We start from the raw sequence: 115,343 nt of genomic DNA, 5'->3' as shown, positions 1-115,343 counted from the left end.
GATCCCGAACCTGACAGTCGCGCAGAACATGTTTCTTGGTCATCCGCTGAAATATGCGGGTGGACTGCTGGTCAATCGTCGCGAGCAGGAAAAGCGCGCGGCGGCAGCGCTTGCCATGATCGATCCTTCGATCGATCCGTCGACGCCGATCAAGGACCTCAAGGTTGCGCAGCGCCAGATCGTGGAGATTGCCCGTGCGCTGCTCGAGAACGCCAAGATCGTTGCCATGGACGAGCCGACGTCGAGCTTGACGCCGGCCGAGTTCGAAAGCCTGGCCGTCGTCATCCAGAAGATGGCGGCCTCGGGCGTTGCGATCATTTACGTCTCTCATAAAATGGATGAGGTCTTTCGGATCTGCCACCAGGGAACCGTCATGCGGGACGGCAATGTGGTTGGCACGGTCGACCTGCGCTCCGCGGTGCAAGCAGACGTCATCGCGATGATGGTCGGCCGCGAACTTATGCAGGAAGAACACAAGACGTTTGTGAAGGAGGACGTTCGCGTCGATGTGCGCAACCTTTCCTCCGCGGTCACGCATGTCCGCGACGTCTCCTTCACAGTCAGACGTGGCGAAGTGGTCGGCGTTGCCGGGCTGGTTGGCTCGGGACGGACAGAACTCCTGCGCCTCATCGCGGGCGTCGACAAGATCGGGTCCGGTGACATCAACGTCGATGGTCGCGCATTGAAGCTGACAGGTCCGCGCTCCGCGATCGACGCCGGTATCGGTTTGTTGCCGGAAGAGCGCAAACGCGAGGGCATCATCCCCATGCGCCCGGTTTCGGTCAACATGGTGCTTCCCTCGCTTCGAAAGTTCGCGCGGGTCGGGATCGTGCGCCACTCGGCTGTCAACAAGAGCGCCGAAACATTGCTGAAGCGGGTAAACCTGCGCCCATTCCAGATTGATCGCCCGATCAAGCTGTTCAGTGGTGGCAACCAGCAAAAGGCGATCATCGCCCGCTGGCTGGCCGCCGGTTCCGAGATCCTGCTGTTCGACGAGCCGACGCGCGGGATCGATGTCGGCGCAAAATCCGAGATCTACCACCTGATCGAAAACCTTGCCGCTGAAGGCAAGTCGATCATCGTCGTATCTTCAGAACTTCCAGAAGTCATCCGGCTGTCGGACCGCGTCATGGTCATGCGCGACGGGCGGATCGCCGCACAGTTGGAACGACACGAAATGACCGAACAGGCCATTGTTTCGCACGCCGTCGGCGATCGCGAGCCAAACACAGATTCCTCGATGCAGGAGCACGCCCATGTCTGATATCGCCGCCGAAATGCCAAAGCGTTCCCCGAAACTCTTCAGTTCGTTCTCACTGCGTGATGCAGGCACACTCATTGGTCTGATCCTGATCGTGGCAGTCTTTGCAGCGCTGGTGCCGGGCTTTCTGTCTGAGCGCAACCTGATCAACATTCTCCAGCAGTCGAGCATCAATGCCTGCATCGCGCTCGGCATGACCCTCGTCATCATCTCCGGCGGTATCGACTTGTCGGTCGGTCCGACGGCGGCAATCTCCGCTGTGCTCACAGCGACACTGCTGGTCTCAGGCGTTCCCGTGCCGGTGGCGCTTCTGGCCGGCCTCGGCATCGGCGCGTTCTGCGGTCTGGTGAACGGCGTTCTCGTCGCCTATGTGGGCCTTCAGCCGTTCATCGTCACGCTCGGGACGCTCAGCACCTACCGAGCCATTGCGCTCATCTATACGGGCGGTAATCCCGTTCTCGGCGTGCCCCAGGGCTTCCGGTCGCTGTTCAACGGCAATATTGCCGGCATTCCAAACTCGGTCATCATCGTTGCTGTCGTTGCCTTTGCGGCTTGGGTTCTTCTCAAGAAGACGCCGATCGGCGAATATCTTCTGGCCGTGGGTGGAAACGAGGAAGCTTCCTATGTCGCAGGCGTGCCGATCGCACTGACGAAGATCACGGCCTATGTCATCTCCGGCGTTCTGGCGGCACTGGCGTCCTTCATCCTGATCGGTCGCCTCGGGGCTGCCGAGCCCATTCTTGGGAACCTCTGGGAGCTGGACGCGATCGCGGCCGCCGCCATCGGTGGTGCTTCATTGATGGGCGGCAAGGGGTCGATAGTCGGCACCATTCTCGGTGCGATCATTCTCGGCGCCATGCGTAACGGTTTGACGTTGATGAACGTCCAGGCTTTCTATCAACTTCTCGCAACCGGCCTTATAATTCTTGTCGCAATGATGATCGATCGCGCGACAAGGGGACGGGGATGAAATCCGACAAAATGGATCCGAAGGCAGTTGGCCCGCGCATTCGCATGCGCTTGCCACTGCTGACACCACTCGAAGCACGGGTTGTTGAAACCGTGTTTGCGTTGCGCGGCTTCAACGACGACACATCGTTGAAGGAAATCGCAACAGATGCCGGTGTCTCGGAAGCTATGGTCGTGAAGATTGCCAAGAAACTGGGATTTGCCGGCTATCGGGAGTTTCGCAACGCTGTGTCGCAATACAACAGCTTGCCGACCGCCGAAATGCACCAGGAACTGTCGGTCGAGGACACCTCAGAGGAGATTATCCAGAAGGTGTTTCGCACCTCGATCCATGCGCTCGAGGAAACGCTTTCGATCATGGATGTCAAAGCGTTCGATCGCGCGGCCGACCTCATCCACGGTGCACGTCATCGGGATTTCTATGGCGTCGGCGGTTCGGCACAGATCGCACGCGACGCAGCGCACAAGTTTCTTCGCATCGGTGTCCGCGCCAGCGTCTACGACGATTCCCACATGATGCTGATGTCGGCTTCGCTGCTGGGAAGCGACGATATTGCGGTTGGGTTCTCGCATTCCGGCAATACGATGGCCGTCATCGAGGCGATGCAGACGGCGCGGCGCAACGGCGCGAGGACGATCGCCATCACCAATTACAATGAATCGCCGCTCGCTCAGCATTCGGACGTCGTTCTGTGCTCGACGGCACAGGGTTCGCCGCTGATGGGCGAGAACGCCGCCGCCCGTATCGCCCAGCTCAATATTCTCGATGCGGTGTTCGTCGCCGTGGCGCAGCGGGACTATACCGCTGCCGAAAACAATCTCGAAAAGACCATGGCGGCCGTCGCCTCCAAACGGAAAGACAAATTCCTATGACCGCATCCAGCCCCGCTGTCGTCGTTTTCGGCAGTCTCCACTACGACATCATCGTCAAAGGTCCGGCACGGCCGCGCAAAGGCGAGACAGTCACCGGCTCCGCCTGGAACCCGGCATGTGGCGGTAAGGGGGGAAACCAGGCCGTTTCCGCCGCCAAGGCCGGCGTGCGCTCGGCAATGATCGGTGCCGTGGGCGATGACGACTTCGGGCATACGCTTCTCGACAACCTGGCCGCAAACGCCGTCGAGTTGGACCAGGTTCGTGTCATCGACGGTGCCGCATCCGGAATGAGTGTCGCGATTTTCGATGCCGAAGGCGATTATGGTGCCGTGATCGTCTCCGGCAGCAATCTTCAGCTCGGCCAGTCGGACGTGGCACAGGCTGAGCATCTGTTCCGCGCTGGCAATATCCTCGTCTTGCAGAACGAAGTGCCGGATGCCGCGAATGTGCTTGCGGCTTCCGCAATGAAACAAGTTGGCGGCCGTGTTGTTCTCAACGCTGCCCCGGCGAGAGATCTGTCGCCCGAACTGGCGCGGCTGATCGATGTCCTCGTGGTCAACGCGGTGGAGGCGGAAGCGTTGGCAGGCGGCGGTGAGGTTGAAACGCTCAAAGACGCGATCGCCACGGCAGAGGTTCTTGCACAATCATTTCCCGTGGCGGTCGTTACCGCAGGCGGAGAGGGCGTCGCATTCGCCGAGCAATGCGGAGCCAAAGGGACCATCCCGGCTATAAAGGTCAATCTCGTCAGCACCCACGGGGCAGGGGACGAGTTCATCGGTGTTCTCGCAGCTCAGATGCTGCAGGGAGAAAGCGTAACGACGGCTCTTTCTGCGGCCAACCAGGCCGCGGCGCTCCTTGTGAGTTCGCAGCGATGATCTTTCAGTTATTCCTGGGACAGTGCGTCGCAGAACTCCTGATCTTCTAATGCATTGTTTTCTTGGCTTGTTTTTGTGCCAACGTGCCAAGGCTGGTTCGAATCCTTTCAAGACCTGTATTGATACGCTTACAGCGCAACTGCCTGCCCGCTTATCTATCGTGGCACGTACCATCAGATGGCCGGCAGTTAAACGGAGGCTTGAAACTATGTCTGAGCCTGCCGAGAAGAGTAGTTTGCGCCACTCAATCGATGATTACATGCTAAAGCATTCAGCGCCTAAGCGTTCAGCGACATGTATCTCTACCACTTAGTGAGCCGTGGGTCACGCCAGACTGGCACGACGTTCTTCAACGAGCGACTTGATGCGATGGAGGCGAGCTGTAGCTACGGTAGCAAGTGGCGCGATCAGAAGCCCGATCAGCAGGCTCAAACAGCACGAGTAAAAATAGATCTACCGTAAATGTCTACTGACATCTGTTGACAGTTGTCAGGACGGGTCGTAGCTTCGGGTTTCTCGTCGAGGTACAGCTCATGCCCTTTATCGCTCGTAAATATGCCGTCTGGATGCTGGCGCCCGCTTTGCTGCTGATCCTCGCGTTTCTCGTAACTCCGCTCTTCGACCTTCTGCGATATAGCTTCCTGAGCGGTGATTTTGCGACTGGTGACGTAGGGGATATTACACTAGCGAATTATCTTCACGTACTCTCGGACCCTTATTACCTCGGTATAATCGTTCGGACTTTCCTAATCTCTATCATCGTCACGCTCGTCACGATGGTCGCCGGCCTCCCGCTAGCAGCGCTGATATGGCGCGTGCCAACATTTTGGCGTTCGCCACTGACCATCCTCGTACTGTCTCCTCTGCTTGTCAGCATGGTTGCAAGTTCTTACGGCTGGATCGTCATTCTAGGCAACAAGGGCGTCATCAACAATTCGCTGATCGCCATGGGTATAATCTCTGAGCCGATCAAACTGCTATACACCAACACCGCTATCGTCGTCGGGCTGGTGCATGTTGTGCTCCCGTTCATGGTCCTGTCGCTAGTGGCATCTCTAGACCGAATAGAACCCAATCTCAGCGAAGCCGCCGCGATGCTCGGAGCCAATCGTGCGCGCATCTGGTGGCATGTCCTGCTCCCGCTCTGCATCCCAGGTATAGGAGCCGGCGCAACGTTGACCTTCGCATTGTCGATCTCCGCGTATGTTACGCCAGCAGTGCTCGGGCCAAGTGGACCAAACTTTATAACAACGCTTATCTACCAGAACTTCGTCAATCTCTACGAATGGGGAGTCGGCTCGACGCTTGCGCTGCTTTTGCTAGTGAGCGCAGTCATTGTCATTCTAGCAATCGGCTTGACGACATCGAAAATGGGACCAGCGCGCAGGGCAGCGACATGAAAACCCTTAATGCGATCGTCATCGTCTTGCTTTGCACTTTCATCCTCGCACCGACGGTGGTGATTGCTCTCACCTCGTTTGGAGCGGGCGAAATCCTTGAATTTCCGCCAAGGGGCTGGACTCTGCGGTGGTACGGATATGCAATAGCTAAACCGGAGTTCCAGCAAGCCGCGTGGAACAGCCTTTGGATCGCTGTTGTTACTATGCTGATATCCGCACCGCTTGCAGTGCTGGCATCGATGTCCCTTGTCAGGGGACGCATTCCGGGGCGGGAACTCATCCAGACAATCCTGCTTGCGCCGCTTGTCGTACCGTCGATCGTTATCGGTCTTTCGATCCTGCTGGCATCGGCGCGGTTCGATCTGCCGCTGGTTGAGGCAAGGCTGCTCATCGCGCATGTGCTGATTACGCTTCCCTATCTAGTGCGGACGGTGACATCCAGTCTCGTCCGACTGGATCCGGTCGCGGAAGAAGCGGCGCGGGTGCTCGGGGCAGACAGCTTTCGTACATTCTGGTTCGTGACCCTGCCGGCCCTGCGACCGGGCATCATCGCCGGGATGATCTTTGCCTTCATCATCTCGTTCGACAACGTGTCAATCTCGCTCTTCCTTGCCAGTGCCAAGACCAACACCCTGCCGCTGAGCCTGATGAGCTACATTGAATATAACCTCGATCCGTCTGTGGCGGCGGTCTCCACACTTCTCATCCTTATGGCGCTGGCCGCCGCAATCGCACTAGAGCGGCTCGCCGGTCTGCGCCGTACATTGGGAGGCTGATCTTTGTCGATGACGAAACTGACCTGTAACTCACTCACAAAAAGTTATGCCAACAATCGCGTCCTGAACGACGTGTCAGCAGATATTGCCAAGGGCGAGCTTGTGACATTGCTCGGCCCGAGCGGCTGCGGAAAGACGACGCTTCTGCGCGCCATTGCCGGGCTATCGATGGCCGACACGGGCAGCATTCTGCTTGATGGAGCAGACATTACCCACACGCCGATCCATCGCCGCAATATCGGTATGGTCTTCCAGTCGCACGCGCTGTTTCCGCATATGTCGGTGACCGACAACGTGGCTTTTGGCCTGCGTATGCAGGGAATTCAGGTGGACGAGCGGCGCAACCGGGTGGGGGATGCGCTTGCGCTGGTGCGGCTCAATGGTTTCGAGAATCGAATGCCCCATGAACTTTCGGGAGGCCAGCAGCAGCGCGTTGCGATCGCCCGTGCCATCGCCATCAATCCTTCCGTACTGCTGCTGGATGAACCGTTCGGCGCGCTCGACAGGAAGCTTCGTGAAACGCTGCAGGTCGAGCTTCGCCAGTTGACGAAGAACCTGTCGATGACGGCGATTTTCGTGACCCACGACCAGGAAGAAGCTCTTGTGCTAAGCGACCGGATCGCTGTGATGAACGGGGGTGTTATCCAGCAGATCGGCTCACCGGCGGAAGTGTTCGAGCGACCCGCGAACCAGTTTGTCGCCGATTTCATGGGCTTCGAGAACATGTTCCCAGCGACCGTTGTCTCGCAGAGCAACGGCACTGTACGCCTCACAAGCCGCGGTCTGCAGGTCGAGGCGATCAATGACTGTAACGCTGTCTCGGGCGAGGTGAAGATCGGGCTACGCAGCGAGCGGATCAAGTTTTCTGATGGAAGCGGAACAGACGCAGACGGGGCGAACCGGCTTCCGGGGAGGGTTACGACGGCGAGCTATCGTGGAGACCGCTGGGTCTACGCCGTCGATACCTCGGTCGGTGTGTTTTCTGTCAAGGGATCGGCAGATGCCAAAGCGAAGTGCGTTGGACAGCCGGTGCTGCTCTCATGGGAGCGTGCCGCGGTAAGGGTTTTTGGTTCGTAATTCTAACAATCAAGAGGGGAATCGATGAGCATGTTATCCAAAACCAACATATCCATCAGTCGCCGGGCATTCACGCTTGGTGGCGTCGCAGCAGCTGGGTTAATCACCGGATTTCCCGCGATCGTACGCGCCCAGTCGAAGACGATCGTCACGACGCTTTTCGGTGGCGCCTACGAGGAACGTTACCGCAAGTTCGTGCTCGACCCGTTCTCTGCCAAGACTGGCGCACAGTTCGTCATCAAGTATGGCTCTGCGGACGAATGGCTGAACAATGCGCTAATTAACAAAGCAAACCCGGAAATCGACTTGCCATTCCTTTCGCTGCCGGTTGCGATGCGCGCCATTCGTATTCCGGGCCTGTTCATGGAGCTAACGCCGAAGGAAATCCCGACGCTTGCGGATATCCATCCGATATTTCGCGATACCTACGAGAACAAGGCGGTGGGCTTCAATTACGTCGATTACGGCATCCTCTACCGAAAAGATTTGGTGAATAAGGAAATTGTCTCCTGGGCCGATCTCTGGGATGCATCACTTGCCGGCAAGGTCATCTGCCCCGGGCCGGCCGCAGGATCGATGTACGAGCTGGTGATGATTGCAGCACAGATCGCCGGTGGCGGTTCGGATTATACCAAGGGTATCGACAAGCTCAAGGAATTGAAGCCCAACGTTCTCCGCTGGTTCAATACGGCTAACGAGGTCGACGGGCTGATCCAGCGCGGCGAAGCCTCGGTGGCTGCGGGCTTCGGCGGCTTCCGTTCGTATGCGCTGATCGACGCGGGGGTTCCCGGCCAGTTCGTGACGCCGAAGGAAGGAGCTCCGATGGGTGTGCTTTCCTATCACGTGCCCACGAATGCCAAGAACCGCGACCTGCTGCTCGAGTTCGTTGATTTCGCGCTGGGTGTGGAACAGCAAACGCAGTTCGGCAACGCGATGCCCACCGGTGTCACCAATTCCAAGGTCGTGCTCGATCCGAAGGTTGCCAGCCGGATCGCGCCTGCGGACAAGCTGCTGCGAATCGACTGGGGCGCCGTGCAGAAGAACTTCACGGCGATTACCCGGCGCATGCAGAGCGAAGTGATCTCGGGCTAAGGGAGGGAGTCGTGCCTGAAATCAGAATCCAAGGCCATCATTCGGCCCGCTTCGAGCCGGTGGCCCAGTCTTTCCGTGAAAACTTCGCTTCGCATGGCGAGCTTGGATCCGCAATCGCGATCTATCATCGCAACGAACTCGTCGTCGATCTCTGGGGAGGGGTGCGGGATACCACATCCCTTGACCCATGGCAGGAAGATACCATTGCCTGCATGATGTCCGTTGCCAAGGGCGTTTCCATGGCGTGCCTCGCGATAGCGGCCGACCGGAAATTGATCGAACTAGACAGGCCTGTTGCAGACTATTGGCCGGAATTTGCTGCACAGGGCAAGGCGGCAATCACGGTTCGCCAGGCGTTGGGACATCTCGCAGGCATCCCGGTCGCCGATCTTGCAGAACCCGGCGACATCTACGATTGGCAGAAGATGGTTGCTGCGGTGGCAGGACAGAAACCGCTATGGCCGGCGGGCGAAGTGCAGGTCTACCACTCATCGACGCTCGGTTTCATCTCGGGCGAATTGCTGCGGCGCGTGACCGGCAAGACGGCGGGCAAATTCCTGCAGGACGAGATTGCCGGGCCACTGGGTGCCGATTATTTCATCGGCCTAGACGACGGGAAGCAGGCGCGCTGCGCGACCATGGTCGCGTCCGCCGACAATATCGTCAACGCCGCAAAACGCGAGCCCGAAGATTCGATCGCATACCGGATATGGAAAGCGGTTCCAGACAGCGAGAATTACAATTCGAAGCAATGGCGTTCGAGTGAAATCCCCTCGGTCAACGGGCACGGCACCGCTCGCGGGGTCGCGAATATCTACAATGCACTGGCAGGCGGCGTAGCAGACGGCGCCGAACCGCTGGTATCTTCTCACGTACTGGCAGACTTCCTGAAGGAACAGCTCCCGAGCGGCGAAACGGCGGAGACCAACCGGCTGCGGATGGCTGTTGGTTTCATGCTGAACTCGCCCCCTCACAGGGCGATGGGCCCAAATATGAAGACGTTCGGGCATTCCGGCGCTGGCGGCTCGCAGAGTTTTGCAGATCCGGTCGCCGGTCTGTCGTTCTGCTACACTACCAACAGGATGCACGACGGTACCGATACGGGCCGCCGTGCCACTAGCTTGATCGATGCGGCCTATCGATCGCTGGCCTGACACGGTTGGCATCAGGTAACGCAAAGCCGGGCAGTCATGAACTGCCCGGCGTTTTTGTGTTGTTCGATTTCAGAGCGGGCTGGCGATCGACTTTGTCTCGAGATAGCTGTCGAACACCTCGCGACCACGTTCACGTCCCCAACCGGACTGACGGAAGCCACCGAACGGAAGGGCGCTGTCACCGACAAAATGGCGGTTGATGCCAATGGTGCCGGCGCGGATGCGGGCGGCCATCTTGTGAGCCACCTTGAAATCGCGAGTCCAGATGCTGGCAGCCAAGCCATAAACACTGCTATTTGCCTCGGTGGCGATCCTGTCGAGATCGTCGTCGTCATAGCGAAGGACACTGAGTACCGGTCCGAAGATTTCCTCCTTAACGACGCTCATGTCAGGGCGGAGGCTTGCGAGAACGGTGGGTTTGTAGAAATATCCCTCGGACGAAATCTGCTCGCCGCCGGTGACGACGGTTGCGCCCTCCCGAACACCCGCATTGGTCATCGAAGATACCCGATCAAGGTGGGCCGACGATATCAGTGGCCCCATCTGGACGCCTTCGTTAAAGCCGTAACCCACATTCAAAGCCTCGGCGGCCGTGGCAACACCTTCGACGATGCGGTCGAATACGTCCCTGTGGGCATAGACACGCGAGCCTGCGGTGCATATCTGCCCGGCACCTGAGAAAATACCCGCGGCGACGCCGGAAATGGCGCTCTCTAGATCGGCATCGGGAAATATGATGACCGGGCTTTTGCCGCCGAGTTCCAGAGATACGCGCTTGAGGTTGCTGGCAGCCGATGCCGTCACGATGGCGCGGCCGACCTGTGTCGATCCGGTGAAGGCGATTTTGTCGACATCGGGGTGAGACGCCATCGCCGCGCCGACCGAGCCGCCGCCGGTGACCACGTTAAACACACCCTTCGGAAAACCGGCCTCTAGTGCCAGTTCGGCCAACAGAAGCGCACTCAGGGGCGTCTGTTCCGCGGGTTTGAGAATGACGGTGCAACCCGCCGCAAGGGCGGGAGCGATCTTCCATACCGCCATCATCAGCGGACCGTTCCAGGGTACAATCTGGCAGACGACGCCGATCGGATCGCGTAGTGTGTAGGCGTGCCATTCGCCAGGAGCGGAAACGGGGATCGTTTCGCCCGTCAGTTTGGTCGGCCAACCAGCGGTATAGCGGATCAGGTCGATTGAACTGGCTAGATGTCCAACCTTTGCCACTGGCAGCGGCATGCCGTTGTTGACAGTTTCGATTTCCGCCAGAAGATCGAGATTAGCCTCAATCAGGTCCGCGAACCGCCAAAGAAGCTTCGAGCGCTCGTTCGGTTTCATGGCCCGCCAGGACGGGTTTTCGAATGCACCCCGCGCTGCACGCACCGCGATATCGACGTCTTCGGCGCTGCCGTTCGGAACCTGAGCGACGATCTTACCGCTGCCGGGATCGATCACATCGCAGAGTTGGCCCGAAACGGCTTGTTTCCATTCACCACCGATCATCATCCCATGCCGGCGCGCAAGAAATTCGCCGGTCGCTGAACTGGGTGACCTCAATTGAAGGTTCATCGGTCTCTCCTTGCCTCAAGCTGCCATGTCGATGATCTGCCGAACGGGAGCCCCGGTGCGCAGGTTGTCGAATGCGTCGTTGATCTGTGACAGCTTGATCGTGTCGGAGATCAGGTGATCCAGTTTCAACCGGCCCTGCATGTAATATTCAAGCAGGTTGGGAATATCGACGCGGAACTGATTGGACCCCATAGAGGATCCCTGAAGCCGGCGGTCCTTGATAAACATTGATCCTTCGAACTCAAGCTTGATGCCGGGCTTGATCATGCCGAGCACCGTTGCCGTACCACCCATCCGCAGCATGGCGAATGCTTGTTCCGCAGTCTTCTTTAAGCCGAGAGCCTCAAAGGAATAGGGGACGCCGCCAGAGGTCAGTTCAAGCACCGCCGCTACGGGATCGGTTGTCCCCGCGTTGATGACATCCGTTGCGCCGAGCTGCTTTGCCAATTCGAGCTTGCTGTCCAGCATGTCGATGGCGATGATTCGTCCGGCGCCTGCGAGCATCGCTCCGCTTACGACTGACAGGCCGACGCCGCCGCAACCAATGACCGCAACCGTTGATCCCGGCTTGACTTTGGCAGCGTGTACGACAGCTCCTACGCCCGTTAGCACGCCACAGCCGACCAGCGATGCTCGGTCGAGTGGGATGTCGCGGTTGATCTTAACGAGTGCGTTTTCATGGACGAGCATTTGTTCAGCGAATGACGAAAGGTTGGAGAATTGGTGGACCAGCTTGCCGTTTAGCCACATCCGCTCCGCCTTTCCTGGCGGTAGCTTTACATCGACGCTTTCGCAAATGTTTGGACGGCCGGTAACGCAGTTTGGGCAGGTGCCGCAGAATACTGATAGGCAGGTTACGACATGGTCTCCCTTTTTGACGTAGGTGACATCCTCGCCGACCGCCTCGACGATACCGGAGGATTCATGACCGGGAACGAAAGGCATAGGATAGGCATAGGTGCCATCAGCGAAGTGCAGATCCGAATGGCATACCCCAGCATATGAGGTACGAATAAGAACTTCACGACGTGCAGGCTTTCCAATCTCGACGTTTTCGATTGTCATCGGCTGACCGGCTTCCCAGATTACTGCAGCTTTCATGGATTCCATCCTGCTCGAAATTTCTGTTCAAGACCCATAGTGCAATCTGTTGACAGTTGACGTCAAGAGCAGCTGTGAACATTATTGACTCAGTCAGAAAATCCGTCATCAGCCCGTGAAAACCGCTATCCCGTAAGTCGAATATCGCAAAGCGGCGAATGCGTCAGTGCCTTATGTGTTCGCAAGCACCTCGAAAGCGTTCCCAACAGCGACCACGGGCAACGAACTTACGGGACAACCCTGCTTACTGTTGACAGTTATGCAGAAGTCGCGTTACCAATGGCATTACACGGCTGGGAACTCTCACGCTCATGGACGGAGATCAAACGCTCCACGGGCATAGGAGATTGAGATGACAACATTTCTGATTAAGCGCGTCCTTCAGTCGATGCTGACGGTTCTCGGCGTCATAACGGCTGCGTTTTTCCTTGTTCGGCTTGCCGGCGATCCGGCTGTTCTAAACCTTTCTGCCGAAGCGTCCGGAGAGGATATTGCAAGGGTGCGGGAGGCACTTGGCCTAGATCGGCCGATGATCATCCAGTATTTCGATTTTATCTGGAATGTGCTGCGCGGCGATTTCGGCGTATCGCTGCGGCAGAACGTATCCGCGATGAGTCTTGTCCTTGAACGCGTGCCGGCAACGCTCGAGCTGGCACTGACCTCCTTCGTGCTTGGGTTGGGGCTTGCGTTCATCTTGGGCATCATTATGCGAATGACTGGCTCGCGCTTCGTGCGTCAGCTGATCATGTGGATCGCGCTCGGTCGTCAAGCCATCCCGATCTTTTCGTTCGGTCTCGTGATGATCCTGATCTTTTCCGTGTGGCTGAAATGGCTGCCCTCGCTGGGTCGCGGCACCCTTTCTCATCTCATTCTGCCCGCGCTGACCCTCGGCACGTACGAGCTGGCACTATACCTGCGGCTGTTCAATGCTTCGCTCGCCACCGAGCAGCGGCAAGATTATGTGCGGACTGCCTATGCGAAAGGGCAGGGCAAGATCCAGGTCCTGCTCGGCCACATGCTTCCTAATGCTCTGCTGCCGCTGGTCACCGTCGCGGGTATCAATCTCGGCCTTCTTCTTGGCGGGACAGTTGTCACTGAAACGGTGTTCAGCTGGCCAGGAGTCGGCAGGCTGATCGTACAGTCAGTCAGCCAGCGAGATTTCCCGGTTATCATCGCTGGCGTCTTCCTGATCTCGCTGATGTTCGTCGTCATCAATCTGATCGTGGACGTTCTATATGGTCTCCTTGATCCGCGCGTGAGGATGGTTTGATGACCTTCGATCTTTCCAGAATAGTTGCTGTCAGCTTGCTTGCGATCATGATCTTGTTCATGGTCCTGACACCGCTGATGCCCTTCTACGACCCTTACGGCCAAAATCTCGCGGGCAGCCTAGTGCCGATGGGCGAATCTTCGTTCGACGGAAAGTTCTACCTGCTAGGCACCGATACTTTGGGCCGCGACATCCTCAGCAGGCTAGCGCTTGCCGGACAGGTTTCCGCGTTGATCGGGCTTGGGGCGGTCGCCGTTAGCCTGGTCGTCGGCGTATTCCTCGGTCTCGTTGCTGGATACTTTCGCGGTCCGGTCGAAACCTTGATAATGGGCTTGGCTGACCTGCAGCTTTCGATCCCGCGAGTGCTGCTGCTGATCGCGGTCAGCGCCATTATCGGACCAAGCGTTACCAACCTTGCTATTTTGCTCGGTTTGACAAGCTGGGTCGCCTATGGCCGCGTGGCACGCGGTATGGCGCTCAGCCTGCGCGAGCGGGAGTTTGTGTTGTCGGCAAGGACGCAAGGGGCAACGGCGGCATGGAATATCCGCAAACATCTTCTTCCAAACGTGTTGCCCCAGATGTTGATCGTCGGCTCCTACGAGTTCGGCCAGATCGTGGTGATGGAGGCTTCCCTTAGCTATCTCGGGCTTGGCGTGCAGCCGCCTCTGCCGAGCTGGGGCATGATGGTTAGTGAAGGCCAGAGCTATCTGGCGCTAGCACCATCGCTAGCGATCCTGCCGAGCATCGCCCTATTCATTCTGGTCGCAGGTCTTCAGTTTCTCTCACAGGCATTCACTTCCGAAGGTGAGGTTGCCGGTGTATCCGAGAGGTCAAAGTGATGAGCACTCCCATGGCGACAGCCGACACGGATATCGTCCTCAGCGTCCGCAATCTCTCAATCGAGGTTCCCGGCGCAAAGGGGCCGGTGAGACTTGTCGACGACGTGTCGTTCGACGTCCGGCAGAACGAAGTCTTCGGCATCGTCGGCGAATCGGGTTCGGGCAAGAGCTTGACGATGCTGGCAGTGCTCGGTCTTTTGGCCGAACCGCTGAAGATCGTCTCCGGCAGCATAAAACTGCGCGGCCGCGAGCTGACCAGCTTGTCCTTCGAGCAGATGCGGTCGATCCGCGGCAAGACAATGGCCATCGTCTTCCAGGATCCGATGACGACGCTCAATCCGGTACTGCGGATTGGCAAGCAGATCGGCGAGGCCGTGCGGCTGCATAACCCCGGCATGTCGAGCCGGCAGGTGCGCGACCGGGTGATCGAGCTCTTGCAACTTGTCGGTATTCCCAACCCAGAAAAGCGCTATAGCCAGTATCCCAACGAGTTTTCTGGCGGCATGCGGCAGCGCGTGGTAATCGCGATTGCGATGGCCAACGAGCCTGATCTCCTAATTGCCGACGAGCCAACGACGGCGCTGGACGTGACCATACAAGCTCAGGTGATGAGCGTGCTGGCGGAAGTGCGTGAACGCACCAAGGCGGCCATGGTGCTAATCACCCACGATCTCGGCCTAGTTGCTGAAACGGCCGACCGTATGGCCGTCATGTATGGCGGCAGGATCATGGAGACTTCGCCTGCGAAGACGCTGTTTTCCAACCCAAACCATCCATACACCGCCGGGCTGATTGCTAGTCTGCCGCGTGTCGATCGGGAGGTGAAGGAGCTTTATTCCATTCCAGGCTTTGTACCGGACCTCGCCAATCGACCACGCGGCTGCGTGTTCCATCCACGTTGCGCGATGTCGAACGGCCGGATACCCTGTCGCGAGGAAAAGCCGCTGTTGCATGCCCTCCGCGATGATAGTGCCGTGGCGTGTCACTTCAGCGAGGAGACTGCTGCTTGGCGGCAGGCGCAGGAAAAGGCCGTGCAAATCGTCGATCGCGAACAGATCGATGAGCGAGACGTGCTGGCGCCAATCCTCAAGGTGGACAATCTCACTAAAGATTTCCAGATTGGTGTTGGACTTCTTAGAAGCTCCCAGCAGCTTAAGGCACTACGAAATATCTCCTTCGAGATTCCCAAGGGTCGGACGCTTGGGCTTGTCGGCGAATCCGGTTGTGGGAAGTCCACGCTGGCGCGTGTGCTCCTGCGCCTTCTTGATGCCTCAGGTGGCGACGTCTATTTGAACGGTGAGCCATTCATGAACCTGCGCGGCACCCGCCTTCGCGCCAAGCGTCGTGATCTGCAGGTGGTGTTCCAGGATCCGTATTCGTCGCTCGATCCGCGGATGACGATCCATGAGGTTATCGGCGAACCGCTGCGTATTCATGGCAGATATGATCCGCAACGGATCGATGAATTGTTGGCGCATGTGGGATTGACACCCGATGCCGGACGGCGGCGCCCGCCCGAATTCTCAGGTGGGCAGCGCCAGCGCATCGCTATCGCCCGCGCCCTTGCGCTCAACCCGGATGTGCTCATTTTAGACGAAGCGGTTTCGGCGCTTGACGTCTCGATTCAGGCACAGATTATCAACCTGTTGAAGAAATTGCAGGAAGAGCTGGGTCTGACCTATGTCTTCATCTCGCACGATCTCTCGGTAGTTCGGCATATCTCGGACGAGGTGGCGGTGATGTATCTCGGCCGGATCGTTGAGCATGGAGCGGTTCGCGAAGTGTTCGAGTCGCCAGCGCATCCCTATACGCAGGCATTGTTGTCTTCGATCCCGCGACCGGACGCGTCGGAAGGCGAGGGGCGTATCGTGTTAGAGGGCGACCTGCCCAACCCGCTGTCGCCTCCTTCGGGCTGTTCGTTCCGCACGCGCTGTTTTCGCGCTGTCGAGGAATGCGCAAGGGCTGAGCCGAAACTCGAGCCGCGCACCGGTATCGATCACCTAAGCGCCTGCCTGTTTCCGGGCAAGCCGTCTTATGTGTTGGCCGACATGGTAGGGGAAGCGGCCGGGCATGCTGAACGCACCAACGTCTGATTCTTCCATCAAATATGCAGAGGCGCTGCGGTGAAGCCAGACCGCAGCGCCTCTTTTGCTATTTCAGGGTCGAGAAGAGGTTGCCGGGGTTGATGATATTGTCGGGGTCGAGCTTCTGCTTCAAATCTCCGAGCAGTGTTGCCGTCGCCGGCTGGCGGGTTTCGAGATAAGGATATTTCCTGCCAATCTGCATATGGACGCCGCCCATGTCGCGCCAGTCCGCGACGATGTCTTTTGATATCTCAATGACGGCTGCAGACGATTTCGGATTTTCAGAGCGCTGCCTGACTTTTGCCTTTTCTGCATCGCTCATGAAATGGGTATGGATGGCGTAAGGAGCGTCCGACCAGCGGATCAGCGTTTCGATGCCGACCCCGGAAGGACCGTGTGTCGAGAGCAAGTATCCGCGGTCTATGCCGCAATCCTTCATCAGTCTGGCATGCCTGGCAAACACCGCCTCGGTCTTGCTGAAGCATTCGCCGCCGCGGGAGTTCGGCACGACGGTGTGCAGCCAATTCACCCGCTTCGCCGATGGTGTCAGCAGCCCGTTCATGGGTGGGAAGGGCATCGCCCGCATGACGCGGGGGATTGATGCAGGGATGGCGCGTCCGCCTGCCGCCGTTGCGATCTCTCTGATGCGGCGCATACGGGAGCGGACGTCAGCCTGGTCGCGGCCCTCACAGATACAGTTCATGAGGTATCCGACCTTTTCGGAGAAACGGCGGCCGCTGGCTGCGATCAGGGCCGCGTCGCGCAGGCCAGAGAATATCGATCCGCTTCCCTTGATGACACCGAGAAGGGTGGCAATGTCGCTGGTCAGTCCCTCGCCGGCCATTCGGCTGCGGGCGGTGAATGGGTCCATGCCGAGGCATTCGCTGGCGAGCAGTTCCGCTCCGATCTTGCCCATAGCGCCAAGTTGGGCGAGAGGTTCGTCGAACGAGAAGGAGCAGAACCCGGTTTCTACTGCTGCCGGTATGAGTTGGAGTGTGATGCGGGTCTTGATGCCGAACGCGCCACAGTCACCGAGAAATACTCCGGTGAGGTCCGGCCCATAATTGCGGAAAAAGGGCGATGCTTCGCCAATCGTCGCTGCAGAACCGGTCGTCAGGATCTCGCCTGTGCCGGTTACAATCTGCAGGCCGAGCACGCTCTCTGCCGAGGTGCCGCGCGATGCGGAACCGTAGAATTTGCCGCCCTGCGATACCGTCGCGCCGATCGTCGCGTAGAGGCCGGAAAACGTCCCCCAGAAAGGCGTGGTCAGGCCGATCGGTTTAAGTGCCTCGCGTAGCTGCGACCAGGTTACGCCGGGCTCAACGGTTACATATCTATCTTCAGGCTGGAGATCGACAATGCTGTTCATGCGCGTCATGTCTACGATGACGGTGCGGTCATTGGCCGGGATGTAACCGGAGCTGTACGACAGGCCGGCGCCACGGCTGGCTAGCTTCAGCCCGAGCCGGCGGGCGGCCAGCACAAGTTGTTTGACCTCTTCGGCAGACGCAGGCGAAGCAAGGGCCAGCGGCGGATGTTCAGCAACATAGTAGATATCTGTCTGGTATAGGGAGAGGTTAGAAATCTGCAGTTCAAGGCCCGGAACCGACGTTCCCAGCTGTTCCAAGAGGAAAGTGTTTTGGTTGGTATCGCCAGTCGCGCTCATCGTCTTCTCCGTATCGGATTGCGCAAGAGGCATGTCCGATTTCAATCAAGCAAACCCTCTGGACATCCATACTAATTTCGGATGTAAACTGTCAACAGATTTGCCCGAGGGAGCTAGACATGCAGGAAGAATGCGCCGAACCACTGCCGATGCACAAAGGATTTCTGGATATCGACGGCAAGCTTTTGCACTACGCACGGCAGGGGAAAGGGCCGCCGCTGGTGATGCTGCATGCCGCCCCGTGCTCGCTGCGGGTGCTGGAACCTCTGCAGGCGGAATGGGGAGCGAATTTCACCACATTTGCCTTCGATCTTCCGGGGTTCGGCATGTCCGAAATGCTTGAAAAGCCGGATCTGACGACGGCAGACCTCGCCGATGCAGTGGCCTCAGGGATACACATGCTACGCCTTTCACGGGTGATGGTTTACGGCCGACATACCGGCGCCGGCGTAGCGGTCGAACTGGCCCTGCGGCATCCCGATCTCTGCAGCTTCGTACTGACAGATGGTTTCCCGGTTTTCGCAAAGCCCTATACTGAAGAACGACTGGCCGAATACCTGACGCCGATCGAGCCTAGCTGGGATGGCGGGCACCTGACCTGGGCGTGGTTTCGATATCGCGAGCAGCATATGTTCTGGCCGTGGGACAAGCCATTGCTTTCGCAGCGCGCCGACACGGATCTGCCCGATATCGATTTTCTCTATCGTGGCGCCACGGAGTTGCTGACGGCAAGCGAAACCTATGTTCGCGTCTACTCTTCGGCTTTCCGACATGCCGGTCTGGGTATGATCAGCGAGGTCAAGGTTCCGGTGATCTACGGCAATCGGCCGGGCGACAGCCAGTACAAGACGGTGCCACTCTATCCGGAAACCGCCACCGTCCAGATTTTTCCGCGCGATCATCAGGCGGCCGCGGTGGAGGAGCTGGCGACACTCCGCCGGCATGCGCCGGAAGTCGAGACGCCGCCGCATCGGGAGCCTGTCCTCGGCGATGAACTTTCGCGCGACTATGTTACCACCTCACGGGGCGCTGTGCATTTCCGCTGTGCTTCGATGGGGAAAGACAGCATTCCGACGATCTTCCTGCCGGACCTACCGGGCGGAATAGACCTGCACTTAGAAGAGATCGAGGCACTTGCGGGGGAGGGACCGGTGCTGGCGATCGATACCTGGGGCAACGGCCATTCCATTCTCCCTGCTGAAGAGCAGGTCTCGATAGAGGTATGGGTGGATCAGCTTAATGAGATCATCGATCAGGTTCGATTTGGAAAGATTGACATTTATGCGCACGGTACTTCGGCTGCCATTGCAGTGGAATTCAGCCTACGGTACCCACAGCGGGTCAGACACATAACGTTCCGCTCTCCTCCAGCCATTGAGATGGAAGATAGGATATCGTTCGCAGCCGCGTACGCACCGGATATTTCACCGGAATGGGCTGGCGGCAATTTCCTCAAGCTCTGGCATCATATGCGTGATCAGGAACTCTGGTGGCCGTGGAACCAGCGAACGACGGCCAATGCACGGTGCACCGAGCCGCGTATCGATCCTCAATGGCTGCACCGCCGGGCCGTGATCCTCCTTCGGCAGCCTGCGCATTACCGCTGCATATGGCAGACCTTGCTACAATATCCACTTCTCGATCGTTTATGGACGATGGATTCTTCTTGCAAGCTGGTCAGCGATCCGCAGGATCTGTTTGCTTTTGCTGCGGAAGGCGCGGGTATTGCCCTCCGGGTTGCGCCCAAACGTGCTTAGTAGCGCGATGGCGGCGGGACTGGCTTGCCGAGCGCCTTCAGAGAGTCCGGCAAGATTGGCTGGTGAGTGGGGTAGAAGGTGAAAGGATCGGTTTCTTCCCAGAACGTCTCCTGCCTGCCGCCGAATCCCCGGAAGAAGATCAGAGCGCCGGTCGGTGAACCGTAGGGGCCGTGCTTTGCCATTGGCGGACGCACGCAATAGGCACCGCCTTGCATGGTGCCAAGCTCGCCGGCCAGCTCGCCTGACAGCAGGAAGAATTCCTGGCTGATCGGATGCCGCTCGGCCTTTTCGCCGCGGCGGAATGCGATCGTTGCCGTGATGTAGGTCATCTCGCCGGATAGCGGGTCTTCACGCAGCATCCGCATCCGCGAGCCTGCCTTCATGCTGCTCAGGCCAAGCCTTTCCAGATCTCCATCCCACGAGCCGTTCGCGACGTCTAGGTACCTGACGAGGCGGGATTCTATCGTGGCAGGATCACGGCGCTGCTGCTCCCCCACAGAGCCGGACCTGAAGTAGAGGGCCGTCGCACCGTTTGTCGTAGCGATGTCGTTTTCGCCGTATCCCGCCGGCAGGAATGCATAGCTGTGGGCAAGGAAAGTTTCGCCGCCCATGGTCAAGGAGCCGTCGAGAACGTAGATCTCCTCGTCGAAAAGGCTGGCTGCGGGCGGACGTTTCCAATTGGCAGGCATCGAAAGGATAGTGCTGAGCGCGCCGGTAGCGTCGTCTGTGCTCAGCAGCTTCATCCGTGCATCTGGGTAGCCCAGGAGTTCGGCCTGCTGCCATTTAATGTGCTGCGCCTGGATGAAGTCGATATGGTCCCGCATGCCGGTCTCCTCGTTTTACGTGCGTGGGACTGACAATAGAACTCATACGACTTAAGAAGACAACTGTTGACAGTTATCAGTACGCGACTTACCGTACGGGCACTAGAGCGAGGCGCAGGATCGTCAGGGCAAAGGGGAACGACTATAAATCCCCCTGGCGATTTGGTGGAGTGCGAGGTGCTGGGCCATGATTGAGGCTGGCACCCTGGCTTTTGTTTCTCCTGGCTGAGCTTCGAATTCCGAGTGGGGGTCCGGATCGTGATTGAACCCCCTGCATTCAGGAGACGCTCATGAATTTCTTTCGCAGGCTGATGACGACAATGGGTGCCGCGACCGTCGCCGCAGGGCTGCTGACCGCGCCTACGCTGTCTCTCGCCGCACCGGAAACGCTCGCCGTGGCGCTGCCCGGCGACTTCCCCGGGCTAGATCCGAGCAAGGATACTTCGCCGCTCGGTTTCAACTACCGTCTCAACGTATTCGATGCGCTGACAGAACTGCAGCGCGACGGCAGCATGAGAGGTCGCCTTGCAGAATCCTGGGAGCCATCCGCGGACCTTATGCAGTGGACGTTCAAGCTTCGCAAGAACGTTGTCTTCCACGACGGCAGCCCATTTACCGCCGACGATGTGGTGTTTACCACGCAGCGTGTCCTTGCCGATAACGCCACCCCAGTCCGGACCTTTATCAAGCTGGTCAAGTCTGTCGAAAAAGTCGACGACCACACAGTCAAGTTCACGCTAATTCAGCCCTACGGGATCTTCTACCGTCAAATCAGCTACCTGAATATCATGTCGAAGACCTATTTCGACAAGGTTGGCGACCAGGGGTATGCGACCAAGCCGGTCGGCACCGGTGCCTACAAGTTCGTTGAATGGGTCAAGGACGACCGTATGGTCCTCGAAGCGTTTGACAAATCGTGGCGCGGTGCGCTGCCGATCAAGAAGGCGACTTTCCGCCCGATCCCGTCCGAAGCTAGCCGCGCCTCGGCTCTTCTCTCGGGTGAAGTCGATCTCGTTCCCGCTCTGCCGCCGTCGCTGATGACACAGCTTAAATCCTCGGATGAACTAAATGTCGATATCGCGCCTGGCTTCCGCGTGATCTTTGCGGCGTTCAATCCTAATAAACCGCCGCTTGACAATCCGATGATCCGTGAAGCGATCGATCGGGGTATTGATAGGCAGGCTATTACCGACAAGCTCCTCCGAGGTCTCGGCAAGCCCACTGGCATTATGGTGCCGCCGATGAACATAGGTTACGATCCGTCATTCACACCGACCAAATTCGATCCAGTCGCTGCTAAGGAACTGATCGCAAAATCCGGCTACAATGGCGAGGTTATCTCGATCCAGTATCCCAACAATAACATCGTCATGGCGAACGAAGTTGTCCAGGCGATGGCCGGATACATGACCGCTATAGGTCTCAAGGTCGAGATCAAGCCGATGGAATTTACGGCCTTCTTCCCGCTCTGGCTGCAGTCGAAACTCGACAGCATGTACCTGTTCGCTTTCGGATCATCGCAGTACCATGCGGAAACCGTGCTGACGACGATGTATGAAGATGGGTCACATGCCTACAAGGTCGACAAGGAAATCGATCGGCTTCTCAAGGAGCAGCGTACGACAACCAATGTTGCCAAGCAGAAGGAACTCATTGCCCAGGCATTCCGCCGCAGCAACGAGAACCGATACCACCTCCCACTTTACGACGAGATGCAGGCCTACGGAGTGAAGAAGACTGTAGATTACAAGCCATGGCCGGATGGCTTCATTCGTCTCTACGACTTCAAATAATGACGAAAGAGAGCGGCAGGAAATGAACCCCTGCCGTTCCCATCAAGCGTCTAATCATCACACGGATTCCTGAATATGATGTCCACCGAAAGTAGCTTCACCCTTCCCGACATGTTGCGTCAGCCAGTCGAAGCGGTACACGCTCTGCAAGATCGCCTCATCCAGCAGATGGTGGAGCTTTGCTACGACCATCATCCTTATTACTTCAAACTGATGCGTGCCGAGGGTCTAAGGCCCGAGCACATACGCAACCGCGCCGATCTAGACCTTTTGCCCCCCTGTTCCAAAAAAGAATTCCTATCAGACCCAGATGCATTTCGCATGCGCCCGGAAGGCATGCCAGGGAACGAGGCCATCCTTTGGAAGATCATCTACACGACCGGTACGACCACCGGTCGCCCGGCTCCGATCTATGTCACCGCACATGATCACTTTGCCTACATGTACGGCTTCCAGGACCGCAAGGAACTGATCGGTCTGAAGGATACCGATCTGATCGCCAACCTCTTCCCCATGACTGGTTTTCCGATGGGCGCATTTTCGCGGGCGGCGGACGAAGCTGGGGCTGTTGGAGCGTCGATCATGTTCGGCAATACCGGACGAACGGACTCAATGTTCCCAGTCAACCGGTCGCTCGATCAGGCAGTCGCTTCAGTCGCCCGCCACAAGGCAACCGTGCTCTGGGGCGTTGCAGGTTTCGTTCGGCGCGTGCTCATCCGAGCCCAGGAGAGCGGCACGGATCTTAGCAGCGTCAGGATGGTGATGACCACCGGCGAAGCTTCGTCTCCCGCTATGCGCGAGGATTTCCGCCAGCGTATGCGGGCACTCAACTGCGCTGATACGGTCATTGTAAACCGCTACGGCTCGACCGAGCAGGGCGGGACGATGGTCGAGTGCTGCGAGGGAAGCGGTTTCCACAGCGCGCTGCCAGACCAGCTTTTCCACGAGGTGATCGACGAAGAAACGGGGAAGCGCGTGCCCGATGGCCAGAGCGGCATGCTGGCGGTTACCCATCTCAACCGCCGAGGTACTGTTTTTTTGCGCTACAAGATGGGCGACGTCGGATCGCTCAATCACGAACCGTGCCCGCATTGCGGCCGCACCTCGCCGCGGCTTTCCTCGAAGACCAGCCGTACCGGCGATATCATCAAAGTCAGGGGTGCGTTGGTCAATCTCGGGAACCTAAAAGAAGAATTCGACCGCATGCCTGGCATTGACGAGTACCAGATCGTCGTCACATCACAGGATCCCGCTGATCCATTCTCAATGGACGAACTCGTCGTCAGGCTAGCGCCCGCGCAAGGCCATGCCGCGGATATATCCGAGCGGATGGCGGAGGAAGTTAAGCGGCTCACGAACCTTCGGCCGACAATCGAACTTGTCGAGCGCGACAAGATCTACGACCCAACCCTTCCGGCAAAACCGAAGCGGATCGTTGATCTTCGCCAGGCTCGGTGATGGCTGAGGTTCTCGACGACATAACATACGTGGTGCTGAACGCCGTCGCCACGATAACGATATGCCGGGAGAACAAACGCAACGCGCTGGCACGCCGCCACTTCGAGCGCTTGTCCGAGCTGATGCGGGCGGCGAACGAGGATAATGGCGTCAGCGTCATCGTTCTTACCGGTGCCGGTGATCAGGCTTTTTGCGCCGGTGCAGACCTCTCGGCTGGGGAGGGGTTCCTGAACAGCCTTGCCGACAATAGTACGACCGGGCTAGGCGACTATCTCCGTTATGCTGCCGGCGTATCCAAACCCATCGTAGGCCGCATCAACGGACATTGTTATGCTGGAGGCATAGGCCTTCTCGCCAGTTGCGATTTTGCGATTGCCTGCCAGGAGGCACGGTTCTGCCTGCCCGAGGTTGGTCACCGAATTTTCCCTTTCGTGGTGCTGGCGGCGCTGGAGGACCGGATCGCGCGCCCCATCGCCATAGAGCTTGCTTTAACCGCGCAACCGGTAACAGCTGGGCGGGCGCTGGAAATCGCGCTGGTATCCGGTATTGTCCCACGAGTTATGCTCGATGTGACGGTGGCGACGCTGGTTGAGGGGCTTGCCGAGCACTCGCGGGAGACCGTAGCATTCGGCCTTTCCCAAAGCCGCCACGCTTGCATCGATCACTACCGGGAGAGAATAACGAGTGCGGAAGCGCGCATTCGCGAGTTTCTATATGTGCGGGAAGGGCGCTGACTTGAAATCTACAGGTTGGACCAGAACGTTGTGCCGAGAAAGCACTGAACTTTCGCGGTTAAAGTCAACTGGAGGTTGGAAAACCACGGGTTTCCAATTCCAACCTAGAAAGTTTGCTGGTATGACTTCTATTGTTGATGGCGCTATTTTTGGAATTCCTGCCAGCTCTAATGTCCTTGGTGTATAGGAGTCTGGCATGTCCACTATTCAGCCTATCATAAGATCCTCTCTAAGCGCCGAAGCCTTCGACAAGGTTGTAGAAGCAATCACTTCGGGTGAATTTGAGCCAGGCCAGAGGCTATCCGAAGCGGAACTAGCCCGCAATCTCGGTATCAGCCGCGGTCCGCTGCGCGAGGCGCTCGGACGGCTTGAGGGCCGACTAGTCAAGCGGACCCCGCGAATCGGCGTCCACGTTATCTCCTTCACGCGCGAGGACCTTGAATCTCTTTTCCTGACCCGCGAAGCGCTTGAGGGCATGTCCGCACGTCTTGCCGCCGAACGCATGACGGTCAAGCAACTGGACGATCTTCGCGCGCTTTTGGAAGGGCACTCGCATCAGCCGGAACTGGCTTCGGGCGAAGCCTACGTTCAGCGGTCACGGGACGACGACTTTCATTTCGCGATCATTCATGGCGCGCAGTGCGAGCGGATCGAGCGCGTGTTGATGAACGAGATTTACTACCAACTGCGCATCCATCGCCGTAAATCAAGTACGCAGCCTGGGAGGGCACAAGCAGCGCTCAAAGAACACCGGCAGATCGTCGAGGCTCTTGAAAGCCGCGATCCGGATCGGGCGGAAACCGCAATGCGCACGCATATCCGCAATGCTCGCTACAGCTCGCTTGCCGCTGCCAATGTTGAGCCGCCCCCGCGGACCGCCTCACTGTAATCGAGTTTTCTCAAACGCACAAAAAAAGGGGATGTGCTCGGGCATCGTCCCCTTTTTCTATGATTACTCTGGAAGTTTGAAAACCTTGATCGCGTTGTCGCGAAGTAGCTTGCGCTTAGAAGCCGGGCGCATGTCGAACTCGTGGATTTCCTCCATTGCCCGTTCTGGGTCGATCACCCACCAATCGGTGCCGAACAAAAACTTGTCCTGACCGTAGGTATTCGCGAAATGAACGGCCGAGGCCCCCCAATGCTTAGGAGCATAAGCGTCGCCACACATGAAGACGTTGCGATGCTTCGTGGCGACGCTGATCATCTCTTCGGTCCAGGGATAGCCGAGATGGATGCCGATAATCGTCAGTTCCGGGAAGTCGATCGCAATACGGTCCAGTGCCATCGGCCGAGCCACCGTCGCCAGCCGGTTGTCCGAACGGTAGACGAGGCAATGGCCGACCTGCATCATGATCGGTATACCGAGTTCGGCGCAGCGCGCATAATAAGGGTAATAGATCGCTGCATCCGGTGATTGGCCGAACCAGTGTGGGTAGAGGTGCGCGCCGACGAAGCCGTACTCTTGGACAGCCTTGTCAAGTTCTTTGAGGCCTGCAATGCCGCGAAGCGGATCGATGCCTGCCAAGCCGGAATAGCGATGCGGATAGGCCTTGCATGCCTCGTACACGTATTCGTAAGGGATCTCAGTCGAGGTGCTCATGCGCCGGTCGCCGCAGCGGGTGGCGATCAGAAGAGAGCGCTCGATGCCGGCGCGGTCCATCTTTTCGATATACTGTTCCTGAGTCATCCCCTTGCGGTGGTGCTCTTCCATGCGGACCTGATCGCGGAAGGTCTCGTCAGTCGGAACGCGTTTTTCCGCGATGACCTGCGGCGTGTAGAAGTTGGTCACAATGTCGATCGCACCGTAGCCATCCTGCGTATTCGAGATGTCGAATTTATAGCTGTTGTCACTCATGTTCTTCACCACTTCATTCTGCGTAGGCAAAATCCATGACATTTACACATCTGTCAACAGTTTGCTGAGTATGCATTTTTGTCTGGTCAGTCACTGGCCTTCATACACCGAAACAGAAAACAGGTTTGACAACCACGTTTTACGACTCGGATTTCCTTTAAAAAGCGATATGGAACTGTATTTGTAGACTGTTGACAGAAGGCAATCTGCGGTTATGCTGGTGCAGATTGTCAAGGGAGCCAGAAGGAATAATCCTCGATGTCTAAGGCGAAGCAGCTAAAAGAAATTATCGCCCGCAGGCAGGCTGTGCCCGTGCCTGGTGCAGGGAACGCGCTAAGTGCGCGGGTTATTGAAGATTTAGGTTTTGAGATTGTCTACTTGACCGGCGCCGGGCTCGCGAACACCAGCCTTGGAGTTCCCGATATTGGACTCACCACCCTCACCGAAGTTGTCATGGCGACCGGGAATATCGCCGACGCCGTCGACCTGCCGATTATCGTAGATGCGGATACCGGGTTTGGTAACCCTCTCAATATGGTGCGGACAATCCGTTCGTTGGAGCGCGCGGGCGCTGCCGGTATCCAGATCGAGGATCAGGTCTTTCCAAAGAAGTGCGGACACTTCTCCGGCAAGGGAGTGGTGCCGCTAACTGAGATGCTTGACAAGCTTAAAGCGGCACTCGATACCCGTATCGACCAGGATATCCAGATCATTGCCCGGACTGACGCTGCGGCTATCGAAGGGCTGGATCGCGCCATCGAGCGCGCGCAGGCGTTTGCCGAAATCGGCGCCGACATGACCTTCGTCGAGGCGCCGCGTTCGTTCGAGGAGCTTGCTAAGATCACACGCAGCATCATAACGCCGCAGGTTGCCAATATTGTCTTCGGCGGCAAGACCCCGGATCCGGGCCGCCAGCGTTTCACCGAGATGGGTTTCTCACTGGTACTTTATGCAAATGCCGCCTTGCAGGCTTCCGTGCGGGCACATTATGAGGTTCTAGGTGCCCTGAAGCGTGACGGTTCGCTGGATGCTGTAGCCGACCGGCTTGCCACATTCGATGAACGTCAAAGGGTCGTTTCCAAGCATGTCTGGGATGCCCTCGAGGACCGCTACACGGGCAAAGAGGCCAAGGTAGGAGCAGCAGAATGAGTTATCCGTGGGACGGCATCATCAGCGAGGAAGAGCAGGCTGCTTATAAAGCAGTCGGTTTTGGACGCTCCTCCGGTATCGGCAAACGTCCAGCGCTGCTGGTGATAGATGTGCAGTACCGCACGGTAGGCTCCAGACCAATGCCGATGGCAGAAGCCATCAAGGAATACCCAACATCTTGCGGTGACGTGGCTTGGGCCGCCGTCCACAAAATAAAGCTGCTCGTCGACTTATTCCGTTCCCGCGGTTGGCCGGTCATGTATCCACATGTCGCGCCAAAATTTGGTTTCGACACCGGCCGTCTGTCCGACAAGGTGCCAAGCATCATGGGCATCCCCGCTAAAGGATATGAATTTGTCGCGGAGATCGCGCCCGTTGAGGGTGATATCTTGTTACCGAAGAAGCATCCGAGCGCGTTCTTCGGAACGCCGCTCGCTAGCTATTTGATCAATGCGCAGGCGGATACAGTTGTGGTTACGGGTTGCTCCACAAGCGGCTGTGTGCGCGGCTCAGTAGTTGATGCGTTCGCCTTCAACTTCAGGACGTTCGTCCCGCAGGATGCAGTCTACGATCGTTCGCCAACTTCACATGCCGTCAATCTTTTCGACATGGCAGCGAAATATGCCGATGTTGGAACTACAGAAGATCTTCTCGGGAAACTGAGCGCCATCTGACCGAAATCCAGCCAGCGAGTATATGCGATGCCATTCTGCGATCTTGTAATTAGAGACGGCGATGTGATCCTGCCCGGCAAGGGCCGTACAAGATGCGACTTAGCGATTTCCGATGGTCGGATACTCGGCATTCTCGAACCCGGAACGACGATCGACGCAAAAGATAGCTTTTCCGCTGCTCACTTGGTGATCATGCCGGGAGCGATCGATCCCCATCTTCACCTTGGCCACGGATCAGATATCTCCCGTCCCCGAGTGTCTGAAGATGCCGAGCGTGAGACAGCGTCGGCAGTTGCTGGCGGCATTACCTGCTTCATTCCCTATCTGCTCGCACCAGAGCCGTTCGAAACCATATTCGACGATGTGGTGGGCGTTACCGAGAAGGGTTCGCGGATCGATTTCGGATATCATTTCATTATTTCGACGCCGGACCAACTTTCGAGCGTTCCTCGCTATGCCAATGAAATGGGTGCGCCGACTTTCAAGATATTCATGAACAACCGGGGCGGCGAGGGCAAACGCCTCGGTCTGCCGGATATCGACGATGCTTTTCTGTTCAAGCTTTGTGAGCTTGCGGCGGCGAACAACGGCATGGTGTGCCCTCATCCTGAAAACATCGAGGTCGCTTGGGTCCTGCGCGACCGCCTCAAGGTGGACAGCCGTGGGCTGGGTGACCTTGCACTCTGGAATGCATCGAGGCCGCCGTTCGTGGAAGCAGATGCGGTACAGAGTTCTGCCTACCTTGCGCAACAGGCCGGCGCTCCGCTCTACGTCGTTCACACTTCGTCCCTTGAAGCCCTTGAACTTGGCCTCATGCAACGTGCGCGTGGTGCCCAGGTGTTTTTCGAGACATGCCCGCATTACCTGACGCACGACGTTTCTTGGGAGGGCGGAAAGATCGGCAAGATCAATCCGCCGTTGCGCGAGCGCAGCGATTGCGAGCGCCTGTGGCAGGGGCTGCTGAACGGAGAGATCGATACAATCGGAACAGACCATGTCCACCGTGACATCTCGTCCAAGTCGGCCGATATCTGGTCGTCCTCGCCGGGTTGCCCCGGTTTGGAGACCATGCTTCCGGTATTGTTGACCGACGGTCATCATAAGCGTGGATTGTCGCTCGAGCGAATTAGCCAGTTGACGTCCACGAATTCGGCTCGGCTTATGGGGCTTGACCATGCCAAGGGGTCGATAGCGCCCGGTATGGACGCCGACCTTACGATGATCGATGTTAATGCAGAGTGGACCTTCGAACGGTCAGACGTGCTGAGTTCGGCAGGGTATTCAATCTATGAAGGCAAGCGCTTTAAGGGTGCGATCGAGCACACTATGGTGCGCGGACAATTTGCACTGCGGGGCCGCAAGCTCGTCACCGAGAGTGTAGGGCGTGGTAGGTATATCCATCGAAAGCTTCAGTGGACTGGCGAGTTATCGCGTTAGGGCGTCGCATGAGAACGATCCGTATAGGTGATATTCTCGTTTAATCGACAAAAGCGGCGAAGTCGACGATGACAAAATTACAACAAAGACAAGGCCCTATACATTGACGGGTTCAATCGTTCAAATCCTTTCAAGGCGAGGGCAGATCACCGCCGCCAACCTTTTCGACCTCTGCAAAAGGCCGCCAACTGGGCCGCGACAGCGCTGACCGGATCACCGTCTAGAGAACGTGGTCGGCGGCACGTTAAAATGCTTTCGGCCAAGCCAAGTCTATAGACGAACTGCTATCTCAACCCCAATCGCCCAAAACCCCGCCGAACTAGTGTTGTTCGAGTCTCGTAACTTGAACGAGATAAGGATTTAGCGCCTCTCGTTTGAGATCAATGCCGAGACCCGGTCCTTCCGGAACCGTGAGCGTGCTACCCGCGGTCACCACAGGCCGGCCTGCAAGGTCGAGCAGTGGATTTGGGCCGACATCGAACTCCATGTAGGGAAAAGGCATGACCCCGCCAGCGCGATGAGGCGGCAGCGTTGCGGTAAGATGCAACGCCGCCTGGAAGTTCACGATGCTCCCCCACACGTGAGGGATGAGCGGCCGGTTGAACAGATCCGCAAGCACCGCGACCTGCGAGACACCGGTCAATCCGGCGCATATGGCAATGTCCGGCTGCAGGACATCCATCACGCCGGCTTCGAGAAACGGCAGGAAGTCGGCAGCGCTTGAAAAGGTCTCGCCGCCGGCGATGGCGGTGGAGATATGTGCAGCCACCTGACGGTAACCATTCAGGTCCGTCGGAATTGTTGGCTCCTCGATCCAGAGCGGCCTCGCGTCCCTCAGAAGATCGTGGGTTCTGATCGCATTGCGCGGGGTCGTCGACTGATTGAAATCGATCATCAGGTCCGCCTCGTTGCCGATCATGCTGCGGGCCAGCAGGGCGGCCTTCGCATCATCGGCGGGGTTGAAGCCGCTGCGAAGCTTAATCGACCGGAACCCCTGGCTGAGATAGCCCTCGAGTTCCGGCTCGAAATCACGGTAGGGATGGCCGTTCGGTTTGAAGAACGGACCGCTGGCATAGGTCGGAACGCTGCTACGGCGGGCGCCGCCGAGCAGTGCGTGTAGCGGAATGTCGCACTCGCGCGCCGCAAGGTCATGCAGTGCCATGTCGACAGCCGCAATCGCCATCATGGCAGCGCCACTCCGGGCCTCAAACACCCGCGTCATGTCCTGCCAGAGGCGCCTGAAGTGCTGGGGATCCTGTCCAAGCACGAGGGGCGCAAGGTGGGTCTGGATCAGGCTGGCCGCCGCGGCAGGAAGAGCCCATGTCTCTCCCCATCCGGACATGCCACCGCCGACGATCTCGACGAGAAGCGTGTCGCGCCGATCGAAGAACACTTTCGCATTGCCGATTGGCTCCGGCAGCGTCGCACTCAGATGGTGCAGGTGGATCTGTGTGATCTTCACGAAATGCTCTCCTTAAACTCTGCGCGCGTCGGCCGCCTGCATCATCTCGCGCATCGACCGGCCGAGGATCAGGATGGCGATGGCAGTTAGCAGCATGGCGAAGGCCAGGAACAGCAGCGAACCCTGAAAGCCGCCCGTGGCATCGCGCACCCAGCCGATGATCGAGGGGCCGAAGAACCCGCCGGTGCTTCCGACCGAGTTGATCAGCGCGATACCGGCCGCAGCCGCACTCCCCGTCAGCAGGGTCGACGGAAAGATCCAGATGTTGGGGGATGCACCGCCGATGCCCGCGGCCCCGATCGTCAACCCGAGCAGACTGACGAGCGGCGACGGCGCGAATGCTGCCAGCGTGAAACCGGCCGCGCTGACGAGGAAGGGACCGGCCGCATGCCATACCCGTTCGCCGGTGCGGTCGGCGCTGCGGGCGACCAGGATCATTGAGATCGCCATGAAGATGGCTGGGATCGCGGTAACAAAGCCGGTCTGCATATTGGAGAGACCGAATTCCTTCACGAACTGCGGCATCCATATGGCGATTCCCGTGGTGCCCATAACGAGACCAACCGCGATGAAGCACATCAAGAGCACGCGCGGGTCGCGCAGGGCAGAGCCGATGGTGAACTTCTCTTTCGCTTCGCGCGCCGTCTTCTCGGTTGCCAGCCGGTTCATCAGGATAGTTTTCTCGCCGGGCGTAAGGAATGTCGCCTTTTCCGGCGTGTCCGGAAGCCAGAAGAACACCACGAAGCCCATGATGATTGCGGGCAAGGCTTCCAGCATGAACATCCACTGCCATCCGCTGAAGCCCGCGACGCCGTTCATGGCCCCGATGACATAGCCCGACAGTGGCGCCCCGATGATGGTCGAAAAGGGTACGGCGATATTGAACGTGGCAAACATCCGGCCGCGGTACTGGGCCGGAAACCAGAGCGTCATGAAGAAGATGATGCCGGGGAAGAACCCGGCTTCGGCCGCACCGAGAAGCACGCGGACGATGTAGAAGCTCGTCGGGCTCCACACAAAGGCTGTCAGCGCAGAAAGAATGCCCCATGTGATGAGGATCCGGGCGATCCAGCGTCTCGCGCCGACCTTGGACAGGACGATGTTGCTGGGCAGTTCGAACAGGACGTAGCCTAAAAAGAAGATGCCGGCACCGAATCCGAACTGCGATGCCGTTAGGCCCAGGTCCTGGTTCATCGTCAACGCGGCAAACCCAATATTTACGCGGTCGAGAAACGCCGCGAAATAGCAGATCATGATGATCGGTAGAATTCGCCACGCAGCTTTGCGGACGATCGCGCTCTCTAGTTCCATCGAATCCTCCTCCAAGGTAAAAACAGAGCGCACCCTAGGCATAATTGCAAATCATGATCAAATCTGATTTTCTGACGTTAAAATATTGGAAAATCAAATTATGCGTCTGACCATCGCCCAGCTCGAGACCTTTTACTGGACGGTCCAGCTGGGGTCGGCGCAACGCGCGGCCGATCACCTCAATCTTGCCCAGCCGACCGTCTCGCTCCGTCTCAAGGAGCTCAGGGATGTTCTGGGAGAGGATCTGTTCGAGCGAACCGGCCGTGGGCTGTTGGTGACCGAGGATGGCAAGGCGCTGCTGCCCCATATCGCAAGCATCCTTGGCGAGCTCGAGGAAATCAGGCAGAAGCATACGACGCAATCCCTCGTCGGCGAGCTGCGGGTCGGTCTTGCCGAGGGTTTTGCGATCAACTGCCTGCCGCCCCTGCTGGAAGCCATGCGCATTGAGCATCCGCATCTGAAGCCCGAGTGGAACGTCTCGACGAGCACCAACCTTGAGGCAGCCATCCTGGAGGATCGACTGGACATGGCAGTGATCCTCAACCCGGTCGGGCATGAGAAGATGTCTTTGGTGCCGCTGGGGATGCAGCCGACGACATGGGTTGTCCCAATTGCTTGGGAAATCGGCGAGCCAATCACGCCGCGTGATATGTGGCTGTTGCCTGTCGTCACCAATCCCGCACCTTCTGCAATGTATCGGCAGATCACAGGCTGGTTCGCCACCGATGGGCTAATGCCCGCGCAAATCAGTGTATGCACCAGCGTTTCCGTCATTGCTGAACTGGTCGCGGGCGGTCTGGGTGCGGCACTTCTTCCCGTCCGCATGGCGGAGCGCTACGTCCGTGATGGCGGTATGCGCATGGTCGCCTCATCTCCTCCTGCCGACAACGGCAGGCTCTACATTGCTTCGCGCGCCGTCGTCGACGACGTGAAAGTCAGGGCCATGAGCAAGCTGATCAGACGAGTTGTAGACGATATGAATTATCTGGGATGACGTTTATCCCAACTGGTAGCCAAAACAGGGTGCGGTCGGGGAGGCAGGTATGAGAAACAAATAGGTTTTCGTTTTTGACGGTCGTTGAATCAGAGGCATGTAACGCCTGTTTCGAGGCGTCACATGCTTTTGCTGTTCGTCGCTGCCCTACTTCATGCCGTCGAGTTTCTGGACACGAATGATGGTGTCGCGGTTAAGTTTGTCCCGCTCTGGATAAGGCGTCTGCTTCACCGAAAATGCATAACCGTCGTGGAAGCGCATGAAAGTTCCTTTCCCACCCTGCGGCCATTCCGGAAGGTTGCCGCCGTTAGGATTGCCCGATTTGACGAAGTTTGCGAGATAGGAGGACATGGTGTCTCCCATGCGGTAGTCGGCACTCGTCCACAAGCGCTGGCCCGGCTTGTCGCGCATTGAGTTCATGAAATACCACAAGTCGGAAGAGTGGAATGAACCGTAGAATTCGGTGTTTCGGCCGGGCGGGGCGTGATTGAAATAGAACGTATAAATGTTGAAGTTCTTGTTTCGGGACTTGGCGATCTCGGCGGAGAGAATGTAGCCCTGTAGATTGTAGTCAGCCCGCGCGCGAAGCGATTTCCGGTAAGCATCCTGCGGATCCGAGGGGCGATAAACATCCTTCCAGGCATCATCATAGCCGATTTTCCCCATTGCCTCGGCCATTTCCGTATCGGTGAACGTCTTGTCAGGGCCGCCCGTCAAAGACGTATATTCGTCCGATGTGCCTCCCACCATGATGTCGATTCCATCAAGTGCTCCAGGCTTCAAAAGATCGACTGACTGCTCAGTGAACACATAGCCGTCGAGTGCGTGTTGAGCCGGCAGGTTTGTGGCTTTGTGGAGTGCTTCATAGAGCTGGGTTTTGCCATCTGGTGCGGTCTTTGCAATAAAGTCATCGGTCGGGATTGCGCGTAGATCGGCAAGACTTGTCGCCTTTCCGAAAACCTGTTCCAATCCCTTTCGATTGGCCTCCTCCCGCTCGGCCAGTTTTTGCATCGGAGACGAGAACAACCCCGTCTGTCCGCTTTCGATCACAGCCCGATGGAAGAGGCCTTTTGCAAGAGGAGAGCGCAGCAGCATCGTCGAGTTTCGCGCACCCGCCGACTGTCCGCCGATTGTTACGTTCTTCGGGTCACCGCCAAAGCCGGCGATATTGTCGCGGACCCATTCGAGCGCCTTGATCTGGTCGAGAATGGCATAGTTGCCTGAAACCTTGTGCGGGCTTTCGGCCGACAGTTCCGGCAGGGCGAGGAAACCCGGAGCGCCGACACGGTACTGGATCGCAACGACGATGATGCCTTTCTGCGCAAGCTTCGAGGCATAGAATTCCATCTCAGACGCATAACCGTGATGGTTTGCGCCCCCATGGATCCATACATACACCGGTAGCTTCTGTCCCTTGGACTTTGCCGGCGTCCAGACATTCAAGTTAAGCCCGTTCTCGCTGGCCTTGGGCAGAAACTCCGGATCGAAGTAAAACTCGTCTCCCCAGAAAGCTCCGGTCGGGTTACCATGGATATCCTGCAGTGCCTGGTCTCCCCAGGTATCTGCCTTCTTGACGCCTTCCCATTTCACGACCGGTTGCGGCGGCCTGAAGCGGTTTTCGCCGCTGGTGGGTGCTGCAAAGGGGATGCCCTTGAACACCTCGACTGAGGGGATGTCCGGCTCGACGCCGCTGACCCTTCCGCCCTCGACGTTTACGATTCCGATGGCGCTCGCCGCAAATCCCTGATGGGCGGAAAGCGCAAAGGCGCTGGCCATCGCTGCTAAGCCGAAGATGCGTACAAAGCTTTTTTTCCCTGATCCGAACATGAATCCTCCTCCTGATTTCTAGTTAAGCTATGCACCGATCGGCCTCGCCACCGGCGCTAGATCGGCGGCCTACTTCGGGTTTGAAGTGAACAGGTCGCAATGACGGGCCTTGCGATAGTCGATATCGGAAATGATTTTAGTAATGCCGGCTGACTGGAAGACGATCCGCTTCGGGGCGTCAGACGAAAAGGCCGGCCAGTCCACAGGTCCTTTTACGCCCTCTGGAGATGCAAGGCTGATCCAGAACCCTCGCATCATCTGAGCGAGTTTCTTCTGATCGACCGTAAGCCCATTGGGCACCGTGTCCTCTCCCCAGACATAGGGAAGCTCTGCGCTGTGAGGCACGCCAAGGTCGAACGACGACGGAACGTTGGCATACGACCGGACCGGCGCAGTCTCGTCGGCAAATTCGTAGGCATGGACCATCGTCCACTTCGAAAGTGTCTCGATCGCCAGGCTTGTTGGGCAAATGTACTTCTGTTCTGCATCCAGATTGCCAAGCGCCAGACCGGGTGCCTGTTTTGCATCGTCCGCATAGATGGAAAATGCGGCATCCGCTTTCGCACCCAGTCTGGAGCGAACGTCGTTCTCCCACTGGGCCTGATCCACCGGCTGGTCGACCAGATCGTTTGCCTCGTAGATGAAGACGCGAGTTTCGTCGCGGGTGTTGCCGACGATCATCGGCACGCGATTGAAGTCGCCGCTTCTGAAAGCGTCCATTGCTTGCCTGGGTTGTGCAGATCCGCCAAACACCGTTGCAATCGTCATCTTCGACTTTGTCTGGGCGTCGAGGATTTCAGCCGGCGATTTCGAGCGGAGGCAGGCAAGTCGGTCGGTGTCGTCCTTGCAGCCGATTGCGTCTACGAACTTTTCGCCGGACTTAGTTGCCTCAGCATTTGAAACGCTGGGGCAGTCGCGGCCACTCTCGATCACTGCCGCCTGGAATAACCCTTTTGCCTCAGGGGAGGCGACAGCGAAGCAGACGCCGCGGGCACCTGCCGACTGTCCGGCGATCGTCACCCTTTCCGGATTGCCGCCGAAAGCTGCAATGTTCTTCTTGACCCACCGCAGCGCTTCCAGCTTGTCGAGATCGCCGAAGTTGCCGCTGCTCTGGCCGTCTTTGGACTCCTTGGTGAGTTCCGGCAACGCAAGAAAACCGAGGGCGCCGAGCCGGTAGTTGATGGTCACCACGATATTGCCCGCCTCGGCCAGTTCTCGCGGATCCCAGTCGGTCTTGGCACCGTTCACCGAACCTCCGCCATGAAAACCGACGAATACCGGAAGATTGGCACCGCCCGATGCAGGCGCGTAGACGTTGAGCGTCAGGCAATCTTCCGTCCAACTCGCAGCCTTGTCCGGTCGCCAGTAGATCGCCTTCTGGACGCATTCGTTTCCGGCGCTGTTTGCCTGGAAGGGCGTATCCAATGCCTTTGCGGGTTCAGGCGCCGCCCAGCGGAGCTTGCCGACTGGCGCTGCGGCATAGGGTATGCCTTGAAAAAGGGTAAGCCCCGACACCCTTGTCCCGGTAATTTGACCCGCAGGGGCTGACACTGTCTGCGAGTTGGCTGAACCAGCCAAACCCAAAACTGCCACACACCCTATCGTCGAGAAGGTCCGCTTTATGGTCGATGGGGCTTTCACTACTGCCTGCATACTATTTCTCCTCAATCTGTCCCGCTGTAAGTCGTCCTCCGGACAACACCTCCAGTGTTGACCGGCGGAGCTGAAATCATAGGGCGCCGGCGGCCTGCAGTACCTTGCGGTCGAGATCGACCACGACGCGCGGTTTTGTGTCGAACACCATGGTTGCTGGACGATCTGTCGTGTAGGCAGACCATTCAGGCAGGCCTTCCGCACTTGGCTTGCCCGTTCGCGCAAAGTTCACCCAGGCTTCGCTCATCTTTTTGGAGAGTGCGATGGCATTGCTCCCACCACCGGTCGATGTCTTTACGAGGCCGGCATTTGCAAAGACGTAGGGCAGCTCGGCGCAATGCCAGGCCATGGCGATGCCGTCCAGAACCGGAGACTCATAGGCGAACATGTAAGAATAGACCGGTGCGCCGGCCTGCTTGGCCTTGAGGTCCAGGTCGCGGATTGCGCCCGGGCGGAAATACAGGTCGAGGAAATAAGCGTCCGCCAGCTTCTTCTCGGGGTAGGCCGCAACAAACGCCTTGCCGACGGCATCGGCCTTGTCGCCGAAACGTTCTTTCAGTTTTGCGCCGGCTTTTAAATCGTCCCAAGTGTTTTTATTGTCGGCAAGAAGGACGCCGGGCTTGTTGCGAATGACGGTTTCAAACTCGTTCAGCGTATTTCCGACCATCATGGGAATGTCCTTGGCCTGGTCGACCCAACTCGAACCAACTGGATTTTCCGGAATGTAGATGCCGTCCTGGACCGGTGCGTAACGGGCGTCTCTTGCACCTTGGACGCTGGCATCCTTGATTGCCTTGTCCGCTGCGGCGAGCAGTTTCGGGTATTCGATCTCAGCGAGATTCCCGACCTCCTCAGGCTTCAGGCCGAGATTGGCGAGCGTCAACTCCGCGACTTTGCGTGCCGATGCTTGATCCGTTACGGAATCCACCCGCGATCCACTCTGGACGATCGCCTTCTGAAAAAGCCCTTTTGCCGCTGGCGTGCCCATCAGCGCACGAACCTTGTAGCCGCCGCCCGACTGACCGAAAATCGTCACATTGCCTGGATCGCCGCCAAATGTTTCGATGTTCTGGCTGACCCATTTCAACGCTGCGACCAGATCGGTGACGCTGGCATTGCCGGAATTCCTGTATTTGTCGCCGTACGCGGACAAATCGAGGAAACCCAGGGCATTAAGACGGTGATTAAGCGTCACAACGACGACGTCGCCCTGCTTGCTGAGATTATGTCCATCATAGGATGTGAGCTCGATGCCGGAACCGTTGGTAAAGCCGCCGCCATGGATCCAAACCATCACCGGGCGTTTGTTAGCGTCTTTGATGCCCGGCGTCCAGATGTTGAGAAACTGGCAATTCTCGCTCATTGGCATGTAGCGGTGCGGATTGAAAAGCTCGTCGCCTGCGACCGCTGTCATCTGCGGGATGAAGCAATTCTCTCCATAGGTGACTGCAGGACGAACCGCCTGCCATGGCTTCACGTCTTCGGCCGGCATGAACCGGTCGGCAAGTGCATAAGGCACCCCAAGATAGCTGTAAATGGAATCGTCCAGGCCGCCTATCAGGCTGCCCTTGTTCGTCTCAACAAGGGTTTTGTCCTTCGACGCCACGTAGGCATCATCAGCCTTGGTCGTCATTGGTGCTCCGGCAATTAGCACTGCCGCGCAAAACGCCATGGCCAACGGGCGCGTTAACGCCCTGTTCGCAAGCATCATTTTCATGTCATCCTCCTCCCAAAGGGGCACATGGTGCCATGTGCCTACATCGTTGCGGCCCGCTTGAAGTCAACGTGCCTTGTCATCGAGTTCGTCATCCTCCGTTTTCCTCCCGGAGGCACTGACCTGCCTATCCGGCCGGGCGGCTGCGTAGATTGCCTGCCAGGCCGGACATGGTTTCTTCACGGATCAGGCCGAGTGCGCCGGCGACGTGCCACCAGCCGTGATCGGCCTGCCTCACGATCATGCATTCGGTGCTGACGCCCATGTGGTTGCCCTCGAACGAATGCCCGACGGCGATATGGGCGACCTCGTCCGGCAGGCCTACCACGAGACAGACATGCATCCCGAATACCGAGTGCCGAAACGTGGGAGCCCCAGCCTGTGCGGGTGATAGGGCCCAGCGATCTCGGTTGCTTTCGTCAAATTCGAAAGGCTTGCCGACATCGTGGCAGGCTGCCCCGGCGAGCAGGATGTCCCAGTCGATTGAGACTTGGGGGTACGTCTGTTCAAATTCCCGGGCTATCGCATGGGCGTATCGGAACACGCCCCTGACATGATCGGCCTGCGTTCCCGTCTTGAGGACGGGCGAGCCGGGATTGCCGTCGGGTGGCATGTCGGTGATCCGCCCGAAATCGGAACAGCATAGGGCGTAGCTCCAGGCCTCGACGACCTTCTGCCGCAAATCATCGTCAGCGATCAGCGAGATTTCGGGAAAGTCTTCGCTGACCGAAAGCCTTGTATCGTCCGAAATCGCACGACGTGGTTTTGCGTAATGATAGCTCATGCTTTCACCATGTCCTCGGGAAACAAAACCGGATCCGGGCCGAACTCCGGATTGATGGGTTTGCGGGTCAGGGTCAGTGTTGCAACGGCTCCAACGACGAGAAGCGAGGCCGCAACAGCAAAGGCCCAATCGTAACTGCCTGTCGCCGCAACCACATAACCCGTGATGATTGGGGCGATCAGGCCAAAGAGATTGCCGCCAAGTGCCGTGATCGCAATCACCCGCGATACGTCGGCGGGATTGCGCAGAAGGTCACTGGCAAGAGTAAAGTTTAGGCCGGCGCCAGTGGTCGATCCGGTGAGGACAAGCGTCAGCACCAGAAGCAGCTCCCAGAGCTCGCTGACCACAGGGGCGAGCAGGATCAAAAGCGAAAGGACTGCCATTGCCGCGATGAAGTTACGACGTCCGCCTGCGCGGACGCTTTCCGAAGAGAGTATCCTGTCGCTCGTCCAAGCGATCATTACCCCAAGGACAATAGTGATCAGGTATGGCACCGCCGTCAGGTAGCCGGTATTCATGGTCGACAGTTCGCGTGTCGATTGAAGGTAGCTTGGGAGCCAAGTCAGGAAGAGATAGGCTGTATAGACCAAGCATGCCTGGGTCACGACCAGCCCCCAGACGCTCTTCTGCGAGAGCAGGAAACGCAGGGACGAGGGACGGGCTATGATCGTAGCTTGGATCCCCGGTTGGTTTCCATTCCTCTCCTGGATGATCTTCTGCCGCTCTTGCTCGGAAAGCCATTTCGCCTTTTCGGGCGTGGCATACCAGTACAGCCAAGCGATAAGCCAGATATAGCCGACGATCCCGAGGACAACGAACGCCGAACGCCATCCTGCGTATTCGACCAGGCCTGCGGTGGCGACCGCTCCGATCGCCGGGCCGGCGGACGAGCCTCCGTTGAAGAGGGTCGTTACCAGACCGCGCTCCTTTTCCGGAAACCAGTCGCGGATGATCCGCCCGCAAGCGGGAAAGGTGGAGGCCTCGCTGGCTCCCATGACCAGCCGCGCCATCAGTATAGAGCCAAAACCCGAAGTCGCGGCGGTCATAACAGTTGCCGCCGACCAGATCGCGATACCGCCGCCGACCATGCGTTTTGCACCGACACGTTCGACGAGAAGACCGATCGGAATAAGGCACAATACATAGGTCCAGAGAAAACCTGAAAACAGATATCCCATCTGCACCGGCGTAAAGCCGAACTCTGCCGCGATGGGTTTCGACGCGATCGACAGCGCTATGCGGTCGACATAGTTGATAATCACTGCCGTGAATATCAGCAGTGCGATCCAGGTCCGCTTCATGGATTCCTCCTCCCATGAAATTTCTCTTCCTGCACGACCTTCCATCCATCAGTATGCAATTGTCCAATGAGGAGTTTTGCGGCAATCGCATCAGGATTTCCAATGAATCGATTTTCGATTGCGCAACTCGAGGCATTCTACTGGCTGGGCGAGCTGGGGAGCGTGCAAAAGGCTGCTGACCGATTGAATATCGCCCAGCCGACGCTTTCATTGCGATTGAAGCAACTGGAAATCGAAGCAGCGCAGGCGCTTTTGGAACGTCACGGACGAGGTGTGCGTCTGACCAGACACGGCCACGCATTCCTGTCGAGGGTCAAGCTCGTGATCAATGCCTATAACGAATTGGGGAACCTGTCGCTTGTTCCCGATCTGGCAGGGCCGCTTAGGATAGGCGTTGCCGAAGGTTTCGCAGTCGCATGCATGGCGACGCTAATTTCTCAAATCCGGCAAAGTTTCCCTCTACTCCGACCGGAGTGGGTGGTGGCAACGAGCGCTGGTCTTGAGCAATCACTCTCTGCAGACGACCTGGATCTTGCCATCCTTGTCGACCCGATTGGGCTGAAGAACGTCCGGCTGTTCGCACTTGGGTTGCAGGGTAACGATTGGGCCGCAGCAGCCTCTCTCGCGCCGACTGTCGGCGCCAGTCCACAGGACCTGGCGAGATTTCCAATCATCACAACGCCTCCGGGGACAGCTATGTACAGGGCAACGTTCGGATGGATGGCAGAGGGAAAGATTACGCCGGAAAACGTGTGCGTTTGCTCGAGCCTTAACGCTGCCCTTCAGTTGGTCGCAGCCGGATTGGGTATAGGTGTATTTCCATCCAAAGTTATAGAATCATACCCGCTCGCAGATGCTTTGGTAAAGCTGCCGATCAAGGCCAAACTGGATGACGGCCGCGTGTTCGTGGCCGACAATGCAGCATCCGACGAAATGCGGACGAGAGCGCTTGTGGCTGTGGTGGAGCAAACATCGGATATTTTGGGGTACTTTTGGTAACGAAAATGGAGCCGAAGTGTCACAATCCCATTAGGCCGGAGGAAGAGGCAACAGTGCCGACTAAGTCTACAGGACTGAAACCAGGAGTATATCCCATTGACATATCCCATCTTGCAAGTTATGTGAGCGCTATACGTGTTCGGTCATGAGCGGAGTTATGCAGATGGAACAGGGGGCAGTATTTCAGAGCAATCGAAGCCAAGCAATCCGTCTGCCAAAGGCAGTCGCTTTGCCCGATGATGTAAAGCGCGTCGACATTGTTGCGTTAGGACGCACACGCATCATCGCGCCTGCTGGCGAGATTTGGGACAGCTGGTTTGAAGAAGCAGCGGCGACATCTGACTTTATGAGTGAACGTGAGCAGCCTGGTTCGCAGGAACGCGAGGCACTGTAATGCTTAAATACATGCTTGACACGAACATCTGCATTTTCACGATCAAGAATCGACCGCAGCAGGTGCGCGAGGCATTCAATCGTTTCCATAATCAGCTGTGCATCAGCTCCGTTAGCTTTATGGAATTGATCTTTGGAGCGGAAAAATCAGCTAGTCCTGAAAAGAACCTTCGCGTTGTAGAGAGCTTCGCTGCTCGCCTCGAGGTGTTGTCGTATGATGAACCGGCTGCAAGCCATACGGGGCATTTGCGAGCCGAACTGGCCCGCAGCGGAACTCCTATTGGTCCATACGATCAACTGATCGCCGGACACGCTCGCTCGCGTGGACTGATCATAGTCACCAATAATCGCCGAGAATTTGATCGCGTACCCGGCTTACGGGTGGAAGACTGGACTGAGTAGCCTCGACGCCGTACGTATTCAACTACAGGGTCTAACGTCCGTATCCCTTTAAGACCAACGCAATTTTGAGTTACGGATAGAACGCAATTTGAGAACAAGCACCACGAAGTCCGTCCGAACGGGCCTTGCCTACCCGAGGTTCGCTGGCGGCTCCTGAAGACTAATACGGTATCATGTAAGTCTGCTATCTGCTCTTCCAGGCAACCTTGCTTTGCCAGCGGCTCAGTATTCGCCGACGACGGAGGATTTGTCGTATGGCGTGTGTGAGATGCTGATTGGACATCGTTGCGGTGGACTTGACCAAGTTGCCAAAGAACGAGAGATTTCGGCTTTTTAAACACCATGAATTCTGTGACAGGCTCCTAATTATGAAACCCAAAACCCGAGGCCGGCCTCGATATGATGAGACCGACAATTCCGCGACCGAAACATTTTTGAAAATGGCTGCTGACGGACTCGATCGCAGCGAATCTATTGCTCTGTGGGTACAATTGAAGAACCGCATTCTGGATGCGATCGACGCGCAAACACTGCTGCCGCAGTCTCGCCTGCCATCCGAGCAGGCAATTTGCGATATTTTTGATGTATCGAAGCCTGTCGTTCGCGCTGCTCTAAGTGCGCTGGCTGCTGACGGGCACGTTATCAAGATGCCGCGTAAGGGCATGTTCATCGCACCAACGCGACGTGACGTTGATTTCATGACGTCAAATCTTGGAGTTTTTGGGGATTTGACGGCAAAGGGTCATCTTGTGACCGTCAAGACATTCGAATTTTACCGCGACGCTCCGAGCGACATCGAGCAACAGGTATTCGGGCTTCCGCGGGAAGGCAGTGTCGTGCGCATTACGCGCGTATATTATTCTGACGGCAAACCGATCACGCTGACGCATATTTCCCTTCCTGGCCACAAAGTTCCCGGGATGGAAAAGCTCGACATCGACAACCGCTCTGTCTTCCAAACCATCAAGGAGCAGTATGGGCTGACCGTAAAGCGGGCAGAGCGATGGTTTACCGCCGCCATGCCCGATGCCGAGGCAACCGAGCGGATGGGAGTTGCTGCTAATACGCCGCTGATCTCAATCGAGTCGATCGCCTATGACTATGAAGGCGGACCTCTAGAATATTATCGAGCCTTCTACAATTCTGCGGTGGCCAGCATTCACGTCCGGGTCGAATCCTAAGTTAATGATCCAGTAAAATTGCTATTTCTGGTTATAACCAGATTGACAATGAAAGCATTCACTCATACCTTCCTTCCATCGGCCTGAGGAGCGCCGGAGGAGACGACGAAAATCGCCATATCATCACAACGTTCAAGCGCGCGGCGTCTTGAACGATCGATGAAGCAGGTCAAGATCTTCGGTCACGGGAGGAGTTTACGCTTGGATTATCGTAACCAATTCAATCTGGAGGGGCATGTCGCTGCCATCACCGGCGGTGCCAGCGGCATCGGGCTGGAAACGGCAAAGGCGTTGGCGAGCTGTGGCGCGACGATAGCGCTTATCGATATAAACCAGGAAAGCCTTGATCGTGCCGCCGGAATGATTGACATGAATGGTGTGGCGGTATCGACCCATGTCGTCGATGTGACCAGCCCGTCCGAGGTCACCGCCGTTGCCGCCGCCGTCGTCAAGCAGCATGGCAAGATCACCATCCTCGTTAACAGCGCTGGCATCGCCCGGCTTCATTCCGCGCTCGACGTATCCGACGAAGAGTGGCGCTCGGTGATGGATGTCAATGTTAACGGCACATTCTGGGCGTCGCGGGCGTTTGGAAAATACATGATAGAGGCCGGGGGCGGCAGCATTGTAAATCTCGGATCAATGTCCGGCCTGATTATCAATCGTCCGCAATTTGCCGCGTCTTACATGGCCAGCAAGGGCGCCGTCCATATGCTGACGAAAGCGTTGGCGGTCGAGTGGGCGGACAAGGCGGTTCGCGTCAACGCGGTGGCGCCAGGCTATGTTGGCACCGAGATGACGCTGAAAATGCGAGAAAAACCTGAGCTGTTCAACGTGTGGATGGACATGACGCCAATGGCCCGGTGCGGTGAGCCATCTGAAATTGCGTCTGCGATCCTCTTTCTCGCATCTCCGGCCAGCAGCTATGTCACCGGCACAATCCTGTCGGTGGATGGCGGGTACACAGCAATCTAAAACGGATTCAGTCATGACCAGTTCAAGCGAACTTCAAAAACGCGAAGAAATAATTGCAGCTTGCCTTGAGATGAACAGACTCGGGATCAATCAGGGCACATCGGGGAATATCAGCGTCCGTCATGACGATTATATCCTGATCACGCCGACAAGCATCCCGTATGAGCGCCTGACGCCGGACAGCATCGTGCGCCTGGAGCTTGACGGCTCGACCAAGGGGTCGCTGCAGGCATCAAGTGAATGGCGATTCCATCGCGATATCATGGTCGCCCGATCCGACGTTAACGCGATCGTCCACGCGCATCCGATCTATTCGACCATCGTAGCCATCATGGGACTCGACATTCCGCCCGTCCATTACATGGTCGCGGTTGCTGGCGGAGATGACATCCGCTGCGCACCATATGCAACATTCGGATCCGATGAGCTCTCGCAGAATGCAGTCAAAGCGTTGGAGGGGCGAAACGCATGTCTGCTGGAGCACCACGGCATCATAGCTGTCGGTGCCAGTCTGTCGAAGGCACTCTGGCTTTCGGTCGAAGTGGAAACACTGGCACGTCAGTTTCATGGGGCGATGCAAATTGGCGAGCCGAGGCTCCTGTCCAAGGAAGAAATCGCTCGGGTGATCGCCAAGATGGGAAGCTACGGTCACCAAGGCTAAACACAACACAGTTTTAGAAATTTGCTTCCAGGAGCAAGTAGACGCCGAGTTTTCGGCGAAGCGGACAAAACCTTAGGGAGGAGAGAATGTCCATGATGAACACACAGGTGAGAACCGGTAAGCGGTCCAGAATACTGAAGGCTACAATTGCAAGCTGCGCAATTGTGCTTGGCATCCATGCCGGATTTGCGCATGCCCAGGATACAGGTGAGGAGAAATTGTCGCTTGCAGGAAAGAAGATAGGCATTTCCGCGGTCGGAACCGATCATGCCTGGGACCTGAAGGCTTATCAGGGCATTATCGATGAGGTGAAATCACTGGGAGGTGAGCCGATTGCGCTTGACGCCAAACGCAACGACCAGACTCAGGTTTCGCAATTGCAGACGCTGATTGCCCAGAAGCCGGATGCAATCATCGAAATGCTCGGAAATCTTGACGTTCTCAATCCATGGCTGAAGCGCATCCGGGATGCCGGTATTCCTCTCTTCACCGTCGACACGGCAACGCCCTATACCCTGAACAATTCGACTTCAAACAATTATGCTCTGGCATCAGAGGTCGCGCTGCAGATGGTCGCCGACATGGGCGGGAAGGGCAATGTTCTGGTTTTCAACGGCTTCTACAGCGTGCCGGTCTGCAAAATCCGCTACGATCAGCTGAAATACGTGCTTCAGGCCTATCCAGACATCAAAGTCATCGAACCCGAATTGCGCGACGTCATTCCAAATACCGTGCAAAGCGCCTACTCGAATGTCACCGATATGCTGACCAAATATCCCAAAGACGGCGACATCTCGTCCGTCTGGGCATGCTGGGACATTCCGCAGATGGGTGCAACGCAGGCCATCGAGGCATCCGGCCGCAAAGGGATCAAGACCTATGCCATCGATGGCAGCCCCGAAGTTGTCGAGATGGTTGCCGATCCGAACTCGCCAGCTGGCGCAGTTGGAGCTCAACAGCCCTACGAGATCGGCAAGTCCGCCGCCCGCAATGCTGCCCGCTATCTAGCCGGAAAGCCGATCGAGCCCTTTACTTTCGTTCCAGCGGTACTGGTGACCAAGGCTAATGCCGCCACCACGGCCGCCCAGTTCCTCGAAAAGAAGTGAGCCGGTGACTGTCCGCATCCGGCCGCTGCCGGATGCGGATCGCATTGACCGCATTCAACGGACGGAGGGCAATATGACGCAACAGTCAAATCTTGCGATCAATATGCATGGAATATCGAAAAGTTTTGGTCCGATCAAAGCGCTGGTTGACGCAAATCTTCAGGTCGAGCGTGGCTCGATCCATGGATTGGTAGGTCAGAATGGCGCCGGCAAGTCTACGATCATCAAAGCCCTGGCCGGCATGCTCAAGCCTGACGCCGGATCTATAGAAATCAATGGAAAGACTGTGACCCGGCTGACGCCGGCCAATATCGAGCGTCTCGGGGTGCACTTTATCCACCAGGACAGATTGCTTGTGCCAACCGCCACGATTGGCGAAGCGATTTTCCTGCGGAATGAACCGGGGTTCGGTATTTTCGTCAATCATCGCAAGATGGCGAGGAGGGCGAGGGAGCTTCTCAAACAGTATTTCGATCTCGACCTGCCGGCGGGAACACTAATCCAGGACCTCACGACGGCTCAGCAAAAGATCGTGCAGATCACGCGTGCGCTGGCGCAGAATGCCTCGGTGCTCGTCCTCGACGAGCCGACTGCCGCATTGGTGAAGCGCGAGGTTGTCAGTCTGTTCAACGTACTGCGTCGTTTAAAGCAAGACGGCATCGCGGTGATTTTCATCTCGCACTACATGCAGGAAATCGAAGATATCTGCGATACCGTCACGGTAATGCGCAATGGCACCGATGTCGGTGTTGTTTCACCGAAAACAACGAGCATCGATGAGATCGTCCGCATGATGATCAATCGAGACGTCGGTGAGATGTTCCCTAAGCGAACCGTGGCTGTCGGCGAGACGGTGTTGAACGTATCGAACCTGTCCCGCGAGGGGCACTTCGACGACATTTCCTTCGACATCAAGGCCGGTGAAGTCGTCGGCATAACGGGTCTGCTGGGGTCAGGCGTCAAGGAGCTTATTCACTGCCTTTTCGGCCTGGCAAAGCCGGATTCCGGTGCGTTCACGATCGATGGAACGGCAACCAATTTCTCCTCGCCGGTCAGCGCCGTATCGCGCAACGTCGCCCTCGTGCCTGAGGACAGACGCGCGCATGGTGTCGCGCTGTCTCTGTCGGTTCGCGAGAATATTTCTATCGCCAGCCTCGACCGGTACAGCCGGAACGGCTTCGTTACGCCAGGCCCCGAGAAATCTGCCGTCGACGGTTTCATTCGTGAATTGTCGATCAAGACACCGCACCGTGACGCCTTGGTGCGCACATTGTCGGGCGGAAACCAGCAGAAGGTGGCATTGGCCAAGTGGCTGAGTTGCCAGTCCAAGCTCTATGTGCTCGACGAACCGACGGTGGCTGTCGATGTCGGCGCGAAGATAGAGATCTACACATTGCTCAATCGTCTAGCCGCCGAAGGCGCCGCAATCCTGTTCATGTCGTCTGATCTGCTGGAACTTGTAGGCATCTGCGATCGCGTGCTTGTCGTCTACAGGGGCGAACTGACCCACGAATTCCAAGCTGGGGATGTGGATAGCGACCGGCTCCTTGCCGCCGCATCCGGCGCCCGAAGCCAAACCGGAAGGGCGGCCGCATGACTGCGATATCGATCAATCGAAACGGAACCATCATGGACGACCAAACCCAAGGCGGGAAGACGACACGCCGTCGCGCGTCTATCGGAAGTTGGGGCATACGCCTTGGCGCGATCAGTTGCTTTGCTGTTATTCTTGCCTATTTTGCGTTCACCGCGCCCGGCTTTCTGTCGTTCTACAACATTCTGAACGTCGTCGAGCAGTCCGCCATCCTCGGCGTTCTGGCCTTCGGCATGTCCGTCGTAATCATCGGTGGCGGAAGCGATGTGCAGACCGGCGGTATCGATCTGTCTCTTGCCGCCAATACTGGCTTGTGTGCCGCGGTGTTCGCGACCACGTCGAATGCGGGCTATCCGGTTCCGACGGCAGTCCTGGCGGTGGTCGCAACCGGCCTGACCGTCGGATTGCTCAATGCCATTGCCGTGGTAAGGCTCAATATTTTACCCCTGCTCGCCACGCTTGCGGTGATGAACGTGGTTGCCGGCAGTGAACTGATCTTGACGCAGAATACGGTAATCTCCGTAGCTTCGGAATTTGTCTCGGGTCTTGCCATGGGGTCGTTCATTGGCGTGTCGTTTATGGCCTGGACTTTGATCGTTTTCACGGCACTGATGATCTGCGTGCTGCATTTCACCGGTATCGGATTGCGGCTCTATGCGGTTGGGGGGCATCCGGAAGCAGCGCGCGCAGCGGGCATTGGAGTCGGGCGGTATTTGACGTCGACATATCTTTTCTCGGGCCTGTGCGCAGCGATTGCCAGCATCCTGTTAGTATCGCGGCTCAGTGCCAGCACGCCGGGCAGTGGCGAACTGTTGCTGTCCGTGCTCGCCGCCGCGCTTCTCGGCACGGTTTTCTCCCGGCGCTTTGTCCCCACTGCTGGCGGCACGATCCTCAGCACCCTGTTCATCGGCTTTCTGGCCAACGGATTCCAGTTGCTCAATGTCTCGAGCTATTGGGTCAACGGTGTGCAAGGCACGCTGATCCTGCTGGTTGTCGCGGCAACGTCACTTGCCAAACCATCGGAGCGTTAGGATGTCGATGATCAAAAAACTCAATTTGTCCGATGCGGCCGAGGTTTCTCGCTTCGCGGTGCTGCTGGCCTTCGTCTTACTGTTCGTATTCTTCTCCTTGGCCAGCCCGAGCTTCTTTTCCACGGCAAATCTCTTCAACGTCCTCGTCAACAATGTCGTGCTACTCGCCATCATTGCGTTCGGGATGACGATCGTGATTTCCGCCGGCGGCATCGATCTTTCGGTTGGGGTTTCCGTCGATGTCGCAAGTCTTGCATTCATCGCCTTACTGGCTTCGGGGTCCGGGGTAGGAATCGCGGTTTGCGGAGGCCTAACGGCCGCTCTGATTGTCGGCGTGCTGAACGCGGTACTGATCACGCGGTTGAGGATCAGCCCGTTCCTGGCCACTCTGGGGGTGCTTTTCATCGGCCAAAGTGTCCAGCAGATTGCAACCGGCGGCGGCCAGCCGATTTATCTGGTGACCGGCGAGTTTGCCAAGCTGTTCAATGCCATCGTCCGTACACAATTCATTGGTCTTCCGACCTCCGTCTGGATTCTGGTGCTCTGCGCGATTGCCGTCTACCTGCTGCTGCACCGCTCGGTGTTCGGCCGCTATGTCCGGGCATTCGGTGCGCAACCCGGTGTCGCCTGGTATTCAGGCATCCGCGTACCGTTCAACATGTCGATGGTCTACATCGCCTGCGCACTTCTATGCGGCATTGCCGGAATTCTGTTGTCTTCAACGGTCCGCTCCTACGTTCCCCTGTCTGGAAATGCCTTCCTGCTGGATGCTGTTGGCGCGACCTTCATCGGAACGACCATCAGCACGGAGCGGCGCCCGAGTGTGATCGGAACGCTACTCGGGGTGATGCTTCTTGCCGTTGTCAAAAACGGTCTGCTGCTGATCGGCTGGAATTTCTACTGGCAGCAGGTCGGGATAGGCGCGTTGGTGTTCCTCGTCCTCGCACTCAGTTTCGGCCTTCGCGGCCGCGCCCACTAATTTGAAATCGAAAGGCATGACATGACAAGCTTTGATGTAAGCTCGATCGGCTTCTATGTTCTCGACATCCTCGGCAGACCGGTCCTGCGCATTCCTGAGGGCGGCAAAGCCGATTACATCGAGGAAATCCGCATGACAGTCGCAGGCACTGCTGGCGCGACCGCCGTTGATTGCGCAATTCTCGGGTTGAAAACGCGGGCAGTCACTACCGTCGGAGACGACGAAATGGGCGACTTTCTCGAAGCCAAAATGCGAAAATTCGGCGTTGAATGCTCTCTGGTCCGCCGCACTGCGGATGTCCAGACATCGGCTACAATCCTGCCGGTTCGTCCAAACGGCGAGCGTCCCGCATTGCATGTGCCGGGATCTGCTGCGGTGTTTAACGTCGCCGAGGTAGACATGGATGCAGCGCTTGATGCGTCCGTCATCCATGTCGGCGGAACGGGCCTCCTGCGCTCATTCGATGGCGCGCCGACAGTGCGGCTGCTGAAGAAAGCCAAGCAGCTCGGACGGATCACAACCTTCGATCTGATCCAGGCCAATCCGGAAACCTTTGCCCTGGTCGAACCCTGCTTGCCGTTCATCGACTACTTCGTGCCCAGCATCGAGGAAGCTAGCGAGATGGCAGGGCTGAGTGACCCCCATGGTATTGCCGAGTTTTTCAAGAAGCGCGGCGTGAAAAACGCCATCCTGACCCTCGGCGCGGACGGAGTTTTCGTGTCGCCTGAGCACGGCGAGGCGTTTTATCTGCCCGCCTTCGACATCAAGGTCTCGGACACAACAGGCTGCGGCGACAGCTTCACTGCTGGCATCATCGTCGGGCTCATCAAAGGTTGGGATCTCAAGACATCGGCCAAGTTTGCCTCCGCTGTCGCCGCCAAGGTTGCGATGGGTCTTGGCTCCGATGGAAAACTCGTTTCGTTTGAAGACACGATGACAGCCATGCAAAGCCTGCCTGTCAGGCAGCGCGCAGCATAAACAATCCCCAATTTTTGGAGTTTTATAATGGATATGATGAAACCGATCGGCCGCGTGGCGCTTGTCACCGGTGCAGGCCGAGGCATCGGCCGCTCCCTCTCTATAGGGCTGGCAGAGTTTGGCTACGACGTTGCCATCCTCGACCTCGCCTCGCAGCAGGCGGCGCTTGAGGAGACCGCTTCGGCGATCGAGGCGCTTGGACGCAAAGCTTATATCAAGCCGATTGATGTTACATCGAAATCCGAGGTCGATGCCACGGTTGCCGCTATCATCGCAGAGGCGGGCAGTATCGATGTCGTCGTCAACAACGCCGGCATTCTCAAGCCATCGCTGCTGCAGGATCTGTCAGAGCAAGACTGGAACGCCCATTTCGATGTCAACGCCAAGGGCGTTCTTCTAGTCTGCCAGGCAGCCCTGCCACACATGCGCGTGAAGAAGAGCGGACGCATCATCAATATCGCATCCATCGCCGCGCGACAGGGGGTTCCAACCCAGGGCCATTACGCTGCAACCAAGGCGGCTGTGATCACGCTGACCCGTGTTCTGGCGCAGGAAGTAGGCATGGATGGCGTCACCGTCAACGCGATCTGCCCGGGGATTATTTTGACCGAGATGGGCAAGAACAATTTGGGAAGTGACGAAGCGATCCGGCATTGGGAAACGGTCGCAGCTTTGAAGCGACTCGGCTATCCCGACGACATCATCGGGCCTGTCCGCTTCTTTGCCTCGAACCAGTCCGATTTCGTGACGGGACAGGCTCTGAATGTCGATGGCGGCATCTATTACCACTAATAGACCGCCGCTGCTCTGGAAATCCGAAAAACATAGTTTGATCCGCTTTGAGGAGAAGTCGGAATGTCAGGGAATGCTTTGAAGTTTCTAATCGATGGTAGTTGGGTCGATCCGATCGGCCAAGACCGCCACACGCTTATCAATCCTGCAACTGAGGATGCAATCTGCGAAATTGCGATGGGCAACTCGGCTGATGTGGATCGCGCCGTGGCCGCTGCCAAAGCGGCCTTTCCAGCCTATTCCATGACAACACCGAAATATCGACGGCAGTTGCTGGAGAATCTACTGACGCTTTACAACAGCAATTACGACGAGATCGCCGACCTGATGACCGAGGAGATGGGCACGGCCAAGGCTTTCTCACGCTCTGCACAAGCCTGGGTGGGGCGGGCGCATCTGGAGACGATCATCAAGGTGCTCGAAAGCTACAGCTTCGAGGAAATTCGCGGCGATGTGCTGATCTCGAAGGAAGCAGTCGGGGTCTGCGCCCTGATCACGCCCTGGAACTGGCCGATGAACCAGCTCGTTGTCAAGGTTGCGCCTGCGCTTGCCGCCGGCTGTACCATGGTCGTTAAGCCAAGCGAATTTTCGCCATTGAGCTCGATCCGGTTCAGCGAGCTTGTCATCGAGGCCGGCTTTCCTGCTGGCGTCTACAACTACATCAATGGCGAGGGGCGGGTCGTCGGAGAGGCCCTTTCCAGTCATGCCGATGTCGATATGGTGTCGGTGACCGGATCGACTCGGGCGGGGGTGGCAGTCGCGACTGCGGCGGCAGCGACAGTCAAGCGCGTGCACCAGGAGCTGGGAGGCAAATCCGCCAACATCATTCTGGACGATGCCGACCTGGAAGAGGCAGTAAGCCGCGGCGTATTCGGCTGCTTTGGAAATACCGGTCAATCCTGCAAGGCGCCGACCCGCATGCTCGTTCCTGCCTCTCGCATGGATGAGGCGGCGGCGATCGCCGGGAAAACCGCGGAGACGATCCGCACGGGCGCTCCAACCGAGGAAACTTCCGACCACGGACCGGTGGTCAACCGCCAGCAATATGAGCGCATTCAAGTCTTGATAGAAAAAGGGATTTCGGACGGCGCGACACTGGTCACCGGCGGTCCGGGCCGGCCGCATGGACTCAATCGCGGCTATTACATCAGGCCCACCGTATTTTCGAATGTCACGCCTGAGATGACGATCGCCCGCGAGGAAATCTTTGGCCCAGTGCTGTCGATCATGGCTTACGAAGACGAGGAGGACGCGATCCGGATTGCCAATGATACGGTCTATGGTCTTGCCGGATACGTCCAAAGCTCGGATCTGTCACGGGCACGACGTGTGGCAAGGCAGTTGCGCGTCGGCATGGTCTACATCAACGAGGCGGATTGGGACGCGGCATCGCCATTCGGCGGCTACAAGCAGTCCGGCAATGGTCGCGAGCACGGGGAATTCGGCCTGACCGACTTTCTTGAAATCAAGGCGACTGGCGGTTACGGGGCTGCTTGAACAAAAGGTTGTAATATCCCGGTGCCCGCTGAACTCCATCGACCAGCGGGCATCCAGCTCAGCAACTTTTGTGTCGATTGCCGCACAGCGGTCGATTCATCGCCACGAAATCGTTATTTCCCAGGACGAACGATGTCAGTTCTAGCAGCCGCCGAACCAGGCGCGGGCCGCATTATCACAGCCGGCGTCTGCGCCATCATTCTGACTGTTGGTATCGGCCGGTTTGCCTATACCCCATTGCTTCCGGTGATGCGGGCCGAGGCAGGTCTTAGCACCATTGGGGCCGGCTGGCTGGCGACGATCAACTATGTCGGTTACGTCGGCGGGGCGCTGATCGCGTCGCGGATACACACGCTCGAACGCAAATGGTTTCTCTATAGACTTGGGCTGGTTCTGGCGGTGCTAACCACGCTTGCCATGGGCTTAACGAACAACTTCTGGCTCTGGATGGTGCTTCGATTAATTTCCGGCTGGGCAAGCACTGCCGGCATGCTGCTCGCGACCGGGCTGGTGCTCAACTGGCTGTTGCGCCATCAAAGGCCGGCGGAACTTGGAATTCATTTTGCCGGATTTGGCATTGGCATGGTGTTGTCCGGGCTGGCGGCGATCCTTATGCTCGATCGGCTTTCCTGGAGCGGACAATGGTATGTGCTCGCGCTCTTCGGAACCCTCTTTTTAGTCCCGGCCTGGTTTTGGCTTCCAAGACCACCGGCTGCCAAAAATATGTCGCTGACAAGCGACAGCGACCTTCCTTCCCGATTGTGGATGATCGCGTTCTCCCTTGCTTATTTCTGTGGAGGCTTCGGTTATGTCATCACCGCAACTTTTATCGTTGATATCATCAGGAATATGCATGCGGTGGCGGTCTCAGGGAACTGGATCTGGATCATCATGGGGCTGGCCGCGACCCCCTCATGTTTCCTATGGGACAGAGTGTCGAGTTCAATCGGCGAACTGTGGTCGCTCAGTTTGGCCTACGCTCTGCAGGCCGCATCCTTTGCTTTGATCACTTTCGGATCCCAACCTATTTCACTTTTCGCAGGTGCAGTGCTTTTCGGCGCCACGGTGATAGGCACTGTCAGCTTAACCCTCTCGATAGTCGGTAAAATGTTTCCGAACAATCCGGCGAAGGCCATGGCGAGATTGACAATAAGTTATGGGGCAGCCCAAATCCTTGGGCCAATCGTGGCGGCTTATATGGCCGGGATGAGTACGGATTACCACGCCTCCCTCTCGGTCGGCACAGGAATTGCTGTGTTTGGGACCTGTCTTTCTATACTTTGCGCGCGCTACGGCGCGCGACTAAGGCACCGTCTTAGAAAGTAGAGGCTAGACCCGCGCGCCAGAGGACACCGCGTCAAGTTCGATAGACAAACGCTGAGTTTGAATTATCCATCGCGACTGGCTGCAAAGTTTTTGATTTCAGCAACTTATGCCATTTGTTGACATCTCACTGGTTCGAATCCCTTCAAGGCGAAGTCTACGGCAGCTTTTGGCTTCGTGTTCACCGGAGAGCCGGCGGTGGCGCCTCTCGGACAACAGACTTCGGTGAAGGAGACCTTAAGTCGCCTTAGCGCCAATTGCAGTCATCTAAGCAACTTGGTTCTCAAGCTATAGACGACGCGGAGCAATTGGGACAAAGCTGTCACTCGATGTCACCGGCGATCTTCTTAGTTGGTGCGGATGAACGGGAGGATCACGAGGAGGCTGTAGACGTCCTCTAACGTTTCCTCCTTTCATTCGAAGAGATTGTCTCGATACAAGTCGCCTAGAAGAAAAATAGTGGACCGCATGCCCTAAACTTCTATTCGATTACCGATTATTGCCCAGGCACGCCTTGCTGCCTGTTGACTGCCCAATCGTCTTGAGCTGATATTGGGTGATAATGGACGAGGACTTTGGGAATGCCGCAATCGACTGCGCTTTCAGCGCCCGCCTTGTTCCGAAGAAAGGTCTTCGTTCCGCTTTTCTTCGCTATCATCGTACTAACTTGCCCGGATTCGTCGCTTGCGGAGGGCATGTTCGGCGACTTTCCCCGCTCGTCCATGCAGTCGCCCACTTCCTCAGCGGACGATCTTGCCCGACGCCTTCTGACTGGCGACCTCAGCACGGGATCCGCGGCGGGGCCGCGGAGCCTGGAGCGGAAGGCTGCGGAACATTCAGGGTCGTGCGGAGCGCCGGCGAAGTGCCTTGAAGGCGTCGCGGAGCGGGCGAAGCTGATGCCGAATATTGTTTTTCCTCAGGAGGTCGTTAATCCGAGATGACGCGCAACCGGGGGACGCTGCGGAGAAGGAGCAGGCTCGGGGCCGTGGTCGTCGCCGCAGCACTGGCGTGTGGCCCAGTGCTGGCTGAGGATGCCGGCGACTACTGCCGCCCCTTCCATCCTTCCATCACCTATCTCCAGATTCCTCTTCCCGAGGCTCTCCGCGGTAAGGTCGTTCCAGGCCCGTTCGACGGCGTGAACGACAACTCGCCCGCGATGGCGCTTGCCAAGGCAAACGCGGGTCCCACGCTTCTGTTCAGTGCCGCGGCCGTCAAGTATGGGGCACTGTCGTCCTTCATAGAGCAGATGGCGCTGGCCGTTGTCTCGAACGGCGATCCCTTTCTGGACTCGCTCCGGATCACTCCGCTTGAGCGTTCGTTGCAGGAAGCCATGGGTTTCGGTGCGCAGGGAACGCGCTTGATGGAGCCTGGCGAGGGCCGTCCGGACAACAGCGACCTCAAGCTCGAGCTCGTGGACGTCGACGACACCGGGGCGTTCTCCGACAGGCTGGGCAAGATCACGGTGGACCGCGGCCTCGTGGACCGGGTCATATACGGCGCGGTGGGCCGGGTATTCGGCGGCGTCGAAGGCTACGAGGCGCATCTTCGAGAGATACTCGCCCTGACGGATCCCGCGGGAGGCGCCGTTCCTCTTCCGCTCCCGAACGACATTGGCTGGTTCGTGCGCTTCTCCGGTAAGGACGCGGATCATTTCCCGATCGGCGAGGTCTTGGAGAACGCACATACAAGCGGGAACGAGCGCAACCCCTTCATGGCGACGTATCTCCTCGCTCAGGAAGTGGTGGGTGAGCTGGTCTTCATCGGAGCGCACGAGGCTGGTCATATCCGCAACAGCCACATACGCAGCAAGGCCATCTCGTGCGTCCAGTTCAAGCGGCAGGAACGTCAGGCGGACGCCTACGCGGCCGGCGCGCTGGCCGACTTCCAGTTTAACATGGGCACCGACGACTCCACTGCAAGCGGGCTGAACGACTGGAGTAAGTTCTTCCAATACTACCATGAAGCAGGACTGACTGACGTCGACGGCGCGACCGGATGCAGATACGACAGTCCGCAGGAGCGCCAGGAGCGGGTTCAGGAGGCCTATCAGGTGGCCTGGGGCAGCCTTGCCGACGTCACCTTTTCGTCTGCGGACTATACGACGCCCAACCCGACGTCCTCGATCTGCAATGACGGGGACAGACATTGGAGGAAGGAACTTCGATGAGACACGCTGTTGCAGCGATGATATTCGTCGCTCTGCCGCTCGAAATCGCGGGCGCCCAGGACGCGAAGGTCGTGACGAGCACCACGGTGCTGACGTCGGGCGAAGCAAGCGGAGTCGGAGGCGGCAGGCAGACACAGTTCGGAATGTTCGACGTCTGCAGGGCGGACAAGATCGACGACGACGCGATACTGATCGCGACGGCGAAGGCGCTGGGCGAGCTGGGACTGACCCTCGATCCGCCGTCCACGGACATCTTGGGCGCGATCAAGGTCGGCAGGGAATGGAAGACGTCTCCCTCTAGCATCCAGAGCCGGTGGATAGACGACTACAACGCGTCGACGGAATTCAAGCTCGGGAGAGGATACCGCTACTACGTCACCTACTACGGCCGCGTCTTCCTGAAGGGCTCCTCCTTCATCCTGCAGACGGCGACCTCTCTTCGCATGGGGAACAGCTCGCAGGAGAGTCAGCCGTACAACGGCGACTTCGATCCCAAGTTCTTCCACATCCGCCTGCAGGCGGAGATCTTGAAAGACCTGAAACACGATGGATGCTCGTAGGCCGTACTCCTGGCGCCTGACCAGCTGGGAGGACGCGATCTCCTCGACCTGGTTCTTCTTTTTCTGCGCCCACATAGGCATCGTCGTGCTGTACAGGTTCGTGACGGTCGGCGGCCGCTACCTGCTCGCGCCGTACGAGCTCACGAGCGCGTGCTTCCACGTGCTTAACACGTTTCTGGCGCCGCTGATCTCGATCGTCGTCTTCTACGTGCTCGAGACGAGGATCGAGGGGGTCAAGAGATCCACCAAGATCGCCATCGTCACGTTTGTCCTCACTCTGGTCTCGAACCTGTTGTTCACGCTGTACGTGCTGTCGCCCTTCTTCGCGCCCGTGTTGGAGGGCGACACCCTAGTCCAGCGCTATGGGGAGGCCACCATGCTGGTTGGGATGGCGAACGTAGCCATCCTCGGGCCGCTCAGCGCGATCGTATTCAGCGGCGACAACTAGGGTGGAGGCGGGACTCCGTCCGGATCGTCACCGGTCGCAGGGGGCGTACTTCATGTCTATCGACACGACGCTGCCTTCCGGAAAGCGGTACCGGGACTGGAAGGACACCGTACCGTCCGGGGCCGTCGTGGCGGTCTGCGTCAGTTCGTTCCACTTGTCGTCTGTCCAGGGACATGTGCTTCTGACGGACGCTTTGTCCGGCTGGTCCGCCACGACTTTGGCGTCCTTGCATCCTGATCCTTCGTCGGCGATCGACAGCATGCTTCGTTTCAGATAGGCGACGTAGGATATGGCGTCTTCGGCGCCGCTTCCTTCGCAATCACGGTTCACACCATCCCAGAACTCGGAGGTTTCCCCGCCCGTTGTCTGGGAGGATTCGACCACCTTCCAGAAGCCCGGCCCGCTGCAGTCGCCGTAGAACTGGCTATCAAGCATAGCTCCCCGGCGCGCGACGTTGTCCCTGTAGCGCTTGCTTGCCTGCCAGTCCTCGTCGGTCGACGCGAGTATTCCCAGCACGCCGGCGCGCGCGGTCTGCACGTCGTTCTGGAAGGCGGCGATCCGCGACCTCTCCGGAACCTTCTCCGCGTACTGTAGGAGGTCGTCGGCTTCCCTGACATGGTTGAACGCGGACTTTGCTGTCCGAAGCACCTCCAGCTGCTTCTCGTCCTTCTCCGCTCCGGTCTCCGTCAGGAGCGGAACCGGATCGGGCTCGCGCGGCGGGTCGGGCTTCAGCTTGAATGCGGCTATCTGCGCCAAGCGGACGTCGAGCCGAGAATTGGCTTCCTCAAGAACGGCGTCGACCTGTGAAAGCATTGCGGACGACGTCACGAGCTGACATTCCAGCGCCCGGAGCTCATTTTCCGCGATGTTGAGATCGACGGTGCCGTCCGACCTGAGGAACTGGGGCGTCCCAAGCTCCTTACCGTTTCCCAGAGCGGAACCGTGCGCTGTGTTGCAGAGAAGCACCGATGCGATGCAGATGCAGACTGCTTTCCTCATTGTCCGCGCCTCCGTTGCTCCGCCTTCCGGGCTAGACGCGGCGAATCCTACCGGAGGACTACACGCCCGGCAAGTTTCCTGCAGGACGCGCCTGGCGGTCTTATCCACCGCAAGCTCGAATTCTCACTGACTTAAGCTTTCGTACCAGTCGGCTTCTCGTTCAATTCCGTTCAAGGTGAGCTCCTCGGCAAACAGCTTTATTTTGCTGTTTTCAGAAGATCCACACACGCTGCTCTCATCTCTATGTCGTCTGAAAACATTTGTCGGCAAAGTTTGGCGCGATTGAGTTTCACCTCAATCTCAGCGTGATCAATCTTGTCAGATTCCACCTGTACCTGGATTATCCTCTCCTTCCTCAGAGACAAAGATCGCAAATTCGATGCATAATATGCGCCAAAGGATGCAAAGATGACGAGCGCGCAGACTAGCGCGGGCAGAAGCGATACATCGAGATCATCTCGCTGCCCCGTCTTTTTCTCGAAAAAATAGGCTGTTAAGCCCGAGATCAACGTGATGGTTGCTGGTAGCATGGCTGCGACCACAGGCTCCTTGCTCCCACCGGTGAACATGCCAACCTTGAGCGGCGGCCGTGTCCTCATCATTGCTGGTCCGGTGAGCGACGCCGATGGTCCGTTCGCTCTCTATGAATGGACCGGTGAGCGGAGTGCTGAAATTCAGCATCCGCGGCAGATTTATCAGTGGCAGCGCGATCCCGGCGAAGCCGGTTCCGCTGAAAAGCCGGAAGGACTTTACCGGCTGGATCGATCCGGCAAGCGAGGTTATGTGGTGATTTATGACCGGCCTCGCGCCGACCGCGTCAGCGGCTCAATGTACCTTGCCGACTGGCTTCCTTACGAGGCCAAAGAGAAGGGCGGCTGACAGGTCACCGAAATCCGGCGATTCAGCTGGCCCCCTCAATTCTCCATGACTTCCTGACTGAAAACGTGGTTGCATGTTTCCGCGGTTGAGATAACCATGGCGAGAACTGAAATTCACATAACTAGGAATTATGTTACCGAAGTCATCCCCCAGTGGACATTCTCTGCGCTTACTTTGGTTGCGTAACCGAAATTGTAGACATGCTGGGAAAAAATTGCGCATAAGCACTGTCAAAACCATCTTCCCTAGCAGAAAATGTTACCAAGACAGCTATCTTGCTATCAACCGTGGCGAAGTAGTCGGTGTAATAGTCAGGCACCTCCGATTCGAATTGGCGACCATGTATCCAGGTCACCCCATTGATTTCTTCCTGCCTAGCAAATTCCACCCGCGAAGAACGGCCAATCGAGTTTCCATCCTTGTCAACAAGTTGCACAGGCACCGAAATGTGGTCTTCGTAAAGATCCAGCCGATCCATCGGCCCAACTTCTTTTGCGGTGAGAATTATGATCGCAGAACGTTTGTCGATTTGGTCCTTGTCTCCGCAAACCCACTCCGTCTCTTCCAAGACGCACGACCAGTTTGCGGGAAGCTCAAACGACATATAGACATTCTTGAATTGTTCGGCTCTGGCACTCGATGTGAGGAGCGGCAATATAAGAAGCACCAGAATTGCGTACAGTCTCATTTCCAGTACTTCTTCGTTTATCGAGGACTGATTTGTGCCGTAGTTCCAGATACATCCAACTCTCGGAGCTTGTGCCAGAAAGATTCTGACTCCTGGTTAATTATGGAATGTGTCGCAAGCTCGTAGAGTTCAATCGTCCCAAGTGCCAATAGGCCTTCAACTGCGAGCGACCGGGCCCATTCCGAGACGCGGCCCCAATCGCGAAGCTTCGGCTCGTAATCCGGCGTCGGATTGATGATTAGGATTTTCCAGCCGTGGCTTTGCAGGAGTCGTGATCGCATGCCGATGGCTGCAACGGCTGTGCAAACATTGTTTCCCGCCAAACAAAACAGGGAGAAGCTGGGATACCACGGTGGCTCAACGATCGGCGCTGCCCCGCCAGGCGTCGGCCGAATCTTTGCGCCTGATCTTTCGAACAGCCTGAGCACTCCGCCCTCCAGAGTTTCCACTGTGCGCGCCGAGAGCAATCGGGCTGGAAGGCGTTCAGCATCGACCGTCGTACGAAGTCGATGCATCTCGATTTCGATTTGCTGCCTTCTGCCCGAAAGTTGTTCGAATTCGGTCAATGCTTTGTCGGCAGTTGGCGTTTCATAGTTTGAAAGCCACGGTGGGTCGACCTCATCAAGCAGTGCTCGCCACCGCAAATGCTGTAGAAACCTGTCGCTAAGTCGATGGTCGTTGCTATCGACCGCCGCTGACAAAAGATACTCTCGCAGATCGGCAACCGCAGCGGGGGGCAGCTCGCGGGCAAGATAGTCGTAGACGCCCGAAAACCTGTCGTCTCTGGCAAGTGAAAATCTGGCGTCCACATCGTGAAGAAACGCAAAATGGGTATAAAAATCACGGATTTTGTCGTGGCGAAAATGGTACTCAGCCAGGAATCCACCGACGGAAGCAACGCTGATCCGACGAACTTGCTTGCGTTCCTCAAGGATAGCGACCGCGGTACCAAAAACAATGGCATCCAGCTCAGGACTGTTTGCTTGGCGCGCTGACAGCACCGACTTAGAAAGTTCCATGGTTGGGAATGGCCGCGCTAACCGGCTTTCATAGTCCTGACGAACGAGGTCAAATTGCTGTTCCTGAAGGCGAAAAGGGTCAGGCTCGATATCCAACGACAACAGCGAGGCTGCGGTTTCAAGGTCGATAGGATTTGCAAGGGTCGCGATAAAGCTTGCCGCGAGCTCGCGACGGCGGTTTGTGTCGGGATTATCCGGCCGATCCGTGTCAATCAGTGCCGCTTCTTCCACCAAGCCGTCTATGAATTGCGCACTTTTCTCAATAAATACATTTCCCCTGATTGGCGCCTGTATATCGAGACTCTCCGCCCGACTTGCGAGAAATTCCTTCATCTGAGCCCGAGTGAGGGGGAGCAAATAATAAGTCGAAAGTTTAGATGGAAGCGAGATTCCCACTTCCTGTGATGCAACAAAAATGTTTGCCGACCTGTGATCGACGATGAATCTCGCAATCACTTCCTGGCGTTCACGGTCAACTTCATTCAAGCCATCGACATAGACATCAAATAGTCCGGCATGGACAAGGGAGGTGACCAGATCCTTATCCCGCCCAAGGCCGCCTAACCGGCTGCAAATGGTATCGAGAAGATCATCTCCGCATTCTGCAGCACGCAGGTAAATGAATGGAAACCGGATACGTGCATTCGTGGTGAGCGCATGGCGGAGATAACTCGTCTTGCCTCGACCAGACGGCCCAAACAGCCAGGTAGGGCCATGCCAATGTGCTAGTGCTTGGACAATTGCACCGGAATTGGCTGGAAGCGTCCCTGTCAGTGCCGCTCGCTCGGCAGTCCTGATCTCTCGCTCCAAGTCGATGCGCGTAATGGCCACGATCTCCGATTTAGGGAAGTATGCCCCAAACGCGGTTCCGGGCCCGATACGTTCCAATTCGCCCGAAAGCGGTGTTCTGAACGGCTCAAAGAACCTACGTCGGATCGGAGCAATCCACACCAACAGCAAATCCACATATCCCAATCCGAAAATCTTTCGTACCCAAGGATTATAGAACACATGCGTTTGCAGCCGGACCGACCTAGGATATGCAGTAAGCAGCAATAGCCAGAACGCGATGTGGACTACCAATCCACCCGGGATCGCCATAGCGGCGAGCAAGGCCCCGCGCTTAAGCCATTCAGTTCGAATGGCGGACGCCTGGTCCGGAAATATTGGGCGAAGACGCGCGTCCCATTCACGGAGTCGGCTGAAGTCGTCGAGGCCCCATCCGACTAAGGCGGAAAGCGACGCAACAGCTTCTGCTATCGGTCGTTGATCGAATTGGCTCAACGCACGTTCGGACGCCTGGTTCCAGACCTTGGCAAGTGCAGACAGGCGCAGTAAAACATCCAGGCGAGAGGCTTCGATCGCTGCGGGACGAGAAACAAAAGACACCAGCGCCTGTCCGGTATCGCTGAGCATACCGCCTTCAGATGATGCGAGCAAATACTCGCAAACGGATGGCCAGGGCTCGCCTTCGTAATTCAAGCTTTCGCTTACCTCCAGGATCGTCAGGCCAGTATCGAGACGGGAATAGGGGCCGAGCGTGGCTGCATCCAGACACGCTCCCACGGCTCCCTTGCCATTTCGCTGGGTCGCGGCTGTGCTGAGGGCAGTTGAGATCGAGGTGTCATCCGGCGACATGTTAGCAGGACGTTGGCCGAGAGCTCGCACCACGGGGCCGCGTAAGCCCTCGTCAGTCAATTGTTGCCATAGCCAGGCAAGACGAAGGGGCGTATACGCCGCCGAAGTGTCCGGCATTTGCCTGACTGCTGCCAAGAATGCCCTAAGCGCCCTGATCCTTGTTATGGCTGGCTTCGAGCCCGCATTCGGCTCTGTCTGGTTGTCGAAATACTCCAGCAGTCGCTGAGCCCCTCCTGCGCGGAAAATGACATCGAAAGCCGCCGCATTGACATCAGCCGATTCCGACGCATTGCTGATCGCGAGGACTCCATCCAATTGATCAGATGTCCACCCTCTGTCGCGCACGGTTATCGCCAATACTCGCGTCAATAGCTCGTGTCTGTCCCTCACATAATCGACAAGACTTCCGCCCTGCCCAGGTTGCAGGAATTGGCGAAGTAACGAAAGAAAGGGGTGGTCGATTGGCAACGACATTATCAATGCCGCCAGAACCGGATGCAATGAGACTTTTGGGTTGAGGATCAGGGCTCGAAGACGATTTTGGTCCGACAAGAGCGCTGACCGTGTCGCATGCGCCTTGCTCAATATCTCAACGAGTGCCTTGATTTCAACGCTGTCCAACGTGGGAGTAACAGTGGACGGCTGTTCGATGAAATCGTAGAACGCCGAAGAAAAGTCTCCTTCTGTCAGACCCATTTCAGTTATTCGATGCAGCCCTGCATCGAGCGCATTCGCTATCATAGTGCTGTCGCAATTATTTGCCTTGTCTCGTCGCAGGACCGCCGCCAATGCCGTGACCAAAGATTCCACAATGCTCTTTCCATCGGTTTGACGTGTCACGAGCGCTAGCGAGCCTGGCAATACGCGGCAATCTCCGTAGCTGTAGATGTCTTCTCCGGCGATCCGAATCTTGCCCGCGCCGGCTGCATCGACACCATCCCTTGTCCGCGTCAGAGCAGCAAACGCGCCAGTACCGAGATCGCTCCGCCAGAATTCGTCTTTGTTTGCGCGAGGTGCGAGCTGGGATGCGGCTTCATCGGCGGATATTCGGGCGAGAAGTTCCACTGCGAGCGGCAGTACGTCCGAATCTGTACTTGACGCCACCAACATTTTTAGCTTCGGCACGAGTTGGCGCGGAATATCTTCCGTCGCTTTAACCAATACGAACAGGGCTGCGCGTTGAAGATTCTTGTCGGATTGATCCAGCGCCCTGGTTATCTCTTCTGCTGACAAGGGAATCGATTGAACATTTGCGTATCGAATGAAAAGACCGAACCGCTTGATGTCGCTAGCAGTCCGCATATCTTCGATGTCACCGGCAACGCCTTTTACTATATCGGGGTTCGATATGATGCGCTCAACCATTTCATCGGAGCGGGAGTAGGCTGGATCCGTGGCCCGAGAAATCAGCGCCCGTTGCGCGCTGACATCAGGATGCTCCATCCGCCTTAGGACCTCGTCCTCAATCGGTTTTTGCCGGCCGTTTTCAGACAGTGGAACGGTGGCAAGGACATCCGCAAGTTCCCGCAACTGACGCGTAAGAAGAACAAGGCGCGCGCGGTCATCTGCGGTGAGCTTCGTAACATAGGTTTTTAAAGCGCGTTGGGTTTGCTGCCCCGAAAGCGCATTCGCCGACACGGCCATCCAAAAGGTGTCTCCTGTATCCAATGTTTCTGAGCGCTTTGTCGCCAAGCCTGAAAGAACAGCAAATCCGGGCTCGGCGCCCGTTTCGAGTATTTCGGCGACGGCGTTTCCTAAACGAGTTGCTGCCTTGTCGGGAATTTGACCGGCCCAACTTTCTTGACTCCCCAGCAAGCAAAGCATAACGAAAAGCGCAACCCGCAAGGGAACGAGCGATAACTGGCCTTTGGGACTAATGGCCCGAGAAAATATGTTGCTGCAGGAGTGTCCCAAAGACTGCAACGGTCTAAATATGGTCGTGACCGAGGTCTCCATCATCGCGGAGGAGGCCCACGGCAGACAACCACGATCTTTCGTTGCGAAATCTTTCACCGGGCCCTCCAACGTCGAGGACAATATCCTGTTATAGCTTCGTAGCAAGTAGAACTGCCCAGAATCTACACTAGAGATTCCTATGGGCTACATAAATGGAAAAACTTTCCGTCAACTGCCAATGTCTTTATCCGACACAGTAACGGCATTCACACCAGTGTAGGTTATCCTTTATTCCTGAGCCCGACTGAAGCGCTGCGCCACAACGTACCGCTGGTTCATGATTTGCAACTCCCTTTTGGTCATCGCGCTTGTCGGAGTTGCTCTTGCGTTGCAGTCTGAATACTCAGAGAGGTGCATAATTCCGAGTTATGTGAACTCGGAGAGCATTTTCCCCAGCGTATCGGCATTGTTTATGGCTCGCATAAGAGCGGTGTCCGAGACGCGGGTGTAAATTTCTGTGGTTGCAATACTTGCGTGCCCGAGAAGTCGCTGGACGAAGCGGATATCCACTCCCTCTTCGATCAAGAACGTAGCGGCGGAATGTCGGAAGCGGTGAGGGGTCACTCGGGGTATCAAGATTGCAGGCTTGTGCAAGAATTCGAAGCCTCCGCCTGAGCGCTTGTCAGGCGTCGTCGATGGTTGTTGAGAAGCAGGGTAGTCTCCATCATGTTCGATGCGGCTGGCTTGCCATTTGATATGCTGCAGCTCAGTGCGCAGATCCAGATTGCCGATATAGACATTACGTTCTTTGCTTCCCTTGCCATGAATACGTATTCGATAGCCGTCATTTGATATGTTCGAGAGCTTGATCTGCGTGAGTTCCCCGACACGCACCCCCGTCGATACCATGAGCTTAATCGCCAGCCCGGTTGTTCTTGATAGCGGATGAAGTTCGCTGGAAAATGCGGGCATGCCTGATGACGCCGTGGAAAGAGTCCCGCCATCCGCTTTCAACATTGTTCGCACGTCAACCCATTCGACAGGCCGCGGCAGGCGGTTGGGAGGACGGAGGTCAATTTCGAGCCCGGCAAAGGGATCTTCTCCGACACGGCCAGCTTTGCGCAGCCAGGTCGCAAAAGCGCGCAGCGTCACCAGCCGTCGGCGGATGGTCGCGTGCTTGTGGTTTCGTTCCCGCTTCAAATGGTCGAGATAGTCCAGAACCAATTGGCCGTTCAGGGCATGTTTTTGATCGCCCTGTCGGATGAAGGCTAGAAAGGCGGCGATGTCCTGTTCATATGCACACACTGAGTTATTGCTGAGCCCTCTGACCTTTCGGCAATGCGCTAAGAAGGCTGTTTTCTCGGACGTCACGATATCTTGCAGCATAGTATTCCCCATCAGAATTGACGGGCTTTTGCTATCTGTCTGAAATTAATGGTTCATGTCGGACAACCCGCCGCCTACCGGTTGGCGGGCCATAGGTTCGAACCCCATCAAGACCAATACAGGTTTACTACCTTGCGTCGCGGTGAAGCGTTTAAACATCAAACATTGTGTGGGATGCAGCAATGCTGTCAGTCGCGAGCCTGGTTCTCGCCTGTCGAGGCGATCGTCCTGTGCGGGAATGGCCTGCTTGCACGCCTACTAGCCTATCAGCCCTTTGCTTGCGATGCCCTTCGTCAGCTCCAGCGCCTGCAACTCGAAGAGTCCACGATAGATCCCGCTCTTGCGCTGTATAAGGCTTGCATGAGTGCCTTCCTCGGCGATACGTCCATGTTCAAAGACTAGCAGCCGATCGAGCGCGCGAACCGTTGACAGCCTGTGAGCGACGACGAGCGTTGTGCGGCCCTCCATTAGCTTTTCCATTGCCTCTTGAATGAGCATTTCCGATTCTGAATCGAGGCTTGAGGTCGCCTCGTCGAGGATCAGGATAGGTGCGTTTGCCAGGAATGCCCGGGCAATAGCGATGCGTTGCCGTTCGCCACCGGAAAGTTTGATGCCGCGTTCGCCGACAAGCGTCGCATAGCCTTTCGGCAGCGCTTCTATGAAGTCATGGGCGCTGGCGAGCCGCGCAGCCGTCTTGATATCTGCCTGCGTAGCAGTTGGTCTCGCATAGGCGATATTTTCCGCAAGCGAGCGGTGAAACAGGATCGGTTCCTGCTGCACGATGGCGATCTGGCGGCGAAGAGATGTCTGCGTCACCTTGGAAATATCCTGCCCGTCGATCGAAACCATTCCGCTGTTGATGTCATGCAGGCGCTGGATCAGCTTGATGAAAGTCGTCTTTCCCGAGCCGGAATGGCCGACGAGACCCACCCGTTCGCCAGGCTTGATGGTGACCGAAAAATCATTGTAGAGCGGAGCATGGTGATTGCCGTAGTGGAAAGTGACGCGATCGAACGTGATCAGGCCAGCCTTCACCTCGAGATCTGGCGCGCCTGTAACATCTTCCACGCCCAAAGGCTGGGCATGGATGGTGACAAGCTCCTCCATATCGTTGACCGAGCGTTGCAGGTTGCGGATATGCATGCCGATTTCGCGCAGATAGCCCTGCAGAATGAAAAACGCGGTAAGGACGAAGGTGATGTCGCCAGCGTTTGCCATCCCATTGGCCCAGAGCCAGAGGGCAAGACCCAGCACGCAGCCACGCAACAGGCTGAGCAGCGCATTCTGGGACGTGCCATTCAGGGTGCCCCGCGTCCAGGTGCGCCTTGTGCGATCTTGCCACTTGCGAGTGACCCGGGAAAGACGCTCGTCTTCCCGGTCTTCGGCGCCAAAGGCCTTAACGACCGCATTGCAGGTCACTGCATCGGCGAGCGCGCCGCCAAGGCGCGTATCCCAGTTATTGGCCATGCTTGCCATCGGCGCAACATAGCGCAATGCCATGACCGCGGTGAACACGATGAAGAAGACTGACCCGGCGCCGACCAGCAATCCCATCATCGGCCAGTACCATGTCATTAGAATCGTCGAGCCGATGAGCATCACCAGCGACGGGAACAGCGCTACGAAGACGGTGTCATTGAGGACGTCAAGCGCCCACATGCCGCGCGTCACCTTACGGACAGTAGACCCCGCAAAGCTGTTGGCATGCCAGTCGCTCGAAAACCGCTGGATATGGGCGAAGGAGTCTGCGGCAATCTCAGACATCGACTTCAGAGTGAAGCCTATGATGGCGGTGAACGTCGCATGCCGTAGAACGACGGCGCCGATCGAAAGCACCATAAGCCAGCAAAACGCGTTGACCGCATTGTTCCATGTTGTGGCATCGCTCGCTTCCCCGGATACCACGGCATCGACCAGCCGACCGGAAAATAGGGGCGTTAGAACATCCGCGAGTGTTGACAGCATGACTGTAGACAACATGAAGGACGCGCGGCAAGGCTGGCGCTTCCAATGAGCCCAGCAATAACGGAAAACACTGCGAAAAGCTCCGCCACGGCGAGATTTGAAACCAAATGCCATTGATGTATCCGGCCTTCGCCGGCTCCTTCACAGAGAAATATTTTCGCGCAAAATGATTTGGTGAGGAACGGTTGAAGAGGGGCTTATCGCCACTTCATCAGGTTCTGGGCGTGAGAAAACGCTGCAGGCTTCAGGCGATATTCGCGGAAGCCGCTGGGGAGTTGGAAAAAACAGCCATCAAAAACTCCCCAAAACCGTGTTGATAATAATAAACCCTAGATCGATTGGACGCGCAGGCCAAGTCAAACGGGCAAAATTTTCGCCTGAGCCGTGAGGTGCGGCATACTTGCAACAGCTAAAAAAGGTTGCTCAGACAAACACGGAACAAAATGCAGGAGATGCTGGGGCGTACGTCCATCCGCGAGGCGATGAAGAAAGTGGCGCCCGAGCGCCGACGCTTCGGGTATCGGCGCATCCATGTGATGCTGGACCGGCAGGGATCGTCATGAACTTGAAGAAGCTTCGACGTCTCTATCGGGAGGAGAAGCTGACGGTGCGCAAGCGTGGTCTGGTCGGATTGCTGTCCAAAGAGCTGCCACGCTCTATGGCAGCTTAATCCGAGCCCGGCTTCCAAGACAGAAAGGTCCGTTTCCGGCCCGGAGCGGACGTTAAGACTCGCATGGACTTTTAAATTCGACGTTGACGGTTCAGTATTAGTGCTAGGCGACAACGCAATATGGCAGCAAATCAAATATGTTGACGCGTGGTAGGAAAGTAGCGTTCGTCGATAAGTGGGTTGTGCGAGTTGTGATGACGGTCGCCGCCATCGGCCGCTTTTGGCGCATCGGCGCATCGGCGCAGTGGCGGTCAGGGCCCCGAAGCCGTCATTGGGTCACAATCGGCAGTCCCTATGAGCGACTATAGCGGGAGGGGCGGCGATAATGGCCACATGTTTGAAGGCGTGTATTTTTTCGGTGATGGCGTGCATTGCACTGTCAACGACTACAGCTTCGGCAAAAGTCTCCGGGTCTGACGAGCGGCGTATCCAAGCTGTCGTTTGGCATTTAAATGTGAGAATGCGCTCATTCAGACTGGTGATGGCACCTAATTTGAGATTAGTCGGTGTGATTTTCCATGCAAAACGCCTTCCTGCGCGGCGATATCCATCTGTAATATAGGTCATTTTCTCATTGAGGCGTGGCCGTAAACAGCCATCTTTTCCTGGCGGTGAATCTCACATTAAGTGCCAAATTCCAAGATGGAATCTCAAGTTAAGTGCCAAGTCTCAAATTAAGCGCCAGGCTAACTTGTTGAAACTATTAGGGGGCAGAATCCCACGGTTAAATGCAAAACGACACGTGACGATGGAAAATACTGGATTGGTCGGCTGCGACAACGGTCCCTATGAAGTGTCGGGGGGATGCATAGGGTTCCCATTCATCGTGGGCGGGATAACTTCAACGCCGACGACCGCTTGCGCCGAAAGCCGACCTACCGCCGACTTCTAATGAGCTGGCGGTTGCTATGCAGAAAAACCGCGTTCTGGCGGTCATGCTAACGCTGGTATCTTAGAAGGTTATATCGATGCTGCGAGGGAAGAAATGAAAGTGGAATGTAGCTGCGCTGCAAGATTTTTGACGCGGGTACTTCATGCAGCAGGCGTCTTGGACGTTAGCTGTGTTGTCACCCAGCAATGAGTCGTTATGGATAGGGTTCAATATACACGACCTGGAGGTATGGCTGGGTGGGATCAACGATGGCGATCCGGCCCGCGCCATAAGCGTAGTAGACGTTCGGCTTTGTGAGGATGGCCTGGCGAGAAACGCAGGAGGGGTCCGGGCCCTCCCAGGTCATAGGGCAGTTCTTCGTCATTCCGGCGAGAATGCTCGCATTTACTGGAAAGGACGAAGCCACTTTGGCGGGATCGAGCGGACCTGCTATCCAGGGCGAATACCCATCGTCTCCACCTCGGAACGGCTTCAACGCGTTCAGATATTCCAGCCCCATTTCTCCAAGAATCGGCCGGAGGTCCTCTTCGAGATTATAGGTTTGTATCCGACCTGAACCATAGCCGCGAACCTTGATTGGTTCTCCAGAGAAGGGCCCCTCGATCCGCAGGCCGATCGGCTTAAACATGTCTGGGTCCAGGTGGGCAGGCTTGGCTAATTGAGCGGAAATAATTGTGTAGGAAATCAGTATGATCGGCAAGGCGATGATGCATAGTACGACGCGCAAGACGAACTTCACCGGACAGTCTCCCGTAGCCCGGTGCCGATATCCAGTTTGGTCGCCCGAAAAGTACGCTTCTCGCCGCGCAAGACGAAACGCGCTGGACTGTTCCACCAGCTCGAGTCGAATACGAACTGTGTCTTCAGGAGGTTCGGTGCCACGCTTTCGAGGTCGTCCCCCGGCCATTTTTTTGTGGCAGTTGCCAGCATGGACACGATGGTGATCGGACCGTTCGCCGCTAGTTCGAACGGAGACCAAGACGTGGGGTTGTCGGCTGTAGACACGACATAGCCGTATTTCTCGCGCTGCCTACTCAGCTTTCCGAGTTTGGCACTGCAGGTCCTCAGCACGTCAACCTTTCCGATGTCGAGAAGCACGCGCTCCGCGAGCCCGCATAACTCCGTCGGAACAAGGAAAACTCGCCCGTCGCGCGCCTTGAAGGAGAGCAACGTGCCGTATCTCTGCAGGCAGCCCCCATAGTTGATTGTTGCTACCCACCGTCTTGAGATGCTCCGCTGTCGATAGACGGTCGAGTGCAGGACCTCGCCGCCGACCCTGATTGTGCCTTGGAGCTCATATTGGCTCACGTAAGTGCAGAGGGGGTTGAGCGTAGTCGGAGGACTCGCCCAGTACACAACTCCGAAGCCAATAAGCAGAACTAGCGGTGCAAAGGCAAGTTCTAGGACGCGCTCGGGGATCATGTAGCTGCCGCTCCCAATGTGTCCCATCTTCAGACCGAGGGACGGGGACTACCATATGCACGCCGCGATTGCCGATGGGTTAACCCGATGGCTAACTTTGTAACAGCTATTTTGCGCTAATGCATCCTGACTAGCCGTGCCCCGTGCGTGATACTTCCGAAGTTGAGGAGGTCGCTTTCAATGGCAACTCAAAGGTGCAAATTGGGCAACAGAGAGCTTTCAATTCATTAGTGAGGAGTGGGTCGTAGGTTCGATTCCTTTCAAGGCGGCCGATCGGACGGTCTGTGTCGGCGCGCCTCCGATCCGTTTGTACGTTTGGCGGTGACACATTCAGTGCATGATATTCGCCAAAAATCGCCGCGTGCTATCATGCGAGGGAGTGTCGAAGAACGCGTTGGGCTCATTGACCTCGATCACCTCTCCTGCTTCCATGAACACGACACGGTCTGCCACCTTTCGTGCGAAGCCCATCTCATGGGTGACGACGATCATGGTCATCCCTTCTTCTGCAAGCGTGACCATTGTGTCGAGAACCTCTTTCACCATCTCCGGATCGAGAGCCGAGGTTGGCTCGTCGAACAGCATGACCTTCGGCGTCATGCAAAGCGCCCTTGCGATCGCCACGCGCTGCTGCTGCCCTCCGGACAGCTGACCGGGGTATTTGTCGGCCTGTTCGGGGATCCGCACCTTGTCTCGTCGACGTTTTCCGCGGGCCAGGATCTGCGGCAGGGCGCAGTTCTCCTTGACGGTCAGATGCGGGAAGAGGTTGAAGTGCTGGAACACCATCCCGACCTCCCGCCGGATCGCATCCAGGTTCTTGACGCTGTCGCCAAGCGTGATGCCATTGACCGAAATACTGCCCCGCTGGTGCTCTTCCAGCCGGTTGATGCAGCGGATGAGAGTGGATTTCCCGGAGCCGGATGGACCGCATACGACGATCCGCTCGCCGGCCGCCACGGTAAGGTCGATGCTCTTCAGGACGTGGAAGCTGCCATACCATTTGTCGAGGGCGGCCACTTCGATAGCGTTCAGGTCATTCACGGTCATCGATAGCTCCGGGATTGCACGCGGATTTCAAGCCAGCGGCTGTAGTTGNGAGGGCGGCCACTTCGATAGCGTTCAGGTCATTCACGGTCATCGATAGCTCCGGGATTGCACGCGGATTTCAAGCCAGCGGCTGTAGTTGGATATGCCGAAGCATATTACGAAGTAGATCAAGGCGACGAAGACGTAGCTCTCGACATAGGGAGCACCCCATACGGGGTCGGTTGCCGCGACGCGCGCAGCGCTCAGCATGTCGAAGACGCCGACGATGAGGACGAGGCTGGTGTTCTTGACCATTACGATGGCCGTGTTGGTCAGCGGCGGAATGACCTTCTGGAGCGCCTGCGGCAGAACAATGTGCCACACGGCCTTCCATCCGGGGATGCCCAAAGCCTTGGCCGCTTCAATCTGGCCTGAGGGGACACCCTGCAGCCCGCCGCGGATCACCTCGGCAAGATAGGCGGCGGCAAACACCGTCAGCGCCGCCAGGGTGCGGCCGAGCTTGTCGATCGACCATCCTGCCGGAAGCAGCAGCGGCAACAGGATGGAGGCTACAAACAGCAGCCCCACCAGCGGCAAGCCGCGGACCAGCTCGATCGTCATCAGGGACAGCATGCGTGGGATCGGCAGCGACGACCGTCTTCCCAATGCAAGGAATACTGCGAAGGGAAAGCCGAGGCCTAGCGACAGCAATGCGAGCAGCAGCGTCACGGGCAGCCCGCCCCAGCTTGACGTCGGTACCGGCGTCATTCCAAAGAAGCCGCCCCACATCAGAGCGAGCATGATGGCGACGCATGCCGTCCAGGCAGCAATCAACCGCTGGCCCCATAGCTTCGGGGACAAGGAGGCGAGGATCATCGCGAGGATCAGGCCCATGACCAGAAGCGGTCGCCATTGCTCGTCCGGCGGATAGACACCGAAGATGATGAAGCGAAATTTTGCCCCGATGAAAGCCCAGCAGGCACCGCCGTTGCGGCAGGCGGACGGGTCGTCGGTGGACCATACTNGGATAGACACCGAAGATGATGAAGCGAAATTTTGCCCCGATGAAAGCCCAGCAGGCACCGCCGTTGCGGCAGGCGGACGGGTCGTCGGTGGACCATACTGCGTCCAGGACGGCCCAATTCAGCGCTGGGACCATCAAGATCAGCAGTAAGCCGGTGGTGACGGTCAGAACCGACGCTACCAGATCGCCGAAGAAGAGTTGCAGGATGGGCTTGCGCGGTGGCTTCGGCGGAGCGGATGGCTCGATGTGAGCAACCGTCGGAGCGACATCAAACACGGTCATCGTGCCTCCACCAATGCGACATGCGCATTGTACCAGTTCATGAACAGTGAGACGGCAATGCTGATTGTCAGGAAGATGCCGAGCAGCAGCGCGATGCTCTCGATCGCCTGCCCGGTTTGGTTGATAACCGTGCCGACGACGAGGCCGAGCTCTGGGTAACCGACTGCGAGCGCGAGCGTCGTGTTTTTAACGGTCGACAAATACTGCGATGTCATCGGGGGAATGATGATCCGCAGTGCCTGCGGGATGATGATCTTGGTGAGCGTATGCCGTTCCGATAGCCCGATCGCCCGTCCGGCCTCCCACTGTCCGATCGAGACGGCGTCGATGCCACCGCGGATGATCTAGCCGATGAAGGCGGAGGTGTAGATCACCAAGCCCAGCATTAGGGCGGCAAATTCTGGCGACAGCCGTAATCCGCCTGTGAAGTTGAACCCACGCATTTCGGGAAAGCTGACCACGGCACCTGGCTGGAGAAGCAGCGCCGCGCCGAGGGCAACGGCCGCAGTCAGCCCCAAGAGCGCCAGAACGGGATGGCGGTCATGCCATTGACCGATGCCTGTCATGTGACGGCGTAGGCGCCATGTACCGAAAGTCACAGCGATAACGAGGCCGACAACGGCCCAGGCGCTCGCGTCCAGATCCAGTGCGGGGATGTAGAAACCTCTCAGCGACAGGAAGACGCCGGGCAGGGGATTATAGGCCTCGCGCGGCGCTGGCAGCGTAGTGGTTGCAAGCGCGTACCAGAACAGCAGGTGGACGATCAGCGGCATGTTGCGCATGGTCGTGACGAAGACGCCAGCGACGCCTGAAGTCAGCGGATGCTTCGACCGTCGCGCCAGTCCGACGAGCAAGCCGAGCGCCGTCGACAGAAAAATCGCAAGGGCCGATATCACCAGCGTGTTGCCGACGCCCGTGACGTAAGCCCAGAGGAAACTGTCGGATGGGTCGTAGGGCAGGACGCTTTCCGAGATCGGAAAATTGGCCCGACGCCATAGGAAGTCGAAGCCGACCTTTATCCCGCGGGCATCGAGGTTCGTGACGGTGTTGTTCACCAGCCAGAGGAGGAGGGCGGCAAAGCCGCCCAGCAGAAGGATCTGCCCGCCCCAGCTTCTGAACCGTCTGTTATCGAGAACAGCGGAAATCATTATCGACACCAATCGCTATTGAAAGGCCATCGGGAACATCAGCCCGCCATCGGAAAACAGCCTGTTAGGGCCGCGTTCGATCTTGAGAGGACTGCCGGCGCCAAGGTTGCGGTCGAACATTTCGCCATAGTTGCCGAGCTGCTTGACGATATTGTAGGCGAACTTGTCATCGAGCCCGAGCGCCTTGCCGTTGCCGGGCTCGACGCCGAGGAAGCGCTTTACCCGCGGGTCGTCCGAGCTCATCATCTCGTCAATGTTGGCCTGGGTAATGCCATACAGCTCCGCATTGAGGAGTGCCTGGATCGACCAGTTGACGATATCCGTCCAGTTGTCGTCCCCGTGGCGCACGGCCGGCGTCAGGGCATCCATATCAGACCCGCGAAGAAAAGAACGGGCATGTAGCTCCCCGTCTTTTTCATCAGGAGGGCAAGCAGTGACAGCGTTCCGCCTTCGCCATCATTGTCTGCGCGCAGGAGAAACAGGACATATTTGAACGTCACGATGATCGTCAGCGTCCAGATCATCAGCGAGATGAGGCCGACCACTTCCACATGCTGGATGCCGTCGCCCGAAAAAGGACGCAGGGCTTCGCGGAAAGCATAGAGCGGGCTGGTGCCAATATCCCCGTAGACGACACCGATCGATCCCAGCAAGAGCACAAGAAACTTCCGCGTCTCGGACGTATCGGCGGACGCAGGCGCGTGGGATGTCATCTTGGGCCTTTCAGGCGGTTACGGCCATCTGGCCCTTCGGGCTATATGGAGCAATCCGATCATAGGGCAAACGCTTCAGGAGCGATCGCCGCAATTTCAAAACGTACGCGCGGTCTTATAGTCCGCGGCGCGCTTCTACCAAAGGCAGCACTGCACTTCCACAGTTCGAAAGGGAATAAGACGAGGCTGGTTATCCCGCCTTGCGGAACTCCAGCTCGATCGCCGCATCGTCCAGTACGGCTATGAGTTCTGGGTGCCTGTCAGCCTCTTCGATTGCAAAATGACGGGCTGCTGCTTCGTTGACGAAAATGCCACCGACCAGCCCGAGGCGGTCGTTGACGATCCATCCACCCCGACGACCTCTGCCAATCAGAAATCTCGGTCCGGCGAAAGCCATGTCGCCCGGGTGGGAAACGCTCATGTCGGCGGACTGTTCTTCGATCGTCATTTCGTTTTTCCTTCTGCTTAAGGCGCGTTCAACAGCGCCAAAAGAAACTAAGCCCGAGGGCATGTGGAAATCGATGTGGCTTCGTGGCAAAGAAATATAGACCGCATAGTGTTCAGGCTGCGGCGTGGTTCACGGTCGCTCCGAAAGTCTCCGCGCATGCAGCGCGCAGGGCGATTTCTTCGTCCCGCTCGAGCGGCACCAGCGGCAGCCGAACGTTGGTGGGAAAGGGGCGATCCAGCGAGACGGCAAGTTTTAGTGCCGCGACGTCGCACGCATCCAGCTGGGGGATAGACCTCGCATCGACGGTCCGGTTCGATGACGTCATCGGCGCTGGGCGGATGTTGGTCAGCGCCGATATGACGCCCGATCCACCCAGCGCCAGGAAGGAAGACATGGAGTGGTCGTCCCGGGATAAATGGTTGAACCGGGTGCGCAGCGAGGTCTTGAGATTGGCGAAGTGGGCGAGACGTCCGGGGCCGTGGCAAACACCGACAATCCCGGCGAGGTCGGCAAGACCGACCAGCAGCTCTTCCCCGAAATCTCGCGCCGTCCTTGACGGATCGTCGTCGATCAGGATCGGAAGCCGGACAACAGCTTCGATCTGTCGGAAATGATCGATCACGCCTTTTAGGGTTGGCTTCGTGTAATAGGGCACCGTCAGCAACAAGGCCTTTGCACCGAGCTCCTGCGCCCTCAGGGAGTGTTCGATCGTCTTTGCCGTACAGTTCGATCCTGTCGCGGCGATGACAGTCAATTTGCTGCCCGCACGGCGGACGGCCGTTGTCAGAAGCAGGTCCTGCTCCCTGTGATCGAGTGCGCAGCCCTCCCCGATGACGTCGTGAACGACGATAGCATCGATGCCTGCTCCGACTTGGCGGCCGACTTCGGTCTCGAAGACTGCGATATCGATCCCGGTTCCAGAGAACGGCGTCAGCATCGCGGTGATGGCGAAAGGGCCAGGGCCCTGAAAACAAGTCATGGTGATTTTCCGTTGAGACCAGATCAGACGTCGAACCGATCGCTTCTCTTTCAGATGGATGGGGTTGGTCTTTCAGATGGATGGAGCCGGCGAACGCGTCGATTTTCCGTGTTCCAGCAGGGCGTCACCCCGTCAGGATTGCAAAAACCTCGTCACCGGTCCTCGCCGCCCGTAGCCCTCGAACAGCGTCGCCCTCTCTAAAGCGCCTGGCGACGCATGATAGGACATTGAGAGCTTCCGTCCGCGACGAAGCTGGTGTCAGGAGCAGAATGACGATGTCGACGGGCTCGTCGTCCACGGCTTCGAAGTCGATCGGATGCGCCAGAAGAACCACGAGGCAAAATACCGATTCCAGTCCATCGACTGCCGCATGGGGAAGCGCCACACCGCCCCCGATGCCCGTAGAGCCCAGGCCCTCGCGGTCGGATAGCGCTTTGGCGATGAGATGCGACGAAACCGAAGTCGTTTTGCCAGCCTTCTCAGATATCTGCCGCAACAGCTGTTGCTTCGACGACGAACTCAACCCAACGGAGACGTTCTCCGCCAGGAGAAAATCTTGGACTAACATTTCCTGTACTCCGTCAAATTCTTAGAGCTCAGCTCGTTGCGATGTTGGAGATGATCATCGCCACAACCGTGACCGCACCGAGAACGCAAACTGTTCCGAAGATGACGTCGGAGCCACGGCATGCCCTCGTTACGTCGCGGCGGGGAAAGACGGATTGGCGGAAAAAGCGGGCGAATATTACGAAACGCACTGAAGCCGCTCCCGACACCACTGAATGCGGGCGGCACAAGCCACGATGGTCGCAGCGCCACTCGAATCGTCGAAAATCATCTCGCACCTTTCGCTGGTCGATGCCCAGGCGCCGGTTGCGGAGGGTCTTCGTCTTTATGCGCCCAATCGGCATAGGAATTCGAGACGGGGAGAAGCACAAGAGTATATAGGCTTCATAGTGATTTTCTAGGCGGACTGCACAACCCGATCTTACGGATCCATACGCGACATGAGTGAGATACTTAGCACAGCTAGTCGCACTTCGGCGCGTCATTAGCCGCCGCGTCATACGCAGGAACTTCCTCTGAGTCCGGATCTAACTCTAGTTTCGCCATCTGAGAACGGCAGGCGGGTTCCGGTGTTACCCAGCGTTCACAAAGCTTGAGCTAGGGCTGCCAGTTGACCTAATGCTGCGTCAGTGCCACCACATGTTCACGATCGGTGGCCAATTTCCTCATTTGCGGCACAGCCAGCCGATACGAGGAACTTATAAATAAGGATGTCCGCGGCATGAACATCAAGCAGATGGAAGTGCTGCGGACGCTTTTGGCAACCGGCTCGACGATTGCATCGGCAAAGGTGATGGGGCTTAGCCAGTCAGGCGTAAGCCGCATGCTGCAGCAGCTAGAACAGGATCTTTCTATCACGCTTTTTGCCCGTGATAAGGGACGGCTCGTCGCCACACCAGAGGCGCTAGCGCTGGGGCGCGATGCGGAAAATGTGCTGTTGGCCGTTGAGCGCATGACTACCCATGCTGAAGACCTGCGGGCCGGCAAGTCCGGCCCGGAGATCGTCAGAATCGGTCTACCAAGTAGCATGTGGGAGAACTTTGCCCCGGCTATGTTAATGGACTACGTCCGCGATTTCCCCAGCGTTCGCATCGAGACCTTTTTCGAAACAACGACGGCGATCAACAAACTGGTCGGTGAGCGGGTGATAGACATCGGCTTTCTGCGCATGGAGGGCGAAACGGCACCCAGCATCGCTGTTAAAAAAGTCGCGAGCGGCACCAGCGTCTGCGTCGTACCTGAGGATCACCCGCTCGCGCAGCTGGAAGAGGTCTCCCCGAAGGACCTTCGTAACGTGCCTCTGATCCTGATAGGGCGGCAACGGCCTAATCGCATGTCGCTCGACCAGACCTTCAAGCGGGCCGGTGTCAAGCAGATGGTGAAGATCGAGACGCATACCAACAGCTCCGCCTGCTCCTATGTAGCGCACGGGCTAGGCGTCACGATCATCAGCAGCTTTTACGCCAACCTTTACCGTCATCTTCCGGTGGTCCAGAGACCGTTTGTGCCACGAGCCTCACAGGACTTCGGCCTAGCCCGGGCAGCAGGAGTTCCTTTGTCGATCGCTGCTCAAGCCCTCAGCGCCGCGCTGGAGCGACAGATCCTGCGTTCGCAAATGAGCTAATATAAATTCAGGTAATTGATCTTAAGCATTCGCTGCTATTCGCGGACAGATTCTGTGTACGCCGCATAAGCGTATGAAATTTGTCATACTATTGCGCAATTCTCTCAGTGTCCTCATAGTCTGCCGCAATGAAACCGATGGTGACCGGAGGGAAAGCCGGCCATCAATCGCGGGGATACTATGCTGAGATTTATCCTGAGCCGTCTCATGATGGCGCTTCCAACTATCGTGCTCGTTTCGATCACCGTCTTTGACCTCATTCGCTTTATTCCCGGTGACCCGGCCGCCCTGATGTTGGGCGACATGGCCCAGCCCGAGCAGATCGCCCAAATGCGCACCGAACTCGGGCTCGACAAATCGATGCCGCAGCAATTTGTCATCTGGGCTGGCAATGTACTGCAGGGCGATTTCGGCAAATCGATCGTCAACGACGAGCCGGTGCTACCGCTGGTGGTGTCGCGCTTCGCTGTCAGCGCCGAGATCGTTCTGGTGGCGGTGCTGCTCGCCAGCCTGATCGCCGTCCCGGCAGGGGTTATTGCCGCATGGCGGCAGAACAGTGTCATCGATTTGGCGCTAGTCGGGACAGCAACGGTTCTCTTGTCGATCCCGACCTTCTGGCTCGGCCTGCTGCTGCTCCTATTCTTCGGTCTGAAACTCGGCTGGCTGCCCGTGCTCGGCTATGTGTCGATTGGAACCAACGTCGTCGGCGGGCTGCTCTACTTGGTGCTGCCGGTCATGACGCTGGTCATCCACGAGGCCGGCGTGCTGATCCGCATGGCGCGCGCCTCGACATTGGAAGTGCTGCGCCTCGACTACATCACCCATGCCCGCGCCAAGGGCCTGTCAGAGAGTGCTGTGCTCTGGCGCCACGCCTTCAAGAATGCCTTTGGCCCGACTTGGACGATGATCGGCCTCATCCTCGGCAATTTGCTCGGCGGCATCGCGGTCATCGAGACGGTATTCACTATCCCAGGCCTCGGACGCCTGATGGTCGACGCCATCTTTGCCCGCGACTACCCGGTCATCCAGGGCTGCCTGCTGTTCGTCGCCCTGTCCTACGTGCTGGTCAATCTCACCGTTGACCTGCTCTATCCCCTCTTTGATCCGCGGGTTGTTGCCGAATGAAGACGTTCACCCTCAACGGCATCATCGGCGGGATCCTAATCGCCGTCTTACTCGCCACCGCTGCCCTCGGTATGGTCTGGACGCCCTTCGATCCGATGAAGCTCTCGTTCACCGCGCGCCTGGCCGCCCCCAGTGCCGCGCATCTACTGGGCACCGACGAGTTCGGCCGTGATGAACTGAGCCGCCTGATGGTTGGCGCCAAGGCGAGCGTCTGGATCGGCTTCTTGACCGTTAGCTTTGCTACTATCTGCGGCACGCTGATCGGGCTTGTCAGCGGCTATGCCCGCGGCTGGGTGGATGGCGTCATCATGGCGATCAACAATGCGCTGCTGGCTTTTCCCGGCATCCTCCTGGCGCTCGGCCTGCTTGCCGTCTTCGGTGCCAACCAGTACGGCATCATCTTTGCGCTCGGCATCGCCTATACGCCGTCGATGGCGCGTGTGGTGCGCGGCGCGGTTCTGTCACTGCGGGAACGGGAGTTCATCGAGGCTTCACGGGTAATGGGCAATGGCGAGCTGTTCACCATGTTCCGCCACGTCCTGCCCAATTGTCTAACGCCGATCACGGTGCTCGCCACCTCGATGTTCGGATGGGCCATTCTATCGGAAAGCGCGCTCTCCTTCCTCGGTCTCGGTGTGCCGCCGCCAGCGCCCACCTGGGGCAACATGCTGGCCGCCGGCCGACCCTTCATCCAGCAGGCCGTCTGGCTCGGCCTTTTCCCCGGTCTCTGCATCGCGTTGACCCTGCTCGGCATCAATCTCCTGGGCGATGCCCTTCGCGACCGGCTCGACCCGCGCATGAGAGGTCTGAAATGACGACGGAAACGCTATTGAGCGTTCGCGGCCTATCGCTGGAGGTCGCGCGCACCAGCCACAAGGTCGTCAACGATATCTCCTTCGATATCGCTTCCGGCGAAATCTTCGGCATCGTCGGCGAAAGCGGCTCCGGCAAGACGCTCGCCACCCGCGCGCTGATCTCGCTGCTGCCGCAGGCCATCCAGGTCACCGGCGGATCCATTTCGTACAAGGGTCGCGACGTGCTCGGCCTCAACGCCGGTCAGCTTCGCCGCCTGCGCGGTGCCGAAGTGGGCGTTGTCTTCCAGGAGCCGATGACCTCGCTCAACCCGTCGATGACCATCGGCCGGCAGCTGGAGGAGGGGCTCATCCTCCACACAAAGTTCTCGCCGGACGAACGGCGCGCCCGCATCCTCGAAATGCTCCGCCGCGTCGGCATTCGCGATCCGGAGGGCGCGCTCGGCGCCTATCCGCACGAATTCTCCGGCGGCATGCGCCAGCGCATCATGCTCGCTTCCGTCATGCTGCTGAAGCCGGCGCTGCTGATTGCAGACGAGCCGACCACGGCGCTCGACGCCGTCATCCAGCGCGACGTCATGGAACTGATGGTGGAGCTCACCCGCGCCGAAGGCACCGCCGTCCTGCTGATCAGCCACGACCTGCCGATGGTGGCCCGGTATACGAGCCGCATCGTCGTGATGGAAAAGGGTTCGATCGTCGAGCACGGCCGCACCGAAGACCTGCTGGAAGCACCGCAGCACCACTATACGAAGAAGCTCTTGTCCTCGCTGCCGTTCCGGGGCGAACCGCGCATGGTCGACATGTCGAAGGCGCCGATGGTGTCGGCGAAGAATATCGTCGTCGACTACCCGGGCCGCAAGTCGCTGTTCCGCAAGGCCAAGGCGAAGCGTGCCTTGCACGGCGTCAGTATCGATATTCACGAGGGCGAGGTCGTCGCGCTGGTCGGCGGATCCGGATCGGGCAAGACGACACTTGGCCGCACCATTGCCGGTCTCGTCCGGGAAAACGAAGGCGAGATCCGCTTCCAGGGAAGGGCGCGCGACGAGGACTGGCAGGACTACCGGATGAACTGCCAGATGGTGTTCCAGGATCCGTATTCCTCGCTCGATCCGCGCATGACGATCCTCGCTCTCGTCGAGGAAGCCCTGCGCCTGGTGCCGAACCTCGATGCGGCAGCCAAACGCAAGCGGACGCTGGAAACGCTGGAGGAGGTCGGCCTTGATGCCAGCTATGCCAGCCGCTACCCGCACGAACTTTCCGGTGGCCAGCGCCAGCGCGTTGCCATCGCCCGCGCGATGGCCCGCCGCCCGCGCTTCCTGATCGCCGACGAGCCGGTCTCGGCCCTCGACGTGACGGTGCGGGCGCAGGTACTCGACCTCTTCTCCGACTTGCAGAAGCGCTACGGCTTTTCCTGCCTGTTCATCAGCCACGACCTTGGCGTCGTCGAACAGGTCGCCGACCGCGTCGTCGTCATGCAGGACGGCCGGATCATCGAGGAGGGCGACCGCGACGCGATCTTCGACAGGCCGAAGGAAAGCTACACGCGCCGGCTCCTCTCCGCCATTCCGGCGCTCGACCACAACGCGACCGGCGGCGTCTCCCTCAAGTGGCGCTTCGACAACTGATGCTGAACAGGACCCCGATCATGACAACCTCCGACACGCTGAACGCAATCTGCGATGCGCAACCCTTCGTCACCCGCTTCATGGTGCGCAATCTGCTGACCGGCGAGGAGATTACCCGCGGCGCCGACGATGAGACGCCGTCCGGCAGCACTCGCAAGACCTCGATCATGATGGCGGCGCTGGAGGCCGCGCACGCGGGCGGCATCAACCTCGACGAGCCGATCACCTACGAGAAGCGGCTGGCCGAGGAAGTCGCCAGCGGCATGTTCCGCTTCATGACGCCGGGCATCGTCATCTCGCTGCGCGACGCGATCACCGGCATGATGGTGCTGAGCGACAATGTCTGCACGAAAATGGTGCTGGAGCGGCTGACGCTCGAGGAGGTCGATGGCTATTGCAAAGCTCTCGGCATGGTGAACACCCATCACCGCTTTCTCATTCCGCCGCTGGCGCTGCCCGCCGATCACGCGCTGACGACGGTGACGACGACGTCTGCCGCCGACCAGGTGCTGCTGCTGCAGACCATCCTGGACGCGCAATCCTCCACGCAAGCGCAGGAAAAGCTCGGCTGCAGCGCCGATCTCTGTGGCTTTGCCATGGACACGCTGAAGCATCAGGTGCTGCGCTACGGCATCCGCTCGCGCCTTCCGTTCGAGACGCTGGTGGCGAGCAAGAGCGGTCGCGGCAAGCGTGGCCGCATGGATGCGGGCATCGTCTACAAGGACCGCGCGCCGTTCTTCATCATCACCGCCTACACCGACGATGTGCCGCAGGTGATGGCGGACGGTACACCCGGCTACACGGTGTCGCTCGAGACGATCGGCAGGCTCGCCGAGGCGGCCTGGAACGGATTTCAATCTTAAAAATCAACAAGAGAAACGAGGGTAGAACAATGAAAAAGCTTCTTCTTGCGGGCGTTGCAGTGCTTGCCTTTACGCACGGCGCCGGCGCGCGCGACATCACCATCGCCCAGAGTTCGGACCTGCGCAGCGCCAATCCGGGCGTCAACCGCGACGGCAATACCGACGGTATCATCCTGCACATCGTCGAGGGCCTCGTCGGCTACAACAACAGTGGCGAAGTGAAGCCGCTTCTGGCCAAGAGCTTCGACATGTCGGCCGATGGCCTGACCTATTCGTTCAAGCTGCGCACCGACGTGAAGTTTCACAACGGCAAGCCGCTGACCGCCGAAGACGTCGTGTGGAACTGGACGCGCTATCTGAAGCCCGACACCAAGTGGAGCTGCCTCTCCGATTTCGCTCAAGGCGGGGCCGCCCACGTCACCGGCGTCAAGGCGACCGATGCCTCGACCGTGACCATTACGCTCGAAAAGCCATCGGCGGTCTTCCTCGGCCTGATGTCGCGCCCGGAATGCGGCTATACCGGCATGATCTCGCCGGACTCCGTGGCTGCCGATGGCAGCTTCGTCACGCCGATCGGCACCGGCCCGTTCCAGTGGGACGAGTGGAAGAAGGGTGAATACATCCACCTGAAGAAGTTCGCCGATTACGTTTCGCCCGAAAACGACGGCAAGCCGGACGGGATGGTCGGCTCCAAGCGGCCGCTCGCCGATGGCGTCAAGTTCATGATCATTCCCGATGCCTCGACCGTCAAGGCGGGGCTTGAATCCGGCGTGCTCGACACGGCCGAGATTTCGCCGGACCTGATCCCGGAATTCAAGTCGAGCGAGAAGACGCAGCTGATCGTGTCGCGCAACAACGGCAAGAACCTCTTCTACATCCAGACCCGCGACAAGGTCTTAAGCAATCCGGGCGTGCGCCGCGCGATGGCCATGGCGCTCGATCTCGATGAGCTGGTTGCTGCCGCGTCGAACGGCACCGGTGAGGCGAACGGCTCGATGGTGTCGCAGGACAGCGTCTATTTCAATGACACGCAGAAGAAGCGCCTGCCTTACGACGTCGAGGCTGCCAAGAAGGAACTGGCAGCCGCCGGCTACAAGGGCGAGCCGATCTCGATCATCGCCAACAAGCGCGGCAACGTGCCGAGCTTCCCGGCCGCCATCATGGCCCAGGCGATGATGCAGCAGGCGGGCCTCAACGTACAGATCGAGGTGCTCGATTATGCGACCCAGGTCGATCGCCGCCGCTCGGGCAACTATCAGGTGATCTCGCAGTCGGTCGCGCCGCGCCTCGACCCGGCTCTGATGTACGCCTTCTACGTCGGCAACAAGGACAAGAACGCCTCGCTGATGTGGGACGACCCGAAGGCTGTGGAGCTGATGAGGGCCGCCTATGTCGAGCTTGACCAAGAAAAGCGTCAGAAGATCTTCGACGAATTCCACGAACTGATGCTGAAGGAGATGCCGGGCATCTTCCTCTACGACATGGTCGATGTCTGGGGCGCCACCAAGAAGCTCAAGGGCATGCCGGTCTGGCAGTCAAACGCCCGCCTCTGGGAAGTCTCCGTCGAAAACTGACACCCGAACACTGACCACAGTGCCGCACCGGCGGATCCGGCGCGGCATTCCTTATTCATCGAGATGATCCGGCACTTCAACCGCCGGCAGGTTTTCTGCGCCCGTTGAACGGGCCTGGGACCGACTACGAGGACATGCCATGAACCGCGACGCCGTGACGTCGATTGCCGACGCAATCGAGCAGATGAAGCCCGAATTCACCAGGCTGAGCGACAGCATCTGGGATTTTGCCGAACTGAAGTTCGATGAAAGGCAATCGTCCGCGATGCTTGCCGAAAAACTCGGGGAGAACGGTTTTGCGGTAACGCGCGGCGTAGCAGGCATGGAGACGGCCTTCATCGGCGAGTTTGGCAGCGGCAAGCCGGTGATTGCTATTCTGGGCGAGTTCGATGCGCTGGCCGGCATGAGCCAGGCCGCCGGCATTGCCGAGCACAAGCCGCTCGTATCGGGCGGTACCGGCCACGGCTGTGGCCACAATCTTCTCGGCGTCGGTTCGCTGATGGCGGCAATCGCGCTGGCAAAGCACCTGAAGGACAACAACCTCGCCGGCACCGTGCGCTACTATGGGTGCCCGGGCGAGGAGGGCGGTTCCGGCAAGACCTTCATGGTCCGCGCCGGCCTGTTCGACGACGTCGATACAGCGCTGACCTGGCATCCGGCGCCGTTCAACGGCGTGCGCTCGACCAACAATCTCGCCGTTCTCGAATATTACTACCGCTTCAAGGGCCTTGCCGCGCATGCCTCGAACGCCGCCCATCTCGGCCGTTCGGCGCTGGACGCCGTGGAACTGATGAATGTCGGCGTCAACTTCCTGCGCGAACACATGCCGCAGGATTGCCGCGTCCACTATGCGATCACCGATACCGGCGGCCGGGCGGCGAACGTCGTGCAGGCGCAGGCCGAGGTCGTCTACCTGATCCGCGCTCCGGAAATGCCGCAGGCGCTCGATCTTGCCAAGCGCGTCGACAAGGTGGCGCGCGGCGCTGCCATGATGACCGAGACCGAGGTCGAGATCGTCTTCGACACGGCCTCCACCAACCTGTTGCCGAACATCACACTCGAAACCGCCATGCACGAGAACATGGTGGCGCTTGGCCCGGTTGCCTTCGACGAGGCCGATCTCGCCTTCGCCAAGGCGGTCCAGGACACGTTCACCGACGAGGCGATCAAGAGCAGCATCCGGCTCTACGAGATCAAGGGCGACGTCTTCTCCAACGCCAAGGTAGACGGTTCGACGCCGCTGCATCTGGGTCTGCGCGACTTCGAGGGCCAGTCGCATTTCCGCGCCGGCTCGACCGATGTCGGCGATGTCAGCTGGGTCACTCCGACGGCGCAATGCTGGACGCCGACATGGGCGATCGGCACCAACCCGCACACCTGGCAGGTGGTGGCGCAAGGCAAGAGCCCGGCGGCCCACAAGGCGATGGCGCATGCGGCAAAGGCGATCGCAACCACCGGCCTGTCGCTGATGACCTCGCCGGAACTCTTGGCGGCTGCGAAGGCCGAGTGGGCGGAGAAGACCGATGGCAAGGCCTATGTTTGCCCGATCCCGGCGGACATCGTGCCAGGGATGCAGTCGTAGGTCAGACCGCAGCAGCAGCTTAACTAGGCAAGTAACAGCCAATGTAGAGGCCTGGCGCGATGCAGGAGGCACACCGGCTTCTGCGACCAGGCGGTTTTTCATGCTCTTCTGTGCCTGCAACCTGTTTCATCACTCCGGCGTTGGGTTGGAGAAAAAGGACGCCAACGGCCGCACAACTGGGCTTCGGGTGGTCGGTATTTTGACAGATCCACCTTCGTGGTGCATTGGCTCCCCGGAGATCGTCCCAAGGGCGCGAACACAGCCTTTATGATAGCCGCTTCAAGGGCGGGCGTTTGAACCATAGCTGGACTGCACAGACGGTTTTGGCCTGATCAATAAACAAGCTTAACGCCACCAGCAGATGCATAGCGGCTTCCTCCCAGTTTCGCTTGTCTGCTGTTCCCCTCTGGAGGTTTCGACCTTCATACCTTATGGGCTCCGGATTATCCGCGAGCCATTTTGTGCAGCAGCTTGATGGACGGTTTGGGCCGACTGTTGAGACTGCTGGGCAGGTCTTCCTATTAGGTCAGTAGGGGAGAGCAGCCAGCCAGCCATCCTAAGATCATCCAACTACGGCAGCCTAAGAATACAAGGGGCAGGGGTCATTGGTTCGATCCCCATCAAGACGTGGGGAGCGTTGGTAGATAGTCGATGCATCTTAAAGCCGCACACGGTCATTGTAAGGCGAGAGCTGTTGACCATCAACTCGTCCTAACCAATACGCCTTCCTGATTCCTCATCAAAGAGATGGATTGCGCCCCGTGAGAGGGACAGCTTCTGACGGCTGCCGACGTCGAATTGAGGCCGGTTGCGAAGAACGACGGAGATTGAATCTCCGTCCATCAGCATCTCCAGGAATGTCTCAGATCCGGTCGGCTCGATGTTTGTCACCGTGGCTTCCAGACCGGTCTCGGCGCCGATATCGATTTCCTCCGGGCGCTTGCCGACGAGGATCTTCTGACCGGGCCGGGCGTCTGCCGGGGCTCGGATGCCCGTAGGGCGGCGGCCTGCAAGGACGAGGCCGCCATCGGCGACGACAGCCGGGAACAGGTTCATGGCCGGCGAACCGATAAACTGCGCGACGAAAGCATTGGCGGGCCGATCGTAAAGTTCAAGCGGGGTGCCGACCTGTTCGATCCGCCCGCTCTGCATCACCACGATCCTGTCGGCCATGGTCATGGCCTCGATCTGATCGTGGGTGACGTAGACCATTGTCGTGCGAAGCCGACGATGAAGCGACTTGATCTCGCCCCTCATCTGCACCCGTAGCTTGGCATCCAGGTTGGACAAGGGCTCGTCAAACAGGAAGACCTGTGGATCGCGCACGATCGAGCGGCCCATGGCGACGCGTTGCCGCTGGCCACCCGAGAGGGCCTTCGGCTTGCGTTCCAAAAGAGGTACGAGGCCGAGGATTTCGGCCGCCTCCCGTACCCGCCTCGACTTCTCTTCCTTGCTGGCACCGGCAAGGGTCATGGAGAAGGCCATGTTCTCTTCCACCGTCATATGGGGATAGAGGGCGTAGTTCTGAAAGACCATCGAGATGTCGCGGCTCTTTGGCGGCAGGTCGTTGACGACCCGGTTGCCGATCGAGATCGTACCGCCGGAGATGTCTTCTAGGCCTGCGATCATGCGCAGGAGCGTGGACTTGCCACAGCCCGACGGCCCCACCAGGACCACGAATTCGCCGTCGGCGATCTCCGCGGCGATCCCGTGAACCACTTCCAGGCTGCCGTAGGTCTTGACGACCTTGCTGATCGTGACGTTCCCCATGATGCGTTCTCCTAGGCTGCCCGGATACGGATACGGGTCGACGACAAGGCGCCCTCGTAGATCTCCATGCCGGCTGCGCCGCCGGCAAAGGCGTCATCCTGCGCCTCGAGCGTGACTTCGCCGACGGTAACGCTCAGGCGATCGCCCTTGGCTGTAGCAACCATGGTGAACGCTGTCTCGAAGGCCGTTTCAAGCGGCACGGACGCAAGGATGGTCTCGTCGGCATCGCGACGTCGGACGACTTGAAGCTCGCCCTGGCGCGTGACACGTGCCGCGTAATAGCGCCGTTGTCCTTCCGCCCGCAGGACAAGGCCACCGTAGTCGCCCAGGTGCAGCATCAGGTCCGCCTCGACGGCATAGTCCGTCCAGTCGCGTGTTCCCTGCAGGATGATGCCGGAACCACGGTTCTGGCTGATCCGGATATCCTGCGGAAAGTGCTTCGAGAAGAAATGGACGTTGGAAACCCAAGCCCGCCGCCAGAAATCGCCCGCACCCTGCGGCCGGCGGAATGTGACATCCGGGCATCCGTCCCAGGTCAGTGCGGAGAGAAGAATACGCCCGTCGGCGCGTCCATCGCGCGAGACAAGCACCACGCCAACCTCGGCGATCGGCTGGTAGCCCGTTTCCGGCACGACCCATTCGAGCGTAACAGTTTCTCCCGCCGACAGTAGCTTGCCCATCGGCATGTCAATGTCCGCCAGAGTGTCGTCGCTCGTGTAGTGCCGGATACGAAGCTTCGCTTCGACCGTCCCTCTGTTCGCCTTATCGGCGTGGACATGGGCGCGAAGTATCTGCCCGGCGTGAAGGCGCGGGCTCGCCATAAGGTCGTAGGTTCGCATCTTGAGGACGTCGTGGGGTATGAAGACCGGCGTCGTGGTTGCTGCCTCGCGGCCCGGAGCGAGCGCCTTGAAGTCGATCGCAAGCGCCGTATCGTTACCGCTCACCCTCAGATCGTCCACCGCAATCTGGCTCGGCTGCGGACGGAAACCCTGAACGGAACCGGGAAGCGAGAAATGAAACTTCGCGCCGTCCTTGGGTGCCGGTTGGGCCGGGATGCCTGCAAGTTTGCGGCCGAGATTGGCAAGCCAGAGCGAGATATCGACCGCATCAGTGATCGAACGGCCGCCATCTGCCGAGGAGATATACAGGCGGTCGGCAACGGGTCCCCGCCAGTCGGGACCGGCCTCGAGCCCTTCAAGTCCAAGCATGATGCCGTGAAGGCAACCAAGGTTGCCAGCGTTGCAGTCTGTGTCCCAGCCGGATGTGTTAACGATCATCTGCCCGCGCTGGAAGTCGTGCGGCGCGTGGAGCAGCGCCATGATCATCAATGCATGGTTCGGCACCACATGGCAGTTGCCCGGGTATTTGTCGTAGCCGTACGTATCCTCGATCTTCTGTCGCGTGGCTTCCCAGTCCTCGTTGCCCGATGTCCAGGCGCGGATGTCGGCGACAAGCTTGGCGATCAGGCTGTCCTTTGGAATGTAGGACAGACCCGTATCGAGGAGATGATCGACATCCTTGCTGAGAAAGGCCTCCGCCTCCATGGCTGCCCAGAGGACGGCCGCATTGACAGATTCTCCGTCATGGCTGACCGAGCCGGCGGCACGAGCCAGTTTCGCGGCCTGGGCCGGGTTTCCCGGCGAGACCAGTGCCCAGCCGTCAATGAAAATCTGCGCACCGATCTGTTCTGCCACAGTGGCGCCGTTGGTCTCGATCGAGCCTGAGGCCGGTGCGGGTATGCCGCGCGCCAAATTGAGCCAGGCCGTGTGTTCGGTCGAATTTCCAGCGCCGCCCCACCAGAGGATCGAGCGCTCCTCGATGATGTAATTCAACCAGGCCTTGCCGATATCTTCCGCGGAGAGATCCGGCGAGATGCCATAGTCGTCGAGCGCTCTGGGGAAGGTGAACGTGCCGGCGATATCGTCGTCGGTCACCACCAGTGGGTCGCCGAGCCGCTCGTGGACGTAATAGGTGATCGGGCCGAGCTTCTCGAGGATGTCCTTGTAGCGCCAGTTCTCGAAGGGACGGCCGAGATAGACGCCGATGAGCTTGCCGAGGACGCCCGCGTATACGCGGTTGGTGTAGTCGGTGGGAATGGACATGTTATGCTCCTGTTAGCCTTTCACCGAGCCGCCAGCCATGCCGTCGATGAAACGGCGCTGCAGCAGGACGAAGAGGACGACAATGGGAAGGACGATAATGAGGGCGGCGGCCATGATGACGCCCCAGTCGGACGCGTACTGGCCGGAGAGAAGAAAGAACGAGACGACAGCCGTCAGCTGATCCTGTCCCTGCAGGAAGGTGGTCGCGATCAGAAACTCGTTCCACGAATAGAGGCCGATGATGAGCGCGACGGTAAGGATGCCGGGCGAGACGATTGGCAGAAAGACCCTGGTAAAGACCTGCCAGTGGGTTGCGCCATCGATCAGCGCGGCTTCCTCCAGCTCCTTCGGCACCGCGAGGAAATAGGTTCGCAACAGCATGATCGCGAAGGGGGAGTAGACCGCCGTGTAGATGAAGGCGACGGCAATGGGATTGTTGATCAGGCCGAAGCGGGCAAAGCCGAAATAGAGCGGGAACAAGAACAGCTGGATCGGCGCCGTCGTACTGGCCAGCAGGTAGAAGGTCAGGATCTTCCACGTCTTGATCTTGCGTCGGGCAAGAACGTATGCCGTCAGCGAACCGGTCGCACAGACAAGGACGATGGTCATGGCCGTGAGAACGGCCGAATTGAAGAGTGTGCGACCGAAATTCGCGTCGCTCCAGGCTCGCGTGAAATTGTCCCATCGCAGGTGCGTAGGCCAGGCTAGCGGGTTCTGGACGATCTCCGCCGAAGGTTTGACGGCGTTGAGCACCATCAGGGCTATTGGGAAGAGCGTGATGATCAGCAACACAGCCAGCGTGATGTGGACCATCCACTGCGTAAGTCGGCTTTCGGTCATGTTCATTGATCGAACTCCCTGGCCTGGACGCGGATATAGACGACAGTGGCTGCAAGGCCGAACAGGCTGATGACGACGGAAATTGCAGCAGCCTTGCCGACGGCGAGGTCGTAAAACGCTGACCGGTAGGCGAAGGTGGACAGCACTTCGGAGGAATAGGCGGGACCTCCCTGCGTCAGGATGTAGACGAAGTCGAACACGAGGAAGGACCAGATCACGGTCATGATCATCATCAGGGTGATCGTCGGCATGATGCCGGGCAGAAGCACGTAACGGATCGTCTGGAAGAACGTGGCGCCTTCAACCCGGGCGGCCTCGATCTGCTCGGAGGGAACTTGCCGGAGCGCTGCAAAAAAGATGACGCAGAGAAACCCCCACCAATGCCAGAGATCGACAACGGCGATGCCGTAAAGCGCGCTCGAAGTTTCCGTCAGGGGGTTTGCGACATCGATGCCGTAGCGTTGGAGGAGGCCCGTAATGCCCGTGACGGGGGAGTAGATCATGCCCTGCCACACGCGGCCCGTGATCGCCGTCGCGATAATGACGGGCAGAAAGTATATGACCTGAAAGAAATTGGCGCTCCGCCGCGCAACGAGCATCATGGTTGCGGCTAGGAGCCCCATCGTGATGGGAACGATGAGAAAGATGATCGTCCACACCACATTGTTGGTCAGCGCGGTCCAGAAGACGCTGTCGTCCCAGAGTGTGCGGAAATTGTCGAGGCCGACGAAGATCGGATCGCTGATGCCGTCCCACTCAAAAAAGGCGAGCATGACCGTCATCAGCGCGGGTATGGCGATGATGACGATATTGATGATCAATGTCGGCAAGACATAGAGACGGTGCATGAGGTGTACCTTTTGAAACCGACCAGTCCGCCGGCACCCACTGCGTGATGGGGGAGCCGGATCGCGCGCACCGTGGTCGGCGCGCGGCGGTTCGGGATGACGAGGATCAGCGTGCCGGGACGGCGGGCACCTTTCCGGCTTTCTTTTCCTTCTGGAAGGACGCATCCAGCTTGGCGAGGAAGTCCTGCGTCGTGCTCTTCTTCAGCCACACCTCCTCGATGCCGTTGATCAGGTAGCTGTCCGTCGCCGGCGGCAGAAAGGTCCAGGTCGTGTAGCCGTAGTCACCATCGCTGACGGCGGCAGTCAGGGTCTTCATCGTTTCAGTGAAGAGCGGGGTGACCTCGCTCGCCATCTTTACGGTGGAGATGTCCTTCAAGGGAATGTTCCATTCGCCCTGCCAGGCGGAGTTCATGGTCCCGTAGACTTCGGGCGAGAAGACGTAGTTGATGACCGCTGCAGCGCCATCCGGGTTTTTCGCGCGCGTGGCGATGGAGAACGTGGAGCCGATGCCGAGGGGGAAGACGGGATCGCCGCTGGCACTTGGGAAGCCCACGAAACCGGGCTCCGTTCCTGCCTTCTTGCCGTAGCTCGCGACATTTTGGAATTGCCAGGTGCCGGTCGGCATCATGCCGGCGCGACCGGAAGCCATCATGTCGGCCGCCTGCTCGCTGCTTGTCAGCGAAAAGTAGTTCTTGCCAAAATAGCCCTTCTGCCACCAGCCGTCGAGCCGGTCGATAGCCTTGACGAAAGGTTCGGACGTCCAGGGCAGCTCGCCGCGCAGCGCCTTATTCATGTTCTCCGGGCCGGCGACCGAGTTGAGAGCAAGCGTCACGAACCATTCGTTGGCGCCGCGCCAGTCGGCATTGCCGGCCGCAAAGGGCGTTACACCTGCCTTGAGCATAGCGTCGGCCAGCGTCTCCAGCTCATCGAGCGTCTTGGGTGCCTGCCAGCTGTTTTTCTCGAACAGGGTCTTGTTGAAGAAAAGACCAACTGTTTCGTACGTCTTCGGCAGCGCATAGATCTTGCCGTTGTACTCACCCATCTTCAGGAAGACCGGGAGAATGCGGTCCTGCCATTTGAACTTGGCGGCATAGTCGTCAAGTGCCATGAGTTGGCCGGACTGGGCCATAGGGGCGACATAGCTCGGGCCTGCGGTGTAGACGACATCAGGGCCATTGCCGGAGAGCATGGCGACGCGCAACTGCTTGTCGAGTTCGCTGCCGCGATAGTCGACGGCGAGGACGCTGTCCGGGTGAGCGGCGTTAAAGGGCGCTATAATGTTCTGCTGGATAAGTTTCTGCTGCTCCGGCGTGGCCTGTTCATACCACCAGGAAACGCCTCCCTGGCTGAATGCTGCTTGTGCGGTGCCGAGCAGCAGCATAGCTGCGATGGCAAGTGAACTCTTCCTCATTAAGTTTTCCTCCCTGTTTTGATCTGGTGTTATTGGGGCTGTCGAGGTGCGGCAACGGAAGCCCGGATGATCAGTTCGAATGGCATTTCCTCGGTACGTCCGGGATCGATGTGCCCGCTGGCAAGACGCGCAAGCATGCAATCCGCAGCGTGCGCTCCCATCCGATCCTGGAATTGTGCGACCGTCGTGAGCGCAGGCGTGACCAGGGCAGATGCCAGAATGTCGTCAAAGCCTGCCACCGATACGTCAGCGGGGATGGAAAGGCCGTTTGCGATGAGACTTTGCATGACCCCGATTGCCATGAGATCGTTGGCAGCGATGATCGCGGTGACAGGGCGGCCGCTGGCCACCAGGTCATCGGCAGCCTTGCGGCCTCCATCGACCGTGAAGTGAGACGCCTCCAAGGCGATTGGTTCTGCCCCGATTGCTTCCATTGCGTTGAGATAACCTCTCAGGCGAACCTGCTGCGGGCCACCCGGCGCTGCGATCATTGCGATCGCACGATGGCCCAGGTCTCCAAGGTGTGTCGTTAGCGCACGCGCGGCGGCTTCGTTGTCTATGAAGAGATCGTCGATCGGGAGCGGTCCGCCGGATTTGCGGCTGGCTTCGATCCGGACGACTGGGATACCCGCCTTTTCAAGCGGGGCGAGATCCTTTGCGCCGAGTCTGAAGAAAACGCCGACAATGCCATCGAAGCGCCCCTGTTGCGCGGCCGCCACCACCTGTCTTTCGTTGGTCAACTCACCTTCCGTGTCGATGGTGATGACTTCGTAGCCGGCAGCTCGAACAACCCGTTGCACTGCGACAACGAGGGACGGGTAAAAGGGGTTGGCAAGGTCCGGGACAACGCAGGCAATGATATAGGTGCGACGCGTTCGAAGCGCTTGAGCAAAGCGGTTTGGCTGGTAGCCGAGATCCGCAATAGCCGTTTCTACACGCTCAGCCGTTTCAGTGGTGACCTTATCGCGGCCACCATTCAAGACAAGTGAAACGGTAGCTTGCGCGACGCCTGCTCGTTCAGCGACCTGCCGTTGAGTAACTCTACGATCCCGCATGATTTCCTCGGTTGATACGTAATAACTATAATTGCTACGTATCAATCGGTCAATGGATAGGACAAAAAACATCCTACCCTAAACGGCGGGAAGGCGAGGGATTCCAGGAAAGCTGCGGCGACGCCTGCGGTAACGGATATTCTCCAGCACCCGCGTCGAGGATATCGGTGCAATACGCACCTCGCAAAATTCCAAAATTTTTCGCTGAAAATGACGTGATGAAAGATCGTGTTTGGACATGCTCATTCCGTTTCTCTCTGGCATCAGTGCCGAGGGCGAGCGGAAATAGGGACGCGCCTTTAACAAAGCATCTATGGTGAGTGCATCTCGCCAGGTGTGGCGCGGCATTCAAGAAGACAAAATTAATGATATATAAACAGATCAATTAAGGCATAATGATCCGTATTTATATCTTACCTGTTGACTGAGCTCAGAATTTTTGCAGATAGTTGGCTCTGCTACACGGAGAACTTTTAGGTAGGTAGGATGGCACCGTCTGAGTCAGATGCCTTGCTGGAAATCGGGCAGTTGCTGAAGGCTACGCGTAAAGGCCTGCAATTGACCCAGGAGCAGGTTGCCGACATGTCGGGTATATCGCGTCCCCGCTATCGTGAGATAGAAGCCGGAAGCACTGCTGCGCGTACGACAACCCTCATCAATATTGCTCGCGCTCTCGGACTTGAGTTAATGCTCATCCCACAGGCGATGGTTCCGGCCGTCGATGCGTTGCTGCGGCCGCATGACGATCTTGATGATCTCCCGGCGTTCATGGCTCATCCAGACGGGGATGAGAATGTCTGAAGTTTTATCTGATCCGAGATCCATCTCGTCGCTCGACGTGCTGCTGAACCATTTGAAGGTCGGCACGATCGTCAGGACGCCCGGCGATTTCAACGTCTTCAGTTTCGAGGATAACTATCGCGCAACTGGCGGCTTTCCTGTGGTCAGCCTTTCTTTTCGCGCAGCCACCGGAGGCTTGCGCAAGGATCCGAAACCTGTCGCCAGAGCGTTGCCAGCGTTCTTCGCCAATCTGCTCCCGGAAGACAAACTGCGCGAGGCGATGGAAAAACACCACGCGGGAAGTATTCGTGCAGGAAACGATTTCGACTTGCTCGTCGCGCTGGGTTCGGATCTGCCTGGCGCTGTCCGCGTCGTACCGAGTGACAGAACGATTGCGAGTCTCGACAAGCTGCCTGTTCCGAAGCCGAAGGCGCGGTTCTCGCTTGCCGGCGTCCAGATGAAGCTTTCGGTCATCAAAAATACGGGGAAGGGCGGCGGACTGACACTGCCGCTCGGTGATGACCAGGGATCCTACATCGCCAAGTTTCCATCGACCTCGTTTCCCGGGGTGTCGGAAAACGAATATGCCAATCTCGCATTAGCTGAAGCCATCGGCATGGAGGTTCCGGAACGCGAACTGGTCGAGCAATCGGAGTTCGAAGGTATCCCGGAGGAGTTCGAGACGCTGTCGGATGGGAAAGTGCTGCTCGTCAAACGCTTCGATCGCGAGGCAGGTGGCGATCGGATACATATTGAGGATTTCGCGCAGGTGTTCGGCGTCTATCCTTCGCGGAAATACGAAGGTGCCGCCTATCATGATATCGCGGCAGCCTTGAACGTTGCCGTATCGTCCGCGGCCGCACTCGAATTCGTGCGTCGGCTGGCTCTCGCTGCCATCACTGGGAACGGTGACATGCACTTGAAAAACTGGTCAGTGATTTATCGGGATAAGGGCGACAAACCTGGGCTTTCGCCGGTCTATGACGTACTCTCGACCATTCCCTATATTCCGGCAGACGCAATGGCGTTATCGCTTGCAGGCGAGCGCCCCTTCAAAGCGCTGAATGTGCACCGATGGAAAGCATTCGCCAATCGTGCGCGCCTGCCGGAGGCCGCCGTCCTGCAAGCCGCAACCGAAACTGTGGAGCGGGTGAACCAAGCATGGTGGTCACTGCCAGAGCGTGAGGTCGTTCCGCCAAGGGTGCTCGAGCGTATCGATGCGCACATCAAATTGATGACGCCAATCATCGGCATGCACACCAACTAGCGCTGTGGTTCCGCGGATCGACGGTTTATGTCCGTTCAAGGCGACTGAGCCGCAAATGGACGTTAAGCGGAAATAATTTCCGCTTAACGTTGGGTGCCAAAGGTTCGAATCCCATCAAGGCGAGACAACTCGGCTGAACGAGGCGTGGGTGTTTCCACGCCTCGTTTTGATCAGGCTTCTATAACACAGCCGAGCCGCGTGAGAGACGCGTCGACCCAGGCACGGTCGTTCTTGCCGAGCTTGATGTTTTCCATCTGCTTTGTCTCTGCCGCGTGCTTCTTCGATGCGGCTTCGAAGACCGTTTCGACCGAGGACAGCGGCACAGAGAGCAGGCCATCGGCGTCGCCGCAGATGAGGTCACCCGGCTCGATGACCATGCCGTTGATGGCGATAGGCACGTTGACTTCGCCGGGACCATCCTTGTAGGGGCCGCGATGGGTGACACCTGCTGCAAAGACGGGGAATGATCCGGCCAGCAGTTCTTCGCTGTCGCGGATGGCGCCGAAGATAACGATGCCGCCGAGACCGCGCTGTGCTGCATGCGCAACCATCAGTTCCCCAATGATCGCATTGCTGAGATCACCACCGGCATCGACAACGACGATGTCACCAGGCTCGGCAATGTCGAGTGCCTTGTGGACCATCAGGTTGTCGCCTGGGCGCGCTTTGACCGTCACCGCGGCGCCGACCATTCTCGGACCCGTATAGAACGGTCGAAGCGGCGCGCCGCCCGCCGTCATGCGGGACATGACATCACTCACGTTGGCGACAGGCAGAGTTCTGAATTTCTCGACCCATTCCGCGCTGACATTCTGGTTACGCTTGCATACTCTGAAACCCAACATTTCGATTCCTCTGTTTTCAAATTTGGTGGTTTAGTTCTGAGCGAGGTTCTGGTTGGCGAGTGCCCGACGATCAAAGGGCGCGCCGGTGAGGACATCGACGATGTGCTGCGCACTCTGTACGGCCATGTTCTTCAGCGCTGATCGACTTGCCCCGCCCACGTGAGGCGTTGCGATCAGATTTGGCAGAACCCAGAACGGGTGATCGGTCGCGGGTGGTTCCTGCTCGAAGCTGTCGAGTGCGGCACCTGCGATGCTGCCGTCCTTCAATGCATCCAGAAGAGCAGCCTCATCGATGACGGCGCCACGAGACGTGTTGACGATGAAGGCCGTGGATTTCATCGCCTTCAGCCGGTCGGCGTTGATAAGGTGATGGGTCTGCGGTGTCAGCGGGCAATGCAGGCTGACGATATCGCTCTGCGCGAGGACCTCCGACAGGTCGCGGCTCACGCGCGTGCCATCTGCATCCTCCGCAAACGGGTCGTATGCGATGGTTTCCATACCGAGGCCCTGCGCAAGCTTAGCCGTCCTGCGCCCGATCTCGCCAAATCCGATAATGCCGAAGCAGGCGCCCGCGAGGTCGCGTCCGACATATTTCGTCTTCGGCCAGGCGCCGCCCTTCACGTTGTCGCTCAGGCTGCCGATGTCTTTCATCAGCGTCACGGACAGGGTGATCGCAAGTTCAGCGACCGACTGGGCGTTCGCTGCGAGGGCGCGCAGAACCGGGATGCTGTGGGAAGTGGCGGCGTTGAGATCGATATTGTCCACACCACTGCCGTGTTTTGCGATCACGCGAAGTCGGGAGGAGGAAGCGATGACCTGATCGTTTATCTGGCCTTGTCTGACGAGGATCGCATCGACCGCGTTTGTTCTTGCGATCTCAGCGAGATTTTCCGAGCCGCTGTAGCCGTCCGCATAAACAATCTCGATTGCATGTCGTTTAAGAAGTTCTGTTGCTTCAGGCGCCAATTCCGCCCCAGTCACAAGAACCTTGAGACCCCTCGCATTCGCCGTTGATAGGTTTTCAGCAGCTTCCGCTGCATTGATTTTGTTCACTAAACCCTCCCGAACTCCGGTGCGTCGCCTGACAGGTAAGCGACGGTTGACGAATCCTCATTATCGGTTATTGTACTGGATGAAAAGGTGTTGTACTTAGTACAATATCTTTTTGAGGGAGGTTTGAACCAATGCCAGGCAATTCTTCAGGTGTCGCAGCTGTTGAACGCGCTGTCTCGATGCTGGAAGCTTTTACCGATGTCGACTATTCGTTGACGCTCGGAGAGCTTGCGCGTCGCACGGAACTCGACAAATCCACGGTGCTGCGCATCGCGCGCTCGCTCGCGAAATCCTCCATGCTCGTTCGCAATGATGATGCTAGCTGGCGGCTAGGCCCGAAGCTCGTGCGTCTCGGCGGGCTTTATCAATCTACATTCAAATCAGCTGCCATCGTTGAGCCTTTGCTTGCCCAGATCAGCGATGAGAGCGGCGAGAGCGCTGCGGTCTACGTGAAAGAGGGAGATGTCCGCGTCTGCCTTCATCGGCACGATTCCACACAATCGATCCGCCACTCGGCGCGTGTTGGCGATTCCATGCCGCTCGATCGTGGCGCGCCTGGGCGTGTCATTCTGGCGTTCACCGGATCCGCCGGAAAGCTTTACGACGATATTCGCGCCAAGGGGTTTCATGTCACCATCGGTGAGCGTGACCCACAGGTCGCGAGCGTCGCCGTTCCCGTCTACCGCGACGGACAAGCCCTCTTCGGCTCATTGGCTTTGACCGGCCCGCCATCGCGTTTCAACGACGAGGCCGTGTCAAAAAATCTCGAAATTCTCCGCGTTGCCGCGCGCAAGCTCAGCGCTGCGCTTGGAGGACACCCCGGCTAGTTCCAGAGCGGGTGCCGGGCCCGCATAGCGTTCCTTGGGAGGAGCATATTGATGAATATGATGAGAACGGCGATATTGGCAGCCGGCACTTTGCTTGCAACGATTGGCTCGGCCCATGCCGAATGGCCGAAGGATCGACCCATTCAGATGATCGTTGCCTTTGCGCCGGGCGGCAGCACGGATGTCATGGCGCGTGCCATGCAGCCCTATCTTGAAAAAGAACTCGGCGCAGATATTGTCATCGAAAACCGCCCCGGCGCATCGGGCGAAATCGCGTATACGGCGTTGGCAAAGGCCAAGCCGGATGGCTACACCTTCTCCTACATCAACACGCCCGGTTTCCTGTCCATGCAGGTGCAGAGAAAGCTCGGCTATGATCCAAAGACCATCAAGCCGATTGCCCGTATCGTAGACGACCCTGCGGCTATCGTCGTTCCTGCGGCGTCAGAAATCAAAACTATCGCGCAATTCATCGAAGCAGCGAAGGCAAAGCCCGGTGCGGTTTCGTTCGGCTCATCCGGCATCGGCACGGATGATCACCTCGCCATCATCATTCTCGGGGCCGAAACGGGCACTAAGATGACGCATATTCCGTTCAACGGTGCCGGCGAAACCCGCACCGCGATCCTTGGCGCACAGGTGACCGGTGGCGGTCTCAACGTCAGCGAGTTCGGCGGCAACGATACGTCCGGCCTGCGGATGATCAATACTTTCGGCAAGGAACGCTCGCCTCAGCTTCCGGACGTCCCGACAGCCATCGAATCCGGATTCAATGTCGAGATGACATCCGAGCGCGGCATCGCTGCTCCCCGCGAAGTGCCGGCTGAAATCGCCGACCGTTTTGCTGCCGCCGTCAAGGCAACTCTGGATAACCCTGAGTTCCAGAAGCAAGCCAAGCAGATGGCGCTGCCACTTGCCTATCTCAGCGGTCCTGATTGGGAAAAGGAAATGCCAACGCGTCTCGCTCGCTTCCAGAAGATCTGGGACACAACACCTTGGGTGCAGCAATGAGCATAAAGCCTGCAGCAAACGGTCGGGACTTTCCCGATATTCTTGCGGGTGGCGTACTGATATTTCTGGGAGCGCTTGGCCTTTGGGCCGGGCGCGACCTGACATACGGCACTCCGGCAATGATGGGCCCCGGTTTCCTTCCGAAGTCCCTCTGCGCCATCATTGCGCTCATCGGCGTGATCGTCCTCATCAAGGCACTGTCCAAGCCACATGAGGCACTGGATGCGGTTAACCCCAAGCCGCTGCTTATTCTGGTCGCCGCCATCGCAGGATTTGCGTTTGCAGCCGAACGCTTCGGCTTTGTCGCTGCAACCATCTGGCTTCTGGTTGTGGGAAGCCTTGCCGATCCGGAATCGCGCTGGAAGGAGATTTTCATCTCGACCGCAGTTCTGACGACGCTCGGCGCGCTTCTCTTCGTTTACGGACTTGGCGTCCAGATGCCGATCTGGCCCTTCTGACGACCTTTCCTGATTTGATCGGATTATTTCGATGGCTTTTCTCGACGTCCTTATGCTCGGATTCTCCGAGGCCCTGACACCTACCAATCTGATGTTTTGTTTCATCGGCGCGCTTCTGGGAACCCTGATCGGCGTTTTGCCGGGTATCGGCCCGACTGCAACCGTGGCAATTCTTCTCCCCGTCACCTTCTTCCTACCGCCTCTCGGGGCGTTGATCATGCTGGCCGGCATTTTCTACGGCGCGCAATATGGTGGCTCGACGACGGCCATTCTGGTCAATCTTCCCGGTGAAGCCTCGGCGGTGGTAACCGCGATCGACGGGTACCAAATGGCACGAAAGGGCAGGGCGGGCGCCGCCTTGGCCATTGCAGCGCTCGGCTCCTTCTTCGCGGGCACGGTTGCAACGATCGCTCTGGCCGTTGCCGGACCGACGCTGTCTGCCTTCGCACTGTCCTTTGGACCAGCCGAATATGTCGCGCTGTGTATCTTCGGGCTGCTCGCTGCCACCATTCTCGCCCACGGTTCTGTCGTGAAAGCCATCGGCATGGTTTGCCTCGGTCTCGTGCTCGGCATGGTTGGCATCGACGTCAACAGCGGTTCGGCCCGCATGACCTTCGGCTCGACCGACCTTTATGATGGTATCGATTTCGTCGTGATCGCCGTTGGTCTGTTTGGGATCGCGGAGATTGCCACCAATCTTGAATCCAAGGAAATCCGCGGCGTTCTGCAAAGCAAGATCGGTCGGCTGTGGCCGACGCGGGAGGAATTCAAGGACAGCTGGGCAGCAGTTCTGCGCGGCACCGGCGTTGGAACCATCCTCGGCGTTCTCCCGGGCGGCGGCGCCACGTTAAGCGCCTTCAGCGCCTATTCCGTCGAAAAGCGCATTTCGAAGACGCCGGAGAAATTCGGTCACGGCGCGATTGCAGGTGTTGCCGGACCCGAGGCTGCGAACAATGCCGGTGCCCAGGCATCGTTCATTCCGCTTCTGACGCTGGGTATCCCTTCGAATTCGATCATGGCCATGATGCTGGGCGCGATGACCATCCACGGCATCACCCCCGGCCCATCGGTCATCCAGAACCAGCCGGAACTGTTCTGGGGTCTGGTCGCATCGATGTGGCTCGGCAACGCCATGTTGCTCGTCATCAATCTGCCGCTGATTGGACTGTGGGTGAAGCTGCTGCAGATCCCTTACCGCCTGATGTATCCGGCTATTTTGCTTTTCTGCTGCGTGGGTGTTTACAGCGTCAGCAATCGTGGCTTCGACGTGGCACTGGTCATCCTCTTCGGTATCCTTGGATACGTCCTGCGGAAGGCAAAATGCGAGCCGGGTCCTCTGCTTCTCGGCTTCGTTCTGGGCCCGCTTCTGGAAACAAACCTGCGCCGCGCGATGCTCTTGTCTCAGGGTGACTGGTTGGTTTTCTTCGAGCGACCGATCAGTGCCGTTCTCCTTGTCATCACAGCTCTGATGCTGCTGACGCTGATCCTGCCCACCATTCGCAAGAACAGAAAAGCCGCTTTCGAGGCGAGCGAAGATTAGAGAAGAGGGCGCCTTTAGGGGCGCCCTTTTTCATTGTCTTAAACTCAAATCGAAACGCCGCCGATGTGGTCATCGGTGAAGGTTGAAAATTATGGTTTCCGCTCTTTCTGCTTCGGCTGGGCACCGCCTGCGCGATGTCCTGTCTCTTGATGATTTCGAGCTTCTGGCGAAACGTCATTTGCCCGCGCCGCTTTTTGGATACATCGCCGGGGCAAGCGAGACGAATGCCTCGCTGCGCATGAATGAAGCGGCGTTCAGGGAGATAAGCCTCACGCCACGGGTTCTAAGAAACGTGTCGACCAGAACCACAAAGACAATCTTGTTCGGCGAGGAATGGAGCGCTCCGTTTGGGATAGCGCCGATGGGTATAAGCGCCCTAATAGCGTACCGCGGCGATCTTGTTCTTGCCCAAGCTGCGCAGGATGCCGGGATTGCCATGATCATGAGCGGCTCATCACTGATACGGTTGGAGGAGATCATCGAAGCTGCACCTCGATCATGGTTTCAGGCCTATCTACCGGGAGAGCCGGACCGGATCGATGGATTGATAGATCGAGTGGCTTCGGCAGGCTACAAAACTCTAGTTCTGACGGTGGATACCGCCGTGCTGGCCAACCGGGAAAATAACATCCGCGCTGGCTTCTCGACGCCTCTTCGGCCAAGCCTCCGTCTTGCCTGGCAGGGAATGACCCATCCGGCATGGACGATTGGAACTTTCGCACGTACGATACTCAATTACGGCATTCCCCATTTTGAGAACTCGTATGCGACGCGCGGTGCGCCGATTATTGCGTCGAACGTCATGCGCGACTTCGGCAAAAAGGATCATCTGAGTTGGGACCACTTCAGCCGGATCAGACAAAGATGGACCGGGAACTTGGTCGTGAAGGGGATACTTCATCCCGAAGATGCAGCCATTGCCGCAGAGCGTGGGGCGGATGGCATCATAGTTTCCAACCATGGCGGCAGGCAGCTTGATGGCGCGATAGCACCTATGAAAGCTCTGCCTGCGATAGTGGATAGAGTAGGATCAGAAACGGTTGTCATGATCGATGGTGGCATTCGTCGGGGGACAGATATCGCAAAAGCCCTCGCGATTGGTGCGAAATTCGTATTCGTAGGGAGGCCATTCCTTTACGCCGCAGCAGTAGGTTCAAAGAACGGTGTCGCGAAAGCCGCAAGCATCCTTGCGGATGAATTGCACAGGAATATGGGGCTGTTGGGTGTGACAGAAATTATTGAGCTTCCATCAATTTCTATTCGCGTCTGAATTTCGCTCCGCCGCTCAACTCGAAAATCCATCGTCATTGGCCGCAACGGACGAATGCTATTAGTATGATGATTGCTCACGCTTTCGTATGGTGCTTTTAAAAGCGGCCATCAGTCCTATCTCTTCGATTGTCAGCGTATCGAGACTTCCCGCTGCATGAGCGCGATATCAGCACTGGAGCAGGGCTCACCCTCACTGTTGGTCAGCATGGCAATTGCAGCGTCCGCTTCCGCCGCAGAGCGAGTGGCACGAACAAGGATCGTTCGGCGACCGTGTCGAGCATTGTCTGCTCGTCGCTTCGGACCAAGGCCCAAGTGATCCACAGCATTCCCAAGACTGTAACACCCGCGCCCAGGATGCCGGGGATGAGCAGCCGCGATGACTTTAGAACGCCGCAGGCTGCCCTCCCATTGCTGCCATCTTCTTCCCCGTTACACCAGTACAGGTGAATTGTCATGAATAGAGACCGAATGGAGAATGCTGACCGCCCACTCAAGACATTAGTTTCTAATTTGAGAGCTCAGGCGATCAGTCAGGTCGGGAATGCGATTATAATGGGTTCGTAATTTGCGGCTATATGCCGTTAATCGCGAACAACGCGCCTGAATGCACCGGACGAATCGAAGCGGCACTCGAACGTGGTGACCCGCGATCCCTCGGGTGGGAACTGGCCGTAGACAGTGAACCCGCCCCCCGTGCGCTCCACCGGGAGAGTAAGGATTTCCTGAGGCCTCCGACCGAACGTGGCTGATGCTTCTCCCTGGCAGAATTTACCCATGCTTCCGATGGAGACCCTCTGCCGCGACTTCGTTTCGATGTCGCGTTCCGGCGGCGGTGAATACGTGTTGCCGCGGAACGGGAAGTCCGGCTTGTCGCCACGGGAGTTCGGACATTCGTAGCTCATGGAGTACCAGGTCACCGGTCCTGGAACGCTGTCGCCGAGGAGCCCTCCGGCGTGGCTTTCACTGAAAAGAACGTGGTATTCACCACCGCAGACGCGCTGGGCTTCCTGGATGCATGCTCCGCTGTTGCCCTTGCACTTCGTCTGGTGAACGTCGTTTGCGGACGCGGGGAGGGCCGACAGCAGGACCATGCCCATGAGAGATTTCGCTACGAGACGCATTCCAAGTCCTTTCGTTCGAACGTTGCGGCACGAAGGCCATGAGGTGGATTTCTTAGCGACCACTGGCCTTCGACGTTCACTCCACTGCGTTGATCGGCACGTGGCCGAACTCCAACATGAAGACAAATCCAGTCCAGTCATTGATGATATGGGCGCCCGCGGAGACCCAGAGATTTCTCGTGACGATATAGGCGAGCGTGAGTATCAGGCGGGCAAAACCGATGCCGATGAGAGACTGTGCAAAGTGCCAGTCATAGGTCGGCAGATGCGCCGCGCCGAAGAGCAGAGACGAAACGACAACGGCGATAACGATCCCCAACCTTCGTGACAGGTGCAAACGCTGTACGCACAGCCACAAAACAGCGAGGAAAGGCAGTATTCCGAAAAGCTCTTCCCCTACCAACTGGATGCCGGTCACGAGAAGCGTGGCACTCACCTGGGTTGCCGACATCGCGGCGATCGCATCCGCGACGGGATTGGAGTAAAGTTCGAAAAACTGTTGCAGGACCAAGCCCATCGCCATGGATCCCAGCAGCGTAGCAACCCCGAACAGCACCATCAGCCCCACGGATCGAAATCCGACAGGACGGAACAGGCAGTTCCAGTGTGGCCCGGCTACCTTGCGAAGCGCCAACACGGGGACTGCGACGAACAGCAGCGCCGGAATGAGATTGTAGGGGAAGGTGCGAAGGGGAACGAGGGTGAGCACAAGCAGAGCGCTCGCCAACGATACAATGACAAGGAGCCAGCCCGGTCCATCAATTTCGACGGGCTTGCCGTTGTAGAACGGGAAATCGCGATCGGTTGAAATCACCCTTCGAACCTCGAAATTTTCGGACGACCGTGTCGCACGCGGTTCGGATGACTACTCGACGTAGAGCGTGAGATCGTAACTCGCGGTCTCATTGCGCCTTGCGGCATTGCGCATCAGATAGACGTCGATGAGGTACTTGCCGCTCGACGGGATCGTGATGCTGGTGCCGTTTCCATCGATCGAGCTGTTGTACATCGCCGCATCGGCGCCCGGAGCGGTCACATTGAAGTAGAGGCTTGTATTGCGGGAATCGAGCTGGACGCTCATCTTCTGGCCGGCCGTAACCGACAGCGCGTACTGAACCGTCTGGTAGCCTTTGACCGACGATTTGATGGTCGAGCTCGAGGATCCCGTAGCAAAACGAACCGTCTCGCGCCGCATCTCGTCGGCGACGGAGGGCACGGCTGCCATCATGGCGACCCCGAATATCAGGCTTTTCATCATCTTCATCGACTGGCTCCTCCCGTTCGATCTACGAGCAAAGTCTCTGGCACGGCTTGGCAACTTGACGAAGTTGCTCGGGTTCATGCGACGACCTCCCGGTGTCTATCTCAAAAACCTACATTAGCTGAAATGGCATGGGAAGCCTGTTCGGCCAAATCCTTCACCGTGGCAGCTGCACTGCCCGCGCGCAAAGACAGGGCACAGCACAGTGACGTCTGGTGCCGACACTGGTAAGAGGGTGCAACCACACGCAAGCATCAACGGGAAGGACTGGCACGTGGACTTCATGAAACTGCTGAAGTCGCTCGAAGAGCTTCTCTACGAGCTGGTGTCGTGGTTGGTCTTTTATCCCGTTACCATGTGGCGTGCCGTCGTCAGGCCACTCAGCATGATGCGCTACGCAGACATCGAACTCGCCGACGAGCCGGAAGAACAGTATCAGGACACGCTTAGTCCGCCCCTGTTCCTGCTCATTACGCTGCTTCTCTCACAGGCGCTGTCTGGAGCACTGCCATCAGTCTACGATCCGACGGAAGCTGCCCGCGAGCTCGGCTCGGGCTCCAATCTTCTGATCGCAAGAGGGGTAATCTTCGGTATCTTTCCGCTCTGCATGGCGGTAACGCTGCTGCGATCGAAGAGGGTCAGGATCACCCGAAATTCTCTCCGCCCGCCCTTCTTCAGCCAGTGCTATGTCGCAGCACCCTTCGCCTTCTTTCTCGTGCTGGGCCTCGATTTCTTCAGCATCCCGCAGGAGCAGGGAAATCTCGCCGGCGGCGTCGCAGTGGCGGTTGCCACCATCTGGTACGCGCAGGCGCAGGTCCGCTGGTTCAGGCACGACCTTGGCGTCAGCGCGCTGAAAGCGATCGCTATTTTCGTCGGCGCATTCCTGTTTGCCACCATCGCGGCGTTTACCGTTGCAGCGGTGATTACTCTCGACGCTAAGAGCATCGCTCCCGCCCCTGGTTGATTGACTGGCGGAGATGCGCGACCGTGCCATGTCGTCATTTTCGTCCTTGACGGATGATCAGCCACATGGGGATGAAAACTCCGGTGACCACCCAGAGAACCACGAAGGCACCGAAGTGAAGTCTTCCTGTTACGGCAAGTGATATGCCGAGGACAACGGCCGCTACGGTTGTTACCAAGACTGTGGCGGACATGATGATCCAGAAAAGCATTGTGATTCCATGATGATGTGATCGGCACGGTACTTCGCAGGACCATCCCTGCCGACGGGGGTCACGCCGGCCTTGGCGCAGATAGAATCTCAAACCGGCTCCCGCGATCAAAACGCGTGCGCCGTTTTGATGGCCTTGCAGCATCAAGGTCTCTGTGTGACGATCCAACACTCAGGAGGGACTTCATGAACCGCGGCGAAGATTTTGCCCACATCGTCTACACGCTTCTCGTGGTGGAGAAGCAGATGTCGGTTGAGGAAGCGGCCGCCGCCTTGGGGATGAGCTACGCCTCGCTTCACTCGCGACTGATCGCTCGCAGCCCTTTTTCCGCCGACGAGATCCAGGCTCTGATCAGAGTGTTACCGGACCCGAGGCTGGCGTCTTATCTTCTGGACGGAAGCGTCTTTGTGGCAGCGGAGCGTATAATGCCTCCGGTCGAGGGACGCCTTTCAAACGAAGCGGTACAAAGGGGAGCGACAAAGGTCGTGGTCGAAGCGGCCGATATCCTTGAGCTTGTGGACGCTGTGTTGGCAGGCGGCGGGCTGGACCACCGTCACAAGAGGCTTCTACTGAAGGATATCGTTGAGGCCGAACGAGCGCTTGCAACACTTCGGTTGCAGATCGCAGATGCTTGACCGACGGAGACAGCAGGCCATCAACGATACAAGCGGTTCTGATCCAAGCTGCAAGATTGAACGGTTGTAGCCGCCTGAAACCGTGTTTTCCAACTGATCACGAATTCGACCGCTTCGAAGTTCCCCCAAGGCCCGCCCCGATGGATGACCTCGGCTTGTAGAAACCGTTGATCGTTTCGGTGAGGGCGTTGTCGTAACTGTCGTCGACGCTTTCGATAGAAAGCTTGATGCCAGCTTCTGCCAACTGCATGGTGTATTTAACGCCCCTGTCCGAGTGATGCACGAGGCCGCCTCCATGAGCGGCACGCCGAGCTCGAAGAGCCTGCTTGAATGCATCGAGGACAAAGCGAGCATTCGCCGTCGGCTCGCCCGCCCACTCGTGCAGCGTGGCTGGCAAGCAGCCGATCTTGGCCGCTATAGATGAAACGGCAGCTCAGCGTGATGAATGCTCGGCTGGCGGTCCAGCACCATACGGATGGCAACCGCACGGACTTCAGGTGAAAACTCGTTCTTTATCTTGGTCATGATGGCTCCACTTTCTCTGAAGTTGGAGCCTCCGGCAAACCCGGCGGTTCACTGTCCCCGATGACCAGCCCATTTCCTGTTCACCTTCGACCAGCAAAGTCCAGCAATCCTTGGAGGCCGGGACGTCGCTGTTGAGGTCAATTCGGCGGCGCATCCGGTTACGCGGCGTCGCGGCCGTCGAACGCTTGGCGCGCCCGCTCCACCGCATCCAGATGCTCCATGGTCCAGGCATGGAGTGCCTGAAAAGGGCCGAGTAGCGAACAGCCAAGCGGCGTGATGGTGTATTCAACCCCAATTGGCGAGGTCTCTATGACCCGGCGGGAAATGAGGCCGTTGCGTTCCAGCCGCCGCAAGCATTGTGTCAGCGCCTTCTGCGTCACGCCCCCCAGGTGCCGCTTGATGCCATTGAAGCGCATAGGTCCCGCGTCCAGCACGCTGAGCACCATCATCGACCACTTGTCGGCGATATTGTCGAACAGCGAGCGGCTGGGACAGTTCTCATCAAAGTGCTGGCAGACGGGCATAGGGTTTCCTTGGTGATACCTAGGCGACTGTAAGTGCGTTCTTGCAACTTAGTAGCAGAAGTATACCTATCTCGCAAATCAAGGAAGGAGGCGCATCCCGCGTACTACCGGCTGCGGGCGGCAGGCGTCGTCGGCCTGCTCGACCGATCTGCTTCGTCTAGCGTCGGTGAAGTAACGTGACCGGCCGATCAAGTTAGGGCGTTCGGTCACTCCCAAGCAGCAAGATCATCCGCAGCCGGGAAAAGTCAGCCAGCTAATCAATTTAACCAAGTCAATCGACACAACACAGTCAGGAACCTTCCGTGATCCGCTTCTTCGCCCTCCTCCCCCGCCGCCCCGATATCGACCGCCAGCGCTTCCACGACCATTGGCGCCACCCGCACGGCACCATGGGCCGTCAGATCCCGGGCATGCTCACCTACGTCCAGGGGCACCAGTTCGATACCGACCGCCTCGGCCCGGGTCAGGACAAGTACGACGGCGTCGCGATGCCCTCGTTCGACTCCCCGAAGGACGCCGCCGCACTGGTCGACGAGCCCTTGTTCGTCGACAACATCCGCCCCGACGAGCCGTTGTTCCAAGACCTGCCGAATGTCATCTTCTTCATCACCGAGGAGGATGTAATCGTCTCGCGGCCTCCAATGGGTGCCGTATCCGACGTTGATCGACAATGGGACGTGCTGGAGCGGCCGACCAGCATCCATCTCCTGCAATTCGTGCACCTTGATGGCAATCCTGGTTGGGTGGGCGCTGATGACGCCGAGCTCGGCCTGCGGATCGGCGCGCTGCGTCACGCGGTGAACCGGCCGAGCGCCGAGGTGCACGGCGACGGCGCACCGTTCCTAGGCGCCCGCCAGTTGTGGTGGCCTACATTGACGGCGTTCCAGGACGGCGTGGACGCCGATCGGGCCGCCTTCGACGGGCTCCTCGCCCAGGCCGGTCAAGCCGTCACCATGTTGGCGGTCTCAGAGCGGTTTGTGCGGTGAGGCGGAGTTTTTTGGAGCGGCCGACAGGGCGCTAACCCTGCCGACCCTTTACTCCTTATCTGATAGGACTAACCCGCAGAGACACTGTCAAGCCGCTGCGGGTTAATCGGACTGAAGGGGAGCGCTGAAGGTCGCAATAGGGAGATGAGAGGTTTTCGTATCGCTTTGCCTTAAGGAGGTCGATCTCTCCCCAGCTCAACACGGAGCCGTCCAGTCCACCACCACCGCTGTGAGGTGTATTCCGCAGAGATGGTCTTGTCTGATGCTTTGCTGAGACAATGTAACTGTCAAATGACCCGCGAGACAGTTCAGTTAAATGGGGACGAGCCATGAGAGCGAATGCGGAATCGACCATTTTGAGTTTTGTCGCCAGTCGACCTGATGGGACGACGTGCCCGAGCGAAGTTGCGCGCAGCCTTGCAAATGATCACAACGCCCCGCTTGAGTGGCGTGACTACATGCCAGCCGTCCATGAAGCGGTTGATGCCTTGATTGCGCGAAGAGAGATCACTCTTTCCTGGAAATCTGTCGTAATGGGGGAGAGAACCGGTCCCTACCGTATAAGCGCTCGCAAGCAAAATCGCTAATGCCGAGACGTCTGCAGCCGCTTTTTAGCGCCCTAGACGAGCTCAATGACAGGAAACCGTTCAAGCACATCGCGACCGTGCTGATAGTCGCGAGCCCACTTTAGCATCTCTATAAGCTTCGGGTCAGTAAGTTTGCGCGCAAGAGCCGTCCGGTTATCGGGACTCGGGGAGCTTAGTCGTTGCCCGATTGATGTAATCGACCAGCGCGCGGGCAGCGGCGAATGATTTTACTATTTCCTCGACGAGATTGGAGGACACGAGCATCTCGTCAGAAACGTTGCGACAGGCTCCGAAGTTTTTGAGATTGAGAAAGTCGAGCGCGTCGTGATTTCTGACGTACCCGCTGGCGCTCAAATCATGACCGCCCGTCAGACCATTTGGGAAATATGTCCGAAATAATGGACCCTCGACGATCCCTCTCCATTTGCCGGTGTGGCTTGCGATTGTTTGCCGCAAAATGCGGGCAAGCCGTGGCGGGGGTAGCAGCGCTCCGCCTCCGCTGTATGAGCTGTGCGGAGAGATTTGCACGAAATATGTCGCGGCTGCGTTCTTCGAAGGCGAAACTCGCAACGTGATGCAGCATGTGCCTTTCGAGATAGACGCGGTACTCAAACATTTGCGGGGATCTCGGTTGGCCTCATCTACGCGCTTGTCGATCGACCCTGTGCTATTAGCCAACGCTAAGGTGAATTCAATTAAGTCGCGGCGCGCGCAATCAAGTCTAGCTCGGTTGTCGTCAAGCCACTCGGCGCCGTGATTACTGGAGGCTTCCTCTAGAAATTCAAAAGTCGATCGGTTGATCATCCACTGTCTCAAACATGGCAAACCGGCCTGTCATAGAACAGGCGGAACGTAAAGTGAACGGAAATAGCTCGAGCGGGCATGAAAAGAGTTGGAAGTCGGGTGCTTCCAATCGCTGAGTGCTTCCCCAGATAGGGTAGGGCTCGTGGAATTGCCACTTCGGTAACTGAGCGGCGAGTGGTTCGTTCGCAATTTCGTAAACACGTTGAATAGGAGAGGATCCATATGGCGAGAATGGTCAAGAAAGCGGATCTGCCGATGAAAACGTGTGCGACATGCGGAAAACCTTTTGCATGGAGGCTGAAGTGGGCCAAGAACTGGAGCGACGTGAAGTACTGTTCTGAACGCTGCCGCCGCTCTAAGCTCAAGCCACCACATCCAAAGTTATAGAATCCTGCCCGCCTGCAGATGCTTCGAAGGCTGCCGGACAAGCCGCTCCCGGCTATGATGGAGCAAACTTCGGACATTCTGAGCTATTTCGGTGACGAAAGATGGAGGCGAAGTGTCCCGGCACCATCACGGCTGCCGAAGAGATGATCCTAATGCCTTTGATCCTCTTGCTTTGCGGGTCGTATTGACCCCTGGGCGCAACAGTGGCCCGATCAGGTCGTGACGTCTTCGCGCCCAGTCACAGCCGACACAACCCGGAAAAGACTGCCGAGTTTACTGCATCGTACCACCAGCAAGACCGGGTAAGTCGCGCAGAGCCTCCGGGTCTGACACAAGTCTTTACGACAGCTACGCAAAGTTTTACCGATCGATTCACCGCGGTGCCTACCGTGCCGGCAAGGGGCAGCGATGGCTGAAAAAGCGTTATTGGGTTTCGGCTTACTGCTGATCGTTGCCGGGCTGATCTGGGCGCCCAAGGAGCGGCTTGAATAGCCGCGAGTTTCCTAGACACCCTCGGGTTAAGTTTTCTGCTGCTTTTCGAACTCTACGGGCGACAGCATCCCGTTTCTGACATGTTTGCGCTTCGGGTTGTAGAACATCTCGATATAGTCGAACACGTCCTGCCTGGCTTCGTCTCTTGAGCGATAGACCTTCCGGCGTATCCGCTCCCGCTTCAACAGATTGAGGAAGCTCTCAGCGACGGCATTGTCATGGCAGTTGCCCCGTCGGCTCATCGAATGAACCAGATTGTGGTGCTTCAGGAACGCTGCCCAGTCTATACTGGCGAATTGCGATCCCTGATCCGAATGCACCAGAACCTTTTCCTTTGGCTTTCGCCTCCATACAGCCATCAGCAACGCCTGCAGCACGACATCCGTTGTCTGACGGCTCTGCATCGACCAGCCGATAACACGGCGGGAATAGAGATCGATCACCACCGCGAGATAGGCGAAGCCTTCGTTGGTCCGGATGTAGGTGATGTCCGTGACCCACGCCTTGTCCGGAGCAGCAACGTCGAATTGACGGTCCAGAGTGTTGTCGATGACAATGGAAGGCCTGCCGCCATAAACTCCGGGACGGCGCTTGTAGCCGATCTGAGCCTTTATCCCGGCAATCCGCGTCAGACGCGCAACCCGGTTGGGGCAGCATGTCTCGCCGTGATCGAGCAGGTCGTCATGAAGCTTGCGATACCCGTAGACCCTGCCGCTCTCTTCCCAAGCCGTCTGGAGCAGATCAATCTGCCGCTTGTCCTCACAGGCACGCTTGCTCAAGGGCATAAAACGCGGCATCGCGCAAATCAAGCTACCGCGCGATCACATCATGGACAGCCTGATANGTCATGAAGCTTGCGATACCCGTAGACCCTGCCGCTCTCTTCCCAAGCCGTCTGGAGCAGATCAATCTGCCGCTTGTCCTCACAGGCACGCTTGCTCAATGGCATCCGAAGCCAGGCATAAAACCCGCTGGGATGGATGCGGAACAGGCGACACAACATTCGCACCGAGAACCGCTGTTGATGCTGGGCAACGAACGCGTACTTCACTTTGCATCCCTGGCGAAATACGCGGTCGCTTTTTTTAAAAGTGCGGGCTTACACCGAGCCGCTGCGAAACCTCTGCAACCTGATAGCTCCGTTCCGTGATCTGACGCACCGCGTCGCGCTTAAACTCTTCGCTGAAACTCGATTTGCTCATGGTGATCTTCTTGCCTCAAAATTAGGAAAGAAGGCGTCTACAAATCTCGGGGCTATTCACACCTCTAGAACGTCCTGAGACAGATGTTTTGAGGGAGTGGGCCTGTCACTTCCTTCGTGAGCCTGCTGCAAGCAGCGTGATTGAATTCTACGGTTCATACCAAGAATAGAAAAATTTCGCTTCCACTCTGTTAACTGCGATGTCAGACTGGAAAACTGAGAGGTTACGAGAGCATGCTTGATACTGAGGCTTACGTGTCTCCCGCGCCGCCGGAAGGCAAAGCGGGAGTGGCGGAACGGGCGTTGAGGAGCGCGATCGTCGGTTGCGTTCTGATGCCGGGAGAGCGTCTGTCGGAGACTTCGCTGACCACCGAATTCGCGCTCGGTCGCGGTGCCGTACGCGCCGCACTGGCGCGGCTGAAGGCGAGTGGGCTTGTATCCTCGACTGCCCGCAGTGGTTGGGAGGTCGCTCCGATTTCCGCGGCAGAGATCCGCGAACTGATAGCCGCACGCCGCCACCTTGATCCGATACTGTGCTCGGCTGCTCTCGACGACGCCGCCAAACGGCGGCTGACCACGCTGTCCCAGATGCATATGGCGCTGCTGCAGCGGCCGGATGTGGGTGGCGATGTGCTTCCCACCATTCGTCGCTGCGAGCGGGACATGCTGGATCTGCTATCCAACGCCCTCGGCATGCCTGTCGTCGCGGGTTTTCTTGCGGACCTCTGGGATCGCTCCAACAGGCTCGTGAACTTCTTCGAGCGGAGCGGGCGCGCAAAATTTTTGCCGACGAGGTTTTCGTCTTTCGCGGAGGCTCTCGTCGAGGGCAGCAACGCCGATGCAATCGCACATCTCGCGTCCGCCAACGCGGCGCTGGAAGCCTATCTGCTGGATCGTTTTCTCGAAACCGATGCGATGGTTGGCCGCAAGTCCGGCCGTCGCGCCGCGAACAAAGATAAACCGGGCCGCATTGAGCGACCTCAACCGCCCACTGGAAAAACAAGGACATTGTAGATGATGATAGTCAGTCGTTCGATGCGCGCCTCTCTGGCAGGCCTGCTTCTGGCCTGTTCGCCAATTGTCCTGTCCCAGGCGATGGCCAAGGATCAGCTGGTCGTTGATCTCGTCAACGAGCCTTCTTCCCTCGATCCGCACAAGCAGTGGAACCCGGACAGCTACTATGTCTACCGCAATATCTTCGACAACCTGGTTACCCGTGACGATGCCGGTGCCATCGCCCCGCAGATCGCCACCGAATGGAAATATTCTTCCGACAGCGAAATCGTCTTCACGATCCGCAGCGACGTCAAGTTCCACGACGGCACGCCGCTGACCGCCAAGGACGTCGCGTTCAGCGTCAACCGCATCATCGACAAGAAATTTGCCAGCCCGCAGCTCGGCCAGTTCAACAAGATCCTGTCGGCCGAAGCGACCGGCGAACACGAAGTAACGTTGAAGACGGATGGCGCCTATCCGGTGCTGCTTGCCCAGCTCGTCAAGCTGTCGATCGTGCCGCAGCACGTCGTCGAGGAAAAGGGCAATGACGGCTTCAATGCCGCGCCTGTTGGTTCCGGTCCCTACAAGTTCACCTCATGGCAGCGCGGCGTTTCGGTTTCACTTGCCCGCAACGACGACTATTGGGGTGAGAAGGGCGTGTTCCCGACCGCCGAATTCCGCGCCGTGCCGGATGCCGCCACGCGCATTGCAAACCTCGAAGCGGGCGCCAGCGACCTCGTCGTCGGCCTCGATGCGGATCTCTCCGAGCAACTCAAGAGCTCCGGTGCCGCCAAGCCGCTTTCGGTTCTGACCGAGCGCATCGGCTACGTGAAGCTCAACCCGAACCTTCCGCCATTCAACGACAAGCGCGTCCGCGAAGCGGTCGCCCGCTCCATCGACAAGCAGGG

101 protein-coding genes and 5 pseudogenes (2 of these 106 cut by a window edge) are annotated in these 115,343 nt (G+C 58.0%); 60 read left to right on the top strand and 46 right to left on the bottom strand.

Annotated features, from left to right (window positions below; translation table 11 throughout):
* From ASG19_RS18080 to ASG19_RS18040, 9 genes are all read left to right on the top strand, one after another.
* Window positions 1-1,264, top strand: the 3' portion of a protein-coding gene (locus ASG19_RS18080) for a sugar ABC transporter ATP-binding protein (protein ID WP_062460579.1). Its footprint begins 275 nt before the window's first position; only the last 1,264 of its 1,539 coding nucleotides appear in the window; its start codon lies beyond the left edge, outside the window; the stop codon is at window positions 1,262-1,264.
* Window positions 1,257-2,231, top strand: coding sequence for an ABC transporter permease (locus ASG19_RS18075; protein ID WP_062460307.1), 975 nt, complete (start codon window positions 1,257-1,259; stop codon window positions 2,229-2,231). The genes ASG19_RS18080 and ASG19_RS18075 overlap by 8 nt, the downstream gene beginning before the upstream one ends.
* Complete coding sequence (locus ASG19_RS18070; RefSeq protein WP_062460305.1) at window positions 2,228-3,103, top strand: MurR/RpiR family transcriptional regulator; 876 nt, start codon at window positions 2,228-2,230, stop codon at window positions 3,101-3,103. The genes ASG19_RS18075 and ASG19_RS18070 overlap by 4 nt, the downstream gene beginning before the upstream one ends.
* Entirely contained in the window at window positions 3,100-3,978 is an 879-nt protein-coding gene (locus ASG19_RS18065; RefSeq protein WP_062460303.1) for a ribokinase, read from the top strand. Before ASG19_RS18070 ends, ASG19_RS18065 begins: the two co-directional genes overlap by 4 nt.
* A gap of 533 nt (window positions 3,979-4,511) precedes the next feature.
* Entirely contained in the window at window positions 4,512-5,378 is an 867-nt protein-coding gene (locus tag ASG19_RS18060; protein WP_062460301.1) for an ABC transporter permease, read from the top strand.
* Entirely contained in the window at window positions 5,375-6,154 is a 780-nt protein-coding gene (locus ASG19_RS23635) for an ABC transporter permease (protein WP_162238164.1), read from the top strand. The genes ASG19_RS18060 and ASG19_RS23635 overlap by 4 nt, the downstream gene beginning before the upstream one ends.
* Before the next feature lie 9 nt (window positions 6,155-6,163).
* Complete coding sequence (locus tag ASG19_RS18050) at window positions 6,164-7,231, top strand: ABC transporter ATP-binding protein (protein WP_062460296.1); 1,068 nt, start codon at window positions 6,164-6,166, stop codon at window positions 7,229-7,231.
* Between the two features lie 24 nt (window positions 7,232-7,255).
* Window positions 7,256-8,323 carry an extracellular solute-binding protein gene (locus tag ASG19_RS18045; protein WP_062460294.1) on the top strand — a complete coding sequence of 356 codons (1,068 nt, stop codon included), beginning with the start codon at window positions 7,256-7,258 and terminating at the stop codon, window positions 8,321-8,323.
* Between the two features lie 11 nt (window positions 8,324-8,334).
* A complete protein-coding gene (locus ASG19_RS18040; RefSeq protein WP_062460292.1) occupies window positions 8,335-9,477 on the top strand; it encodes a serine hydrolase domain-containing protein in 1,143 nt (380 codons plus the stop codon).
* A 69-nt stretch (window positions 9,478-9,546) separates the two neighbouring features.
* On the opposite strand, the gene ASG19_RS18035 is transcribed toward ASG19_RS18040, so the two are convergent.
* Together ASG19_RS18035 and ASG19_RS18030 are read right to left on the bottom strand one after the other, a co-directional pair.
* Window positions 9,547-11,040, bottom strand: a complete 1,494-nt coding sequence (locus tag ASG19_RS18035; RefSeq protein ID WP_062460290.1) for an aldehyde dehydrogenase family protein — start codon at window positions 11,038-11,040, stop codon at window positions 9,547-9,549.
* 15 nt (window positions 11,041-11,055) lie between these two features.
* Window positions 11,056-12,141 (bottom strand): Zn-dependent alcohol dehydrogenase, encoded by a 1,086-nt coding sequence (locus tag ASG19_RS18030; RefSeq protein WP_062460576.1) that lies wholly within the window; start codon window positions 12,139-12,141, stop codon window positions 11,056-11,058.
* A gap of 352 nt (window positions 12,142-12,493) precedes the next feature.
* On the opposite strand from ASG19_RS18030, the gene ASG19_RS18025 reads away from it, so the two are divergent.
* From ASG19_RS18025 to ASG19_RS18015, 3 genes are read left to right on the top strand one after another with little or no spacing between them, the layout of a single operon-like run.
* Complete coding sequence (locus ASG19_RS18025; protein ID WP_062460288.1) at window positions 12,494-13,411, top strand: ABC transporter permease; 918 nt, start codon at window positions 12,494-12,496, stop codon at window positions 13,409-13,411.
* Window positions 13,411-14,250, top strand: a complete 840-nt coding sequence (locus ASG19_RS18020; protein WP_062460286.1) for an ABC transporter permease — start codon at window positions 13,411-13,413, stop codon at window positions 14,248-14,250. Before ASG19_RS18025 ends, ASG19_RS18020 begins: the two co-directional genes overlap by 1 nt.
* Window positions 14,250-16,343: an ABC transporter ATP-binding protein gene (locus ASG19_RS18015; protein ID WP_082476408.1), complete on the top strand. Its 2,094-nt coding sequence runs from the start codon at window positions 14,250-14,252 to the stop codon at window positions 16,341-16,343. The genes ASG19_RS18020 and ASG19_RS18015 overlap by 1 nt, the downstream gene beginning before the upstream one ends.
* Before the next feature lie 58 nt (window positions 16,344-16,401).
* On the opposite strand, the gene ASG19_RS18010 is transcribed toward ASG19_RS18015, so the two are convergent.
* Window positions 16,402-18,000 carry an FAD-binding oxidoreductase gene (locus tag ASG19_RS18010; protein WP_162238163.1) on the bottom strand — a complete coding sequence of 533 codons (1,599 nt, stop codon included), beginning with the start codon at window positions 17,998-18,000 and terminating at the stop codon, window positions 16,402-16,404.
* Between the two features lie 119 nt (window positions 18,001-18,119).
* Between ASG19_RS18010 and ASG19_RS18005 the strand changes: the two genes are divergently transcribed.
* Window positions 18,120-19,757, top strand: a complete 1,638-nt coding sequence (locus ASG19_RS18005; protein WP_062460280.1) for an alpha/beta hydrolase — start codon at window positions 18,120-18,122, stop codon at window positions 19,755-19,757.
* Here the strand turns inward: ASG19_RS18005 and ASG19_RS18000 are convergent.
* On the bottom strand, window positions 19,754-20,581 hold the full coding sequence (locus ASG19_RS18000) for a DUF4437 domain-containing protein (RefSeq protein ID WP_062460278.1): 828 nt from the start codon (window positions 20,579-20,581) through the stop codon (window positions 19,754-19,756). The two genes, ASG19_RS18005 and ASG19_RS18000, sit on opposite strands and share 4 nt — an antisense overlap.
* A 290-nt stretch (window positions 20,582-20,871) precedes the next feature.
* Between ASG19_RS18000 and ASG19_RS17995 the strand changes: the two genes are divergently transcribed.
* Window positions 20,872-22,374: an ABC transporter substrate-binding protein gene (locus ASG19_RS17995; protein WP_062460276.1), complete on the top strand. Its 1,503-nt coding sequence runs from the start codon at window positions 20,872-20,874 to the stop codon at window positions 22,372-22,374.
* 57 nt (window positions 22,375-22,431) lie between these two features.
* On the opposite strand, the gene ASG19_RS24115 is transcribed toward ASG19_RS17995, so the two are convergent.
* Window positions 22,432-22,569, bottom strand: coding sequence for a hypothetical protein (locus ASG19_RS24115; protein WP_162238162.1), 138 nt, complete (start codon window positions 22,567-22,569; stop codon window positions 22,432-22,434).
* Between the two features lie 141 nt (window positions 22,570-22,710).
* Here ASG19_RS24115 and ASG19_RS17990 point away from each other — a divergent pair, with 141 nt between their 5' ends.
* The 3 genes from ASG19_RS17990 to ASG19_RS17980 all read left to right on the top strand — a co-directional run bounded on the left by ASG19_RS17990 (window position 22,711) and on the right by ASG19_RS17980 (window position 25,455).
* Window positions 22,711-23,832: an AMP-binding protein gene (locus ASG19_RS17990; RefSeq protein WP_162238161.1), complete on the top strand. Its 1,122-nt coding sequence runs from the start codon at window positions 22,711-22,713 to the stop codon at window positions 23,830-23,832.
* Complete coding sequence (locus ASG19_RS17985) at window positions 23,832-24,566, top strand: enoyl-CoA hydratase-related protein (protein WP_062460272.1); 735 nt, start codon at window positions 23,832-23,834, stop codon at window positions 24,564-24,566. The genes ASG19_RS17990 and ASG19_RS17985 overlap by 1 nt, the downstream gene beginning before the upstream one ends.
* Window positions 24,567-24,762: 196 nt before the next feature.
* Window positions 24,763-25,455 (top strand): GntR family transcriptional regulator, encoded by a 693-nt coding sequence (locus ASG19_RS17980; protein WP_062460270.1) that lies wholly within the window; start codon window positions 24,763-24,765, stop codon window positions 25,453-25,455.
* A 63-nt stretch (window positions 25,456-25,518) separates the two neighbouring features.
* Here ASG19_RS17980 and ASG19_RS17975 read toward each other — a convergent pair whose 3' ends face one another.
* Window positions 25,519-26,421: an amidohydrolase family protein gene (locus tag ASG19_RS17975; RefSeq protein ID WP_162238160.1), complete on the bottom strand. Its 903-nt coding sequence runs from the start codon at window positions 26,419-26,421 to the stop codon at window positions 25,519-25,521.
* A gap of 258 nt (window positions 26,422-26,679) precedes the next feature.
* On the opposite strand from ASG19_RS17975, the gene ASG19_RS17970 reads away from it, so the two are divergent.
* The 3 genes from ASG19_RS17970 to ASG19_RS17960 all read left to right on the top strand — a co-directional run bounded on the left by ASG19_RS17970 (window position 26,680) and on the right by ASG19_RS17960 (window position 29,681).
* The gene (locus ASG19_RS17970; RefSeq protein ID WP_062460264.1) at window positions 26,680-27,570 is read left to right on the top strand and encodes an oxaloacetate decarboxylase; all 891 of its coding nucleotides are present in this window, start codon (window positions 26,680-26,682) and stop codon (window positions 27,568-27,570) included.
* Window positions 27,567-28,244, top strand: coding sequence for an isochorismatase family protein (locus ASG19_RS17965; RefSeq protein ID WP_062460262.1), 678 nt, complete (start codon window positions 27,567-27,569; stop codon window positions 28,242-28,244). The genes ASG19_RS17970 and ASG19_RS17965 overlap by 4 nt, the downstream gene beginning before the upstream one ends.
* Window positions 28,245-28,307: 63 nt before the next feature.
* A complete protein-coding gene (locus tag ASG19_RS17960) occupies window positions 28,308-29,681 on the top strand; it encodes a dihydroorotase family protein (protein ID WP_244476211.1) in 1,374 nt (457 codons plus the stop codon).
* Window positions 29,682-30,000: 319 nt separating this feature from the next.
* On the opposite strand, the gene ASG19_RS17955 is transcribed toward ASG19_RS17960, so the two are convergent.
* Both ASG19_RS17955 and ASG19_RS17950 read right to left on the bottom strand, forming a co-directional pair.
* On the bottom strand, window positions 30,001-31,143 hold the full coding sequence (locus ASG19_RS17955) for a mandelate racemase/muconate lactonizing enzyme family protein (RefSeq protein ID WP_062460258.1): 1,143 nt from the start codon (window positions 31,141-31,143) through the stop codon (window positions 30,001-30,003).
* A gap of 12 nt (window positions 31,144-31,155) precedes the next feature.
* Window positions 31,156-32,454 (bottom strand): MFS transporter, encoded by a 1,299-nt coding sequence (locus ASG19_RS17950; protein WP_082476405.1) that lies wholly within the window; start codon window positions 32,452-32,454, stop codon window positions 31,156-31,158.
* Between the two features lie 100 nt (window positions 32,455-32,554).
* On the opposite strand from ASG19_RS17950, the gene ASG19_RS17945 reads away from it, so the two are divergent.
* Window positions 32,555-33,448 carry a LysR family transcriptional regulator gene (locus ASG19_RS17945; protein WP_062460254.1) on the top strand — a complete coding sequence of 298 codons (894 nt, stop codon included), beginning with the start codon at window positions 32,555-32,557 and terminating at the stop codon, window positions 33,446-33,448.
* Between the two features lie 147 nt (window positions 33,449-33,595).
* On the opposite strand, the gene ASG19_RS17940 is transcribed toward ASG19_RS17945, so the two are convergent.
* The 5 genes from ASG19_RS17940 to ASG19_RS17920 all read right to left on the bottom strand — a co-directional run bounded on the left by ASG19_RS17940 (window position 33,596) and on the right by ASG19_RS17920 (window position 40,727).
* A complete protein-coding gene (locus tag ASG19_RS17940) occupies window positions 33,596-35,275 on the bottom strand; it encodes a carboxylesterase family protein (protein WP_082476403.1) in 1,680 nt (559 codons plus the stop codon).
* Window positions 35,276-35,344: 69 nt separating this feature from the next.
* Window positions 35,345-36,928 carry a carboxylesterase family protein gene (locus tag ASG19_RS17935; RefSeq protein ID WP_062460250.1) on the bottom strand — a complete coding sequence of 528 codons (1,584 nt, stop codon included), beginning with the start codon at window positions 36,926-36,928 and terminating at the stop codon, window positions 35,345-35,347.
* Window positions 36,929-37,004: 76 nt separating this feature from the next.
* Complete coding sequence (locus ASG19_RS17930; protein ID WP_244476209.1) at window positions 37,005-38,645, bottom strand: carboxylesterase family protein; 1,641 nt, start codon at window positions 38,643-38,645, stop codon at window positions 37,005-37,007.
* 124 nt (window positions 38,646-38,769) lie between these two features.
* A complete protein-coding gene (locus tag ASG19_RS17925; protein WP_062460248.1) occupies window positions 38,770-39,426 on the bottom strand; it encodes an HD domain-containing protein in 657 nt (218 codons plus the stop codon).
* A complete protein-coding gene (locus ASG19_RS17920) occupies window positions 39,423-40,727 on the bottom strand; it encodes an MFS transporter (protein ID WP_062460246.1) in 1,305 nt (434 codons plus the stop codon). The genes ASG19_RS17925 and ASG19_RS17920 overlap by 4 nt, the downstream gene beginning before the upstream one ends.
* Window positions 40,728-40,829: 102 nt before the next feature.
* Between ASG19_RS17920 and ASG19_RS17915 the strand changes: the two genes are divergently transcribed.
* The 17 genes from ASG19_RS17915 (at window position 40,830) to ASG19_RS17830 (ending at window position 57,813) form a co-directional block, all read left to right on the top strand.
* Entirely contained in the window at window positions 40,830-41,726 is an 897-nt protein-coding gene (locus tag ASG19_RS17915) for a LysR family transcriptional regulator (RefSeq protein ID WP_062460244.1), read from the top strand.
* Window positions 41,727-41,889: 163 nt separating this feature from the next.
* Window positions 41,890-42,120: a type II toxin-antitoxin system VapB family antitoxin gene (gene vapB / locus ASG19_RS17910; RefSeq protein ID WP_062460571.1), complete on the top strand. Its 231-nt coding sequence runs from the start codon at window positions 41,890-41,892 to the stop codon at window positions 42,118-42,120.
* Window positions 42,120-42,521, top strand: coding sequence for a tRNA(fMet)-specific endonuclease VapC (gene vapC, locus ASG19_RS17905; RefSeq protein WP_062460242.1), 402 nt, complete (start codon window positions 42,120-42,122; stop codon window positions 42,519-42,521). Before vapB ends, vapC begins: the two co-directional genes overlap by 1 nt.
* Before the next feature lie 368 nt (window positions 42,522-42,889).
* Window positions 42,890-43,702 (top strand): GntR family transcriptional regulator, encoded by an 813-nt coding sequence (locus ASG19_RS17900; protein WP_062460241.1) that lies wholly within the window; start codon window positions 42,890-42,892, stop codon window positions 43,700-43,702.
* Between the two features lie 159 nt (window positions 43,703-43,861).
* The gene (locus ASG19_RS17895) at window positions 43,862-44,677 is read left to right on the top strand and encodes a glucose 1-dehydrogenase (RefSeq protein WP_062460240.1); all 816 of its coding nucleotides are present in this window, start codon (window positions 43,862-43,864) and stop codon (window positions 44,675-44,677) included.
* Complete coding sequence (locus tag ASG19_RS17890) at window positions 44,655-45,338, top strand: class II aldolase/adducin family protein (RefSeq protein WP_156466549.1); 684 nt, start codon at window positions 44,655-44,657, stop codon at window positions 45,336-45,338. Before ASG19_RS17895 ends, ASG19_RS17890 begins: the two co-directional genes overlap by 23 nt.
* Window positions 45,339-45,430: 92 nt before the next feature.
* Window positions 45,431-46,444 carry a sugar ABC transporter substrate-binding protein gene (locus ASG19_RS17885; RefSeq protein ID WP_348271495.1) on the top strand — a complete coding sequence of 338 codons (1,014 nt, stop codon included), beginning with the start codon at window positions 45,431-45,433 and terminating at the stop codon, window positions 46,442-46,444.
* Between the two features lie 73 nt (window positions 46,445-46,517).
* Entirely contained in the window at window positions 46,518-48,041 is a 1,524-nt protein-coding gene (locus tag ASG19_RS17880) for a sugar ABC transporter ATP-binding protein (protein ID WP_062460565.1), read from the top strand.
* A 32-nt stretch (window positions 48,042-48,073) separates the two neighbouring features.
* Complete coding sequence (locus ASG19_RS17875) at window positions 48,074-49,069, top strand: ABC transporter permease (RefSeq protein WP_062460561.1); 996 nt, start codon at window positions 48,074-48,076, stop codon at window positions 49,067-49,069.
* A gap of 1 nt (window position 49,070) precedes the next feature.
* Window positions 49,071-50,048, top strand: a complete 978-nt coding sequence (locus tag ASG19_RS17870; protein WP_062460238.1) for an ABC transporter permease — start codon at window positions 49,071-49,073, stop codon at window positions 50,046-50,048.
* A 21-nt stretch (window positions 50,049-50,069) separates the two neighbouring features.
* The gene (locus tag ASG19_RS17865; RefSeq protein WP_062460237.1) at window positions 50,070-51,026 is read left to right on the top strand and encodes a sugar kinase; all 957 of its coding nucleotides are present in this window, start codon (window positions 50,070-50,072) and stop codon (window positions 51,024-51,026) included.
* A 27-nt stretch (window positions 51,027-51,053) separates the two neighbouring features.
* Window positions 51,054-51,818 (top strand): SDR family NAD(P)-dependent oxidoreductase, encoded by a 765-nt coding sequence (locus tag ASG19_RS17860; protein WP_244476208.1) that lies wholly within the window; start codon window positions 51,054-51,056, stop codon window positions 51,816-51,818.
* Between the two features lie 63 nt (window positions 51,819-51,881).
* Complete coding sequence (locus ASG19_RS17855; protein ID WP_062460235.1) at window positions 51,882-53,315, top strand: aldehyde dehydrogenase family protein; 1,434 nt, start codon at window positions 51,882-51,884, stop codon at window positions 53,313-53,315.
* 132 nt (window positions 53,316-53,447) lie between these two features.
* Window positions 53,448-54,641, top strand: coding sequence for a YbfB/YjiJ family MFS transporter (locus ASG19_RS17850; protein ID WP_062460233.1), 1,194 nt, complete (start codon window positions 53,448-53,450; stop codon window positions 54,639-54,641).
* Between the two features lie 934 nt (window positions 54,642-55,575).
* Entirely contained in the window at window positions 55,576-56,805 is a 1,230-nt protein-coding gene (locus ASG19_RS17840; RefSeq protein WP_156466548.1) for a hypothetical protein, read from the top strand.
* Window positions 56,802-57,365: a hypothetical protein gene (locus tag ASG19_RS17835; protein WP_062460228.1), complete on the top strand. Its 564-nt coding sequence runs from the start codon at window positions 56,802-56,804 to the stop codon at window positions 57,363-57,365. The genes ASG19_RS17840 and ASG19_RS17835 overlap by 4 nt, the downstream gene beginning before the upstream one ends.
* On the top strand, window positions 57,352-57,813 hold the full coding sequence (locus ASG19_RS17830; protein WP_062460226.1) for a hypothetical protein: 462 nt from the start codon (window positions 57,352-57,354) through the stop codon (window positions 57,811-57,813). The genes ASG19_RS17835 and ASG19_RS17830 overlap by 14 nt, the downstream gene beginning before the upstream one ends.
* Before the next feature lie 27 nt (window positions 57,814-57,840).
* Here ASG19_RS17830 and ASG19_RS17825 read toward each other — a convergent pair whose 3' ends face one another.
* On the bottom strand, window positions 57,841-58,812 hold the full coding sequence (locus tag ASG19_RS17825; protein WP_062460224.1) for a hypothetical protein: 972 nt from the start codon (window positions 58,810-58,812) through the stop codon (window positions 57,841-57,843).
* A 528-nt stretch (window positions 58,813-59,340) separates the two neighbouring features.
* Between ASG19_RS17825 and ASG19_RS17815 the strand changes: the two genes are divergently transcribed.
* Window positions 59,341-59,691, top strand: coding sequence for a DUF3616 domain-containing protein (locus tag ASG19_RS17815; RefSeq protein WP_162238159.1), 351 nt, complete (start codon window positions 59,341-59,343; stop codon window positions 59,689-59,691).
* Between the two features lie 169 nt (window positions 59,692-59,860).
* Here the strand turns inward: ASG19_RS17815 and ASG19_RS17810 are convergent, their stop codons facing one another.
* From ASG19_RS17810 to ASG19_RS17795, 4 genes are all read right to left on the bottom strand, one after another.
* On the bottom strand, window positions 59,861-60,379 hold the full coding sequence (locus tag ASG19_RS17810; protein WP_062460219.1) for a hypothetical protein: 519 nt from the start codon (window positions 60,377-60,379) through the stop codon (window positions 59,861-59,863).
* A 17-nt stretch (window positions 60,380-60,396) separates the two neighbouring features.
* Complete coding sequence (locus tag ASG19_RS17805) at window positions 60,397-65,049, bottom strand: hypothetical protein (protein ID WP_156466546.1); 4,653 nt, start codon at window positions 65,047-65,049, stop codon at window positions 60,397-60,399.
* Between the two features lie 309 nt (window positions 65,050-65,358).
* Entirely contained in the window at window positions 65,359-66,318 is a 960-nt protein-coding gene (locus ASG19_RS17800; protein WP_162238158.1) for a tyrosine-type recombinase/integrase, read from the bottom strand.
* 258 nt (window positions 66,319-66,576) lie between these two features.
* Complete coding sequence (locus ASG19_RS17795; RefSeq protein ID WP_062460213.1) at window positions 66,577-68,397, bottom strand: ABC transporter ATP-binding protein; 1,821 nt, start codon at window positions 68,395-68,397, stop codon at window positions 66,577-66,579.
* Between the two features lie 356 nt (window positions 68,398-68,753).
* Here ASG19_RS17795 and ASG19_RS23630 point away from each other — a divergent pair.
* Window positions 68,754-68,905, top strand: a pseudogene (locus tag ASG19_RS23630) (IS3 family transposase); the annotation flags it as partial.
* Between the two features lie 324 nt (window positions 68,906-69,229).
* On the opposite strand, the gene ASG19_RS23990 reads toward ASG19_RS23630, so the two are convergent.
* The 12 genes and pseudogenes from ASG19_RS23990 to ASG19_RS17745 form a co-directional block, all read right to left on the bottom strand.
* A complete protein-coding gene (locus tag ASG19_RS23990) occupies window positions 69,230-69,520 on the bottom strand; it encodes a hypothetical protein (protein WP_156466545.1) in 291 nt (96 codons plus the stop codon).
* Between the two features lie 518 nt (window positions 69,521-70,038).
* Window positions 70,039-70,584: a hypothetical protein gene (locus tag ASG19_RS17790; protein ID WP_062460210.1), complete on the bottom strand. Its 546-nt coding sequence runs from the start codon at window positions 70,582-70,584 to the stop codon at window positions 70,039-70,041.
* Window positions 70,581-71,267 (bottom strand): hypothetical protein, encoded by a 687-nt coding sequence (locus ASG19_RS17785; RefSeq protein WP_062460208.1) that lies wholly within the window; start codon window positions 71,265-71,267, stop codon window positions 70,581-70,583. Before ASG19_RS17785 ends, ASG19_RS17790 begins: the two co-directional genes overlap by 4 nt.
* Before the next feature lie 330 nt (window positions 71,268-71,597).
* The gene (locus ASG19_RS17780) at window positions 71,598-72,314 is read right to left on the bottom strand and encodes an amino acid ABC transporter ATP-binding protein (protein WP_062460206.1); all 717 of its coding nucleotides are present in this window, start codon (window positions 72,312-72,314) and stop codon (window positions 71,598-71,600) included.
* Window positions 72,315-72,401: 87 nt separating this feature from the next.
* Complete coding sequence (locus tag ASG19_RS24515; RefSeq protein ID WP_244476226.1) at window positions 72,402-73,061, bottom strand: amino acid ABC transporter permease; 660 nt, start codon at window positions 73,059-73,061, stop codon at window positions 72,402-72,404.
* 534 nt (window positions 73,062-73,595) lie between these two features.
* Window positions 73,596-73,940 carry an ABC transporter permease subunit gene (locus ASG19_RS24510; protein ID WP_348271497.1) on the bottom strand — a complete coding sequence of 115 codons (345 nt, stop codon included), beginning with the start codon at window positions 73,938-73,940 and terminating at the stop codon, window positions 73,596-73,598.
* Window positions 73,941-73,943: 3 nt separating this feature from the next.
* Window positions 73,944-74,747 (bottom strand): ABC transporter permease subunit, encoded by an 804-nt coding sequence (locus ASG19_RS17770; RefSeq protein WP_244476207.1) that lies wholly within the window; start codon window positions 74,745-74,747, stop codon window positions 73,944-73,946.
* Window positions 74,748-74,762: 15 nt separating this feature from the next.
* A complete protein-coding gene (locus ASG19_RS17765; protein ID WP_062460204.1) occupies window positions 74,763-75,116 on the bottom strand; it encodes a hypothetical protein in 354 nt (117 codons plus the stop codon).
* A pseudogene (locus ASG19_RS17760) lies at window positions 75,116-75,460 on the bottom strand (KUP/HAK/KT family potassium transporter); the annotation flags it as partial. The gene ASG19_RS17765 and the pseudogene ASG19_RS17760, both read right to left, overlap by 1 nt.
* Window positions 75,461-75,650: 190 nt before the next feature.
* Window positions 75,651-75,881, bottom strand: coding sequence for a hypothetical protein (locus ASG19_RS17755; RefSeq protein WP_244476224.1), 231 nt, complete (start codon window positions 75,879-75,881; stop codon window positions 75,651-75,653).
* A gap of 139 nt (window positions 75,882-76,020) precedes the next feature.
* Window positions 76,021-76,887 (bottom strand): dihydrodipicolinate synthase family protein, encoded by an 867-nt coding sequence (locus tag ASG19_RS17750; protein WP_062460199.1) that lies wholly within the window; start codon window positions 76,885-76,887, stop codon window positions 76,021-76,023.
* Between the two features lie 124 nt (window positions 76,888-77,011).
* Entirely contained in the window at window positions 77,012-77,455 is a 444-nt protein-coding gene (locus ASG19_RS17745; RefSeq protein ID WP_062460197.1) for a PTS sugar transporter subunit IIA, read from the bottom strand.
* Between the two features lie 720 nt (window positions 77,456-78,175).
* Between ASG19_RS17745 and ASG19_RS17740 the strand changes: the two genes are divergently transcribed.
* From ASG19_RS17740 to ASG19_RS17710, 7 genes are all read left to right on the top strand, one after another.
* Window positions 78,176-79,078, top strand: a complete 903-nt coding sequence (locus ASG19_RS17740; RefSeq protein WP_062460194.1) for a LysR family transcriptional regulator — start codon at window positions 78,176-78,178, stop codon at window positions 79,076-79,078.
* A 180-nt stretch (window positions 79,079-79,258) separates the two neighbouring features.
* Window positions 79,259-80,203: an ABC transporter permease gene (locus ASG19_RS17735; RefSeq protein ID WP_062460191.1), complete on the top strand. Its 945-nt coding sequence runs from the start codon at window positions 79,259-79,261 to the stop codon at window positions 80,201-80,203.
* Window positions 80,200-81,018: an ABC transporter permease gene (locus ASG19_RS17730; RefSeq protein WP_062460189.1), complete on the top strand. Its 819-nt coding sequence runs from the start codon at window positions 80,200-80,202 to the stop codon at window positions 81,016-81,018. Before ASG19_RS17735 ends, ASG19_RS17730 begins: the two co-directional genes overlap by 4 nt.
* Window positions 81,015-82,643: an ABC transporter ATP-binding protein gene (locus ASG19_RS17725; protein ID WP_062460187.1), complete on the top strand. Its 1,629-nt coding sequence runs from the start codon at window positions 81,015-81,017 to the stop codon at window positions 82,641-82,643. The genes ASG19_RS17730 and ASG19_RS17725 overlap by 4 nt, the downstream gene beginning before the upstream one ends.
* Window positions 82,644-82,663: 20 nt before the next feature.
* Window positions 82,664-83,506, top strand: coding sequence for a serine hydrolase (locus ASG19_RS17720; protein ID WP_062460555.1), 843 nt, complete (start codon window positions 82,664-82,666; stop codon window positions 83,504-83,506).
* A 29-nt stretch (window positions 83,507-83,535) separates the two neighbouring features.
* Entirely contained in the window at window positions 83,536-85,080 is a 1,545-nt protein-coding gene (locus ASG19_RS17715; RefSeq protein ID WP_062460184.1) for an ABC transporter substrate-binding protein, read from the top strand.
* Between the two features lie 139 nt (window positions 85,081-85,219).
* Window positions 85,220-86,662: a M20 family metallopeptidase gene (locus tag ASG19_RS17710; protein WP_062460182.1), complete on the top strand. Its 1,443-nt coding sequence runs from the start codon at window positions 85,220-85,222 to the stop codon at window positions 86,660-86,662.
* Between the two features lie 711 nt (window positions 86,663-87,373).
* Here ASG19_RS17710 and ugpC read toward each other — a convergent pair.
* The 6 genes from ugpC to ASG19_RS17680 all read right to left on the bottom strand — a co-directional run bounded on the left by ugpC (window position 87,374) and on the right by ASG19_RS17680 (window position 94,688).
* Window positions 87,374-88,432, bottom strand: a complete 1,059-nt coding sequence (ugpC, locus tag ASG19_RS17705) for a sn-glycerol-3-phosphate ABC transporter ATP-binding protein UgpC (protein ID WP_062460180.1) — start codon at window positions 88,430-88,432, stop codon at window positions 87,374-87,376.
* Window positions 88,433-88,443: 11 nt separating this feature from the next.
* Complete coding sequence (locus ASG19_RS17700) at window positions 88,444-90,534, bottom strand: ADP-ribosylglycohydrolase family protein (RefSeq protein ID WP_062460177.1); 2,091 nt, start codon at window positions 90,532-90,534, stop codon at window positions 88,444-88,446.
* Between the two features lie 12 nt (window positions 90,535-90,546).
* A complete protein-coding gene (locus ASG19_RS17695; protein ID WP_062460175.1) occupies window positions 90,547-91,380 on the bottom strand; it encodes a carbohydrate ABC transporter permease in 834 nt (277 codons plus the stop codon).
* Window positions 91,377-92,222, bottom strand: a complete 846-nt coding sequence (locus ASG19_RS17690; protein WP_062460173.1) for a sugar ABC transporter permease — start codon at window positions 92,220-92,222, stop codon at window positions 91,377-91,379. The genes ASG19_RS17695 and ASG19_RS17690 overlap by 4 nt, the downstream gene beginning before the upstream one ends.
* Before the next feature lie 106 nt (window positions 92,223-92,328).
* Complete coding sequence (locus ASG19_RS17685) at window positions 92,329-93,633, bottom strand: extracellular solute-binding protein (RefSeq protein ID WP_062460171.1); 1,305 nt, start codon at window positions 93,631-93,633, stop codon at window positions 92,329-92,331.
* A 29-nt stretch (window positions 93,634-93,662) separates the two neighbouring features.
* Window positions 93,663-94,688: a LacI family DNA-binding transcriptional regulator gene (locus ASG19_RS17680; protein ID WP_062460169.1), complete on the bottom strand. Its 1,026-nt coding sequence runs from the start codon at window positions 94,686-94,688 to the stop codon at window positions 93,663-93,665.
* 486 nt (window positions 94,689-95,174) lie between these two features.
* Here ASG19_RS17680 and ASG19_RS17675 point away from each other — a divergent pair, with 486 nt between their 5' ends.
* Entirely contained in the window at window positions 95,175-95,489 is a 315-nt protein-coding gene (locus ASG19_RS17675; RefSeq protein ID WP_062460167.1) for a helix-turn-helix domain-containing protein, read from the top strand.
* A complete protein-coding gene (locus tag ASG19_RS17670) occupies window positions 95,482-96,735 on the top strand; it encodes a HipA domain-containing protein (RefSeq protein WP_062460165.1) in 1,254 nt (417 codons plus the stop codon). Before ASG19_RS17675 ends, ASG19_RS17670 begins: the two co-directional genes overlap by 8 nt.
* A 170-nt stretch (window positions 96,736-96,905) precedes the next feature.
* Here the strand turns inward: ASG19_RS17670 and ASG19_RS17665 are convergent, their stop codons facing one another.
* Together ASG19_RS17665 and ASG19_RS17660 are read right to left on the bottom strand one after the other, a co-directional pair.
* Window positions 96,906-97,580, bottom strand: coding sequence for an RraA family protein (locus ASG19_RS17665; protein WP_062460163.1), 675 nt, complete (start codon window positions 97,578-97,580; stop codon window positions 96,906-96,908).
* 30 nt (window positions 97,581-97,610) lie between these two features.
* Window positions 97,611-98,633 (bottom strand): hydroxyacid dehydrogenase, encoded by a 1,023-nt coding sequence (locus tag ASG19_RS17660; RefSeq protein ID WP_244476206.1) that lies wholly within the window; start codon window positions 98,631-98,633, stop codon window positions 97,611-97,613.
* A gap of 131 nt (window positions 98,634-98,764) precedes the next feature.
* Between ASG19_RS17660 and ASG19_RS17655 the strand changes: the two genes are divergently transcribed.
* The 5 genes from ASG19_RS17655 to ASG19_RS17635 all read left to right on the top strand — a co-directional run bounded on the left by ASG19_RS17655 (window position 98,765) and on the right by ASG19_RS17635 (window position 103,739).
* Window positions 98,765-99,460 carry an IclR family transcriptional regulator gene (locus ASG19_RS17655; RefSeq protein ID WP_062460162.1) on the top strand — a complete coding sequence of 232 codons (696 nt, stop codon included), beginning with the start codon at window positions 98,765-98,767 and terminating at the stop codon, window positions 99,458-99,460.
* A gap of 51 nt (window positions 99,461-99,511) precedes the next feature.
* Window positions 99,512-100,471, top strand: a complete 960-nt coding sequence (locus ASG19_RS17650; RefSeq protein WP_082476395.1) for a tripartite tricarboxylate transporter substrate binding protein — start codon at window positions 99,512-99,514, stop codon at window positions 100,469-100,471.
* Window positions 100,468-100,929 carry a tripartite tricarboxylate transporter TctB family protein gene (locus tag ASG19_RS17645; protein WP_062460158.1) on the top strand — a complete coding sequence of 154 codons (462 nt, stop codon included), beginning with the start codon at window positions 100,468-100,470 and terminating at the stop codon, window positions 100,927-100,929. The genes ASG19_RS17650 and ASG19_RS17645 overlap by 4 nt, the downstream gene beginning before the upstream one ends.
* Window positions 100,930-100,960: 31 nt before the next feature.
* On the top strand, window positions 100,961-102,469 hold the full coding sequence (locus ASG19_RS17640; RefSeq protein WP_062460156.1) for a tripartite tricarboxylate transporter permease: 1,509 nt from the start codon (window positions 100,961-100,963) through the stop codon (window positions 102,467-102,469).
* 91 nt (window positions 102,470-102,560) lie between these two features.
* Complete coding sequence (locus ASG19_RS17635; RefSeq protein WP_062460154.1) at window positions 102,561-103,739, top strand: alpha-hydroxy acid oxidase; 1,179 nt, start codon at window positions 102,561-102,563, stop codon at window positions 103,737-103,739.
* Between the two features lie 583 nt (window positions 103,740-104,322).
* Here the strand turns inward: ASG19_RS17635 and ASG19_RS17625 are convergent.
* The 3 genes from ASG19_RS17625 to ASG19_RS17615 all read right to left on the bottom strand — a co-directional run bounded on the left by ASG19_RS17625 (window position 104,323) and on the right by ASG19_RS17615 (window position 106,126).
* Window positions 104,323-104,862, bottom strand: coding sequence for a hypothetical protein (locus ASG19_RS17625; RefSeq protein WP_156466544.1), 540 nt, complete (start codon window positions 104,860-104,862; stop codon window positions 104,323-104,325).
* A 76-nt stretch (window positions 104,863-104,938) separates the two neighbouring features.
* Window positions 104,939-105,676: a type II CAAX endopeptidase family protein gene (locus ASG19_RS17620; RefSeq protein WP_200933918.1), complete on the bottom strand. Its 738-nt coding sequence runs from the start codon at window positions 105,674-105,676 to the stop codon at window positions 104,939-104,941.
* A 51-nt stretch (window positions 105,677-105,727) separates the two neighbouring features.
* On the bottom strand, window positions 105,728-106,126 hold the full coding sequence (locus ASG19_RS17615; RefSeq protein ID WP_062460147.1) for a hypothetical protein: 399 nt from the start codon (window positions 106,124-106,126) through the stop codon (window positions 105,728-105,730).
* A 280-nt stretch (window positions 106,127-106,406) separates the two neighbouring features.
* On the opposite strand from ASG19_RS17615, the gene ASG19_RS17610 reads away from it, so the two are divergent.
* A complete protein-coding gene (locus tag ASG19_RS17610) occupies window positions 106,407-107,087 on the top strand; it encodes a permease (protein WP_244476223.1) in 681 nt (226 codons plus the stop codon).
* Between the two features lie 396 nt (window positions 107,088-107,483).
* Window positions 107,484-107,933 (top strand): phage regulatory CII family protein, encoded by a 450-nt coding sequence (locus tag ASG19_RS17605; RefSeq protein ID WP_062460143.1) that lies wholly within the window; start codon window positions 107,484-107,486, stop codon window positions 107,931-107,933.
* 101 nt (window positions 107,934-108,034) lie between these two features.
* On the opposite strand, the pseudogene ASG19_RS23985 reads toward ASG19_RS17605, so the two are convergent.
* Window positions 108,035-108,294 (bottom strand): annotated as a pseudogene (locus ASG19_RS23985) (IS3 family transposase); the annotation flags it as partial.
* Between the two features lie 322 nt (window positions 108,295-108,616).
* Window positions 108,617-108,982: a helix-turn-helix domain-containing protein gene (locus ASG19_RS17600; RefSeq protein WP_062460141.1), complete on the bottom strand. Its 366-nt coding sequence runs from the start codon at window positions 108,980-108,982 to the stop codon at window positions 108,617-108,619.
* Between the two features lie 302 nt (window positions 108,983-109,284).
* Between ASG19_RS17600 and ASG19_RS17595 the strand changes: the two genes are divergently transcribed.
* Window positions 109,285-109,968 carry an EthD family reductase gene (locus ASG19_RS17595; RefSeq protein ID WP_062460139.1) on the top strand — a complete coding sequence of 228 codons (684 nt, stop codon included), beginning with the start codon at window positions 109,285-109,287 and terminating at the stop codon, window positions 109,966-109,968.
* A gap of 740 nt (window positions 109,969-110,708) precedes the next feature.
* Here the strand turns inward: ASG19_RS17595 and ASG19_RS17590 are convergent.
* A complete protein-coding gene (locus ASG19_RS17590) occupies window positions 110,709-111,359 on the bottom strand; it encodes a DUF2461 family protein (protein ID WP_062460137.1) in 651 nt (216 codons plus the stop codon).
* Between the two features lie 222 nt (window positions 111,360-111,581).
* Here ASG19_RS17590 and ASG19_RS23620 point away from each other — a divergent pair, with 222 nt between their 5' ends.
* Window positions 111,582-111,746: a DUF2256 domain-containing protein gene (locus tag ASG19_RS23620; RefSeq protein WP_082476393.1), complete on the top strand. Its 165-nt coding sequence runs from the start codon at window positions 111,582-111,584 to the stop codon at window positions 111,744-111,746.
* 518 nt (window positions 111,747-112,264) lie between these two features.
* On the opposite strand, the pseudogene ASG19_RS17585 reads toward ASG19_RS23620, so the two are convergent.
* Window positions 112,265-113,020, bottom strand: a pseudogene (locus tag ASG19_RS17585) (IS3 family transposase); the annotation flags it as partial.
* A 62-nt stretch (window positions 113,021-113,082) separates the two neighbouring features.
* Window positions 113,083-113,440: pseudogene (locus ASG19_RS23980) on the bottom strand (transposase); the annotation flags it as partial.
* A 233-nt stretch (window positions 113,441-113,673) separates the two neighbouring features.
* Between ASG19_RS23980 and ASG19_RS17575 the strand changes: the two are divergent.
* Together ASG19_RS17575 and ASG19_RS17570 are read left to right on the top strand one after the other, a co-directional pair.
* Window positions 113,674-114,453 carry a GntR family transcriptional regulator gene (locus ASG19_RS17575; RefSeq protein ID WP_062460131.1) on the top strand — a complete coding sequence of 260 codons (780 nt, stop codon included), beginning with the start codon at window positions 113,674-113,676 and terminating at the stop codon, window positions 114,451-114,453.
* Window positions 114,454-115,343, top strand: the 5' portion of a protein-coding gene (locus ASG19_RS17570) for an ABC transporter substrate-binding protein (protein ID WP_082476391.1). The gene runs 619 nt beyond the window's last position; only the first 890 of its 1,509 coding nucleotides appear in the window; it begins with the start codon at window positions 114,454-114,456; the stop codon falls past the right edge of the window.

The sequence above is a fragment of the Rhizobium sp. Leaf306 genome (assembly GCF_001423425.1).
Lineage (GTDB): Bacteria > Pseudomonadota > Alphaproteobacteria > Rhizobiales > Rhizobiaceae > Neorhizobium > Neorhizobium soli.
This window is presented reverse-complemented; position numbering and strand designations above follow the sequence as displayed.

Bases quoted from the DNA above. Each gene is read 5' to 3' on its own strand.
- ASG19_RS18075 (WP_062460307.1), top strand. From the start codon at position 1,257: ATGTCTGATATCGCCGCCGAAATGCCAAAGCGTTCCCCGAAACTCTTC.
- ASG19_RS18070 (WP_062460305.1), top strand. From the start codon at position 2,228: ATGAAATCCGACAAAATGGATCCGAAGGCAGTTGGCCCGCGCATTCGC.
- ASG19_RS18065 (WP_062460303.1), top strand. From the start codon at position 3,100: ATGACCGCATCCAGCCCCGCTGTCGTCGTTTTCGGCAGTCTCCACTAC.
- ASG19_RS18060 (WP_062460301.1), top strand. From the start codon at position 4,512: ATGCCCTTTATCGCTCGTAAATATGCCGTCTGGATGCTGGCGCCCGCT.
- ASG19_RS23635 (WP_162238164.1), top strand. From the start codon at position 5,375: ATGAAAACCCTTAATGCGATCGTCATCGTCTTGCTTTGCACTTTCATC.
- ASG19_RS18050 (WP_062460296.1), top strand. From the start codon at position 6,164: ATGACGAAACTGACCTGTAACTCACTCACAAAAAGTTATGCCAACAAT.
- ASG19_RS18045 (WP_062460294.1), top strand. From the start codon at position 7,256: ATGAGCATGTTATCCAAAACCAACATATCCATCAGTCGCCGGGCATTC.
- ASG19_RS18035 (WP_062460290.1), bottom strand. From the start codon at position 11,040: ATGAACCTTCAATTGAGGTCACCCAGTTCAGCGACCGGCGAATTTCTT.
- ASG19_RS18030 (WP_062460576.1), bottom strand. From the start codon at position 12,141: ATGAAAGCTGCAGTAATCTGGGAAGCCGGTCAGCCGATGACAATCGAA.
- ASG19_RS18025 (WP_062460288.1), top strand. From the start codon at position 12,494: ATGACAACATTTCTGATTAAGCGCGTCCTTCAGTCGATGCTGACGGTT.
- ASG19_RS18020 (WP_062460286.1), top strand. From the start codon at position 13,411: ATGACCTTCGATCTTTCCAGAATAGTTGCTGTCAGCTTGCTTGCGATC.
- ASG19_RS18015 (WP_082476408.1), top strand. From the start codon at position 14,250: ATGAGCACTCCCATGGCGACAGCCGACACGGATATCGTCCTCAGCGTC.
- ASG19_RS18010 (WP_162238163.1), bottom strand. From the start codon at position 18,000: ATGAGCGCGACTGGCGATACCAACCAAAACACTTTCCTCTTGGAACAG.
- ASG19_RS18005 (WP_062460280.1), top strand. From the start codon at position 18,120: ATGCAGGAAGAATGCGCCGAACCACTGCCGATGCACAAAGGATTTCTG.
- ASG19_RS18000 (WP_062460278.1), bottom strand. From the start codon at position 20,581: ATGCGGGACCATATCGACTTCATCCAGGCGCAGCACATTAAATGGCAG.
- ASG19_RS17995 (WP_062460276.1), top strand. From the start codon at position 20,872: ATGAATTTCTTTCGCAGGCTGATGACGACAATGGGTGCCGCGACCGTC.
- ASG19_RS24115 (WP_162238162.1), bottom strand. From the start codon at position 22,569: ATGATGGTCGTAGCAAAGCTCCACCATCTGCTGGATGAGGCGATCTTG.
- ASG19_RS17990 (WP_162238161.1), top strand. From the start codon at position 22,711: ATGCCAGGGAACGAGGCCATCCTTTGGAAGATCATCTACACGACCGGT.
- ASG19_RS17985 (WP_062460272.1), top strand. From the start codon at position 23,832: ATGGCTGAGGTTCTCGACGACATAACATACGTGGTGCTGAACGCCGTC.
- ASG19_RS17980 (WP_062460270.1), top strand. From the start codon at position 24,763: ATGTCCACTATTCAGCCTATCATAAGATCCTCTCTAAGCGCCGAAGCC.
- ASG19_RS17975 (WP_162238160.1), bottom strand. From the start codon at position 26,421: ATGAGTGACAACAGCTATAAATTCGACATCTCGAATACGCAGGATGGC.
- ASG19_RS17970 (WP_062460264.1), top strand. From the start codon at position 26,680: ATGTCTAAGGCGAAGCAGCTAAAAGAAATTATCGCCCGCAGGCAGGCT.
- ASG19_RS17965 (WP_062460262.1), top strand. From the start codon at position 27,567: ATGAGTTATCCGTGGGACGGCATCATCAGCGAGGAAGAGCAGGCTGCT.
- ASG19_RS17950 (WP_082476405.1), bottom strand. From the start codon at position 32,454: ATGGAACTAGAGAGCGCGATCGTCCGCAAAGCTGCGTGGCGAATTCTA.
- ASG19_RS17945 (WP_062460254.1), top strand. From the start codon at position 32,555: ATGCGTCTGACCATCGCCCAGCTCGAGACCTTTTACTGGACGGTCCAG.
- ASG19_RS17940 (WP_082476403.1), bottom strand. From the start codon at position 35,275: ATGTTCGGATCAGGGAAAAAAAGCTTTGTACGCATCTTCGGCTTAGCA.
- ASG19_RS17935 (WP_062460250.1), bottom strand. From the start codon at position 36,928: ATGCAGGCAGTAGTGAAAGCCCCATCGACCATAAAGCGGACCTTCTCG.
- ASG19_RS17930 (WP_244476209.1), bottom strand. From the start codon at position 38,645: ATGAAAATGATGCTTGCGAACAGGGCGTTAACGCGCCCGTTGGCCATG.
- ASG19_RS17925 (WP_062460248.1), bottom strand. From the start codon at position 39,426: ATGAGCTATCATTACGCAAAACCACGTCGTGCGATTTCGGACGATACA.
- ASG19_RS17920 (WP_062460246.1), bottom strand. From the start codon at position 40,727: ATGAAGCGGACCTGGATCGCACTGCTGATATTCACGGCAGTGATTATC.
- ASG19_RS17915 (WP_062460244.1), top strand. From the start codon at position 40,830: ATGAATCGATTTTCGATTGCGCAACTCGAGGCATTCTACTGGCTGGGC.
- vapB (WP_062460571.1), top strand. From the start codon at position 41,890: ATGGAACAGGGGGCAGTATTTCAGAGCAATCGAAGCCAAGCAATCCGT.
- vapC (WP_062460242.1), top strand. From the start codon at position 42,120: ATGCTTAAATACATGCTTGACACGAACATCTGCATTTTCACGATCAAG.
- ASG19_RS17900 (WP_062460241.1), top strand. From the start codon at position 42,890: ATGAAACCCAAAACCCGAGGCCGGCCTCGATATGATGAGACCGACAAT.
- ASG19_RS17895 (WP_062460240.1), top strand. From the start codon at position 43,862: ATGAAGCAGGTCAAGATCTTCGGTCACGGGAGGAGTTTACGCTTGGAT.
- ASG19_RS17890 (WP_156466549.1), top strand. From the start codon at position 44,655: ATGGCGGGTACACAGCAATCTAAAACGGATTCAGTCATGACCAGTTCA.
- ASG19_RS17885 (WP_348271495.1), top strand. From the start codon at position 45,431: ATGATGAACACACAGGTGAGAACCGGTAAGCGGTCCAGAATACTGAAG.
- ASG19_RS17880 (WP_062460565.1), top strand. From the start codon at position 46,518: ATGACGCAACAGTCAAATCTTGCGATCAATATGCATGGAATATCGAAA.
- ASG19_RS17875 (WP_062460561.1), top strand. From the start codon at position 48,074: ATGGACGACCAAACCCAAGGCGGGAAGACGACACGCCGTCGCGCGTCT.
- ASG19_RS17870 (WP_062460238.1), top strand. From the start codon at position 49,071: ATGTCGATGATCAAAAAACTCAATTTGTCCGATGCGGCCGAGGTTTCT.
- ASG19_RS17865 (WP_062460237.1), top strand. From the start codon at position 50,070: ATGACAAGCTTTGATGTAAGCTCGATCGGCTTCTATGTTCTCGACATC.
- ASG19_RS17860 (WP_244476208.1), top strand. From the start codon at position 51,054: ATGGATATGATGAAACCGATCGGCCGCGTGGCGCTTGTCACCGGTGCA.
- ASG19_RS17855 (WP_062460235.1), top strand. From the start codon at position 51,882: ATGTCAGGGAATGCTTTGAAGTTTCTAATCGATGGTAGTTGGGTCGAT.
- ASG19_RS17850 (WP_062460233.1), top strand. From the start codon at position 53,448: ATGTCAGTTCTAGCAGCCGCCGAACCAGGCGCGGGCCGCATTATCACA.
- ASG19_RS17840 (WP_156466548.1), top strand. From the start codon at position 55,576: ATGACGCGCAACCGGGGGACGCTGCGGAGAAGGAGCAGGCTCGGGGCC.
- ASG19_RS17835 (WP_062460228.1), top strand. From the start codon at position 56,802: ATGAGACACGCTGTTGCAGCGATGATATTCGTCGCTCTGCCGCTCGAA.
- ASG19_RS17830 (WP_062460226.1), top strand. From the start codon at position 57,352: ATGGATGCTCGTAGGCCGTACTCCTGGCGCCTGACCAGCTGGGAGGAC.
- ASG19_RS17825 (WP_062460224.1), bottom strand. From the start codon at position 58,812: ATGAGGAAAGCAGTCTGCATCTGCATCGCATCGGTGCTTCTCTGCAAC.
- ASG19_RS17815 (WP_162238159.1), top strand. From the start codon at position 59,341: ATGGCTGCGACCACAGGCTCCTTGCTCCCACCGGTGAACATGCCAACC.
- ASG19_RS17810 (WP_062460219.1), bottom strand. From the start codon at position 60,379: ATGAGACTGTACGCAATTCTGGTGCTTCTTATATTGCCGCTCCTCACA.
- ASG19_RS17800 (WP_162238158.1), bottom strand. From the start codon at position 66,318: ATGCTGCAAGATATCGTGACGTCCGAGAAAACAGCCTTCTTAGCGCAT.
- ASG19_RS17795 (WP_062460213.1), bottom strand. From the start codon at position 68,397: ATGGCATTTGGTTTCAAATCTCGCCGTGGCGGAGCTTTTCGCAGTGTT.
- ASG19_RS23990 (WP_156466545.1), bottom strand. From the start codon at position 69,520: ATGACCTATATTACAGATGGATATCGCCGCGCAGGAAGGCGTTTTGCA.
- ASG19_RS17785 (WP_062460208.1), bottom strand. From the start codon at position 71,267: ATGATCCCCGAGCGCGTCCTAGAACTTGCCTTTGCACCGCTAGTTCTG.
- ASG19_RS17780 (WP_062460206.1), bottom strand. From the start codon at position 72,314: ATGACCGTGAATGACCTGAACGCTATCGAAGTGGCCGCCCTCGACAAA.
- ASG19_RS24515 (WP_244476226.1), bottom strand. From the start codon at position 73,061: ATGACGCCGGTACCGACGTCAAGCTGGGGCGGGCTGCCCGTGACGCTG.
- ASG19_RS17770 (WP_244476207.1), bottom strand. From the start codon at position 74,747: ATGATTTCCGCTGTTCTCGATAACAGACGGTTCAGAAGCTGGGGCGGG.
- ASG19_RS17765 (WP_062460204.1), bottom strand. From the start codon at position 75,116: ATGGATGCCCTGACGCCGGCCGTGCGCCACGGGGACGACAACTGGACG.
- ASG19_RS17755 (WP_244476224.1), bottom strand. From the start codon at position 75,881: ATGAGCGTTTCCCACCCGGGCGACATGGCTTTCGCCGGACCGAGATTT.
- ASG19_RS17750 (WP_062460199.1), bottom strand. From the start codon at position 76,887: ATGACTTGTTTTCAGGGCCCTGGCCCTTTCGCCATCACCGCGATGCTG.
- ASG19_RS17745 (WP_062460197.1), bottom strand. From the start codon at position 77,455: ATGTTAGTCCAAGATTTTCTCCTGGCGGAGAACGTCTCCGTTGGGTTG.
- ASG19_RS17740 (WP_062460194.1), top strand. From the start codon at position 78,176: ATGAACATCAAGCAGATGGAAGTGCTGCGGACGCTTTTGGCAACCGGC.
- ASG19_RS17735 (WP_062460191.1), top strand. From the start codon at position 79,259: ATGCTGAGATTTATCCTGAGCCGTCTCATGATGGCGCTTCCAACTATC.
- ASG19_RS17730 (WP_062460189.1), top strand. From the start codon at position 80,200: ATGAAGACGTTCACCCTCAACGGCATCATCGGCGGGATCCTAATCGCC.
- ASG19_RS17725 (WP_062460187.1), top strand. From the start codon at position 81,015: ATGACGACGGAAACGCTATTGAGCGTTCGCGGCCTATCGCTGGAGGTC.
- ASG19_RS17720 (WP_062460555.1), top strand. From the start codon at position 82,664: ATGACAACCTCCGACACGCTGAACGCAATCTGCGATGCGCAACCCTTC.
- ASG19_RS17715 (WP_062460184.1), top strand. From the start codon at position 83,536: ATGAAAAAGCTTCTTCTTGCGGGCGTTGCAGTGCTTGCCTTTACGCAC.
- ASG19_RS17710 (WP_062460182.1), top strand. From the start codon at position 85,220: ATGAACCGCGACGCCGTGACGTCGATTGCCGACGCAATCGAGCAGATG.
- ugpC (WP_062460180.1), bottom strand. From the start codon at position 88,432: ATGGGGAACGTCACGATCAGCAAGGTCGTCAAGACCTACGGCAGCCTG.
- ASG19_RS17700 (WP_062460177.1), bottom strand. From the start codon at position 90,534: ATGTCCATTCCCACCGACTACACCAACCGCGTATACGCGGGCGTCCTC.
- ASG19_RS17695 (WP_062460175.1), bottom strand. From the start codon at position 91,380: ATGAACATGACCGAAAGCCGACTTACGCAGTGGATGGTCCACATCACG.
- ASG19_RS17690 (WP_062460173.1), bottom strand. From the start codon at position 92,222: ATGCACCGTCTCTATGTCTTGCCGACATTGATCATCAATATCGTCATC.
- ASG19_RS17685 (WP_062460171.1), bottom strand. From the start codon at position 93,633: ATGAGGAAGAGTTCACTTGCCATCGCAGCTATGCTGCTGCTCGGCACC.
- ASG19_RS17680 (WP_062460169.1), bottom strand. From the start codon at position 94,688: ATGCGGGATCGTAGAGTTACTCAACGGCAGGTCGCTGAACGAGCAGGC.
- ASG19_RS17675 (WP_062460167.1), top strand. From the start codon at position 95,175: ATGGCACCGTCTGAGTCAGATGCCTTGCTGGAAATCGGGCAGTTGCTG.
- ASG19_RS17670 (WP_062460165.1), top strand. From the start codon at position 95,482: ATGTCTGAAGTTTTATCTGATCCGAGATCCATCTCGTCGCTCGACGTG.
- ASG19_RS17665 (WP_062460163.1), bottom strand. From the start codon at position 97,580: ATGTTGGGTTTCAGAGTATGCAAGCGTAACCAGAATGTCAGCGCGGAA.
- ASG19_RS17655 (WP_062460162.1), top strand. From the start codon at position 98,765: ATGCCAGGCAATTCTTCAGGTGTCGCAGCTGTTGAACGCGCTGTCTCG.
- ASG19_RS17650 (WP_082476395.1), top strand. From the start codon at position 99,512: ATGAATATGATGAGAACGGCGATATTGGCAGCCGGCACTTTGCTTGCA.
- ASG19_RS17645 (WP_062460158.1), top strand. From the start codon at position 100,468: ATGAGCATAAAGCCTGCAGCAAACGGTCGGGACTTTCCCGATATTCTT.
- ASG19_RS17640 (WP_062460156.1), top strand. From the start codon at position 100,961: ATGGCTTTTCTCGACGTCCTTATGCTCGGATTCTCCGAGGCCCTGACA.
- ASG19_RS17635 (WP_062460154.1), top strand. From the start codon at position 102,561: ATGGTTTCCGCTCTTTCTGCTTCGGCTGGGCACCGCCTGCGCGATGTC.
- ASG19_RS17625 (WP_156466544.1), bottom strand. From the start codon at position 104,862: ATGCGTCTCGTAGCGAAATCTCTCATGGGCATGGTCCTGCTGTCGGCC.
- ASG19_RS17615 (WP_062460147.1), bottom strand. From the start codon at position 106,126: ATGAAGATGATGAAAAGCCTGATATTCGGGGTCGCCATGATGGCAGCC.
- ASG19_RS17610 (WP_244476223.1), top strand. From the start codon at position 106,407: ATGAAACTGCTGAAGTCGCTCGAAGAGCTTCTCTACGAGCTGGTGTCG.
- ASG19_RS17605 (WP_062460143.1), top strand. From the start codon at position 107,484: ATGAACCGCGGCGAAGATTTTGCCCACATCGTCTACACGCTTCTCGTG.
- ASG19_RS17600 (WP_062460141.1), bottom strand. From the start codon at position 108,982: ATGCCCGTCTGCCAGCACTTTGATGAGAACTGTCCCAGCCGCTCGCTG.
- ASG19_RS17590 (WP_062460137.1), bottom strand. From the start codon at position 111,359: ATGATCAACCGATCGACTTTTGAATTTCTAGAGGAAGCCTCCAGTAAT.
- ASG19_RS23620 (WP_082476393.1), top strand. From the start codon at position 111,582: ATGGCGAGAATGGTCAAGAAAGCGGATCTGCCGATGAAAACGTGTGCG.
- ASG19_RS17575 (WP_062460131.1), top strand. From the start codon at position 113,674: ATGCTTGATACTGAGGCTTACGTGTCTCCCGCGCCGCCGGAAGGCAAA.